This is a genomic window from Rhodopila sp., from assembly GCF_965276935.1.
GTDB lineage: Bacteria > Pseudomonadota > Alphaproteobacteria > Acetobacterales > Acetobacteraceae > Rhodopila.
In genome coordinates this window covers 721,231-834,122 of record NZ_CBDIBS010000003.1, presented here as the reverse complement: position 1 = coordinate 834,122, position 112,892 = coordinate 721,231, and the positions used below count along the sequence as shown (strand labels likewise).

Annotated in this window: 108 protein-coding genes (2 of these 108 only partly in view); 52 read left to right on the top strand and 56 right to left on the bottom strand. The window is 62.9% G+C overall.

The window, feature by feature from the left end:
- Positions 1-760, top strand: partial view of a thiol reductant ABC exporter subunit CydC gene (gene cydC, locus ACQY4S_RS11685; RefSeq protein ID WP_428485372.1) — the 3' end only. Its footprint begins 869 nt before the window's first position; only the last 760 of its 1,629 coding nucleotides appear in the window; its start codon lies off the left edge, out of view; its stop codon occupies positions 758-760.
- 172 nt (positions 761-932) lie between these two features.
- Here cydC and ACQY4S_RS11680 read toward each other — a convergent pair whose 3' ends face one another.
- The 4 genes from ACQY4S_RS11680 to ACQY4S_RS11665 all read right to left on the bottom strand — a co-directional run bounded on the left by ACQY4S_RS11680 (position 933) and on the right by ACQY4S_RS11665 (position 6,017).
- Complete coding sequence (locus ACQY4S_RS11680) at positions 933-1,568, bottom strand: class I SAM-dependent methyltransferase (protein WP_428485371.1); 636 nt, start codon at positions 1,566-1,568, stop codon at positions 933-935.
- A 125-nt stretch (positions 1,569-1,693) separates the two neighbouring features.
- Positions 1,694-3,082: an MmgE/PrpD family protein gene (locus ACQY4S_RS11675; RefSeq protein WP_428485370.1), complete on the bottom strand. Its 1,389-nt coding sequence runs from the start codon at positions 3,080-3,082 to the stop codon at positions 1,694-1,696.
- Positions 3,083-3,225: 143 nt separating this feature from the next.
- Entirely contained in the window at positions 3,226-4,542 is a 1,317-nt protein-coding gene (locus tag ACQY4S_RS11670) for an MFS transporter (RefSeq protein ID WP_428485369.1), read from the bottom strand.
- A 263-nt stretch (positions 4,543-4,805) separates the two neighbouring features.
- Positions 4,806-6,017, bottom strand: a complete 1,212-nt coding sequence (locus tag ACQY4S_RS11665; protein ID WP_428485368.1) for an LLM class flavin-dependent oxidoreductase — start codon at positions 6,015-6,017, stop codon at positions 4,806-4,808.
- A gap of 213 nt (positions 6,018-6,230) precedes the next feature.
- Here ACQY4S_RS11665 and ACQY4S_RS11660 point away from each other — a divergent pair, with 213 nt between their 5' ends.
- Positions 6,231-7,193: an alpha/beta hydrolase gene (locus ACQY4S_RS11660; protein WP_428485367.1), complete on the top strand. Its 963-nt coding sequence runs from the start codon at positions 6,231-6,233 to the stop codon at positions 7,191-7,193.
- A 32-nt stretch (positions 7,194-7,225) separates the two neighbouring features.
- On the opposite strand, the gene ACQY4S_RS11655 is transcribed toward ACQY4S_RS11660, so the two are convergent.
- Genes ACQY4S_RS11655 through ACQY4S_RS11640 form a run of 4 tightly spaced genes read right to left on the bottom strand, consistent with a single transcriptional unit; the run spans position 7,226 to position 10,340 of the window.
- Positions 7,226-7,582 (bottom strand): YkgJ family cysteine cluster protein, encoded by a 357-nt coding sequence (locus ACQY4S_RS11655; RefSeq protein WP_428485366.1) that lies wholly within the window; start codon positions 7,580-7,582, stop codon positions 7,226-7,228.
- Positions 7,583-7,611: 29 nt separating this feature from the next.
- On the bottom strand, positions 7,612-8,466 hold the full coding sequence (locus tag ACQY4S_RS11650) for a hypothetical protein (protein ID WP_428485365.1): 855 nt from the start codon (positions 8,464-8,466) through the stop codon (positions 7,612-7,614).
- A gap of 60 nt (positions 8,467-8,526) precedes the next feature.
- Complete coding sequence (locus ACQY4S_RS11645; protein WP_428485364.1) at positions 8,527-9,585, bottom strand: lactonase family protein; 1,059 nt, start codon at positions 9,583-9,585, stop codon at positions 8,527-8,529.
- Positions 9,586-9,602: 17 nt separating this feature from the next.
- Positions 9,603-10,340, bottom strand: coding sequence for a CbiX/SirB N-terminal domain-containing protein (locus tag ACQY4S_RS11640; protein ID WP_428485363.1), 738 nt, complete (start codon positions 10,338-10,340; stop codon positions 9,603-9,605).
- Positions 10,341-10,459: 119 nt separating this feature from the next.
- Between ACQY4S_RS11640 and ACQY4S_RS11635 the strand changes: the two genes are divergently transcribed.
- The 4 genes from ACQY4S_RS11635 to ACQY4S_RS11620 all read left to right on the top strand — a co-directional run bounded on the left by ACQY4S_RS11635 (position 10,460) and on the right by ACQY4S_RS11620 (position 16,241).
- Positions 10,460-12,097 carry an electron transfer flavoprotein-ubiquinone oxidoreductase gene (locus tag ACQY4S_RS11635; RefSeq protein WP_428485362.1) on the top strand — a complete coding sequence of 546 codons (1,638 nt, stop codon included), beginning with the start codon at positions 10,460-10,462 and terminating at the stop codon, positions 12,095-12,097.
- A gap of 142 nt (positions 12,098-12,239) precedes the next feature.
- Positions 12,240-13,922 (top strand): tetratricopeptide repeat protein, encoded by a 1,683-nt coding sequence (locus ACQY4S_RS11630; protein ID WP_428485361.1) that lies wholly within the window; start codon positions 12,240-12,242, stop codon positions 13,920-13,922.
- Between the two features lie 173 nt (positions 13,923-14,095).
- Complete coding sequence (locus ACQY4S_RS11625) at positions 14,096-14,977, top strand: 4-(cytidine 5'-diphospho)-2-C-methyl-D-erythritol kinase (RefSeq protein WP_428486263.1); 882 nt, start codon at positions 14,096-14,098, stop codon at positions 14,975-14,977.
- A 103-nt stretch (positions 14,978-15,080) separates the two neighbouring features.
- Positions 15,081-16,241, top strand: a complete 1,161-nt coding sequence (locus ACQY4S_RS11620; protein ID WP_428485360.1) for a pyridoxal phosphate-dependent aminotransferase — start codon at positions 15,081-15,083, stop codon at positions 16,239-16,241.
- Between the two features lie 213 nt (positions 16,242-16,454).
- Here the strand turns inward: ACQY4S_RS11620 and ACQY4S_RS11615 are convergent, their stop codons facing one another.
- Positions 16,455-18,095 carry an ATP-binding response regulator gene (locus ACQY4S_RS11615; protein ID WP_428485359.1) on the bottom strand — a complete coding sequence of 547 codons (1,641 nt, stop codon included), beginning with the start codon at positions 18,093-18,095 and terminating at the stop codon, positions 16,455-16,457.
- A 531-nt stretch (positions 18,096-18,626) separates the two neighbouring features.
- On the opposite strand from ACQY4S_RS11615, the gene ACQY4S_RS11610 reads away from it, so the two are divergent.
- Positions 18,627-19,694: an amidohydrolase family protein gene (locus tag ACQY4S_RS11610; RefSeq protein ID WP_428485358.1), complete on the top strand. Its 1,068-nt coding sequence runs from the start codon at positions 18,627-18,629 to the stop codon at positions 19,692-19,694.
- 146 nt (positions 19,695-19,840) lie between these two features.
- Here ACQY4S_RS11610 and ACQY4S_RS11605 read toward each other — a convergent pair whose 3' ends face one another.
- From ACQY4S_RS11605 to guaB, 3 genes are all read right to left on the bottom strand, one after another.
- The gene (locus tag ACQY4S_RS11605; protein WP_428485357.1) at positions 19,841-20,410 is read right to left on the bottom strand and encodes an N-acetyltransferase family protein; all 570 of its coding nucleotides are present in this window, start codon (positions 20,408-20,410) and stop codon (positions 19,841-19,843) included.
- On the bottom strand, positions 20,407-21,696 hold the full coding sequence (locus ACQY4S_RS11600) for an RsmB/NOP family class I SAM-dependent RNA methyltransferase (protein WP_428485356.1): 1,290 nt from the start codon (positions 21,694-21,696) through the stop codon (positions 20,407-20,409). The genes ACQY4S_RS11605 and ACQY4S_RS11600 overlap by 4 nt, the downstream gene beginning before the upstream one ends.
- 295 nt (positions 21,697-21,991) lie before the next feature.
- Complete coding sequence (gene guaB, locus ACQY4S_RS11595) at positions 21,992-23,461, bottom strand: IMP dehydrogenase (RefSeq protein ID WP_428486262.1); 1,470 nt, start codon at positions 23,459-23,461, stop codon at positions 21,992-21,994.
- A gap of 155 nt (positions 23,462-23,616) precedes the next feature.
- Between guaB and ACQY4S_RS11590 the strand changes: the two genes are divergently transcribed.
- Positions 23,617-24,042: a hypothetical protein gene (locus ACQY4S_RS11590; RefSeq protein WP_428485355.1), complete on the top strand. Its 426-nt coding sequence runs from the start codon at positions 23,617-23,619 to the stop codon at positions 24,040-24,042.
- 438 nt (positions 24,043-24,480) lie between these two features.
- Here ACQY4S_RS11590 and ACQY4S_RS11585 read toward each other — a convergent pair whose 3' ends face one another.
- Both ACQY4S_RS11585 and ACQY4S_RS11580 read right to left on the bottom strand, forming a co-directional pair.
- Positions 24,481-25,716: an ABC transporter substrate-binding protein gene (locus ACQY4S_RS11585; protein WP_428485354.1), complete on the bottom strand. Its 1,236-nt coding sequence runs from the start codon at positions 25,714-25,716 to the stop codon at positions 24,481-24,483.
- Positions 25,717-25,815: 99 nt separating this feature from the next.
- Positions 25,816-26,046 (bottom strand): hypothetical protein, encoded by a 231-nt coding sequence (locus tag ACQY4S_RS11580; protein WP_428485353.1) that lies wholly within the window; start codon positions 26,044-26,046, stop codon positions 25,816-25,818.
- 589 nt (positions 26,047-26,635) lie between these two features.
- On the opposite strand from ACQY4S_RS11580, the gene ACQY4S_RS11575 reads away from it, so the two are divergent.
- Entirely contained in the window at positions 26,636-27,115 is a 480-nt protein-coding gene (locus ACQY4S_RS11575; protein ID WP_428485352.1) for a hypothetical protein, read from the top strand.
- 126 nt (positions 27,116-27,241) lie between these two features.
- Here ACQY4S_RS11575 and ACQY4S_RS11570 read toward each other — a convergent pair whose 3' ends face one another.
- On the bottom strand, positions 27,242-28,375 hold the full coding sequence (locus tag ACQY4S_RS11570) for an ISAs1 family transposase (protein ID WP_428485351.1): 1,134 nt from the start codon (positions 28,373-28,375) through the stop codon (positions 27,242-27,244).
- A 138-nt stretch (positions 28,376-28,513) separates the two neighbouring features.
- Between ACQY4S_RS11570 and ACQY4S_RS11565 the strand changes: the two genes are divergently transcribed.
- Positions 28,514-29,074 (top strand): DUF2244 domain-containing protein, encoded by a 561-nt coding sequence (locus ACQY4S_RS11565; protein ID WP_428485350.1) that lies wholly within the window; start codon positions 28,514-28,516, stop codon positions 29,072-29,074.
- A gap of 144 nt (positions 29,075-29,218) precedes the next feature.
- Here ACQY4S_RS11565 and ACQY4S_RS11560 read toward each other — a convergent pair whose 3' ends face one another.
- From ACQY4S_RS11560 to ACQY4S_RS11540, 5 genes are all read right to left on the bottom strand, one after another.
- Positions 29,219-29,677 carry a helix-turn-helix domain-containing protein gene (locus ACQY4S_RS11560; protein WP_428485349.1) on the bottom strand — a complete coding sequence of 153 codons (459 nt, stop codon included), beginning with the start codon at positions 29,675-29,677 and terminating at the stop codon, positions 29,219-29,221.
- 177 nt (positions 29,678-29,854) lie between these two features.
- The gene (gene lnt, locus ACQY4S_RS11555; RefSeq protein WP_428485348.1) at positions 29,855-31,396 is read right to left on the bottom strand and encodes an apolipoprotein N-acyltransferase; all 1,542 of its coding nucleotides are present in this window, start codon (positions 31,394-31,396) and stop codon (positions 29,855-29,857) included.
- Between the two features lie 10 nt (positions 31,397-31,406).
- Positions 31,407-32,222: a GNAT family N-acetyltransferase gene (locus ACQY4S_RS11550; protein WP_428485347.1), complete on the bottom strand. Its 816-nt coding sequence runs from the start codon at positions 32,220-32,222 to the stop codon at positions 31,407-31,409.
- Positions 32,219-32,677 (bottom strand): Fur family transcriptional regulator, encoded by a 459-nt coding sequence (locus ACQY4S_RS11545; protein WP_428485346.1) that lies wholly within the window; start codon positions 32,675-32,677, stop codon positions 32,219-32,221. The genes ACQY4S_RS11550 and ACQY4S_RS11545 overlap by 4 nt, the downstream gene beginning before the upstream one ends.
- A gap of 169 nt (positions 32,678-32,846) precedes the next feature.
- Positions 32,847-33,260 (bottom strand): MucR family transcriptional regulator, encoded by a 414-nt coding sequence (locus tag ACQY4S_RS11540; protein ID WP_428485345.1) that lies wholly within the window; start codon positions 33,258-33,260, stop codon positions 32,847-32,849.
- Positions 33,261-33,355: 95 nt separating this feature from the next.
- On the opposite strand from ACQY4S_RS11540, the gene ACQY4S_RS11535 reads away from it, so the two are divergent.
- Positions 33,356-33,601, top strand: a complete 246-nt coding sequence (locus ACQY4S_RS11535) for a sulfurtransferase TusA family protein (protein ID WP_428485344.1) — start codon at positions 33,356-33,358, stop codon at positions 33,599-33,601.
- 8 nt (positions 33,602-33,609) lie between these two features.
- Here the strand turns inward: ACQY4S_RS11535 and ACQY4S_RS11530 are convergent, their stop codons facing one another.
- From ACQY4S_RS11530 to ACQY4S_RS11505, 6 genes are all read right to left on the bottom strand, one after another.
- Entirely contained in the window at positions 33,610-34,056 is a 447-nt protein-coding gene (locus ACQY4S_RS11530) for a GNAT family N-acetyltransferase (protein ID WP_428485343.1), read from the bottom strand.
- A gap of 3 nt (positions 34,057-34,059) precedes the next feature.
- On the bottom strand, positions 34,060-34,719 hold the full coding sequence (gene tsaB / locus ACQY4S_RS11525; protein WP_428485342.1) for a tRNA (adenosine(37)-N6)-threonylcarbamoyltransferase complex dimerization subunit type 1 TsaB: 660 nt from the start codon (positions 34,717-34,719) through the stop codon (positions 34,060-34,062).
- A gap of 59 nt (positions 34,720-34,778) precedes the next feature.
- Positions 34,779-35,366 carry a malonic semialdehyde reductase gene (locus ACQY4S_RS11520; RefSeq protein WP_428485341.1) on the bottom strand — a complete coding sequence of 196 codons (588 nt, stop codon included), beginning with the start codon at positions 35,364-35,366 and terminating at the stop codon, positions 34,779-34,781.
- 106 nt (positions 35,367-35,472) lie between these two features.
- Positions 35,473-36,030 (bottom strand): NifU family protein, encoded by a 558-nt coding sequence (locus tag ACQY4S_RS11515; RefSeq protein ID WP_428485340.1) that lies wholly within the window; start codon positions 36,028-36,030, stop codon positions 35,473-35,475.
- 229 nt (positions 36,031-36,259) lie between these two features.
- On the bottom strand, positions 36,260-37,090 hold the full coding sequence (locus ACQY4S_RS11510) for a gamma-glutamyl-gamma-aminobutyrate hydrolase family protein (protein WP_428485339.1): 831 nt from the start codon (positions 37,088-37,090) through the stop codon (positions 36,260-36,262).
- A gap of 113 nt (positions 37,091-37,203) precedes the next feature.
- Positions 37,204-37,827, bottom strand: a complete 624-nt coding sequence (locus tag ACQY4S_RS11505) for a LolA family protein (protein ID WP_428485338.1) — start codon at positions 37,825-37,827, stop codon at positions 37,204-37,206.
- Positions 37,828-38,290: 463 nt separating this feature from the next.
- On the opposite strand from ACQY4S_RS11505, the gene ACQY4S_RS11500 reads away from it, so the two are divergent.
- The 5 genes from ACQY4S_RS11500 to ACQY4S_RS11480 all read left to right on the top strand — a co-directional run bounded on the left by ACQY4S_RS11500 (position 38,291) and on the right by ACQY4S_RS11480 (position 43,307).
- Positions 38,291-39,025, top strand: a complete 735-nt coding sequence (locus ACQY4S_RS11500; RefSeq protein ID WP_428485337.1) for a hypothetical protein — start codon at positions 38,291-38,293, stop codon at positions 39,023-39,025.
- Positions 39,026-39,219: 194 nt separating this feature from the next.
- Entirely contained in the window at positions 39,220-39,432 is a 213-nt protein-coding gene (locus ACQY4S_RS11495; protein ID WP_428485336.1) for a hypothetical protein, read from the top strand.
- A 339-nt stretch (positions 39,433-39,771) separates the two neighbouring features.
- Positions 39,772-40,782: a C-terminal binding protein gene (locus ACQY4S_RS11490; protein WP_428485335.1), complete on the top strand. Its 1,011-nt coding sequence runs from the start codon at positions 39,772-39,774 to the stop codon at positions 40,780-40,782.
- Positions 40,783-41,106: 324 nt separating this feature from the next.
- A complete protein-coding gene (locus ACQY4S_RS11485) occupies positions 41,107-42,237 on the top strand; it encodes a glycosyltransferase (RefSeq protein ID WP_428485334.1) in 1,131 nt (376 codons plus the stop codon).
- On the top strand, positions 42,234-43,307 hold the full coding sequence (locus tag ACQY4S_RS11480; RefSeq protein ID WP_428485333.1) for a GNAT family N-acetyltransferase: 1,074 nt from the start codon (positions 42,234-42,236) through the stop codon (positions 43,305-43,307). Before ACQY4S_RS11485 ends, ACQY4S_RS11480 begins: the two co-directional genes overlap by 4 nt.
- Here ACQY4S_RS11480 and ACQY4S_RS11475 read toward each other — a convergent pair.
- From ACQY4S_RS11475 to pncA, 4 genes are all read right to left on the bottom strand, one after another.
- Entirely contained in the window at positions 43,232-44,452 is a 1,221-nt protein-coding gene (locus ACQY4S_RS11475) for a GNAT family N-acetyltransferase (RefSeq protein ID WP_428485332.1), read from the bottom strand. The genes ACQY4S_RS11480 and ACQY4S_RS11475 overlap by 76 nt on opposite strands.
- A complete protein-coding gene (locus tag ACQY4S_RS11470; RefSeq protein WP_428485331.1) occupies positions 44,430-45,164 on the bottom strand; it encodes a YdcF family protein in 735 nt (244 codons plus the stop codon). Before ACQY4S_RS11470 ends, ACQY4S_RS11475 begins: the two co-directional genes overlap by 23 nt.
- Before the next feature lie 10 nt (positions 45,165-45,174).
- Positions 45,175-46,104 (bottom strand): NAD-dependent epimerase/dehydratase family protein, encoded by a 930-nt coding sequence (locus ACQY4S_RS11465; RefSeq protein ID WP_428485330.1) that lies wholly within the window; start codon positions 46,102-46,104, stop codon positions 45,175-45,177.
- A 304-nt stretch (positions 46,105-46,408) separates the two neighbouring features.
- On the bottom strand, positions 46,409-47,068 hold the full coding sequence (pncA, locus tag ACQY4S_RS11460) for a bifunctional nicotinamidase/pyrazinamidase (protein WP_428485329.1): 660 nt from the start codon (positions 47,066-47,068) through the stop codon (positions 46,409-46,411).
- 78 nt (positions 47,069-47,146) lie between these two features.
- Between pncA and ACQY4S_RS11455 the strand changes: the two genes are divergently transcribed.
- Complete coding sequence (locus ACQY4S_RS11455) at positions 47,147-48,724, top strand: ABC transporter substrate-binding protein (protein ID WP_428485328.1); 1,578 nt, start codon at positions 47,147-47,149, stop codon at positions 48,722-48,724.
- 187 nt (positions 48,725-48,911) lie between these two features.
- Here the strand turns inward: ACQY4S_RS11455 and ACQY4S_RS11450 are convergent, their stop codons facing one another.
- From ACQY4S_RS11450 to ACQY4S_RS11440, 3 genes are read right to left on the bottom strand one after another with little or no spacing between them, the layout of a single operon-like run.
- Entirely contained in the window at positions 48,912-50,306 is a 1,395-nt protein-coding gene (locus tag ACQY4S_RS11450; RefSeq protein ID WP_428485327.1) for an acyclic terpene utilization AtuA family protein, read from the bottom strand.
- Positions 50,303-50,605 carry a DUF4387 domain-containing protein gene (locus ACQY4S_RS11445; RefSeq protein WP_428485326.1) on the bottom strand — a complete coding sequence of 101 codons (303 nt, stop codon included), beginning with the start codon at positions 50,603-50,605 and terminating at the stop codon, positions 50,303-50,305. The genes ACQY4S_RS11450 and ACQY4S_RS11445 overlap by 4 nt, the downstream gene beginning before the upstream one ends.
- Positions 50,602-51,828 carry an amidohydrolase family protein gene (locus ACQY4S_RS11440; protein ID WP_428485325.1) on the bottom strand — a complete coding sequence of 409 codons (1,227 nt, stop codon included), beginning with the start codon at positions 51,826-51,828 and terminating at the stop codon, positions 50,602-50,604. The genes ACQY4S_RS11445 and ACQY4S_RS11440 overlap by 4 nt, the downstream gene beginning before the upstream one ends.
- 275 nt (positions 51,829-52,103) lie before the next feature.
- On the opposite strand from ACQY4S_RS11440, the gene ACQY4S_RS11435 reads away from it, so the two are divergent.
- The 10 genes from ACQY4S_RS11435 (at position 52,104) to ACQY4S_RS11390 (ending at position 61,252) form a co-directional block, all read left to right on the top strand.
- Positions 52,104-52,589 (top strand): MarR family winged helix-turn-helix transcriptional regulator, encoded by a 486-nt coding sequence (locus tag ACQY4S_RS11435; protein ID WP_428485324.1) that lies wholly within the window; start codon positions 52,104-52,106, stop codon positions 52,587-52,589.
- Positions 52,589-53,692, top strand: a complete 1,104-nt coding sequence (locus ACQY4S_RS11430) for an HlyD family secretion protein (protein ID WP_428485323.1) — start codon at positions 52,589-52,591, stop codon at positions 53,690-53,692. Before ACQY4S_RS11435 ends, ACQY4S_RS11430 begins: the two co-directional genes overlap by 1 nt.
- A 215-nt stretch (positions 53,693-53,907) precedes the next feature.
- Entirely contained in the window at positions 53,908-54,375 is a 468-nt protein-coding gene (gene rpsF, locus ACQY4S_RS11425) for a 30S ribosomal protein S6 (RefSeq protein WP_428485322.1), read from the top strand.
- Between the two features lie 5 nt (positions 54,376-54,380).
- Complete coding sequence (gene rpsR, locus ACQY4S_RS11420) at positions 54,381-54,653, top strand: 30S ribosomal protein S18 (protein ID WP_104521656.1); 273 nt, start codon at positions 54,381-54,383, stop codon at positions 54,651-54,653.
- A gap of 12 nt (positions 54,654-54,665) precedes the next feature.
- The gene (rplI, locus tag ACQY4S_RS11415; protein WP_428485321.1) at positions 54,666-55,229 is read left to right on the top strand and encodes a 50S ribosomal protein L9; all 564 of its coding nucleotides are present in this window, start codon (positions 54,666-54,668) and stop codon (positions 55,227-55,229) included.
- A gap of 128 nt (positions 55,230-55,357) precedes the next feature.
- Positions 55,358-56,614 (top strand): class I SAM-dependent methyltransferase, encoded by a 1,257-nt coding sequence (locus tag ACQY4S_RS11410; protein ID WP_428486261.1) that lies wholly within the window; start codon positions 55,358-55,360, stop codon positions 56,612-56,614.
- Positions 56,615-56,801: 187 nt separating this feature from the next.
- A complete protein-coding gene (locus ACQY4S_RS11405) occupies positions 56,802-57,656 on the top strand; it encodes an LLM class F420-dependent oxidoreductase (protein WP_428485320.1) in 855 nt (284 codons plus the stop codon).
- A gap of 224 nt (positions 57,657-57,880) precedes the next feature.
- Positions 57,881-59,380, top strand: a complete 1,500-nt coding sequence (locus ACQY4S_RS11400) for a replicative DNA helicase (RefSeq protein ID WP_428485319.1) — start codon at positions 57,881-57,883, stop codon at positions 59,378-59,380.
- A 43-nt stretch (positions 59,381-59,423) separates the two neighbouring features.
- Positions 59,424-60,470 (top strand): alanine racemase, encoded by a 1,047-nt coding sequence (gene alr, locus ACQY4S_RS11395; RefSeq protein ID WP_428485318.1) that lies wholly within the window; start codon positions 59,424-59,426, stop codon positions 60,468-60,470.
- Positions 60,467-61,252 carry an MlaE family ABC transporter permease gene (locus ACQY4S_RS11390; protein WP_428485317.1) on the top strand — a complete coding sequence of 262 codons (786 nt, stop codon included), beginning with the start codon at positions 60,467-60,469 and terminating at the stop codon, positions 61,250-61,252. The genes alr and ACQY4S_RS11390 overlap by 4 nt, the downstream gene beginning before the upstream one ends.
- 72 nt (positions 61,253-61,324) lie before the next feature.
- On the opposite strand, the gene ACQY4S_RS11385 is transcribed toward ACQY4S_RS11390, so the two are convergent.
- The gene (locus ACQY4S_RS11385; RefSeq protein WP_428485316.1) at positions 61,325-62,911 is read right to left on the bottom strand and encodes an ABC transporter substrate-binding protein; all 1,587 of its coding nucleotides are present in this window, start codon (positions 62,909-62,911) and stop codon (positions 61,325-61,327) included.
- A 420-nt stretch (positions 62,912-63,331) separates the two neighbouring features.
- Here ACQY4S_RS11385 and fabD point away from each other — a divergent pair, with 420 nt between their 5' ends.
- The 6 genes from fabD (at position 63,332) to ACQY4S_RS11355 (ending at position 69,309) form a co-directional block, all read left to right on the top strand.
- Positions 63,332-64,294: an ACP S-malonyltransferase gene (gene fabD / locus ACQY4S_RS11380; protein WP_428485315.1), complete on the top strand. Its 963-nt coding sequence runs from the start codon at positions 63,332-63,334 to the stop codon at positions 64,292-64,294.
- 28 nt (positions 64,295-64,322) lie between these two features.
- Positions 64,323-65,060, top strand: a complete 738-nt coding sequence (gene fabG, locus ACQY4S_RS11375) for a 3-oxoacyl-[acyl-carrier-protein] reductase (protein WP_428485314.1) — start codon at positions 64,323-64,325, stop codon at positions 65,058-65,060.
- 168 nt (positions 65,061-65,228) lie between these two features.
- Positions 65,229-65,465, top strand: coding sequence for an acyl carrier protein (locus ACQY4S_RS11370; protein ID WP_428485313.1), 237 nt, complete (start codon positions 65,229-65,231; stop codon positions 65,463-65,465).
- 36 nt (positions 65,466-65,501) lie between these two features.
- A complete protein-coding gene (gene fabF / locus ACQY4S_RS11365; RefSeq protein ID WP_428485312.1) occupies positions 65,502-66,764 on the top strand; it encodes a beta-ketoacyl-ACP synthase II in 1,263 nt (420 codons plus the stop codon).
- Between the two features lie 37 nt (positions 66,765-66,801).
- Positions 66,802-67,785, top strand: coding sequence for an endolytic transglycosylase MltG (mltG, locus tag ACQY4S_RS11360; RefSeq protein ID WP_428485311.1), 984 nt, complete (start codon positions 66,802-66,804; stop codon positions 67,783-67,785).
- Positions 67,786-67,917: 132 nt separating this feature from the next.
- Positions 67,918-69,309 carry an MFS transporter gene (locus tag ACQY4S_RS11355; protein ID WP_428485310.1) on the top strand — a complete coding sequence of 464 codons (1,392 nt, stop codon included), beginning with the start codon at positions 67,918-67,920 and terminating at the stop codon, positions 69,307-69,309.
- A gap of 236 nt (positions 69,310-69,545) precedes the next feature.
- Here ACQY4S_RS11355 and ACQY4S_RS11350 read toward each other — a convergent pair whose 3' ends face one another.
- The 6 genes from ACQY4S_RS11350 to ACQY4S_RS11325 all read right to left on the bottom strand — a co-directional run bounded on the left by ACQY4S_RS11350 (position 69,546) and on the right by ACQY4S_RS11325 (position 76,474).
- Complete coding sequence (locus ACQY4S_RS11350; RefSeq protein ID WP_428485309.1) at positions 69,546-70,511, bottom strand: TauD/TfdA dioxygenase family protein; 966 nt, start codon at positions 70,509-70,511, stop codon at positions 69,546-69,548.
- A gap of 197 nt (positions 70,512-70,708) precedes the next feature.
- The gene (locus tag ACQY4S_RS11345) at positions 70,709-71,623 is read right to left on the bottom strand and encodes a tetratricopeptide repeat protein (protein WP_428485308.1); all 915 of its coding nucleotides are present in this window, start codon (positions 71,621-71,623) and stop codon (positions 70,709-70,711) included.
- The gene (locus ACQY4S_RS11340) at positions 71,623-72,081 is read right to left on the bottom strand and encodes an OmpA family protein (RefSeq protein WP_428485307.1); all 459 of its coding nucleotides are present in this window, start codon (positions 72,079-72,081) and stop codon (positions 71,623-71,625) included. Before ACQY4S_RS11340 ends, ACQY4S_RS11345 begins: the two co-directional genes overlap by 1 nt.
- A gap of 623 nt (positions 72,082-72,704) precedes the next feature.
- On the bottom strand, positions 72,705-73,805 hold the full coding sequence (locus ACQY4S_RS11335; protein WP_428485306.1) for an NHL repeat-containing protein: 1,101 nt from the start codon (positions 73,803-73,805) through the stop codon (positions 72,705-72,707).
- Positions 73,806-73,899: 94 nt separating this feature from the next.
- Positions 73,900-75,030 (bottom strand): DUF1501 domain-containing protein, encoded by a 1,131-nt coding sequence (locus ACQY4S_RS11330; RefSeq protein ID WP_428485305.1) that lies wholly within the window; start codon positions 75,028-75,030, stop codon positions 73,900-73,902.
- Between the two features lie 37 nt (positions 75,031-75,067).
- Positions 75,068-76,474: a DUF1800 domain-containing protein gene (locus tag ACQY4S_RS11325; RefSeq protein WP_428485304.1), complete on the bottom strand. Its 1,407-nt coding sequence runs from the start codon at positions 76,472-76,474 to the stop codon at positions 75,068-75,070.
- Between the two features lie 954 nt (positions 76,475-77,428).
- Here ACQY4S_RS11325 and ACQY4S_RS11320 point away from each other — a divergent pair.
- From ACQY4S_RS11320 to ACQY4S_RS11305, 4 genes are all read left to right on the top strand, one after another.
- Entirely contained in the window at positions 77,429-77,956 is a 528-nt protein-coding gene (locus ACQY4S_RS11320) for an MFS transporter (protein WP_428485303.1), read from the top strand.
- Positions 77,957-78,074: 118 nt separating this feature from the next.
- Positions 78,075-78,374, top strand: coding sequence for a hypothetical protein (locus ACQY4S_RS11315; protein WP_428485302.1), 300 nt, complete (start codon positions 78,075-78,077; stop codon positions 78,372-78,374).
- 89 nt (positions 78,375-78,463) lie between these two features.
- Complete coding sequence (locus tag ACQY4S_RS11310) at positions 78,464-79,342, top strand: IS982 family transposase (RefSeq protein ID WP_428485301.1); 879 nt, start codon at positions 78,464-78,466, stop codon at positions 79,340-79,342.
- Positions 79,343-79,426: 84 nt separating this feature from the next.
- Entirely contained in the window at positions 79,427-79,681 is a 255-nt protein-coding gene (locus ACQY4S_RS11305) for a hypothetical protein (protein WP_428485300.1), read from the top strand.
- Between the two features lie 73 nt (positions 79,682-79,754).
- On the opposite strand, the gene ACQY4S_RS11300 is transcribed toward ACQY4S_RS11305, so the two are convergent.
- The 6 genes from ACQY4S_RS11300 to ACQY4S_RS11275 all read right to left on the bottom strand — a co-directional run bounded on the left by ACQY4S_RS11300 (position 79,755) and on the right by ACQY4S_RS11275 (position 85,535).
- Positions 79,755-80,462 (bottom strand): SDR family NAD(P)-dependent oxidoreductase, encoded by a 708-nt coding sequence (locus ACQY4S_RS11300; RefSeq protein WP_428485299.1) that lies wholly within the window; start codon positions 80,460-80,462, stop codon positions 79,755-79,757.
- Positions 80,462-81,928, bottom strand: a complete 1,467-nt coding sequence (purF, locus tag ACQY4S_RS11295) for an amidophosphoribosyltransferase (protein WP_428485298.1) — start codon at positions 81,926-81,928, stop codon at positions 80,462-80,464. The genes ACQY4S_RS11300 and purF overlap by 1 nt, the downstream gene beginning before the upstream one ends.
- Before the next feature lie 12 nt (positions 81,929-81,940).
- Positions 81,941-82,522, bottom strand: a complete 582-nt coding sequence (locus ACQY4S_RS11290) for a CvpA family protein (RefSeq protein ID WP_428485297.1) — start codon at positions 82,520-82,522, stop codon at positions 81,941-81,943.
- Between the two features lie 88 nt (positions 82,523-82,610).
- Positions 82,611-84,008, bottom strand: coding sequence for a DNA repair protein RadA (gene radA / locus ACQY4S_RS11285; protein WP_428485296.1), 1,398 nt, complete (start codon positions 84,006-84,008; stop codon positions 82,611-82,613).
- A 229-nt stretch (positions 84,009-84,237) separates the two neighbouring features.
- Positions 84,238-84,738, bottom strand: coding sequence for an NMCC_0638 family (lipo)protein (locus ACQY4S_RS11280; RefSeq protein WP_428485295.1), 501 nt, complete (start codon positions 84,736-84,738; stop codon positions 84,238-84,240).
- A 20-nt stretch (positions 84,739-84,758) separates the two neighbouring features.
- Positions 84,759-85,535, bottom strand: a complete 777-nt coding sequence (locus tag ACQY4S_RS11275; RefSeq protein ID WP_428486260.1) for an ABC transporter ATP-binding protein — start codon at positions 85,533-85,535, stop codon at positions 84,759-84,761.
- Between the two features lie 162 nt (positions 85,536-85,697).
- Between ACQY4S_RS11275 and ACQY4S_RS11270 the strand changes: the two genes are divergently transcribed.
- A complete protein-coding gene (locus tag ACQY4S_RS11270; RefSeq protein ID WP_428485294.1) occupies positions 85,698-86,120 on the top strand; it encodes a cupin domain-containing protein in 423 nt (140 codons plus the stop codon).
- Between the two features lie 174 nt (positions 86,121-86,294).
- Positions 86,295-89,093, top strand: a complete 2,799-nt coding sequence (locus tag ACQY4S_RS11265; protein ID WP_428485293.1) for a phosphoenolpyruvate carboxylase — start codon at positions 86,295-86,297, stop codon at positions 89,091-89,093.
- Between the two features lie 60 nt (positions 89,094-89,153).
- On the opposite strand, the gene ACQY4S_RS11260 is transcribed toward ACQY4S_RS11265, so the two are convergent.
- A complete protein-coding gene (locus tag ACQY4S_RS11260; protein WP_428485292.1) occupies positions 89,154-92,069 on the bottom strand; it encodes an FAD-binding and (Fe-S)-binding domain-containing protein in 2,916 nt (971 codons plus the stop codon).
- Between the two features lie 145 nt (positions 92,070-92,214).
- Between ACQY4S_RS11260 and ACQY4S_RS11255 the strand changes: the two genes are divergently transcribed.
- Positions 92,215-93,402: a pyridoxal-phosphate-dependent aminotransferase family protein gene (locus ACQY4S_RS11255; protein WP_428485291.1), complete on the top strand. Its 1,188-nt coding sequence runs from the start codon at positions 92,215-92,217 to the stop codon at positions 93,400-93,402.
- A 10-nt stretch (positions 93,403-93,412) separates the two neighbouring features.
- On the opposite strand, the gene ACQY4S_RS11250 is transcribed toward ACQY4S_RS11255, so the two are convergent.
- Positions 93,413-94,576 carry an LLM class flavin-dependent oxidoreductase gene (locus tag ACQY4S_RS11250; RefSeq protein ID WP_428485290.1) on the bottom strand — a complete coding sequence of 388 codons (1,164 nt, stop codon included), beginning with the start codon at positions 94,574-94,576 and terminating at the stop codon, positions 93,413-93,415.
- Between the two features lie 81 nt (positions 94,577-94,657).
- The gene (locus tag ACQY4S_RS11245) at positions 94,658-95,434 is read right to left on the bottom strand and encodes an AraC family transcriptional regulator (RefSeq protein WP_428485289.1); all 777 of its coding nucleotides are present in this window, start codon (positions 95,432-95,434) and stop codon (positions 94,658-94,660) included.
- Positions 95,435-95,570: 136 nt separating this feature from the next.
- Between ACQY4S_RS11245 and ACQY4S_RS11240 the strand changes: the two genes are divergently transcribed.
- The 3 genes from ACQY4S_RS11240 to ACQY4S_RS11230 all read left to right on the top strand — a co-directional run bounded on the left by ACQY4S_RS11240 (position 95,571) and on the right by ACQY4S_RS11230 (position 97,402).
- Complete coding sequence (locus tag ACQY4S_RS11240) at positions 95,571-96,782, top strand: MFS transporter (RefSeq protein ID WP_428485288.1); 1,212 nt, start codon at positions 95,571-95,573, stop codon at positions 96,780-96,782.
- 294 nt (positions 96,783-97,076) lie between these two features.
- The gene (locus ACQY4S_RS11235) at positions 97,077-97,241 is read left to right on the top strand and encodes a hypothetical protein (protein ID WP_428485287.1); all 165 of its coding nucleotides are present in this window, start codon (positions 97,077-97,079) and stop codon (positions 97,239-97,241) included.
- 38 nt (positions 97,242-97,279) lie between these two features.
- Positions 97,280-97,402, top strand: coding sequence for a hypothetical protein (locus tag ACQY4S_RS11230; protein ID WP_428485286.1), 123 nt, complete (start codon positions 97,280-97,282; stop codon positions 97,400-97,402).
- Positions 97,403-97,950: 548 nt separating this feature from the next.
- Here the strand turns inward: ACQY4S_RS11230 and ACQY4S_RS11225 are convergent.
- Genes ACQY4S_RS11225 through ACQY4S_RS11215 form a run of 3 tightly spaced genes read right to left on the bottom strand, consistent with a single transcriptional unit; the run spans position 97,951 to position 99,571 of the window.
- Positions 97,951-98,760 carry an amidohydrolase family protein gene (locus tag ACQY4S_RS11225; RefSeq protein ID WP_428485285.1) on the bottom strand — a complete coding sequence of 270 codons (810 nt, stop codon included), beginning with the start codon at positions 98,758-98,760 and terminating at the stop codon, positions 97,951-97,953.
- Positions 98,761-98,769: 9 nt separating this feature from the next.
- The gene (locus tag ACQY4S_RS11220) at positions 98,770-99,003 is read right to left on the bottom strand and encodes a hypothetical protein (protein ID WP_428485284.1); all 234 of its coding nucleotides are present in this window, start codon (positions 99,001-99,003) and stop codon (positions 98,770-98,772) included.
- 40 nt (positions 99,004-99,043) lie between these two features.
- Positions 99,044-99,571: a flavin reductase gene (locus ACQY4S_RS11215; RefSeq protein ID WP_428485283.1), complete on the bottom strand. Its 528-nt coding sequence runs from the start codon at positions 99,569-99,571 to the stop codon at positions 99,044-99,046.
- On the opposite strand from ACQY4S_RS11215, the gene ACQY4S_RS11210 reads away from it, so the two are divergent.
- The 3 genes from ACQY4S_RS11210 (at position 99,570) to ACQY4S_RS11200 (ending at position 103,160) form a co-directional block, all read left to right on the top strand.
- Positions 99,570-100,187: a YceI family protein gene (locus ACQY4S_RS11210; RefSeq protein ID WP_428485282.1), complete on the top strand. Its 618-nt coding sequence runs from the start codon at positions 99,570-99,572 to the stop codon at positions 100,185-100,187. The two genes, ACQY4S_RS11215 and ACQY4S_RS11210, sit on opposite strands and share 2 nt — an antisense overlap.
- Positions 100,187-101,845, top strand: a complete 1,659-nt coding sequence (locus ACQY4S_RS11205; protein ID WP_428485281.1) for an MFS transporter — start codon at positions 100,187-100,189, stop codon at positions 101,843-101,845. The genes ACQY4S_RS11210 and ACQY4S_RS11205 overlap by 1 nt, the downstream gene beginning before the upstream one ends.
- A 589-nt stretch (positions 101,846-102,434) precedes the next feature.
- Positions 102,435-103,160 carry a maleate cis-trans isomerase family protein gene (locus ACQY4S_RS11200; protein ID WP_428485280.1) on the top strand — a complete coding sequence of 242 codons (726 nt, stop codon included), beginning with the start codon at positions 102,435-102,437 and terminating at the stop codon, positions 103,158-103,160.
- Between the two features lie 56 nt (positions 103,161-103,216).
- Here ACQY4S_RS11200 and ACQY4S_RS11195 read toward each other — a convergent pair whose 3' ends face one another.
- Positions 103,217-103,510, bottom strand: a complete 294-nt coding sequence (locus ACQY4S_RS11195) for a hypothetical protein (RefSeq protein ID WP_428485279.1) — start codon at positions 103,508-103,510, stop codon at positions 103,217-103,219.
- Between the two features lie 281 nt (positions 103,511-103,791).
- On the bottom strand, positions 103,792-104,958 hold the full coding sequence (locus ACQY4S_RS11190; RefSeq protein WP_428485278.1) for an acyl-CoA dehydrogenase family protein: 1,167 nt from the start codon (positions 104,956-104,958) through the stop codon (positions 103,792-103,794).
- A gap of 156 nt (positions 104,959-105,114) precedes the next feature.
- Between ACQY4S_RS11190 and pdxH the strand changes: the two genes are divergently transcribed.
- A complete protein-coding gene (pdxH, locus tag ACQY4S_RS11185; protein ID WP_428485277.1) occupies positions 105,115-105,711 on the top strand; it encodes a pyridoxamine 5'-phosphate oxidase in 597 nt (198 codons plus the stop codon).
- A 79-nt stretch (positions 105,712-105,790) separates the two neighbouring features.
- The gene (locus ACQY4S_RS11180; RefSeq protein WP_428485276.1) at positions 105,791-106,657 is read left to right on the top strand and encodes a universal stress protein; all 867 of its coding nucleotides are present in this window, start codon (positions 105,791-105,793) and stop codon (positions 106,655-106,657) included.
- 318 nt (positions 106,658-106,975) lie between these two features.
- Here ACQY4S_RS11180 and ACQY4S_RS11175 read toward each other — a convergent pair whose 3' ends face one another.
- The gene (locus ACQY4S_RS11175; protein WP_428485275.1) at positions 106,976-107,308 is read right to left on the bottom strand and encodes an FtsB family cell division protein; all 333 of its coding nucleotides are present in this window, start codon (positions 107,306-107,308) and stop codon (positions 106,976-106,978) included.
- 172 nt (positions 107,309-107,480) lie between these two features.
- On the opposite strand from ACQY4S_RS11175, the gene dapD reads away from it, so the two are divergent.
- From dapD to ACQY4S_RS11155, 4 genes are read left to right on the top strand one after another with little or no spacing between them, the layout of a single operon-like run.
- Positions 107,481-108,320, top strand: a complete 840-nt coding sequence (dapD, locus tag ACQY4S_RS11170; RefSeq protein WP_428485274.1) for a 2,3,4,5-tetrahydropyridine-2,6-dicarboxylate N-succinyltransferase — start codon at positions 107,481-107,483, stop codon at positions 108,318-108,320.
- Positions 108,317-109,447 carry a succinyl-diaminopimelate desuccinylase gene (dapE, locus tag ACQY4S_RS11165; RefSeq protein WP_428485273.1) on the top strand — a complete coding sequence of 377 codons (1,131 nt, stop codon included), beginning with the start codon at positions 108,317-108,319 and terminating at the stop codon, positions 109,445-109,447. The genes dapD and dapE overlap by 4 nt, the downstream gene beginning before the upstream one ends.
- On the top strand, positions 109,444-110,013 hold the full coding sequence (locus ACQY4S_RS11160; protein ID WP_428485272.1) for a hypothetical protein: 570 nt from the start codon (positions 109,444-109,446) through the stop codon (positions 110,011-110,013). Before dapE ends, ACQY4S_RS11160 begins: the two co-directional genes overlap by 4 nt.
- On the top strand, positions 110,010-110,576 hold the full coding sequence (locus ACQY4S_RS11155; RefSeq protein ID WP_428485271.1) for a hypothetical protein: 567 nt from the start codon (positions 110,010-110,012) through the stop codon (positions 110,574-110,576). Before ACQY4S_RS11160 ends, ACQY4S_RS11155 begins: the two co-directional genes overlap by 4 nt.
- Positions 110,577-110,597: 21 nt before the next feature.
- On the opposite strand, the gene ACQY4S_RS11150 is transcribed toward ACQY4S_RS11155, so the two are convergent.
- Positions 110,598-112,892 carry the 3' portion of a type ISP restriction/modification enzyme gene (locus tag ACQY4S_RS11150; RefSeq protein ID WP_428485270.1) on the bottom strand. The gene runs 453 nt beyond the window's last position, so 2,295 of the gene's 2,748 nt are visible here — the last part of the coding sequence; its start codon lies beyond the right edge, outside the window — the gene reads right to left on this strand; its stop codon occupies positions 110,598-110,600.

Below are 112,892 nucleotides of genomic sequence, written 5' to 3'. Positions count from 1 at the left end.
GCATGCCTCGGCCGCGGCTCGGCGTGTCCTGGATGCGGCAGACGCGCCGATACCAGTGCCCGATCCGGCCGATCCGGTGGCGATGCCGAAGGGCAACACGCTGCGGTTCGAGGCAATTCAGTTCCGCTGGCTGCCCGACCGGCCACCGGTGTTCGACGCTCTGACGTTGGAGGTACCGGAGGGGACTCGGGTGGCGCTGCTGGGGCCATCCGGCGCAGGCAAGTCCACGCTTGCGGCCTTGGCGCTGAAGGTTGTGGCGCCGCGGTCAGGCCAGGTTCGGATCGGCGGGGTCGACATCGCGCTGCTGCCGGCGGCTTTGGTGCGAGAACGCATTGGCTGGCTAAGCCAGGCGACGCATCTGTTTGATGACACGATCCGGGCGAACCTTCTTTTGGCTTGGCCTGAAGCGGATGAGACCGCGATATGGACAGCGCTGGACGCGGCACGGATCGGCGACACCGTGCGGGCGTTGCCGGATCGGCTGGATACCTGGGTCGGCGAGGGGGGGATGCGGTTCTCCGGCGGCCAGGGACGCCGGCTGGCCTTGGCGCGGGCGCTGTTGTCAAACGCGCCGATCCTGATCCTGGATGAGCCGTGCGCCGGGTTGGATGCGGAGACCGAGCGGGCGTTCCTGGAAACGCTGAACGAGACGGCGACGGGGCGCACCGTCGTGCTGATCACGCACCGTCTGACGGGCGTGGAGCGGTTAGACCGCATTTTCCGGTTGTCGGGCGGAAAGGCGATCGCGGCGGCGGGGTAGGCTTTCCTGACTTGCGGCATGAGGAGCACCAGCGAACCCAAGCCGCTTAGGCAGTCGGGTCTATTCCCTTAAAGCACGACTGGTCTAGGTTGACCTACGAATCGCACTTTAATTCATTGTTTGATCGCGTGATTCACGCCGTCTGACTGGGTCAGCCTCAGGCGATCACGCTCTAAATCGGCCTTCTGACGATCCACTTTGGAAAGCTCGGCATCAGCGGCACGTTCTTCTCGGCGGCGAACTGATCCGCCGCCTGCATCACCTCAGGCCAATCCTGATTGTAATCATCGCCGATCAGGTAGCCGCCGGGTGCCAGTATGTCCCAGTAGGTGCGGGCGTCCCGCAGCACATCCTCATGCTCATGCGACGCATCGATGTGGATCAGGCTGGCCTGCACGCCCAGGCGGCGCAGCAGCAGGCCTGCGATGGTGGATGTCTGGGCGAGCGGCACGATTTGATCCTGTGCGCTGGCTCGGACGACGTTGCTCAGGAACTGCTCGTACAGCAATGGCATGCCGTGGCGAAACGGCATCAGGCCGCCGAACCCGGAGGTTCGGTCCCAATGCTCCACACTGCCCAGAAAGGTATCCACGCCGATCACCGTTCCGCTAACGGCGTTACGCTTCAGGAGGTTGGCGAGGTAGATTGTCGAGGCACCCTTCCATACCCCGACATCAATCGCCACGCTTGGCCTCACCTTGCGGATGATTTCGTCAAAGGCCGCGTGTTCACTGTTCCAGCCTTGCCGGTCCTCGGCAAAGGTCGGTACAAACCCGGCATAGATGTCGGTGCCGTGAATCCGGTTCATGAGGTCGCGATGTATATGGTTTCCTTGATCGACCACGGTGTGCTTCGCTCCTGTGCCTGGGGCATGACATTGGGCGCCGCTTACACCAATTGGTCGTCAGATTGTTTCGAAAATCACGCCGGCTGCTAAAGTTCGGCGGTCTTGGCACGATGGTTCGGCCGCAGCAGCGAGGTCAGGTGCGCGATGCTGGGCAGCGTCTCGATCCGCATCAATGTTTCGAAGATCTCCGGCAGGCCGGCGCGGGGCAGGCTGCGTTCGGCACAGTCGGCGAATTTCGTCCACAGCTCCGTCCGCGTCATCGGCACGCCCGCGGGTCCGCGGCTGGGATACCGATCCAGGCGAGAGACGTGGCGGGCGCCGTCGGTGGTCCGCACGATCACCTCGGTTCCCCAGTCGTCCGGCATGTCGGGGTGCGGCCGGGTCTCTATCCGCTGCATCAGGGCGCGGATGCCAGGATCAAACAGCGCATCGCCCTCGAAATGCGCCCGCTTTACCGACCGGTCGGCCAGCGCGCGGGCAACACAGTACTGCAGGCTGAATTTTGCTTCCAGCGGCGTGCGCGGGTCCGGATTGTCGGTGTGCGGCAGACGACGGGGATGCGGCATGACGGTGACACGCTCCACCTGCTCCGGGTGAAGATCATGATTGTGAGCCAGGTTGATGACGCGGGTGATGGACGGGTGCGTGCTGCCGCAGCACGGGTAAGGCTTCAAGCCAGGATCGCCGCCGCCGCCGCACTCGATCGGGTCGTACCAGCCATCCAGGATGCGGGCGGTATCGTAGGTGCCGGGGCCATTGAAGACATCGAGGAACCCCTGACGGTGCTCCAACGCGGCGGCGTTGGCGGTGAAACCCTCCCGCGCCATCAGCGCGGCGAACAGGCCGTTGCGAATGGCATGACCCACGTGCAGCGGCTTCGTCATGGTGCCGAAGTTGGCCTTCAGGCCGCAGGCGAAGGAGGCGGCCATGCCCAGCGCGCAGGCCGTCCGCGCCGTCGTCAGGTTCAGCAGGCGGGAAGCGGCGGCGACGGTGCCGAAGATGCCCAGCGTGGCGGTAGGATGCCAGCCTTTGTCGTAATGATGATGATGCACGCCGCGCCCCAGGCGACAGACGGTCTCGAAGCCAACGACATAAGCCAGCACCAAGTCCCGGCCGCTGGCGCCGGTCATCTCCGCCAGCGGAATGAGCGCGGGCACCAGCATGACAGATGGATGGCCCCCCATCGCGCCGGCGACGTCGTCATAGTCCAGCGCATGGGCGGCGACGCCGTTCACCAGCGCCGCATCCAGCACGCTGGTCCGCCGGTCGGTGCCCAGGATCAGCGACGGTCCGTCCGCCTCGGCCACGCCCGGCACGCGCAGCAGCAGGCGCGGTGCGTCCTCCGTAATGCCGGCCAAGGTGACGCCGACAGTGTCCACGAAGGCGCTGGCGGTCCATTCGCGCGCGTCCGGCGAGACGTCCTCAAACCGCGGGGCATGGATCCGTTCAGCGATCTGCCAGGCCAAAGTGGTCATTGACAATCCCCTTCGTTGCAAGCGGCCCAGCGTCCTTACTTGCGATCATAGACTGGCAAAAACCCTGACATCAATTCGCCCAAACCAGACCGGCGCCATTTGCCCAGACCGCGATGGCGCCCAGCGATCGGCGCCGACCGGATTTACATCGCTGGCACCTGTCCGCTGGCCAACGCCTTGCCGGAGATCGGTTCATTGCCAATCCCCAGCGTGTAGGCGCCGGCGGACAACAGCCCGATGACACCGGCGACCAGCAGCGGCGGGGTGAATGATCCTGTCGCCTGCACCATGAAGCCGGTGACCATTGGCGCCAGCGCACCGCCGATGAAGCCACCAAAATCCATGATCGCCCCCAGCGAGGCGGCGTAGTTTGCTGGCGCGCAGGCAGTGGCGAGTGACCACGACGTGCCCGACGAGCTCTGGCCGAAGAAGATGGCCGCCGAAATCGATGCGACGGCGATGAAGTTGCTGTCGGTCTCCGCCGCCATGAAGGTGGCGCACGCCATGATCACCAATCCGCCCACGGTCAGCATCTTGCGGCTGGCGATCGCCGTCATGCCGCGCGCGGTCAGCCGGTCGGCGAGGTATCCGCCCAGAATGCTGCCGACCAGTCCGAACAGGAACGGCACCGAGGCGACAAATCCGGTCTTCGCGATGCTCATGTGGCGTTGCTGTTCCAGGTAACCCGGCAGCCACGCCGCGAACAGCCAGCCGATATAGACGTTGCCAAAGAAGCCGAGGATCAGCCCCCAGGTGCTGCGAAAGCTGAACAGCTTGCCCCAGGCGGCGGCATGCACCGGATGCGCCTCGGGCGCCACGCCCTCTTGGTACAGATAGTGCCGGTCCATCTCGGTAAGTGTTTTGCTATCGAAATCACGATACACCGAGTACCAGATGCCGGCGAGGATGAAACCAAGCACCGCCATCAGAACGAACATCCAGCGCCAGCCGAACATCAGCATGACCGGGGTCAGCATGATCGGAGCGATGGCGTTGCCGAGCGGAGGCGCACCATTCCAGATCCCGACGCCGAGGGCCTGGTCGCCTTCATGATACCAGTCGTTGACGACACGCGACGCGGTTGGAAACATCGGCGCTTCGCCGACGCCCAGCAGCGCCCGGACCAGCAGGAATTGTCCATAGCTGACGATGAAACCCGCGGCGCCCTGGGCGATCGACCAGACGATCATCGCAATCGTCAAGACCCGTCGCGGCTTGAGGCGATCAACCAGGCCGCCCGCCAACAGGAGGGTGAAGGCATAGGGCCAGAGAAACGCCGACAGCAGCACGCCCATTTCCGCGACCGACAAGCCGAGTTCGTTGCGGATCAGTGGATTCGCCACCGAAAGCGTGCCACGGTCCATGTAGTTCAGGACGCAAATTATGAATATGAGCGACAGGCTGACGTTTTGAATGCGCTTCACACGCGAGGTACAAACACCTCGTTTCGTGTTTGCCATGGCAAACCCTCCCCTTGACGTTCACCCGTCTGATCGCGGGTGTGCGGTTTGGTAGCGTGGCGGGACGACAGGCGCGGTCAGCAGAAAGCCCATCCTCGCACCGACCGCCACATCAGCGGCGGCAGCCACTCCGTGTCAAAGGAAAAATGCTGTCAGGAACACACGATTTTGTGCGCCCAGGTGGGCGGGACACGTGGCTTGTCCGCCCGCGGATCCGGCATGATCCGGCGCCACCGGGCCGCTCGGAACCGGATCGGCCAGGATTACTCCGCCGCAGTGGCCAGCTTGTTGATCGCGACACCCTTGCCGACACCGGCACGATCCTTGAACGGTGTGGTGTCGATGTCCTCCAGTTCGATCTCCCGCGACAGCACCTTGCGCTTCCATTCCTGATGTTCGGCCTCGTTGGCGGTGAATTCAGGCATCACCTCGCTGGCGAACAACTCCAGGCTTTCGCAGATATGCGCATGACTGTTCTTACCGGCCTGGTTGAGCAGGATGATCTGATCGACATGCGAGTCCTGGAAGCGCCGCAGCTTCCGCCGAATCGTTTCCGGCGATCCAATCAGGCCGCCGGTCAGTGCCTTGTAAGCGAGTTCCGGATTGGCCTGCTTCCAGGCGTTGTATTCGTCCCAAAGGCTGATCGTCCCGGGTGCGGCGCGTTCACGGTTGCGGGCACTGCTGTAATAGGCCAGCGAGAACTGGAAGAACGTTACGCCATCGGCTCGGCGGCGCGCTTCCTCATCGGTTTTGGCGCACATGAAGTAGCTGACCATCGCGATGTTGCAGTTGGACTGGTAGTCGGTCAGCTTTTTCTGTCGCAGCACAAACGAATTGTAGTAGGCGTGCACCCAGGCATGCGCCATTTCCGCCGACAGGAACTGGAAACCGAGGGCACCAATGCCGCAGCGGCCGGCCATCTCGATCGTTTCCAATTGAGAACAGGCGACCCATAGCGGCGGGTGCGGCTTCTGGATGGGCTTGGGCAGCACGTTGCGCAGCGGCTGCTTGAAATACGGGCCGTCATACTCCCAGCCGCCGTCCTTGAACATTGGCAGCACGCAGCGCACGCCGTCTTCCCAGACCGCCTGCTTGTCTTCCATCTGCCGGCCGAACGGGCCGAGTTCGGTGATGCTGGCGCCTTCGCCCATGCCGAACTCGACCCGACCGTTGCTGACCAGATCCAGGCAGGCGACTTTCTCGGCAACGCGCGCGGGATGGTTGGTGGTGAGCTGGATGATGCCATGGCCCAGGCGGATCTGCTTGGTGCGCTGGCTGGCGGCGGCGAGAAAGACCTCGGGCTGCGGCGAATGGGAGTATTCTTCCAGAAAGTGGTGCTCCACTTCCCAGGCGTAATGGTAGCCGAGACGGTCGGCCAATTCGACCTGCGAAAGGGCGTTCTGGTAGAGCTTGTGCTCGGTGTCTACTTCCCAGGGCCGCGGACATTGCAGTTCATAGAAGAGTCCGAATTTCATGGCTTGCCTCCCGCCGTTTCCTACTGGCCGGTATGCTAGACCTGGCGCCTGTGAAAAGTCGAGCGAGGCGGGTTGTCGGGTCGATTGCGCTGAAGCGGGCCGGCAGACGTTGCTGACAGTCAATCGGACCCGCGCCCTGGAATTGGCACCGCTTTGGGTTTCGCCGAGACCCGGTATATTGAACCTGAAGCTTCAGATCACACAGAGGGCTCCATGACCGACAACCCGCTGCGGCCCGCCTTGTTTCACACGGACGCGATCGCCGAGGACACGTTAAAGCTGAACGACGCGTTGGTTGGTTTGATGACGGGCTTGCCGGACTGGTGGAACATCGGCCCGGAGGTCACGCGGGAAGCGCGGCGGCAGGGGCGTGGTCCGTTCCCGCCGCCGGTCAAGTCATCGCGGGCGCGAACCATTATCGTTCCCGGGCGGGACGGCAACGAGATCCCGCTGCGGATCATCGCGCCGGACCAGCCGCGCGGTGTCTATCTGCATGTTCATGGCGGCGGCTGGGTGCTGGGTTCGGCCGACTCGCAAGATCCGATGCTGGAGCAGATTGCCGACAAGGCCGGCGTGGCTGTCGTCAGCGTCGAATACCGCCTGGCGCCCGAGCATCCGTATCCCGCCGGACCGGACGACTGCGAGTTCGCCGCGGCCTGGCTGGTGAACCACGCAAAGGCGGAATTCGCTACCGACGTTCTGACGATTGGCGGCGAGTCGGCGGGCGGGCATCTGGCGGCGGTGACGATCCTGCGATTGCGCGACCGATACGGTTATACCAGGTTTCGTGGTGCTAATCTGGTTTATGGCGCGTTCGACCTCAGCATGACCCCAAGCCAAAGGGCTTTCGGCAACCGCCGGCTGGTGCTGCGGACGATTGACATGCAGCAGTTCTACAACGCGTTCCTGCCGACAATCACGGATCGGCGGGTGCCGGATATCTCGCCGCTTTACGCGGACCTGAAAGGGCTGTGTCCAGCACTGTTCAGCGTCGGAACCGCTGATGCGCTGCTGGACGATTCGATGTTCATGCATGCCCGCTGGATTGCTGCCGGGAATGAAGCGGAACTAGCCGTCTATCCAGGTGGGGCGCACGGCTTCACGCTGTTTCCCAACCGTCTGGCCGAGGAAGCCGCGGCCCGATCAGAGGCCTTCCTACAGAAGGTCGTGGGATAAACAGTTGTTTCCTAACAGGATAGAAACAACACTCACTTCTCCATCTCCCGCAGCCGCGCGACATCATTCTGCAGGAACACGGCATACCCATAAACAGTCTCGTCCGGCTGGTTCCAGCAGACATAGCCGCGACAGTCGTGCGGCCGAGCCTCGTAGACACCGCACATGTGGTTATTGGTGAGGAACTGGCAGGTCTTGTAGCCCTCCTTGATCCGCTTTTCGCCGGTCTTGCTGACCTCCACGATGTGGCGCTTATCGAAGTCGGCTGGGCTGATGTTCAGGTGCTTCGACAGGCGGCGGATGTCATCCCGGCTGACCCGAACATAGCCTGCCATGCGGCAGCACAGCGCCGGGCACTTCAGGCAATCAAGCCGCTCGTGCGATGCCATCGGGCCTTATCGCGATCGCGCTAGATGGGTCAGCCAACGTCCTCCGTCTTGAAGTCGGCCGGCACGATGATTTCCAGCACCTCGCAGTCCGCCGAGTAGTCCAGCACCGTGTGCCTGACGCCGGAGGGCTGCAGCCAGCAGCTTCCAGTGGACATCATCTGTACGCCAATCCCTTCGAACTCGTTCTTCATCCAGCCCTTCAGGACATAGACCAATTGCAGGTCCACGCTGTGCAGATGGGGTTTGCGGACCTCATTGGTGCAAGGTGGAACGAAACGGATCACATGCGCCTGGCACAGGCCGGCGGTTGCGGCGGCGATCCCCAAGTCGCGGTACTGGGCGTAGCTGCGCAAGCCATCGGCTTTGAACTCGGTCTCGTTCAGGTGGCTGACGGTGAAAGACTGTGGCGCCTTGACATGCGGCATGGACGGCTTTGCGCGCTTCGAGGTGACCGGCGGGCGACTGCGGCGTGCAGTGGGGACAGCGACGGCCGCCTTGACCTGGGCTCGACGCGGTGCGGCCTTCTTCAAATTAACGGTCTTCGAGCCGGCGACGGTCTTCTCAACCGGCTTCATTCGAGTGGCCGGCTTGGCGACCACCCTCGGCGGCGCGGACCGCTTTGGCGTGAGCTTGGATGGCGCGGCCTTCCGGGAAACAGCGCCCTTCGAAGCAGGCAGTGGTAAAGCAGCCACTTTCTTCGGCGCCTTCTTCGTAGGCATCTTGCTGCCCGCTTGCTTCCTCAGCCCGGTCTGACCACTCGCTGCCGGCGTAGCGGCCTTGACGGCGACCTTCGCCTTTCGAGCCGGTGGTTTTTTGGCAGGCAGAGGATCGGCCGCGGTCTTTGCTTTCTTGGTGGTCGCGATGCCGGTGCTGGCTTTGGCCATGGCGTCATCCTTGTGGTGACTCTCGATTGGCATCAGTATCGACGGGATCGGCTTCAGATTTCAAGTGCTTGCGACGAAGCTGATCGCCGACGGACTGCCGACCCCAATGCGCACGCCGGTCGGGATCAGACTTCCGCTTTTCAAGTCGATATGGAACACCGTGATGTCGTCGCTGTCCTGATTGGCCGCATACAGGTGCCGCCCATCGGGTCCCAGCGCAAAGAAGCGGGGCTTCATGCCACCGGTCGGGAAGTGGCCCGCATAGGTCAACAGGCCAGACCGCGGGTCCACGTCAAATTGCACAATGCTGTCCTCGCCCCGATTTGACACGTAAAGCGACCGCCCGTTTGGCGACACCTCGATCTCGGCCGTGGTGTTCCGTCCGACGAACCCGCTCGGGATGGTCGTTGTCACTTGCCGCTCCGTGGCCTGACCCGACGCCGCGTCCCACGCGAACATCGTCACTGTCGAATCCAGTTCATTGTTGACGTACAGCACCGGAAGGCTTGGGTGGAACGCGGCATGACGGGGCGCGGCACCGGGCCGCGAAGCAACGGAGGCCTGAGCGGCCGGTACCAGGCGTCCATCTTGCAGGCTGAACACAAAGGTGCGATCAAACCCTTTGTCGGGCACGATAACAAACCGCCCGCTCGGGTCGAAGATGACCGCATGCGGATGGGACGAGGTCTGCTGCTTCGGATCGGGTCCTGGCGCGCCGACCAATGCGACAACCTGGGTGGGGAACAGCAATCTGCCGTCGGTCTCCACCGGCAGAACCGCGACGGCACCGCTGCCATAGTTCGCCACCACGAGGAATCGCTCGGTCGGGTCCAGCGCCGAATCGACCGGATTGCTGCCCTGGCAATCCACTTGATTAAGCAGGGACAGCGCGCCGGTGTGGCGATCCAGCGCGAAGGCACTGACCAGGCTCCGCCCGCCATGTACACTGTACAATCTTGTTTGCGCCCGGTTGAGGGTAAACAGGGCGGGATTCTCCAAGCCCCCCACGTTCTGCAAGTGGGCCCAGGCGCCGCTGACCGGATCAACCCGATAGACATTGATGCCATTGCCGCGTCCGTCGCGATCCGCAGTGGTATAGCCACCGACATAAGCGAACATGCTTGCTCCCCATTTGTTCAGGCGGCGCTTGCTTGCGCCATTATGATATGCGTCATTTCAGGCGTTTCCGTCACCGAGCCATAATTGTGAACTGGCGGTCCGCTTGGACCACGCAAGCGCTGCTCCGCCGCAATCAGTTCCGGCACATCCTCGTACACATGGCTGCCTTCACCGGCAAAGAAGCCGATTACCGCGACAGTGTGGCAGCGCAGGGCCCGTAGCGCGTTGGCGAAGAACGGGGCCTCTTCCAGGCATGCTGCCTTGATCTGCGCAAATGCCATCGCGGTCATTGCTATGGAAACATGCCGATGCAGCGCCAGCGCCCGTCCCGACGCGCGTGCTGATCCATGTCCCACGACAAGGACCGTGGTCGCCTGAGGCGAGATGCCGCGAGCCGAGCAGCCATCCAGGGCGCATTGCACGATCAGGTCGGCCATGCCGGCATGCACGCCGACAGGGGGACAAAGCCGAAGCCGGTCGATCGCGCCGGGCTGTGTTATTGCCAGCGCGCGGGGCACCGCCACCTTGGTAAAATAGCCATCTTCCATGAACCAGGGCACGACGCGGACGACAGGAGCGGCCAGACCGGCGAGCGCCTCGGCCACCGACGGCGTGCCATTCAGCAGGCCCAGCCCGACCTCTCGCATGGGTTCGGCCTGCTTGATCCGCGCCAATTGCGCCAGCGCGATGCGGCTGGCGTCGGGGTAGCGGGCTGACCCATGCGCGACCAGCAGCAAGGCATCGTTGAGACGCACCGGTGACACTCCTTCGTGGGCGCTTACATGAAAGCTGTAATGCAGGTTTGCCCCATTTGGTGATCTGGCGCAGATAAGGCCAAAAATGTGGGCATCGCAAAAGCGACAAGGAGTTAGATATGGCAGACGAACTGCCCCCGCGGGAGGCAATGGAGTTCGACGTGGTAGTCGTGGGCGGCGGTCCGTCGGGCCTGTCGGCGGCGATCAGGCTGAAACAGATTTCGCCGGACATCGCCGTGTGCCTGGTGGAAAAGGGCGGCGAGGTTGGCGCCCACATCCTGTCCGGCGCGGTGATTGAACCGCGCGCGCTGAACGAACTGATTGCGGACTGGAAAGAGAAGGGCGCGCCGCTGGACACGCCGGCGGCCGAGGATCGGTTCCTGTTCCTGACCGCGACCAAATCCTACCGTCTGCCGACGCCGCCGCAGATGCACAACCACGGCAACTACATTGTCTCGTTGGGCAACGTCGTCCGCTGGCTTGGACAGCAGGCGGAGGCGCTTGGCGTGGAAATCTATCCTGGCTTCGCCGCGGCGGAACTGTTGGAAGAAGACGGCCGCATCGTCGGTATTGCGACCGGTGACATGGGTGTCGGCAAGGACGGTGAGCCGACCGACCAGTTCCAGCGCGGCATGGAGTTGAGGGCGAAGTACACGCTGTTTGCCGAAGGCTGCCGCGGATCACTTTCCAAGGAGTTGATGCAGCGGTTCAACCTGCGCGACGGGCGTGATCCGCAGACCTACGCGATTGGCATCAAGGAGGTGTGGGAGATCCCGGCCACAAACCATAAGCCGGGCCTGATCGAGCACAGCGTGGGTTGGCCGCTGGATCGCGCGACCTACGGCGGTTCGTGGCTTTATCATTTCGGCGCAGGCCTGGTCTCGTTCGGCTTCGTGGTCGGCCTGGACTACAGCAATCCGTGGCTGTCGCCGTTCGATGAGATGCAGCGGTTCAAGACCCATCCGGTCATGCGCAAGCACTTCGAGGGCGGCCGCCGCGTCTCCTATGGCGCGCGGGCGCTGAACGAAGGCGGGATGCAGTCGCTACCGAAGCTGACATTCCCCGGCGGCCTGCTGATCGGCGATGCAGCGGGGTTCCTGAATGTGCCGAAGATCAAGGGCACGCATACCGCGATGAAGTCCGGCATGTTGGCAGCGGAAGCCGTGGCCGAGGCGCTGGCCGGCAATGTGCCGGCTGAACTGACCAATTATCCGGATCGCCTGCGCGAAAGCTGGATATGGGAGGAACTCTCGAAGGTCCGCAATGTTCGGCCTTCCTTCGCGAAGTTCGGCCTATGGGGTGGCATCGCCTACAGCGCGTTGGATACCTATGTACTGCGCGGCAAGGCGCCCTGGACCTTCCATCACCCGCACGCCGACAATGACACCTTGGTTGATGCCGACGCCGCGCCGCGGATCGCCTATCCGAAGCCGGACGGGGTGCTGACCTTTGACCGGCTGTCCTCGGTGTTCATCAGCAACACCAACCATGAGGAAAATCAGCCGGCCCATCTGACATTGCGCGACCCGGCCAAGGCGATCGATCTCAACTGGGCGCGGTTCCGCAGTCCGGAGGTGCGTTATTGTCCAGCCTCGGTCTACGAGATCGTCGGTGCGGAGGAGGGTGCGCCAAGGCTGCAGATCAACGCGCAGAACTGCGTTCACTGCAAGACCTGCGATATCAAGGACCCGAGTCAGAACATCAACTGGGTTACCCCGGAGGGCGGCGGCGGACCAAACTATCCGGGCGGGATGTGATCGTTCATTGGTCTTGTCGCGGACGGGACCTATTCAGCCTGTCGTTCAGCTCACTCCAAGGGGGCGGACATCTTTAGGATTTGTCATTCGCAACCATCTCAAGATGACTGACACGGACGATCACGACTGGTAGAGTGTGCAGATGCAACATGTCCGTGGCGCTCGCAGAGCGTTTCTTTTGTCGTTGTCGCTGCTGTCGGCTTGCGCCGCGTCCGAGCCTTCGTCCGGTAGCGCCGCGGACCAGAGCCAAAATGGCGTGCTGGGCAATTACCTGGTTGGACGGTTCGCGCTGTCGGAGGGTGATTCGACGACCGCCGCCAACGACCTGCTCAAGGCGGTTGCGCAACGGCCCGACGATCCGGAATTGATTTTGCAGGCGTTCGTTGCGTGCTTGGCCGCTGGCCGGCCGGAAGCCGTCAAGCTCGCGCGCCAGTTGCCGGACAGTCAGGTCGCTCAGCTCGTGCTCGCGGATGTGGACATCAAGGCGGGCCACTGGTCGGCGGCCGAGCAGCGCTTTCGCGGGTTGCCCCGACAGGGCCTGACCCAGTTGCTGCAGCCGCTTCTGCTCGCTTGGGCGCAGTTGGGAGACAAGCGTGTCGACGCCGCGCTGTCCACTTTGCAGCCTTATGTCGACAACCCGCGGTTCCGTGGCATTTTTGCGCTGAACGCGGCGATGATCGCCGATATTGGCAACCGCGAGGAGGAAGCCGGCAAGCTTTATCACGTCGTGGAAACCGATGTGTCGGAGCCCAACCTGCGGCTGGCGCAAATCCTTGCCAGTTGGCAGGCTCGCACTGGTCAACCGGCGGATGCGCAAAAGATCCTGGGGGGTCTACCGACGGTGGCGCCGGAGCTCGGGATCGCCATGCCCAGCCTGTTGGCGAATGTTACCAAGCAACCCGTGGCGCGTCCCAGTGATGGGGTGGCTGAAGCCTATTTTACCTTCGCCGCCCTACTGCGCGCGCAGGAGGCTGATGAGTTCTCCCTGATCATGCTGCACTTGGCACTGGACCTGCGGCCGGATCTGACCGCGGCGAAGCTGCTGGCTGCCGATATACTGGTGAATGAGCGGCATCCCCAGGTTGCGCTGCACATGCTGAACGACGTGGCGACCACGGATCCGATCTACCCGGTGGTGCAGTTGCGCAGAGCGGCAATCGTTGATCGGCTGGGGAAGGCGGATGACGCGATGCGGGATCTGGAGCGTCTGTCCCACGACTATCCCGAAAGCTCGCTGCCGGATTTGCAGCGCGGCGATATCCTGCGCATGAAGCAGCGCTTTCCCGATGCCGTCGCTGCCTACGACAGGGCGATTGTTCGCGATACGCTTCCCGCGGCGACGGATTGGGTGATGTTCTACGATCGCGGCGTTGCCGAGGAGCGCTCGCACCAGTGGCAGAAGGCCGAAGCCGATTTCAATCATGCGCTGGAGCTTTCGCCCGATCAGCCTTTTGTACTGAACTACCTTGGCTACTCCTGGGCCGATTCGGGTCATCATCTCGCCAAGGCACGCCAGATGATCGAGCGCGCGGCGGAGAAGCGGCCGAATGACGGTGCGATCACCGACAGCCTCGGCTGGGTGATGTTTCGGCAGGGCGATGCGAAGGATGCGGTCAAGACGCTGGAGCGGGCGGTGGAAATGGAGCCCGAGGACTCGACGATCAACGCGCACCTTGGGGACGCCTATTGGGCCGCGGGGCGGAAGGTGGAGGCGCAATATCAGTGGCGGCGTGCATTGACGCTGAACCCCGCGCCGGATGATGCGGTGAAGCTGGAAGCCAAGCTGAACACCGGGCACGTCGGCGCGGTGCTCAGCGGGCAGTAGGCGGGACAACCGGGTGGCGGCGGCAAGCGGCATTCGGATGGGCCGCTTGAGCTAGCGCCGACACTGGTGCACCGGCCCATGACAGCAGAGAAGGTTCGTGCAGCCGGGTTCAAACCGCCTGAGGCTGAGCCGATGAATTGGTTCAAATCCAGCGTGATAAACCATTGACCACCATGTCCCCAATCCTGATCGAAGACGCGCCGGCAAAAATCAACCTGCATCTTCACGTCGTTGGGCGGCGTGAGGATGGCTATCATCTTGTGGACAGCCTGGTCGTCTTTGCCGCCATTGGTGATCGGCTTACCGCTACGCCGGCGCGAGATTTTTCGCTCTCCATCACTGGACCATTCGCGGCCAGCCTGGACCAAGGCACCGATAATCTCGTGCTGCGTGCCGCCCAGGCACTGGCGGCTGCGACAGGCGTCACTCCATCCGGCCGGGTCATTCTGGAAAAGCATCTGCCCGTCGCCTCCGGGGTCGGCGGTGGATCGGCTGACGCCGCTGCCGCGTTGCGCCTGCTGTGCCGGTTATGGGCGGTCGATCCGGGGCCGGAGCGACTGGGCCTGATTGCCCTGGGATTGGGTGCGGACGTGCCCGTCTGTCTGTTCGACGAGCCGGCGCGCCTGGCCGGCATCGGTGAACGGCTTTCTTCATCACCGACGCTGCCGGAGGCGGGGATCGTGCTGGTCAATCCCGGAGTGGCAGTCGCCACGCCATCCGTATTCAAGGCTCGCATGGGCGCGTTTTCACTGCCAGCGGCGTTGCCCGCGGGCTGGCCGGATGCAGCCTCCCTTGCCGCCACCCTCCATACAATCCGCAATGATCTGCAGCCCGCGGCTCGGCTGATCGTCCCTGTCATCGAGAATGTGCTGATGGCCCTGTCGGCCAATCCAGCCTGTCTGCTAACCCGCATGAGCGGATCTGGCGCGACATGCTTTGGCTTGTATGAAACAGCGTCGGCGGCTCAGGCGGCGGCGCATGCGATCAGCGAGCCCGGATGGTGGGTGTGGGGCGGGGCCATCAGACGTGAGTCTCGCGCGTCGGCGGGATCATAGCACACTACCGGTCCTGCAAGGCATGGCTGCGTCACCGGCTACAAGGAGAGAAAAGTCACCAGATGACGTTTGTGTCGGCAGTCAACGAAATTGGCGTTAATCTGTGGCGTTGAAGATCGGCAAGGGCGCCGCGGCACCGCCTTTCCTGGTGATGGACATCATTGCCGCGGCCAATGCCCGTCAGGCCGCGTTGCCGCCCGGTGCGCCCCACATCATCCGAATGGAAGTCGGCCAGCCCGGCACCGGAGCGCCGGCCGGAGCGGTGGCAGCGGCGCAGGCCGCTCTGAACTCTGGCCATCCACTCGGCTACACCGAGGCCTTCGGTCGGCGCTCGCTCCGTGAACGTATCGCCGCCCATGCCAAGGATTGGTATGGCCTGGATCTTCCTATCGAGCGGATCGCGGTGACGGTCGGCGCGTCCGGCGCCTTTCCGCTGGCATTCCTGGCAGCTTTTGATCCGGGTGACCGCATTGCCATGACATCGCCGTTCTACCCGCCGTACGTCAATATCCTGACCGCGCTGGGGATGACTCCGGTGGTTCTGGAAGCCGGACCGGAAACGCGCTTCCAGCCGAACGTCGCGATGCTGGATCGGCTGGAAGCGCGGCCGGCCGGGCTGATTGTCGCCAGCCCCTGTAACCCGGCTGGGACAATGCTGCACGTCGACGAGCTGGCAGCGATCGCCGCCTGGTGCGACCGCAATGACGTGCGGCTGATCAGCGACGAGATCTATCATGGATTGAACTATGACCATCCGATTGCCTCGGCCGCGCAATTCACTGCCAAGGCAATCGTGGTGAACAGTTTTTCGAAATATTTCTCCATGACCGGCTGGCGGATCGGCTGGCTGGTGCTGCCACCCGATCTGGTGCGGCCGGTGGAACGCCTGGCACAGAACATGTTCATCAGCGCGCCGCATATCTCCCAGGTCGCAGCCGAGGCGGCGTTCGATTGTCATGCTGAATTACAAGGCAATGTCGCGTGCTACCGGCGGTCGCGGGATTATCTTCTGGCGGCGTTGCCGTCAGCGGGATTTAGTCGGCTGTCGCCGGCCGAGGGCGCGTTCTACCTGTTTGCCGACATCAGCGACCGGTCGAACGACAGTGTCGAATTCTGCGCGCGAATGCTGCGCGAGACCGGAGTTGCCGCGACGCCGGGTGTGGATTTCGACCACGCGCGCGGCACCCGGTTCATCCGCTTCAGCTATTGTGGTCCAGAGGCTGACATGCACGCGGCGGCGGAACGGCTGCAAAACTGGCGGTAGACGCGCCCACTCGGCATCCGTACGACCCCGGACCGTCATCGAGGTGCATTTCATGCCGCACCATTGTTAAAGCGCGACTGGTTTAGGTTGACCCAGAACTCGCGCTTTAACTCGATGTTTGATCGCGTGATTCACGCCTTTGACCAAGTCAGCCTCAGGCGATCAAGCTCTAGACTGTCATTAAGTCGCTCTGTTGATCGCGTGCGGCACGCCTCATGCGTCTGCTTCTTGCGTGGGAGCCTCGCCGGCGATCTCTGGTGCGCGTGGCAGCAGAATTGTAAGACTGGTGCCATGGCCGGGTCTGCTGCTCACTCGAATGTCGCCGCCAGACTGGCGGACAAACCCATAAACCTGAGCAAGATCAAGGCCGGACCCTTTTCCGACATCCTTCGTGGTGAAGAACGGCTCGAACAGATGCGCCAGGACGTCCTCTGACATGCCCTTGCCGTTGTCACGCAGGCAAAACGTACCATAATCGCCAGCCGGTAGTGTCGAACCGCTCGCGGAGGCGGCGACCGACTCGTTGCCGGTCGAAATCGTTAATAGTCCGCCGGATTCCATCGAGGCCCGGGCATTTCCCGAAAGGTTACGTAACGCCATCCGTACCTGGCCAGCGTCCGCTAGAACCGGCCATGCCTTTGGGTCAAGCGCCAGCGAGACCTTGGCTGGCGCGCCAACGACGCGCTCCAGCTCCTGCCGCATACTGCTCACCAGCCTGTTTAGGTCGACACGCTCGACATGCAGCTTTTGCTTGCGTGCAAACGCAACGAGTTGCGCGATTAATCTGGCTCCGCGCTCGGCGGCGTTCATGGAACTGTCGATCAGCCGCAAGGTTCGAGGATCCTCGATCCGCAGGCGCATGACCTCCAGCCCCCCCATGATGGCGGTCAGCAGGTTATTAAAGTCATGTGCGATGCCGCCCGTCAGATGGCCAAGAGTTTCCATCTTCTGCGCTTGGCGAAGCTGCTCGGCAGTGCGGTCGTGTTCGGCGATTTCGGCCAGCAGATTCGCGTTTGCCGCCGCGAGTTCGCGCGTGCGATCCGCGACACGCTGTTCCAGATCCGCGTTCACCGCGTCGCGAAACGCGTGTTGCTCCGACCGGTCGTGCAGAATTTTTAGATATCCAGAGATGCTTCCGCCACGGTCAAGCAGCGGCAGCACGCGGCTGCTGGACCAGAACAGCGAGCCGTCACTCCGCTGGTGCCAGCACTCCGACTCGACGTTCAGGCCGGAGGGTGCGCCGCTTGTCGTCTGCTCCGGACGGTCGGCGGCTATATCAGTGTCAGCAAAGATATATTCATGCGACTTGCCGATGACCTCGGCTGGAGACTGGCGGAAGATCATCTCTGCACCGGCGTTCCAGCTTGTGATGCGACCATCCAGGTCGCAGGTAATGACCGCGCACTCTGTCGCGGTCTCAATGATCATGCGGTAGTGCTCGTCATGTTGCCGTGCCTGAATATCGGCCCCACGCAGCCGCAGCATGGCACAGGTGACCGTCATCAGGTCGTGCGGGTCCACCCTGGTTGTCAGACAGCAGTCGGCACCGCCGTTGGGGATGCCGACCTCAGCGGCGCGCATGACCAAAGGGCTTGAGATCTTGATCACGATGATGTCCGGCCACTCAGCCTTTATCCGCTGGCCAACGTCCATGCCATCGATTTCGGGCAATCGTCCGTCCAGCAGCACAAGGTTCGGGTGCTGTTGCGTGATCAGCACCAAGGCCGCCGGGCCGTCATCGGCCTCGATCACGTCCAAATCGGCTGTACGGATTATCTGTGTCCTGATATTGCGCACAGCCGCATCGCCGTCAACGTTCAGAACCAGCTTTCCTGGTTGTGCCAAAGGGTTCATTTGGCGGATTTCCGGTTGTTGCCGAGGCTGTCGCCAAACCGGTCCTCAGCCAGCTTCTGTCCGCTCGTCCAGTGCCGCGGGCGGCTAACGGCTGACCCCGTTTCCCTACCACGGAAAAGGCTGATGCAGCCTATCTGCATCTGACTTGCAAGATCGGAACAGTCTTTACCATTGGCCCGAATAACGCGCCAGCCTCATGACCGGTTGAGGCACAACACAGGGAGCGATAAAGCAGGTCGGGGGCAGGATGATGAAATGGTCCGGCAACATAAGACCATGATTGTTTTGGATTGCATTATCGCTGATGTCCGATCATGGCTTACCTGCTTGTTTGATCGCGTGATTCACGCCTTCAGACTGTTCAGCCTCAGGCGATAACGCTCTGAGCGTCGTTCCCCTGCACACCGAATGCCTGTGTTGCCAACGTAGCAGCGCTGGGCCAGTCTCTGAGTGAAAGGCTTCTCCTCCCGAACAGACACTGTCGCCACCACAGTTCGACTTTTCGCACCAGATCAAGGCGCCAACACACCAATGAGCGAACCGAGCAATCGTTATGACTTGACCGCGGCACGGGCACATGGCCGGCTGGGGCGGGAAACCAGGCCGTCCAGCCTGACGATCGATATTCACTCGCACGTGCTGGTTCCCGCGGCGGCGGATCTGGTGCGGGAGCACATCAAACCTGATGCCCGGGCCAGCGTCTATACCGAGGAAACCCGGATCCTGACGCGTCGACAGGATGAGGATCGGACGCCGAACCTCATTGACCTGGGCCTGCGGATGCGGGATTTTGATGCGATGGGGCTGGATGCCCAGGTGATCAGCCCGGCACCGCCACAATGCTATTATGGCGTGCCACCGGAGGTAGGCATACAGGCGGCGCGGCTGGTGAACGAGGGTGTCGCGGCGATCGCGGCCAAGATGCCGGACCGTATTCCGGCGGCTCTTGGATCGGTCGCGCTGCAGGCGGGCGGTGCGGCGGCTGCTTCGGAACTGGAATACTGCATGCAGTCACTCGGTTTGAAAGGCGTCGAGGTGCTGGCGCATGTCGGCGACCTGGAACTGTCCGATCCTGATTTCGAACCGTTCTGGGCAAAGGCGGAGGCGCTTGGCGCCGTGGTGTTCATCCATCCCAGCGGGTTCACCGAACCTCGCCGATTCGGGCGGTTCTATTTCAGCAACGTGATCGGCAATCCGCTGGATACGACAATGGCGCTGCATCATCTGATCTTTGATGGCGTTCTGGAACGGTATCCTGACCTGAAGATCATTGCCTCACATGGCGGCGGCTTCCTGCCAGCTTATTCCGGACGGATCGACCACGCCTGGGGCGCGCGCAGCGACTCGCACGGCGATCTGCCGAAGCCGCCCAGCTATTACTTGAAAAAGGTCTATCTTGATACGATCGTATTTACGCCGCACCAGTTGGAGGCTTTGGTTAAGCTGTTTGGTGTCGAGAAAATACTGTTGGGCACCGATTACCCGTACGACATGGGCGAGTATGACCCACTTGGTCACATAAATTCCACAACGTCCTTAACGAGTGCTGATCGGGCGGCAATCGCGGGAGGTAATGCGAAGACGCTGTTTGGGTTATAGCCAGCCAAACCGCTTTGGTTCTGCCGCCTCGTCAGCCAATAAAGCCTCAGCAGTTGTGTGGCTGGCGAACTTGCCGCCAATCATGAGGGGTCGTTGTTCTCGGCGGCCGTTCCGCTAACATAGAATGAGTGAGTTTTCCGCCGCTGCTACGACGCCTGCGGCGACGCCGCCAGCAGTTGCTCGATTGGGTCCCAAACAAACGCGGTCTGGGCGATTTTTTCGCCACCGATCTGGATTGATGCTTCCGCGATCGGCTTGCCGCCCAGCCTCTGGTAGAACCAGCGACTGGGATTGTCACGCAGCACCCAGCAGAACGCCGATTTGCAGCCGATATCGACGAGATGGGAGGCGGCTGCACGCATCAGACGGCGGCCGACGCCGCGTTCGCGCCAGTCATCCAACACATATAATGTCTCAACCTCCCCTTCCGCCAGGCGCTTGCCGCCAATTTCCGCATGTCGGGCGCGCCCGGCGGTGGTGAAGCCAACAATACGGGGGCCGCTGCCGGTCGGCACATCGACGCCGGAGGCGGTGGCGACCACGACACCCGTGCCGCCGCGGATCGCCGCGTCATAATGCGCCGCCTGACGGGAGACCGACAGCTTCGCCAGGAAGGCATCCGGCAGAATGCCAGGATAGCTGCTGCGCCAGGCCGCGACATGCACCGCGCCGATGGCGATCGCGTCCGCGCCCCTGGCCTTGCGCAACGAGATCAAGCGGCGCGTTCCAGCACAGCCGCAAAGAAGCCGTCCGTGCCGTGCCTGGCCGGGGTCAGGAAGAGAAAATCACCACCGCTTGGTGCTGGGTTGACCAATGACCAGGCCCGCCACAGCGGGACAACCACGAAATCGGGATGGCGCGAAAGAAAGCCAGACACCTGAGCCTCGTTTTCCTCTTCCAGCAGGGAGCAGGTAGCGTAGACCAAACGGCCGCCTTTGCGAACCAGACTTTGCGCGGTGTCGAGAATCCCGGCCTGCTTCGACACCAACTCACTCAGGTCGCGCTCAACCAAGCGCAGCCGAGCATCGGGATTGCGCCGCCAGGTACCGGTGCCGGTGCAGGGGGCATCAACCAGTACGCGATCAAAGCTGCCGGCGCGCCGCTTCAGCCACTTGTCCCCTGACTCCAGCAAATGGCGCTCCACGTTATGCACTCCGGCTCTGCGCAGCCGGCGGACCGCGCCATCCAGGCGCGGTGATGACACGTCGCAAGCGACGATCTGACCGCGGTTTTCCATCATGCCGGCCAGTGCAAGGGTCTTGCCGCCGGCGCCGGCGCACCAGTCCACGACCCGCATGCCGGGCGTCGCGCCGACCATGACGGCAACCAACTGGCTGCCCTCGTCCTGAATCTCGATCAGGCCCGACATGAAGGCGGGACCCGTGGTGATCGGGCGGCGGCCATCAATGCGCAACCCCCAGGGGGAGATCTCGGTCGGATGCGCAACCCAACCCTCCGCCGCCAGTGCGGCCTGTGCCTGAGCGCGGTCGCCCTTCAGTGCATTGACCCGCAGATCGAGCGGGGCGGGTTTGGCCAAGGCCGCCATCTCCGCGGTCAGGGCGGTGCCAAAGCGGGCAGTCAGCCGGGGTAGCAGCCAGTCAGGAACCTCGAGCCGGATCGCTTCCGGCATGGCGGGGTGATCGAGACTATGGCCAGCAATGCGTTCCAGCACGTTGTTCTCGGGGCGGTGCAGGCCAGAGGCGGCGAATTGGCCGCCGGAATAGGCCCCGCGCACGCCGGACAGCGTCCAACCTTCCAACAGGAGAGAGGTGGCGACCAGAAGGCGAGGTGTCTGTACGGCATCGCCAATCCACCAGCCAAGGCGGCGGCGGGCGCGTAGCACGTTCCAGACGCGGTCCGCGACCGCACGCCGGTCGCCGGAACCAATATACCGGCGGGCGCGAAAGAAGTCGTTGGCAATGGCGTCGGCGGGACGGCTGGATGCCGTCTCCACCGCCTCCAGCAGGTCGATGGCGGCGGCGATCCGCGCGGCGGGGGTCATGGATGGGTTACCGGATCGCTTTGTGTCGCGGCTGGGCCTGTCGCCACGGGGGCTAACTTGGTTGACTGAGGCAGGCGTTTGGCAAGGTATCGCAATCGTCGCACGGGTCAGGTAGACGAACGGACGCTGGCTGGCCACCCATGACTTGTGGCGCGGAAATTAAACGCATCGGGATGGCCAGCCTCCGTCGGGCGTGACATGGCAGAAAGCCGGTGCCCCGGATCCGCTTATGAAAGCATCGACGGGACGCGACTGACGCCACCCCTTCAGCCATCAAATGCAACACCGTCGCCCATCAATCCTGCCGATAATTCGGCGCCTCGCGATCAATTGCAACGTCGTGGACATGACTTTCCCGCAGGCCAGCGCCCGTGATGCGGCGGAAGCGGGTGGCTGACTGCAGATTGGTGATGTCGGAGCTGCCGGTGTAGCCCATCCCGGCCTTCAGACCGCCGACAAGCTGATGCACGACGCTGCTGACCGGGCCCTTGTAACCAACGCGGCCCTCGATGCCCTCGGGAACCAGTTTCAGTTCATCCTTGATGTCCTGCTGGAAATAGCGGTCGGCGGAGCCGCGGGCCATTGCCCCCAGACTGCCCATGCCGCGGTACGACTTGTAGGAGCGGCCTTGGTAGAGAAAGACTTCCCCAGGCGCTTCATTGGTACCTGCAAGCAAGCTACCGATCATGACAGAATCCGCACCGGCGGCGATCGCCTTGACGATGTCGCCGCTGGTCCGCATGCCGCCGTCGGCAATGGCCGGAATGCCCTGCTCCTTGCAAGCGGCGGAGGTTTCCAGTACGGCGGTGAATTGCGGCACACCGACGCCGGCGACGACACGCGTGGTGCAGATGCTGCCTGGGCCGATGCCAATTTTTACCGCATCCACCCCGGCGGCGACCAACGCCAGCGCGCCCTCCGGCGTGGCGACGTTCCCGGCGATCACCTGTGTGGTGTTGGACGCCTTCTTGATTGCCTCCACCGCCCGCAGCACACCCTGGGAGTGTCCATGCGCGGTATCCACGACGACCACATCCACTTCGGCCGCGATCAGTGCGCGGGCACGGGCCTCGCCATCGGCGCCCACACCAGTTGCGGCGGCGACACGCAGCCGCCCGAGTTCATCCTTGTTGGCGAGCGGGTGCGACTCGGCCTTGTCCATGTCCTTGACGGTAATCAGGCCAATGCAGCGATAGGCGTCGTCGACCACCAGCAGCTTCTCGATGCGGTGCTTGTGCAGCAGGCGGCGGGCAAGGTCGGCGCCCACGTCGGCGGTGACCGTGACCAGATTTTCCCGCGTCATCAACTCATAGACCTTCAGGCTAGGCTCGGTGGCGAAGCGGACATCACGGTTGGTGACGATGCCGACCAGGCGGTTGGTTTCGCGTTCGACCACGGGAATGCCGCTGATCCGCTGGGCGGCCATCAGCGCCTTGACGTCCGCCAGGGTCTGATCAGGGTGAATGGTCAACGGATTGACCACCATGCCCGATTCGAACTTCTTGACGCGGCGAACTTGGGCGGCCTGTTCGTCCAGGGTCATGTTCTTGTGGATGACGCCCATGCCGCCAAGCTGCGCCATGGCGATCGCCATCTCGAATTCCGTGACGGTGTCCATGGCGGCGGAGATTAGCGGAATGTTCAGGCCTATGCCGCGGGTCAGCCGGGTCGCCGTATTGGTCGAGGAAGGCAATACCTGAGAATAGGCCGGAATGATTAGAACATCGTCGAATGCCAGGGCTTCCTCCACGCGGGCGGAAACCATTCGGGCGAGACTGGACGCGGGAAGCGTCTGCTGGGCATTATCGAGTGCCATGGGCGGTGAGCCTTTCCGCTACCTTGGCGGCCCCACATAGGGCGACAGGCTGGATTCCGCAAGCGTCGGCTGGATGACAACGCTCAATTCATCGGTTTGCAGCAATGTCATCGCTGCTCGGCCGATGGAGCGTCTGGCGGCGCTGTGCCTGGCCGGGAAACCGAGGCCTGCGGGACGGGGCAGCTCAGCCAGTCGTTGCCCCGCGCGCAAAGGAAGATGGAAGCATTGTTAACGCCTGTCACGAAACCGCCCAGAGCGCCGAGAACGGCGCACAGTGCCGCCAGCGCGGCAATACCTTTCTGAAAGCCGGTCAGGACAAGCGACTGCCTGACCTCGATCCGCCGTCCATCCCAAAAAAGCTGGTCGTGCTGATTAATGCCGAGCCGCCCAAGGTCTTCAAGGCTGATTTGTTCGACGCCGGACGGCCAGTTCAGAGGTTTTCGGCCACTCAAGGCGGACGAGCCACCAACATGGCATCAAGCCGTCGCTGGATCTGCTCCAGCTTGTCCACGATTTTCTCGATTGCCTGATCGTGCCTGGCGACCGTCTGTTCCAAAACCTGAACCACCTCGATCGCCGCAATGAGTTCGTCGATCGTTCTTTTAGCCACCGTTCAAGACAGGCGTACAAGCAGACGATCCGCATTCGCCAACAAGATTTCCGCTCGGCTTCGAAGATCACGTACCATTTGCGCGGCCTGTAGGTGTCTCGCCTGGCTGTTGCTGCTAGTTGATGGCGCGGCGCGGGACGGCGAGGATTTTGTTTTTCGGCTGATAACCACTTTCGACGCCGCCATCTTGGTTTCCCCACGCTTCGACTTCGGTAATGCGGCTCGTCGTGTATCCACCTGTGTCATCCTCTCGGCATGATCATGACAGTGGATAGCATATAGGTCGCATTCGTCGGCTGGCCAAGCCAACCGATCTTCATATCATGGCAGACGACCGATAGAGGGAACCTGTGGTTCGCTAGCTGCTTGGCCAGATAGCCTTTGTCACCGCCATCTGGGGTGGGTAAGTCGTGACGATCCGGCCGTTCTGCCATTGCACGATCATGAGTTCCGCATCGACCCGCCGCCCGGCCGCGTCATATTTCACGTGTTGGCCCGGGAACAGCAGCGCCGGACCGTCGTGCAGGTCGAAGGCACGGATCTGATCGGCCACTGCCTTGCGGTCGGCGCTGCCGGCGCGCTCCACCGCCATGGCCAGCAGCATGATGTGGCCATAGGCCATGATAGGTTCCTGCAGCATCCAGGGTTCCTTGGTGCGAGCCATGTAGCGGCGCTCGATGTCCTCAAGTCCGCGGCCGGCACCGGCGGCGGTGATGATCATCATGCCCTGGACGACAGCCTTCCCCGCGTTGGCGACGAGTTCCGGTGTTGCCCAGTGGCCGCCATTGCCGACCACCGGCAGCTTGCCGCCGCCCATGCCATATTCGGCGAGATTATCCAGGATCATCTTGTCATCCGGCACGTTGGAAGATAACGCCAGCAGGAAATCGGGTCTGGCGGAGCGGACCCGCTGGACCAGCGTCGTGGCGTCCGTCAAGGGTGGGGTGAAGACCTCATCGACCACCGCGGTCAGGCCAAGATCGGCCAGCACATGACTACGGATCGGCTTGAGGAAGCTGACGGTGGAGGCGGTGTTGTCGGCGATGATGGCGACGCGTTTGAGCCGCTTGCCGGTGGCGCGTGCCGCCAGGTCCATGATCGTCGGCAGCGCCTTTTCCGCCTGGTCCACGGCGGTCGGCGAGGACTGGAAGACAAAGCGAAACCCACGGCTGGTGATCAGGTCGGAGTACGACTGGGTGAACCAGGGGATCTGCGCACGCTCGGTCACCTCGGTCACCGCCAGGGTAAAAGTGGACAGCCAGGCGCCAAAGCCGCCCGCGACGCCGGGTTCCTGGGACACCATACGCTGCGCGGCATTCTTGGCTTTCTCCGCGCTATCGCCGGCGTCATATTGGACCAGGCGCACCGGCGCACCGCCCAGCGCCTTGATACCACCAGCCTGGTTGATGTCGTCGATCGCCATCTCGGCGCCCCCGCGCTGCAACTCGCCTTCCCGCGCCCAGGGGCCAGAGAGCGGGCTGATCATGGCGAAAACCACGGACCTCGGACCTTGTGCCTGTGCCACGCTGATCAGCGGCAGGGTAGCGACGGCGGCGAGTGCCGACCGCCGTCGAATCAGGGTAGGCTGTGTCATGTGTTTCTCCCAGCGCCGACGGCCTTTGTCCTGGTCGTGTTACGCTGCGGCAGCACCGCATGGCTGGCGGTTGATGTAAAGTGTGGAGCATTCACTCGCTTAAGCAGATGATTGTGCTTGTTGCTTGGGAAGTATACGATTGGCATCAGGCGGATTCTTGTGCGGGGTTGGACAGTCCGCATCAAGTCCATGTTTGCGTTTGCCGAAGACCGCACGGGCCGATGGCGTGCCCTTGAAGCGGTCGTGGCGCAACGCCGCGACGACAGGGATCGTGATGTCAGTGTCGTTATGACTTTCCGCCTCCGTTATGCACTTCAGACTGACCAGCATTGTGCGAGATGCGGGCATTCGCGATCTCGTGTTACGGCACTCGGCAGGCAACTGCGGCCGCTACACGGGCTGCGGCTTTATGCATACCGGATTGAGGCTGTCGTGCGTGGCTTGGTGCTCAACCGGGCTGACATCCCACAGCTCCTTCAGTAGTCGAATATCGTCGCTAACGGCGCCGTTGTGATCGGCGTTCGCGGGGCCATCAAATGGGTTCCGCCTTCGGCAAACGCACCCAATCCCTAGCGTTAACCGTGCCGCGACAGGGCATTGGTCGAGGCAGTCGCCTTTGCCGCCAGTCGCGGATTTGCAATGCGGCAGGATTAGTAAGCTGGTCAGCAAGCCGCAGGGTTTGCGTATAACCTGTGACGAAAGCCACCAAGCTGAGCGGTTTGATGCATTGCCAATGCCGAAGTGATTGCCGCTGGCACACCGGACGATCGACCCTCACGTTCGATAACTTCTCTCGCGTATGCACGTTGGTATTGGCCGCATTGCGTCTTCCGGCGAACAAGGACCTTGTTTTTATGCTGCGATGCACAATAATGTTTGGCTAACGGTTTAACCGAGTTTGATAGAAGGCGGCCGAGTGATGCGACGACCGGATCAGCGCGAAGACCATTCTCGCGGCTCGTCATTGACGCCCTGGCTGCCGGTTCTGGCGGCGATGGCAATCATGGTAACCGGATGCCTGAGCACTTTTCTGGTGCTGCAACTGGATGAGTTCCGGCCCAAGGTGGGCGACATCGTGGTCTTCAAACCTGGGTCAGAAGACACGGATACCTGGCAGATGGCGATTCCCGCGACCGTTGTCTCCGCTGTGGGTGCATCGGTTACGAACTGTACGCTTGATCCGAATATGATGGCGACGGATGGCGGTAGCCTGGTGGTGGAAGGCCGTCGAGAAGAGCCGGCGTTGTCGTACCGCGTTCACTGGGCTGGCTCGCGGACCGCAAAGGGCAGCGAAACGTGCGGTCCGGCGGCGGACATCACGGTATCACGGACCGATCTACAACGGCTTGCAAATGCCGCGGGCGGCTTTGGGGTCGAAGACAAAGGCATCGTCCGCTGACCCTCTACCGAGACGCCGGCAAATCATCGGCAGGTTTGGATGTCTGGAGGACACTTCATAAGCTGCATGAAATATTTGCCATTTGGCGATGATCCATGGGCAAGCCAGGGGAATCGCTTGAGTGTCTCATGCGATGCGCCGGATGACGTTTTCCAGATAATCCTGATTCCAGCCGGCCTTTTTACGGCGGTTCTTAAAGCTGGTGACGGGTTTCGCCTGGTTCAGTAAATTCATGGCAGTATGTTTCACGACCGCCATGTTGGCAGGGCCATGAGCGGTGCGCAGGCGCGCCAAATCGTCGTGGAATACCACATCCAGCACCCAGTGCAGCCGGTTCTCAATGCCCCAGCGGCTCCGCACGACCCTGGCGAGGGTCTCGGCACTGAGTTTGGTTGAGCACAGGTAGTATCGGGTTTCTGTCTGGATAACGTCGCCCCGCTCGGTTTCGCTTTCGATCATGCCGATGGCGGTCAGGCCAGGGAATGCAAATTCGCCCGGATGACGCCGCTCGGCGAACAGCCAGTCGATGTCGTGGCAGATCGTATGGCGGCGGGTTTCGATCCGGCCATGGTCGCCATCGACGGTCTCGAAGCTTTGCAGCGTCAGCGTTGGTGGTGGATCGGCAAAGACGGTTTCCACTTCGGCGTAGGTCGCTGGCCAGTTCTCCTTCAAGGCCAGCACGTAATCGCCACCACCCTCGATGATCGTCTGGGCAATCTCCTTCTGCGTGCCCATGGCATCGATGGTCACCAACGCGCCGGCCAGTTCCAGACGACGCAGCAGCACAGGAATGGCGGTGATCTCATTGGATTTCGCCGACACCGCCTCTTGTCCAAGGACCAATCGCTGACGCGTCGCCCAGGCGGACACCGTATGCAGCGGCAGACGCCCTTTGCCGCGGGCATGGCTGCGACGCGAGGTCTTGCCATCGATCGCGATAATCTCGGGCGTGTCAGTCCGCAACCCGTCTACCCAGGTCAGGAAACATGTCTTGAACAGCTCAGGATCAATCGCCGCGATCACGTCGCACAATGTGTCGTGGCTCGGGATGCCGTGCTTGAACGGCAGAAAACGGCGGAGGAAGCCCTGGCGTTCGCTGCCCCACAGGCTGATTTCGACAAAGTCGTCCGCACCGGCGATGGTCCCGCAGAGCATCAGCAACAGGATTTCCGGTAGAGGATATAGCACCTTCGTCGCTTGGCGCGGGTCCCGGAGGGCCGCGAAGTGGGACAAGAAGCAGGGCTGGCTTGGCATGGACATAGAGACCTCCTGATGAGAGGCTTCCGATGAATCCGATTCTAGCCCGCACGGGAATCCCTCAACCACTCAAGCGATCGCCCTGATGGGCAAGCGGTGCTCACTGGTGTAGATCGGGCGGTTGCTGCTAGGCTACATGGCATGTCGATCGCCGCCACCGCACGCGCACCAGAGGATCACAAGCCGTCCACCGCTGGCCAACCGGCATCAGCCGAAGCGGTTTTCGAGGCGCTGCTCGCGCCTCATCGTAGCCTGAGCCGGCGCGGGAGCGTGACCTTGATGGCTGCCGTCGCGATTGCCAGCGCGGCAATCGCGTGTCGCTTCTGGTTTATTGGGGCCTGGCCGGTGATGACCTTTAGCGTGATTGAAGTCTCGCTGGCGGTTTTGCTGTTGGCGATCAACCTGCGCCGTGCCCGCGCGCGCGAGCTCATTCAGCTAAGTTCGGCGGCAATAACGGTTGTTCAGACCGATCATAATGGTCGGCGGCATAGCTTCTCACTGCCTTCCGCATGGCTCCAGATCAAGCTCGACACTGCGGAAAATCGTTGCTCGCGCTTGCTGCTGAGCAGCCGTGGGTTTGCTCGGGAGATTGGCGCTTTCCTGCACGAACCTGAGAAGCTATCGCTGTTCGAGGCGCTGCGAGATGCCTTGCAAGCCTTGCGGCAGCCGCGGTTTGACAATGAGCAGCTTCGGGAAAGTTAGCGTCTGACGGAGAGCGTCTGGTTTGAGCGACGGCGGATGAACTGCCGGAAGCCGCGTTTCAATGCCTGTGGGGTGCAGGACCAACACAAACTAAAGGAAAAGGCGGCCGTTCTGGCGCCAATTCAACGAATTCGTCTCAAACTCTTAGGCTTCGGATGGACCCATTGACTTAATCAAGTCGAAAACGCGCTTGCGGACCGATGGATCAATGATCCGGTAGTAGGCCCGCACGAGTTCAAGCGTTTCCCGCCGGCTGAGTGTGTCATCTCCAAACGGATCGGTGCCATCCTGCAATCCTGTTGTTCGGCGGTTAGGGCCTCCGCCAAAATTCGCTGACAGACTATCCGGCATGTCATCAAAGAAGAAGCTTATCGGCACGTCCAGGACGCGCGATAGATCGAACAGGCGTGAGGCGCCGACGCGGTTAACGCCCCTTTCGTATTTCTGGACCTGTTGGAATGTCAGACCGAGCGACTCGCCAAGACGTTCCTGAGACATGCCCAAAAGCGTACGTCGGAGGCGAATACGCGTGCCCACATGCACGTCGATCGGGCTGGGGCGGCTCTCTCTCTCACTCACCATGACCTGGTCGGCCCCCGCCATGCTCTGCGTCTCCTTTCCCGCAAGGGACCATATACAAGTCCCTGCTCCAAAACGTCATCAACAGTTTCATACAAATCAAAGCCTCGCGAATTTAGCAGGACAGCTCATAAACTGCAACCAATAATTGTTAATTTAGAAAAAACGCCCTGTCAATAGTTTCAAATGTCTCGAACAGCATTATAAATTGGACAGAGGCGTTGACTTTAACGTTTTACTCCACCATGACAGTCCAAAAAAGACGCTTAACATGCCGATGCAGGCCGGGAGAAACAGTCCGACGCGGGCATACAATGTTACGGGAAGAGCCTCTGGCAGACCGATCGACACGACACCCGCCTGCCGCATGTTCAATCTGGCGAGTTCGCGTCCCTTCGAGTCGAAGGCCGCCGATATGCCCGTGTTGGCAGCACGCAGAAGCGGCAGACCCTCCTCCACCGCACGTAATCGGGCCGCCGCCAGGTGCTGCCGCGGTCCAGCGGAGTTGCCGAACCAGGCATCATTGGTGACATTGACCATCCAGGCTGGCCGGTTGGCTTCGTCGACGACTTGACCGGAAAAAATCGCCTCATAGCAGATCAGTGGACCGACCGGCGGGATACCTGGAAGGTAAAGAGTACGCGGACCGGGACCCGGCGCGAAGCCGCCGCCTGGAACAACCTGGATGCCCAGCGGCAGCCAGTCGGGCTGATATTCGCCGAACGGCACGAGATGCCACTTGTCGTAGATGCCCTCGATCACGCCGTCGGCACCCAGCGCGAACAGGCTGTTACGCGGGCGGCCCGCGGCGTCGAAGCGGACCGCGCCGATCAGCGCCTGGTTGTCCTCCGCAGCCTCGGCGATCAGTGCCCGCGCCTCGGGATCCGTTTGCAACAGGGCTGGGCTGGCGGTTTCCGGCCAGACGACCACGGCGGGACCGTGCACCTTGCCGACGGCATCGCGCGTGAGAGACAAATAGTGGCGGAAAATGGCAACCAGCAGCGCCTGGTTCCATTTCTGGCCCTGGGCGACATTGCCCTGGACCAGCAGGACCGTCACGCCCGAGGTGGACGGAGACGGCTGATCCAGTCTTATGATGCCGAAGACGCACCACAAGGCCAGCAATCCAATCCCCCCCAGGCGCCACCGCCAGCTTAACAGCGGCGTCGCGGCCAGCAGGACAGTGGCAAAGGTCATGCCATGCACGCCGGTCAGCGCGGCCGGTTGGATCAGAATATCGCCGATCCGTCCCGGCAGCTCCCAAACGCTGCCCAGGGGATTCCATGGAAAGCCGGTGGCGACGAACTGGCGTGCCAAATCGGTGAGCACCCACGCCCCGGCCAGGGTGAAAACCATCGGCCAGCCAGGGCGAGCCTTGCGCGCAACGGCGGCGGCGATGGCAGTGAAAAGCGCCAGCATCGCGGCCAGGGCCGGAACCGCGAAAGGCACCAGCCACCAGAAGCGGTCGGCTTCCAAAAAAATCGCTTCAGTGACCCAATATAGCCCAGCCGTATAGAGGCCGAGCCCGAACCACCAACCCCGGCGTGCGGCGACAGCGGATCCGCGTGCGCCCTCAATCAGGCACAGCAAAGCCGGGACCGTCAGCAACAGCACGGGAATGGCATGCACAGGGGGCAGGGCCAAGGCTGAACCCGCGCCCATCAGCAGCGCCGCCAGGTCGGCCCGCCATCCGGTCAACGAGGCAAGCCAGACAGCCGGCCGCCGGGTGCGCGCTATCCGCATTGGCGGCGGATCAGTCCTGCGGCTCGCGCGACTGAAGTTGGTAGTGTCGATAATACTTCTCGGTAATGAGGTCGGTCTGCACCACCACGGCGACGTCGATGGTATTGAACTGTGGATCGATCACCGCGCCGTCGCCGACGAAGCCGCCAAGCCGTAGATACCCCTTGATGAGCGGGGGCAGGTGGCTCAGCGCGGCACGTGGGTCGATGTCGACCGGCTCAAGCCGGCGCATCTCGACGTAGCGATGCTGCAAGGCACGCGGCCTGATCTCAGCAGGCGCGAGATGATGATGGGACAGGTAGCTCAGTTCCGTCGCCAGGACGTCCGGGTCGGTGCCTGGCAAGCTGGCACACCCGAACATCAGGTCGATCCGGTGGTGGAACACGTAGGCGGCGATCCCCCGCCAGAGAAGCTGCATCACCGATCGGTTGCGGTAGCCGGTATCCACGCAGGATCGTCCTAACTCGAGAATGCCGCCGGTCAACGCCTCAATGCGGCTGATGTCGTATTCATCGGCGGAGTAAAAATGACCGATACGGTGCGCACCGTCACGTTGGATCAGTCGATAGGTGCCGACGACGCTTTCCGGTCCGTCGCCCAGGCTATGATCAACCACAAGCAGATGGTCAGCAACGGTGTCGTAGATATCGCGGTCGCGCTGAGACAGGGCGGCGTTGGCGTCCGGCCGAGCGCCTAATTCCTGGTAGAAGATGCGATATCGCAGCGCCTGCGCCGCGTCGACCTCGGTTTCGCTGATCGCCAACCGGACACCAAGGTTACCCGTCCGCAGTTCCGCGAAAAGCGTCGAGGAGTCAGCGTTGGTCACGGCTCTACCTCGCTGCTCGACTTAAGGTCCGGCGGATCGCGATCATGCGCGTGTCGCTGCCGTCCAAACAGTTCAAGCCGCAAGGATACAAGGTCAAAGCCCAGCCGAGCAGCAATGGATTGCATGAGTTTATCGTGCTTGGCGTCCTGAAATTCGATAACCTTCCCGGTTTCGACATCAATCAAGTGATAGTGATGCGCTTCTTCACTCGGTTCATAACGCGCTCGGCCGCCACCAAAGTCGCGACGTTCAAGGATGCCGTGCTCCTCGAAGAGGCGGACGGTGCGGTAGACCGTGGCGATGGAGATATGCTGATCGAGTGCCGAGGCACGGCGATAAAGCTCCTCAACGTCAGGATGGTCGCTCGCCTCGGACAGGACACGCGCGACAACCCGGCGCTGTCCAGTCATCTTCAAGCCCCGTTCGACGCAGAGGCGCTCGATGCGCGATACCATTCGGTTCCTTGCCGTCGGCCTACTTACGAGTGACCCGCGACGGCTCACTCGAAGCATCGGCATACAATGCGAAGGTGGGGCCAGGGAAGCCCAACCGAAAGATCGGCCGGATACAGGCGGTCCGGCGGCCGATAGCGGAAGCGGGACCCTGAAGGGCAGCCGGGAAGAGTCAGGCGCCGCTGGTACGCCTGGTACCCAGGCCGATCTGTTTGGCCAGTGATGACCGTTTCTCGGCGTAGTTCGGAGCGACCATCGGGTAACCGACGTCCAGTCCCCATTTCTCCCGATACTGCTCCGGCGTGAGATTATAGGATGTAGCGAGGTGGCGCTTCAGCATCTTCAACCGTTTTCCGTCTTCCAGGCAAATTATGAAGTCCGGAAACACTGACTTGCGGACCGGCACAGCGGGCTGCTGTTTTTCCGCCGGGGTGGCAGGCTCCTGCCCAATATTCGTCAGTGTCTTATAAACATCCCGAATAAATACCGGCAGCACGTCCGCTTCCACCGGATTATTCGAGACATGAGCCGAGACGATCTGGGCCGTCAGTCCAAGCAAATTGCTCTCTATCATCTTGTCGGCCATTGGGAAGCCCTTTCAGATCACTATGCTGGATCTATATATGAAGCCAGATCGCGGTTTAGCAACAGCGACTGTTCAATCTTGAGTAAGTTGATATCATGACGGTAATGCAAGAAATTAGCCGCGAACTCGACATTACATCCGAGGTCTGTCCAATGACCTTCGTCAGAACACGCCTCGCCTTGGACCGCATGCTGCCAGGCGAAACTCTTCTAGTTAAATTGAAAGGGGATGAGCCTGTGCAAAACGTCCCTCGTACTGCAATAGAACAGGGACATGAAATACTTTCCATGAGGACTGATGCGGACGGAATCAGCCATTTGTTGATTCGCCGTGGCAAATAACAAATCCTTTAGGTCGTTTTCGGCGGCACTTTCAGGTCAAGGCGCAACACCAGCGCATCGGACCCATCAGAATAATACCGTTGTCGTCGTCCAGTTGGTATAAACCCTAGTCGGGTATAAAGTGCCTGGGCTGCAGTATTTTCGACCGAAACTTCAAGAAAGATCACGTCGGCGGCCGCTACGGTGAGCCTGAACAATACTTCCTTAAGCAGGTTGGTGGCGACACCGCGTCGCCGCGCCATGGGAACCACCGCGACGGTCAGGATCTCCGCCTCCCCGGCCGCGACTCGGAGCAGGATCATCGCATGCTCCCCGCAAAGCAGGCCGATCACGTTGGGCAGAGCCAGTTGCAGGCTGAACATACTCCGGCTCCACGCCTCCGCCGGCGGAAAAGCGGCGGCATGGATCGATTCAAGCAGACCGCTGTCGGCCTCGGTTGCCACGCGCAGCGTCATGCGCTAGCCGATTGGTGGCGGTCGGAAACCCTCGGCGGGCGGTTTCGCCTCCGGCGCATCAACATAGAGCGGGACGGTCGGCAGCGGTTTGATGCCACCGCGAAAGCGGCGCTGGCCTACCAGCGCGATGTGACGCCCAATCGGAAGCCTGGCGTCGGTCAGCATCACATTGGCGCCGCGGGATGCAAGCCGGGAGGCAACGTCAAGCGCGGCGCTGCCGGCGATGGCGACAGGGCCGCCGGGCAAGGGCAGGTCGGTCACGGCCAATGACAGCACATCTTCTCCGATTTCCAGGAACACACGGCCACGCCGGCTTGGCACCGCGCACCACAGGGCGCGGCCGCGCAGGGAAGGCAGCGAATCAGTCAAGGCCTCACCTACGGTCACACCGACGACCGGTGTGCTGGTAGCCATGCCAATCCCCAGCGCCAAGGCCAGCCCACTGCGAATGCCGGTAAAGCTGCCAGGGCCGACCGTGACGGTGATTAGGTCGAGAGATGAGGCCTTGATCGCCGCATCATCCAGAACGTCCCGCGTCATGATCGCCAGGGCGGAAGCATGGCCACGGTCCATATCCTTTTGACGTCCGCTCACCACTTGATCGCCGGAAACGAGCGTCGCCGAACAGCGGGCCAAGGCCGAATCGAGAGCCAGGATGCGCATGATCAGATGAGGCTAGCGCCTAGGTCAGACCTGGAAAAGCCAATCCCGGAAAAGCCAGATCATGCCAACATGCAGGCTTCGTCGAAGGTCAGACGCGGAGAGCGGTTGAACAGACCCTCCGGATCGCCATAGCCTAGGTTGACCAGAAAATTCGACCGCCAGCCGTTGCCGCTGAAGAAGGCCGCATCAACCTTGCCATTGTCGAACCCCGACATCGCGCCGGTGTCCAGGCCGAGGGAGCGGGCAGCGATCATCAGGTAGGCGCCCTGCAGCGTGCCGTTGCGAAACGCGGTGGTGGCGGCCAACGAGTCGTTGCTGGTAAACCACGAGATCGCATCGAGATTGTGCGGGAACAGCTGCGGCAGCTTTTCATAGAATTTCGGATCATAGGCGACGATGACCGTCACCGGCGCGGTCATGGTCTTTTCGGTGTTGCCGGATGACAAGGCCGGTGCCAGCTTTTCCTTGCCTTCCTTGGTCCGGATAAAGACGAAACGAGCCGGCGAGCTGTTGGCTGAAGTCGGACCGAATTTCACTACATTATAAAGCTCGTGCAGCGTTTCATCGCTTATCGGTTGGTCACGCCACTTGTTGTGCGTCCGCGCTTCACGAAACAGCAGGTCGAGACCAGCGGGCTCGATGGTCATAGGCAACTCTCCGAGAAGAATGCGGCATAGGAATGCTGCGCCGCAGCATGAAAGATAGCGCGTCGCGCGTCAACCGGCCCAAGACGAAGAACCGATGGCAAGCTGATCAGAGTTCGACCTGCTCGACGGCGACGACTTCCGGTACGTAATGGCGCAGCATGTTTTCGATGCCATGCTTCAAGGTCGCGCTGGAAGACGGACAGCCGGAACAGGACCCTTGCATATGCAGGCGAACAATGCCTTCGCGGTAGCCGCGGAAGACGATGTCGCCGCCGTCACCAGCCACGGCTGGGCGGACGCGGGTGTCCAGCAATTCCTTGATCTGGTCCACGATTTCCTGGTCGGCTGGGTCGACGTCCTCGGACAGGTCATCTTCCTTGCCATCAATGACCGGCAGGTCGGCGACGAAGTGGTCCATGACAGTTCCCAGTACCTGCGGCTTCAGCGCCTGCCAGGAAACCTCATCGGTCTTGGTCACGCTGATGAAGTCGCCGCCCAGGAACACGCGCGCCACGCCTGGCAGGGCAAACAGTGTGCTTGCCAGCGGACTGCGACCAGCCGACTCGGCAGACGCGAAATCGGCGGTGGAAAAGCCCATGACGTCCCGTCCCGGCAGGAACTTCAGGGTGGCAGGGTTAGGTGTGCCTTCGGTTTCAATGAACATGTCGGAGGCCTATTCTGGTGGTGAATATCCAATCCGGACCAGGGCGGTCCGGTCGCGTATCGCTACATCGGTCGAAAACCCGTGGCTGGCAAGAGGGTGTGGGCGACAAGGGGGTGAACCACTGCTTTTAATCCAGGCCAAAGAAGCCGTCGATTGCCTTGCCGATGCGGCGTATCCTCGCGCGCCTGCTTGTTGCGCAGGCGGAGAAACGGGCTTATCCGCCGCAAGCTCAGTCTGCCGCGATGGATATTCCTCCGAGACGAGCATCTTCTGCGTAGGCGCGCACCGCAGCACCAAACTGCTTGAAGATGGCACGCGAAACCGGATCACTCCGCCAGTCATATTCCGGGTGCCATTGGATGCCAACAGCGTAACCGGGAGCCGGCAAGTCGCTGCTGATCCCATCACAGCAAGTAATGACCTGGACGGCCTCGATGGTTCCATCCGGCGCCACGCCCTCCACCGCGAGACCGGGCGCAAGGCGATCGATACCCTGGTTGTGCAGCGAGTTGACCGCGATCTCGGTGGCGCCGGACAGCCGATGCAGCCAGCCACCAGGTGTGACCCGAATTGCATGCGCTTTGCCCTGCCGTACGCGCGCGGAGCCCTGCATCGGTGTGGAATGGTCCATACGGTCCGGCAGATCCTGAAGCCGCTGGTGCAGCGAACCGCCCAGCGCCACGTTCAGTTCCTGAAAGCCACGGCAGATCGCCAACAGCGGCATGCCGCGGAAAACGGCAGCACGGATCAATGGCAGGGTAATGCCATCGCGTCCGGGATCCTCGGGGGTTCCCTCGGCGTGCGGCGGCCCCTCATACAAAGTAGGCTGAACATTGGAACGGCTGCCGGTCAGGATGATGCCGTCCAGTCGCTCCAGCAAGGTGTCGATGTCAGCCATCGGGCCATTAGCCGGCAATAATACCGGAACGCCGCCAATCACCTCATCCGTCGCGCGGATATAGGTATCGGAGGCCGCATGATTCGGCATGCCAAACGTGCCAAACTGCTTGGTGCAGCAGCTTACCCCGATCAGTGGCTTGACGACCCGTGGCAACCTCATGTCGAAAATAATACTCCGGTTGGTCCGTGGTAAAAAGAAGACATTTTGGCCAGCGGCAGCAAATGATGGTTATGTGGGTTAAAACATGTCAACCGTTGCTGCCAGCCGCTGGATCAGCCTCCCTTTGTCGCGGCGGGTGTGTTGATCTGCTCGAACAGTTGCTGGTCGAACGTGCCGCCGATCTGGACGTTGTAAAGGGTGACATGGGTCTCGCGGCGCTGTGCGTCGACCACTGTCCATTGCCGCAAGGCCAGCGGCTGATCCGCAAAGATCAGCGTCAGCGAACCGTCGCCAGGGCTGTCGGTGCGCACGAGGGTAAGTTGAACCTGACCCGGCAGCCGCTGGATCGCAGTCACCGTCACACCGCCAGACAGCACGACGTGCCCCGCCAGCAGGATGCCGAGCGGTGTGCGACCAAGGGGAATATTGGTGGTTTGCTGCAGGGCCGCATCATGGAAGGTTAAAACACCATAATCAGCGATCAGCAGGAAAGGAGCCGGCGGATCATACTGGAAGCGCATTCGTCCCGGCCTCTCCAACCAAGCGGTGCCGTCAGAAATCCCACCATCGGCGGCAACCTGAACAAAGTGCGCCTTGAGCGTTTTCAGCCCGTTGAGATAAGCCTCCACCCGAGCCGTATCAGCCTGGTCCTGGGCGGATGCAGGATTCGCACGCGCGATGATCGAACCAACGGGAAGCAGACCAACAGATAACAGCAGAGAACGACGACGGATCATGGATATTGAGATGGCGTGTCGGGTGGCTCTTTGCAAATCCGCCTGGCTCCGCCTGGCGTCGATTGAGACATGCCCGACTTGCTTACGGTGATGGATGCCACCGGATCACCTTCGTGCCATGCGCAGCAGGTTTTTGCCGACGATCGGCAGGCATGTTGGCCAGGGTCTTGTGTGCTGGTCGCACCGATGCGCGCGAGGCAGACGCCTTCTGTTTATAAAGACATGCCGTGCATGCGGTCATCGGATTTCATGACGATGCCGTGGACGCAGCGGCTATTTCCCGTGATGGCGGCAGTGCCGATTACCGGGGCCTGGACGCAAATCGCCCACGGCGTGCCGCCAGCGTGGGCGAGCGGCTCTGTCGGGACGACAGCGAACCAGCTGCTGGTGCCGGGTTGCCGGATTTGTCCGCCGTCACGGTGGACCCGCTGTCGCGGGCGCGGCCGCGAATACAAAATCATCCATGTTAACACACCTGGATGAAGAACGTTTCATGTTGCCGGTGGTATGCGGAAAAGGCCTCTGGCTGTATTGGGATCTGCCTTTTCAATCGTCGACGGAGGCCGACTTGCGAACCACCAGGAATCTTATTCTCGTCAGCGCGGCGGCGATGACGCTCGCCGGCACGGCCAGCTTGGCGCAGGCAAAACGCCCCGATGATCACATCCTGACCCTTCAGCTTCCGGATGGAGCGGTCGAGCAGATCCGTTACACTGGGGACGTGCCGCCTCAGGTAGTTCTGACGCCCGACAGGATGCCGTTAGCGATGTCCTTCGCCGCAGACGATCCATTCGCCAGGATCGAGAGAATCTCCGCCGCAATGGACCGTCAGGCCGCCGCCATGCTTCAGGCCATCGGCGGCATGGCCGCGCAGCCAGTCAGCCGCCCGTTGACCGAGTCGCGACTACGCCCGTCTTCGACCGAGGAAGGCTACAGTATTATCTCGACCGCGTCTGGCAGTGGCGTCTGCACCCGCAGCATGCAGATTACATACTCAGGCGATGGTCAGGCGCCGCACGTTGTATCGCGGACCACAGGCGATTGTCGGGCCGAGGGTTTGGCTGTTCCAAGCAAGTTGCCGGGTGCACCGGCACCGGAGCATGATTTCAAGACAATCAAGGTCAAGGCACATAGGGGTTCGCCCGCGACCGAACCGTACAAGGGCCTGGTGCACCAGATCAGTGACTGGCGGCGCTGAACCGTAGGCGTCAGATCTGCCACGCTGCCAGCAGCGTATCAATTTCGTCGGCGGCGACGGGCGCAAGGACGGTTTGCTGCTGGCTTATGACCGAAAGTATGCCGGCCAAAGGGTAGATTGCGACTGCGCGCCTTGTCCGATAGAACCTGTTGCCTTGAGTGGCGTTAAGCCCGAACTATAATCGGAGATGTTCAATGCGAGGTATTCTGCTGGCTACTGTTCTCATGAGCTTTGCCGTTGCCGCCTATGCCGCGGACGATAGCAAGCCGGCGGGAACGGCCAAAGGCGCAGCCGTCGGCGCCGTCGCGGGGCATGAGGTCGGCAGCGGCCATGCCGCGGCTGGCGCGGCCACCGGTGCCGCTATTGGGCATCATCAGTCAAAGAAGGCTGAGAAGACCAAGCAGTAAAACACACTGTCGCATCTCACGCGGCGGACAAGACCACTGTCAAGCCGGAGTTGAAAAGGCGCTACGGAGGCACGGGAAAACCGGACTGCCATACTTCATGTACGCAGCAGGAACGGGTTTTGCTGCGCATAATGGAAGATCAGATGGGATTTCAATTCCTTTCCTATGTCTCGGTAGTTCCGGTCCTTTGCGTTGACGTCAGCGCCATGCGACGTTCCGACGGGTCAGGCTGACGTTCATGGTGGCATGAACCTTCAAGCAATGACATTCATATCTCGCATTGCGCGGCTGGATCGCTCGTTATAGGAGCACCAAAACGCCAACGGGAAACGATCCGCAATGACAGCCACCGTGCTTTATTCGGAAAATTCATATCCAGACGATAGTGTGGAGCGGCGGATCTACGGCGCCGATGTACGGGTTATCTTTCCAACGTCGTCCGGGTCCCTGGCCGATCTGCCCGATGAGGATTGCGCCGCGGCCGAGGGGCTGATGATCCTGCGCTTCAAGGTCACCGCTGCCGACCTGCCCCGATTCCCGAAGCTGCGCGCCATCTGCCGCATGGGTGTGGGTTACGACAACCTGGACCGGGCGGCCGCGGCCGAACGTCAGATCATGATCTTGAACGTTCCCGACTATGGCACCACCGAGGTTGCCGATCACGCGATTGCCCTGGCGCTGTCGCTGCGCCGGGGCCTGCTGCTGCACCACGAGGCACAGCGCGACAACCCGCCAGCAGCCTGGCGCTATATCATTGATCCATTGGTCCGCCGATCATCGGTGCAGACCTTCGGCCTTGTCGGCATGGGCCGCATCGCCACCGCCGTCGCGTTGCGAGCCAAGGCGCTCGGCTTTCGCGTCGTGTTCTTCGATCCGTATCTGCCGAATGGCGTGGAACTCGGCCTGGGCATCCAGCGTGCCGCCACGCTGCAGGACCTGCTGCGGCAGACCGACACGCTGTCGGTCCATACCCCGCTGACCCGGGAAACCAGAGGTCTGCTGGGATTCGAGGAACTGTCGCTCCTGCCCAGGAGCGCGGTTGTGGTCAACACCGCCCGCGGCCCGATCATCGATATTGATGCGTTGGCGACACTGCTGAAAAGCGGCCACCTCGCCGGCGTCGGATTGGACGTGGTCCCGGTGGAGCCGCCGGTGGAGCCGGTGCCGGAACTGCTGCGTGCCTACCGCGCCCGTGAACCCTGGACGCTGGGTCGGCTGATCATTACGCCGCACTCTGCTTTCTTCACGCCGCAAGCCTGGGACGACATTCGCTCCAAATCCGCCGAAACCATGCGCGCCGCCCTGCTCGGCCCACGGCCACAGAACGTGATACCGCCGGAGAGCGACTGACGGCAGTGCCAACGGCGTGACAATCACGCCCGACCGGCCCTGACTGCTCGCTTCAGCCATGTCCGGTCCGCCGGCCTTGATCGCCAGCGGGAACGCTCGCCGGACGGCATGATCGGCATACACATCCGGGCCGATTAAACCACATCGCCGCGGCCCGCCACGGCCGCGGCCTGGCGCAGTCGCTCCTGCACTTGCGGCGGTCCCACCGCCAGCACGCGTGCGCGGGCCGATTAGACCGATGACCACCCTGAGCAAAGCATTGCGGTGGCAAAAGGAATTGCGCTATGCCGGGGACAGGTCGTTGCCTGGGTGTAGGCGCGGCATGTGGGGCCAATTCAGGTGGAAGAAGCGGCAGAAGATCGGCATCGGGGCGCCCCACTGGTCGCGCATATCTTTCCAACATTCGCGGTAGGCGGAGCACAGGTGCGGTTCGCCGCCATTGCCAACCACTTTGGCCGCGCGTTCCGCCATATCGTTGTCTCGCTGGACGGAAACCTGGTCTGCCAGGAACGCCTTCGCCCGGACCTGGACGTGACGTTCCCCCCGGTCCGCGTCACCAAAAGCGCGATGCTGTCCAGCGCGTGGCGCTTCCGCCGTCTGCTGCGCGAATGGCGGCCGGACGTGCTGGTGACCTGCAACTGGGGCGCGATTGAATTCGCGCTGGCCAACATCCTGCCGATGACCCGCCACCTGCACGTGGTGGATGGTTTCGGGCCGGAGGAACGCGCCACACAGATCCCGCGCCGGGTCCTGATGCGGCGGATGGTGCTGGGGCGCACGCCGGTGGTCCTGCCATCCCGCAACCTCGTCCGCATCGCTACCGAGGTCTGGAAGCTGCCGCCGCAGGTAATCCGCTACGTACCCAATGGGGTCGAGCTGCAGCGCTTCGCCGAACAAGCCAGCGGCCGCGGATCGTCGCCGCTGGTGATCGGCACGATCGCGGCGCTTCGCGAGGAAAAGAATATCGCCCGTCTGCTGCGCGCTTTCGCGCTGCTGCAAAAAACCATTCCGGTTCGTCTTATTATCGTCGGTGACGGTCCGGAGCGCGCAGCGCTGACCGCGCTCGCCGCCGAGATCGGCGTCGCGGAGCAGGTGACGTTCGCTGGTCACCGGCAGGACACGCCTGACTTCTACGCCCGGTTCGACGTGTTCGCGCTGTCATCGGATACCGAGCAGATGCCGTTCTCGGTGATCGAGGCGATGGCCAGCGGTTTGCCGGTTGTCTCCACGGATGTGGGCGACGTGCGGAGCATGGTGGCCGAGGCGAACGCGCAATTTGTCACCAGGCTGGACGACGCGGCGCTGGCGGCTGCCCTGCGCAGGCTGCTGGCGGACCCGGCATTGCGACGAGAGGTCGGCGTCGCCAATCGGGCCAAGGCGCATCGGGATTTCGATCAGGCCGCGATGTTCGCCGCCCATGGCGCACTGTGGCGCGGGATATCGGCTAGTCCGTGACCGTTGTGCAAGGTGCTGGCGTTGAGGTTTCCGGTGTGACGGACTTCGCCGCGCTGGAGGCGCGTTGGAGGGACCTGGAGCAGCGCGCCAGCCCCTCATTCTTCCAAAGCTGGACCTGGACCGGCTGCCTGGTGGCGGAGCGGTTTCCCGACCCGGTGCTGGTGACCGCGACCGAGGCCGGACGCACGGTCGCGCTGGCACTGTTCAATCGGGTTCGCCAGCGCATCGCGCCCAGCCTGCTGTACCTGGGCGAAACCGGCGATGATGGACTGGACTCGCCCTACATCGAACATAACGGCGTGCTGGCCGAGACGGGACGGGAGGCGGCACTGGCCGAGATCTGCCTGCGCGCCGTGGCCGCATCCCACATACTCGTCTTGTCCGGCATTGGTGAACCCGTTCTGCGAACCGTTCGGCGGGTGGCTGGCCTGGTCTGGACCCGCAAGCAAAGGGAGTCGCCGTTCGTCGACCTGGCGGCGTCGCGGCGGTCCGGGGCAGATTTTCTGGCGGGACGAAGTCCCAATACCCGCCAGCAAATTCGCCGCTCCGACCGATCCTACGCGGCGCGCGGCGTTCTGACGGTGCGGTGTGCCGATACGCTGGAAGCGGCGCACGCCATGCTGGATAACATGGCGGCCTTACATCAAACGAGCTGGGTCGCGCGGGGGCAGCCCGGAAGTTTTGCCAGGCCGTTCTTCGGGCGCTTCCATCATGCTTTGGTCGATGCCGGCTTTCCACGCGGCGAGGTGGCGCTTACCGCCACCTATAAAGGCCAGAGCCTCATCGGCATCCTGTACAATTTCTCATTCCGGGGGCGGATCCTGGCCTACCAGAGCGGGTTTGATTACACGGCGGCCGGAACGCATGAGAAACCGGGGCTGACCTGCCACCACGCCGCGATACGGCAGGCGCTGGAACAAGGTGCGGATGTCTACGATTTTCTTGCGGGCAATGATCGTTACAAGCGCAGCCTTGCTGATGGATCGGACCAGCACTACTGGGTGGAAGCTGGCCCAGTCTGGTCGCCGCGGCTGCTTTCGCGCCGGATGCGCTCGATTTTTGGATCATGATCGATGTCCATCGCCAGGCGCGGCGGTCCGGGGGCTGCGGAAGAACCGCGGCCGGCCGGCGCCTTCCGCATCGCCGCGCGCAGCCGGCCGGATATATGCCGCATCAATTCAACCGCTCCGGATAATCGCCATGGGTTGACCAGCAGCAGACCGATACGCTGGCGGCGCTGCGTCGCCCAGCCTTGCTTGTAGTCATCGTCTCCACGGCCGAAGTCGATCTGATCCACGTGTTCCTCGTCGAGCAGGTGGCGCAGCATCAGCGCGGTCAGCACAGTGCCGGGGGAATGTGCCTTGAAGGCCTCGTCATGTGCCAGTTTCAGCACGGTGGCGTGGCCAGCCTCCAGGATCCAGAACTGCACCGCGACCGGCGTGGCGCCGATCGACCAGACACCGAACCGCAGCAGGCCGAGCGCTGCTGTCGCGTGCATGAACGCCACGTTGAAGCGCGGGTAGGGTTCCGGTCCTTTCCAACTGCGCGCGTAGACTGACTCAAACGCATCCGCCGCGATGGCCATGTCCGCCGGCGTGCTCAGCACCGCAAAGCGCGCGTCCGGCAACTTGTCGGCCTGCCGCAGCCGGCGACGGATGGTTTCGCGCAAGGCACCGGACCGCCGTGCCAGATAGCTGGTCCAGTCCATTCCAGCGACATCCTCATGCCAGTTGCCGAAATGGTTGAAGCGTAGCGGTCGCAGCCCGGCTTGGCGAACGCCGGCGAGCAGGTCGGGCAGCTCGTCCCATTCCGCCGGCAGCGCGTCCAGCCGGGTGACGCCGCGGATTCGGCAGAAGCGGCCGAACGCCGCCATCGTGGCGATGCGGGTTAAACGATCCAGGCCGGTGGCGAACAGTGGTGTATAGCGGCAGGTGTAGGGCGTGGTCAGGCTTTCCAGCGCGGCGATGCCATTGCGGCGCAGCAATGGAACCAAAGCCAACACATGATCGCCGGCTTTGCATACAACAAACACCGCCGCGGAACCCGCCGGCATGGCGTCCGACAGAACGACGCTCCACCACGCGCGTCCGGCAAAAAGCGATCCCGCCTGGTCGCGCGGAAGCCGCTGATCCAGCAAGAACTGGACTTCGGGCGGCAGAACGGCCGCCGTGGCAAAGGTCTCGACCGAGACATCAGCGTACGCAATACCACGCATAACCGATCCACTCGTGCAGGGCATAGTAGCCGGCCAGCCAGGCGCTGGCGTGTGGCAGGAAGTCATTGAAATTCGGCCGCAGCGGATCGCCTGGCGGGGTTGGCGCCGCGGTCACTGTCAGACCGGTGCCCGCGAATGCCAGCAGCGCCCGCCGCATGTGCCAAGCGCTGGTGACGACGTAGACAGAATTGATGCCTTCGGCGCGCAGGATACCGGCGCTGAAGCGAGCGTTTTCCCAAGTGTCGCGCGATCTGTCCTCGATCCAGCGGGCCGGCCTGCGGAAGTCGTCACGCAGGCTGTCGCCCATCACGATGCCGACCGGCGCGGTATTCGGTTGGGTCACGCCGCCGGTCGCCAGGATCGGCAGGCCGGTACGTCGGGACAGGCCAGCGGCGGTGCGCAGCCGCTCCAGCGTCAGTGGACCAGGCCCGACCCCAAGCGGTTCCGACTTCGCGCGGAACACTTCGGCACCCAGGACGACGATCGCACCCGGCGGGTGATCGGCCGGCGGGGTCGTGGGCAATCCGGCTTCCAGCGCCAGCAGCAGGTTTTCCGATACGATCGGCATTGCCAGCAGAATCAGTGCAATCACCGCTGTCCACGCCAGGCGGTATCCGAAGCGCCGCCCGCGTCGGTGCAGCAGCAGGCCGACGACAATCAGCGTCGCCAATCCCATTGGCGGCATGACCAACGTCAGGAGCAGGCTTTTCACGAACTAGCAATCACCGCGATGCGACGAGCCAAGCAAGCACCTGACCAAGACCGTCCCGCAGCGTCATCCGGGGCGGCAGTCCCAGGACCGTATCCGCCAGGGACGGAACGCCGACGGAATGCCTGATCTCGGCGGATCGAGGCGGCTGCGGACGGATGTCGAGCGGCCTGCCGGACAGGTCGGCGATCAGGCGCGCCAGGGTCTCGACCGAGGTCGGAATGCCGGTGCAGACGTTGAATACCGGCGCATGGCCAGGTTGCAGCGTCATCGCGGCCAGCAGCGCGGCGACCACGTCGGCGACATAGACGAAATCGCGGGTCTGCCGGCCGTCACCGAAGATGTTGATCGGCGCGCCAGCGGCAATCCGCTCACAGAATATGGAGATCACGCCGGAATAGGGGGAGCGTGGATCCTGGCGCGGGCCGTAGACGTTAAAGAAGCGTAGCCCGACGGTGGGGATGGCGTGCACATGGCTGGCGACGCGGGCGTGCAACTCGCAACTGTATTTGTCCGCTCCGTAGGCGGATAATGGCGCGCGGTCGGCGTCTTCCGGGATCGGCACCGCCTTGCAATCGCCATAAACCGCGGCGGAGGAGGCATAGACGACCGGCACCCGGCTGCCGTTCCGGCGGATCGCATCCAGCACCGTGATGGTGCCGGTTATGTTCGTGCGGTGGGTATTCAACCAGTCGGTAACGCCTTTCTCCACCGAGGCTATGGCGGCGAGATGAAAGCATCCATCGACACCCCGGATTGCCCGCGCCACAACCTCCGGATCGGCGACGTCGCCTTGTGTCAGGGTCACGCCAGCGGGAAGATTGGTCTTGGATCCGGTGGACAGATCGTCCAGTACCCGGACGTTATCGCCCCGCGCCGCCAGCGCATCGCACAGATGCGAGCCGATGAAGCCGGCGCCCCCGGTGACCAGCCAAGTCTTCATGATAAGACGCAGTGTCCGTGCAACGCGAAATCACGCGTGCAGGCGAAGCACCTGCCGGAGGACCGACCCATCGGAAAGACGATCAAAGCCGTCGTTGATATCGTCAAAGTCGATGTGTCCTGAACATAGTTTCTGTACCAGCAATATACCATGTTGATTGGGCGCGAGGAAGCGTGGAATGTCGCGTCTGAGAGCGTGATCGCCTGAGGCTGACCCAGTTAGAAGGCGTGAATCAGGCGATCAAACAATGCGTTAAAGCGCGATTCATGGGTCAACCTAAACCAATCGCGCTTTAACGGGCAGCTTACGCCGCTGCATCATGTCGGAGGACGACGCTGTCGATGAAGCGCACGCCTAGCGCCGAAAGCCGTTCGTGTGCCGCCTCGATCGTGGTCCGGCCATCCGGAGTGGACAAGCCGATGCCGCGGCAGGCGTCCTGGACGATAATGACCTGAAAACCTGCTTGGACGGCATCCTCGGCGGACCAGGCGACGCAGAAATCGGTAGCCAGGCCGCACAGGAACAGGCGGCTAAAGCCGCGCTGACGCAGCCATCCCTCCAGCCCGGTAGGTGTTACCCGATCGTTTTCAAAGAACGCCGAGTAACTATCCAGCGCCGAACGAAATCCCTTGCGAATGATCACCTCGATCCGCGCCTGGTCAATGTCACCGTGAATCGCGGCATTCGCACTGCCAGCAATGCCGTGATCCGGCCAGAGGACCTGCATGCCAAATTGCATTTCAATCGCGTCGTAAGGTTGCCGCCCCGGATGGCTGCTGGCGAAAGAGGCATGGCCCGCCGGATGCCAGTCCTGTGTCGCGAATGCATGGCCGAACCAGCCGAGCAGCCGATTGATGGTTGGCACGATCGCATCACCTTGCTCGACCGGCAGTTCGCCCCTGGGCATGAAGGTCGGCTGGACGTCAACGACGCCCAGGATATCCGTTGTCGGGTCGATTTGCATTGATACTTTTCCTGGTCATGGCACAAGCGGCGGGCTAGACCACCTTGTTATCGACGAGACGATCAGGAGTGCAACCGAATGAGGCTGTCACGTTTCTTGCTGCTCGCCGGCTGTCTTGGTATCGCTACCCTGGCATCGCCAGCCGGCGCTGCCACGTTTCGTTGGGCAAATGACGGCGACGTGAACGCGATGGACCCGGCGACTCGGCAGGAAACCGTGCAGCTCTCGTTCCTGGCCAATATCTACGAACCGCTGGTCCGCCGCAACCGCGACCTGAAGCTGGAACCATCACTGGCGGTGTCCTGGGAGCAGACCAGCCCAACAGTCTGGCGCTTTCACCTGCGGCCGGGGGTGAAGTGGCAGGACGGCTCACCGTTCACCGCCGATGATGTGGTGTTCACCTTGAAGCGGATCCAGTCCAAGGACTCGGCGCTGCGCGCGCCGATGTCGCCGGTGAAGGAGGCCCGCAAGATCGACGACCTGACGGTCGAGTTCGAGACCTTCCAGCCCGATCCGATCTTCCTGCAGGAGCAGACCAACCTGCTGATCATGTCCAAGGCCTGGTGCGAGGCGCACAACGCGACCGAACCCGTGATCATCGGCAAAGAGGACAACTACGCGCTGCACAACGCCATGGGCACCGGCCCGTTCAAGCTGGTGTCGCGGGAGCCGGACCGGCGCACGGTTGTGGAGAAGAATCCAGGGTGGTGGGACAAGCCACTATACAATCTGGACCGGGTCGAGTTCGACGTCATCGCCTCGGCGCCGACCCGGGTGGCGGCGCTGCTGTCCGGCGAGGTCGACATGATCTACTCCGTGCCGCCGCAGGACATCGCGCGGATCAAGCAGACCGATGGTCTGAAGCTGCTGCAAACACCGGAATTGCGCACGATCTTTCTGGGCTTTGACCAGAGCCGGGATGAACTGCCGAGCAGTGACGTGAAGGGGAAGAATCCGTTCAAGGATGTGCGGGTGCGCCAGGCGGTGGCGCTGGCGATCGATGAACCGATCATCGCCAAACGCGTGATGCTGGGCCTCGGTCACCCAACGTACGAGATGTGGGGGCCGGGCGTGAACGGCTACGATGCCGCGCTGGACGTGCGGCCGAAGGCCGACCCGGCGAAGGCCAAGCAGTTGCTGGCCGAGGCCGGCTATCCTACCGGCTTCAAGGTCGGGCTGGATTGCCCCAACGACCGCTATGTGATGGATGAGCAGATCTGCACCGCGCTAGTGCCGATGCTCGCCCGGATCGGCATCAAGATCGATCTGAACGCGCAGACCAAAAGCAAGTTCTTCAACAAGATCGGTGCACCCGGTTACGACACCGACTTCTACATGCTCGGCTGGACTCCGGCCACCTACGACGCGCACAACGTCCTGTATACCCTGCTCGGCACACGCAACGGCAAGCGTGGCGAAGTCAATGACGGTGGCTATTCAAATCCCACGCTGGACGCACTGACTGACAAGATCGGCGTCGAAACGGACCAGACGCGGCGAAATGATATGATCCGCCAGGCGATCGAGATTGTGCAGAAGGACGTCGCCTCGCTGCCGCTGCATCAGCAGGTGATCGTCTGGGCGACCAAGAACAACGTCGACGTGGCGCAGCCGGCTGACGATACTTTTCCGTATCGTTATGTCCATGTGAAATGAGGCGCGATGACCGGGCCGATCGGCCGGCGACAGGCCGCCGCCGCGACCCCGGTTTTGACGGACGGATTGCTCAACTTCTACGATGCTGACCAACCACCCAGTTCGGTTGGTCCGTTGGTCGCCGCGGCGACCTCAACCTCATGGAAGGTGTGGGCGCCGATATGCCATTTCTTCCGCCAGTTGAGTATCATACAGTCTCGATCTTAATTGGGAACAACCGATCTGGATCCTGCACTTGTAGCAGGTGATAGACATTGAAATGATAGGCCGGCCCCAGCGAGACCTCCGGCGGCGTGAACGGAAACGCGACGTTGCCGGCGGTGGAAAGCCGGCCGGGGTAGCCGTAATGCAGCAGGAACTGCTTGCAGGTGCGGACGACCTCGGACGCTCGTTCGCGGGTCGGCGCGATACACTCGCCCATGATGAACACCTCTCCGGGTAATGGCTCATGGTCCGGCACAACCATGCGCACGCCGTCGATGCCATAGACCCGAAAACGTAACGTGTAATCCATTGGCTGTTCATCGCAGACCAGATCGCGCACCACGTCGGCTACCTTGGGCAGCAGGTCCTTGCATCGCGCGATGAAGCGCGGGTCGGCGCAACCGCACAGCAGCACGGCCCGTTCGCCGATCTTGCGCGCGCCTTCCAGCTTGATGGTCGGACTTGTGGTATCGCGCCAAAGCGCGCCGCTGACGCGGGTGCGGCGGTCGTCCACCGCCTCATAGTGCGCATGCGTCAGGTCCAGCGTGCCGTCGGGCTCCTGCATCGCGAATGGATCGCTCTGCTCATACAGGCTGTGCGCCGCGACCGAGGTCGGTGTCGCGCGCCGGTCCGGGTTCATGCTTTCCAGGACGAAGCCGTACTGATCCAACTCCGCCAGGATCGGATCACGACCGCCCGGCACGCAGCAAAGCGAGCCGCACTCAATGATCTTCGCCATGTGCATCGCCAGTCCGATCGGAAAGCCGAGCATGGCCGGAAGCGAGGCGAAGATCGCGGTGTCGCAGGCGCGCCCGGCAACAACCACGTCTACGTCGCGGGCCAGCGCCTTGCGGAACGGACCTATACCCATCTGGCCGACGATATGCGCCGCTTCGCTGACCTCTAGCTCCGTCAGGGCAGGCATGCCGTCGAAGCTGCTGACATGGCCAGATCGGACAGCATCCAGCAGATACGGACGGGGAATGTCAGCGGGAATCGTGGCCATGCGAAAATGCCGGCCATCGGTGCGGCCGATCTCCCGCAGCATGTGCAGGGTTGCCTCCAAATGGGGCGCGGCACCGGCCGAACCGGCGGTTCCGATCACTAGCGGCACATCAAGATCGCGAGCGGCATGCAGCACGCGCCGCAGGTCACGACGAGTCGCTTCAGGGGATGTCGCCATCTCGCCCTTGCCCAGATACGTGGGGCCGATGTCGATTGATCCCATGTCGCACCCGATCAGATCCGGGCCTCGGTCCAGCCCGGCGCGGAAGGCGTTCGCCGGAATGCCGTAGCCAAGCTGCCCGGACGCGCCCAGCAGGCGAATGGGACGGAGATTGCGGCGGAAAGCCTCCAGGATGCGGCCGGATGCGCTCATATCTCGATCCCCAGCAGGGGCGCATGCTGTTGCGCCCCATACACGTCCAGGTCACCCGGATCGCCCGCCATGACCGCTCGCGCCAACACGATCTTGATTGCTCGGCCGACAGGGTAGGGGATGATGGTCACCTGCTCCGCCGGCACGCGATAAAGCGCGCCGATGGCCCGCGCGCCAAGCGCCGGCGACTGCACGACGCGCTGGTAATCCGCGTCCGAGGCAAACATGATGTCCAGCGTCAGGCGCCTGGGGCCGGCATTCTTGCTGCGAATGACCTGGGCGATGTCGGACAGTTTCACGGAGCATGCAGTTCGGCACGCGGCCGGGTGACGGTGCGGATGCCGCGCTTGAAGGCGACCAGCGGCGCGCGGACCTCGGCCACCGCCTGTTCCGGCGTGGTCGCATCGAACACCACGACATCGGCCGGATTACCGACCGCGATGCCGTAGTCCTTCAGGTTCATTAGCCTGGCAGAGCGATCGGTCAGCATGGCGAAGCATTCCCGCAGCCGGCGCGAATGGCTGACCTGGCAGACGTTGGCCTGCATGTTGGCGATGCGGATCAGGTTGCCGTCGCCCAGCGGCGTGAACGGGTTAAGGATGTTGTTGCTGGAGATCGAGCAGTTCACCCCAAGCTCCACCAGGGTGTTCGCATCGGCGACACCGCGGCGAACGCTGTGGTCCTGGTCGCGTGCCATCATGAACAGGTCGGTCGCCGGCAGCACGGTGACCGCCACGCCGGCATCGGCCAGCGTCGCGGCGAGCCGAGCCAGGTCGGCGGGCGGCATGGTCGAATACTTGCAGCCGTGGCCGACCGTGACACGTCCGCCCATGCCGTATTCCCGGGCCAGTTCGCACACCAGCCAGATGTCCATGTCGTCGGCGCTGTTGCCGGAGTCCAGGTGCATGTCGATATCGGCGTCGTACTCGCGGGCAAGCTGGAAGATGCGGCGGATCTGGCCGCCGTGATCGGGATCATAGTTGGGCGCGGCACCAATAACCCTGACGCCGCGCTTCAAGGTTTCGACCAGCAGCTCATCCGCGCGGGGATTGTTGGTCAGGCCCTCCTGCGGGAAGACGCATAATTCGATGTCGATAGCCCAGGCGTAGTCTTTCCGCAATTTCTCCAGCGCCTCGAAGCTGCGCAGTTCGACCCCGGCATCGAGTTCCACATGCGTGCGCATTCGCGTGGTGCCATACTTGAGGCAACCTTCCAACGTCTGGCTGGCGCGCCGATAGACATCGACCTCGGTGAAAGTCGACTTCACCGCGGCGACACGTGGCACGACGTTGGGGTTGCGGCCGGGTTCGGGCTCGCAACGGTCAATGATGCGTGACTTGTCGAGGTGAATGTGGGTTTCGATCAGGCCAGCGCATACCAGGTTCTCTTCCGCATCGTGGAATGGGACGTCGACCGGCAAGCTGGCTTCGATCGCGGCAATCTTGCCACCCTGGATGCCAATATCGACCGGGGGATCCTCCGGGGCACTGGGCAAGCGCGCATTGCGGATGACGAAATCCATGCTGTTCCCTTCTGGCTGGTCCGGCTCAAGGCTACCGTGCCAGCCGATGACCGAAGCTGTAAAGACACGGCCGGGGGGCGCCTCCAGGCAGCGCGACAATAAACAAGTGTAGTTGAAGGGAGACCAGCGCAGAACCACCCCGCCAGCCGACCAGGACCCGTTCGGGCAGGGACAACCGATTGCGCGCAGCGGTATTGCAGCAGGCGCATGGCAAATGGAGTGGAAGTCATTATAATAAGGTGGCTTATAATGACGGAAAATTCGAGGAAGCGCCGTTGGACGAGTTTCACCGCGACCTGATGTTCCTGCTGCATGACGTTGCCCGGCTTCTCCGCGTCGACGCGGACAAGCGCGCGCGCTTGCATGACATGACCCGCGCGCAGTGGGGCATCCTGATCTGGCTGGAGCGGCAGCCTGGCATCTCGCAGAAGGAACTTGCCGAATTCCTCGAAGTCGAACCGATCACCGTTGCCCGCCTGATCGACCGTCTGGAAGCCCGCGGCATGGTTGAACGCCGTCCCGACCCACGCGACCGGCGGATCTGGCGGCTGCACCTGCTGCCCCCGGCGCGTGCTGTCCTCCGCGAGATCGACCATCAGCGCGCTGACATGACGCGCATGCTGACCAACGGAATTAATGAGCAGTCCATTGAAATAATGACCGAGGCATTGCTGCGGATGAAGGCGACGCTGACCCAGGAGTCTCATTCGTCTCGGCGGGGCGCGGACATCGCTGATCCGGCGGCGCGGGAGGCGGTTTGATGTCGCAAGCCACACTCTCCAGTCCCGCAGCGCGGACCAGCGATCACGTGCAGCCGGCTCCGGTTCGCCGCCGACTGGTTCGCAGCGCGATGCGTCCCATCCTGATGATCGGCGGCATCGCGATGGTCATCGTTACCGTTGGCGCCTGGTGGCTGACCGGTGGCCGGATGGTCTCCATCGATGACGCTTATGTCCGCGCCGCCAAGGAGGTGATCGCCACCGACGTGTCCGGCATCGTGACTGCGGTGCCGGTGCATGAAGGCCAGCGGGTCAGCCAGAATGATGTGCTGCTGCGCCTCGATCCACGGCCGTTCCAGATTGCCCTGGCGGGCGCGGTGGCCAACAGGAACGGCCTTGTCGCCACGCTCGAGGCTGAAAAACTCGACTACAAGCGGATGTTGCGCCAGGTCGATGTGAAGGACGCGCAGGTCGCGTCCGATCAGGCGAACTACGATCGCTTTGCCAATCTGGTCAAGAACGGCGGCGTGACACGGGCCGAATATGACAACGCGCGATTTCAACTGATGGCGGACAAGCAGACTGTGGAAGCGTTGAAGGTCACTGCCGCGATGCAACTGACGAGGCTGGGTGGCGATCCCGAGGTCGACGTTCGAACCATGAATGACTATCTGCAGGCCGCCGCGCGGGTGGACGAAGCACAGCGGCAGCTTGACCATACCGTGATTCATGCGCCGTTCGATGGTGTTGTGACGCAGGTCGACAGCGTGCAGCCGGGCATGTATCTGGCCGCCGCCACCGCTGCATTCGGCCTCGTGTCCGACCAGCACCTGTGGGTCGAGGCCAATCCGAAGGAAACCGAACTCACCCACGTCAAGCTTGGCGACAAGGTCGAGGTCACGGTCGATACCTACCCTGGCCGGGTCTGGCATGCCGTGGTCGAATCGATCGCGCCAAACAGCGGATCCGAATTCTCCGTGCTGCCGGCGCAGAACACGTCCGGCAACTGGGTCAAGGTCGTGCAGCGTATCCCGGTGCGTATCCGGGTCGAACGCCAGGAGGGCGATCCGCAATTGCGGGCCGGCATGAGCGTCATTGCCGATATCGATACCGGCCACACGCGAAGCTGGCGCGACCTGTTCTAGCAGCTTGGCGCCTCGGCCCGGCGTCCATCATGACGGGGCCGCATGAGATGCCGGGTTCGGCGGGCTTTCCGTTGTTGCACGCCGGCCTGATCCGTGCTTCAAGCCCCGCCTTCCCTGCCGGGGCGACGGCATCGCGCCCGGCTATGCCCGATTTCCATTGTGGAAACTGACCCCTCCCGGGTCTTGGGCGGAGACAAGCCATAGGGGGTTTATTCATGCCGCTATATGAAACCGTGCTGATCGCGCGGAATGATGTGACGCAGCAGCAGGTCGAGCAGATCGCCGACGAGATCGGCACCGAGCTCGAAGCCGACGCCGGCGCGGTCAAGAAGCGGGAATATTGGGGCCTGCGTGGTCTGGCCTATCGGATCAAGAAGAACCGCAAGGGCCACTACATGCTGCTCGGTCTTGATGCCAAGCCCGCCTTCGTCACCGAGATGGAGCGCAAGCTAGGACTGAACGAGGACATCCTGCGCTTCATGACGGTGCGCATCGAGGAAATCGATGAAGCGCCGTCCGCTATCCTGTCGCGCAAGTCCGATGACCGGGAGCGTAGCTTCCGCGGACCCAAGCCAGCCGGCCGCTTCGAAAGCGGCCGCCGTCGCGGCTTTGACGACCGGGAGGAATTTCGTGCCCGCGATGAATTTGTCCGTGAGGACTTCCGCGGCAGTCCTGAGGAGTAGCCAGCATGTCGGATACCGAAGTCAATCCCGCCGCCCGGCGCACCGCCGTCGGCGCCCGTCGACCATTCTACCGCCGCCGCAAGTCCTGTCCGTTCTCCGGCCCCAATGCGCCGAAGATCGACTATAAGGATGTGCGTCTGCTGTCCCGCTTCCTGTCGGAGCGAGGCAAGATCGTGCCAAGCCGCATCACCGCCGTGTCCGCCAAGAAGCAGCGGGAACTCGCGGTGGCGATCAAGCGCGCCCGATTCCTGGCGCTGCTGCCCTATATCGTTGCGTAAGGAGCGGATTTCATGGCCGCCGTTGAACTGGTCCTGCTGCAGCGCGTCGAGAAGCTTGGGCAGATGGGTGATGTGGTCAAGGTGAAGCCGGGCTATGCCCGCAACTTCCTGCTGCCGCAGAAGAAGGCGCTGCGCGCCAGCAAGGACAATCTGGCCCGCTTCGAACAGCAGCGAGCGCAGCTTGAAGCGCAAAACATCAAGCGCCGCGAGGAAGCTGAACGTCTGGCCGAACGGGTTGGCGGCCTGACGGTGGTGATCATCCGACAGGCTGGCGAGTCCGGCAGCCTGTATGGCTCGGTCTCGGCGCGCGACATTTCCGACGCCTGCACGGCGGCCGGGCTGACCATCAATCGTTCCCAGGTTGTGCTGGAACACCCGATCAAGACACTGGGTCTGGCGAAGGTCCGCGTGTCGCTGCACCCGGAGGTCTCCATTCCCGTCACCGTCAATGTCGCCCGCAGCCCGGAAGAGGCAGAGCGGCAAGCGCGTGGCGAGCGCGCCACCGGTGAGCTTGAGGAGGAGCAGACGCCGACCGCCGAGGACATCTTCGAAGGCGACACCCAATTGCCGGGTTGATCCCGGGGGCATGATGTCTCTGTTTTGTGAATCCCACCGGGCGGCAATTTCACATCGGTGCTTTGACGGATGCGCATTTTCGACTCAGTCTGACTGCCCTAATCAAGGCGGGAGATTGACTGGGAGTGATGCACGCTGTTCTTGACGCCATACTGCGGCGTTTTGTCACGATCGGTCGATTGACCGTATGGTGGCCAGACGGCTCCAGAACAACCTATGGCAGCGACGATGAGCCTCAGGTCGCCATGCGGCTGCGGGACACACGAACGGTTCGGCGGCTCGTGCTCAATCCTTCCCTTGCGGCGGGCGAGGAGTATGTCGAAGGCAGGCTGGTCGTGGAGGACGGACGTCTGTACGATTTGCTGGATGTCTTGCTGGCCAGTCGGGACGATGCGCCAACTGCTCATCCCGTAATGCGGCTGCGTGAACGTCTTGGTGCCCTGACGCGTCGTCTCGACCAGTACAATCCCGCGGCTCGGTCGCGGCGGAATGTCGCGCATCATTACGACTTGAACGGACGGCTCTATAGCCTGTTCCTGGACCGCGACTGGCAATACTCCTGCGCTTATTTCGCCACCGGAGACGAGACCTTGGAAGAGGCACAGGCCGCGAAGAAGCGTCACATCGCGGCGAAACTTTGCCTGGACAGACCTGGATTGCGGGTGCTGGACATCGGATGCGGGTGGGGTGGTATGGCGCTGACCCTGGCGCGTGACTTCGGCGCGCACGTGACCGGCGTAACTTTGTCGCAGGAACAGTTGCAGGCGGCGCGGGCTCGCGCCGTGGCCGAAGGGCTGGACGATCGAGTACGCTTCGAGCTGCGGGATTACCGGGCGGTGACGGAACAGTTTGACCGGATCGTCTCGGTCGGCATGTTCGAGCACGTAGGTGTTGGTCACTTCGGCGAGTTTTTCAACACCGTGGCGCGTTGCCTGAAGCGCGACGGTGTCGCCTTGGTGCATGCGATCGGCCGCAGCGATGGTCCGGGCGGCACCAACAAATGGATGCAGAAGTATATTTTTCCGGGCGGCTATTCGCCGGCCTTGTCAGAGGTGTTGCCGGGGATCGAACGCAGCGGCCTGATGACGACGGATATCGAGATCCTGCGACTGCACTACGCCAAGACCTTGCGCCACTGGCGCCGCCGCTTCGCCGCCAATCGGGACGCGATCACGGCGCTATATGATGAACGCTTCTGCCGCATGTTCGAGTTCTACCTGGCGGCGTCGGAGATCACCTTCCGCCGCTGCGGACATCTGGTGTGGCAGGCGCAATTGGCGCACGACCAGACGGCGGTTCCGCTGACCCGAGACTACGTAGCCGCGGCCGAGGCGATGCGTCCGGTGGGGCAGGTGGCGCAAGCGGCGGACCCCCTCGGGCGATAATCAGGCTAACAGCAAGCAGATCGCGGCGAAGCATTGGGGGCGCCGGCGCGTTGATCCGGTGCTGCAAGGGCCATTATTTACGCCAAGGGATCGAGGCAAGGCCGGTGGTTCGCACTTGACTGTGGCGGGAAGGTGACCTCGGCTCCGGGCCGTGCCATAGTTCCGTAGGCATATCGGGAGATGAATCATGCATTTTGGCGCTTCCATGTTCCTGATCGACTACTCGATGACCCCGGCTGCCTTGGCGAAAGCTTTGGAGGACCGCGGCTTCGAGTCCATCTGGGCGCCCGAGCACTCGCACATCCCGGCATCGCGGCGTTCGCCATGGGGCGGCGGCGGCGATCTGCCAAAGCAGTACTATGACGTCATGGACCCATTCGTGACGCTGACCGCCGCGGCGGCGGCAACCACGACCTTGAACCTCGGCACCGGCGTCTGCCTGGTCAACCAGCGCGACCCGATCCAGACGGCGAAGCTGGTGGCCTCGATCGACCAGGTCTCCGGCGGCCGATTCCTGTTCGGCATTGGCGTCGGCTGGAACGCGGAGGAAATGGAGGACCACGGCACCGTATTCAAAACCCGCGCCAAGCTGGTGCGCGAACGGGTCGAGGCGATAAAGGCGATCTGGACTGAAGCCAAACCGGAATACGCCGGTGAGTTCGTCAATTTTGGCCCAATGATGAGCTGGCCAAAGCCGGTTCAGAAACCGCACCCGCCGGTCATCGTCGGCGGCGCCTTTCCGCACGGCGCCCGGCGTGCGGCACGCTATGGCGAAGGTTGGATTCCACTCGCCGGCCGGCCGGGCACGTATGGCGATGTCTTCGAGACCGTGCCGAAGTTCCATGCCTTGCTGAAGGGCGCCGGCCGTGATCCGGCATCTTGCCCGGTCACCATTTTCGGCGCCGGCGAGGACATCGAAACACTCAGCCGCTATCGCGATCTAGGCATCGCCCGCGTCGCGGTCAGTCTGCCGGCGGCGAAGGAAGACATCGTGCTGCCAATCCTGGACCGCTGGGCGGAGCTGATCCGGCAGGCCGGGTGATCGACGCGCCTCAGGACATCCTGAAGCGCGCCACACGTCCCGCGGCACGCCGATCGCGATGTGGCATGCGGTAGCAGCATGATCACGTCAGGCGGAACGTCCAAAGCCTGTGAACCATGTGATTAAATATAAAATCAGACCATTTCGACTTGCACCCGCTATCCACAGCCGTCCACAGGCGCGACCCCATGCGCGACTCCGCCTGCTGGATTAAAGGTGTTGCGATGAACACCATCGACACGCCGCTGTTCGGTCTCTCCCAGCGCCTGCCGCCCTCGAACGTCCAGGCGGAGCAGGCATTGCTCGGCGCCCTTCTGGCCAACAACAAGGCATACGAACGGGTGTCGGAATTCCTCATCGCGGACCACTTCGTTGATCCGGTCCATGGCCGTATCTACCAGGCCATCGTCCGCCGGGTCGAAGCCGGCCAGCTTGCCGACCCAGTTACCCTGAAGGCGGAGTTCGAGCACGCCGGCATTCTGGAGGAGGTCGGCGGCACCGCCTACCTGACGCAATTGCTTTCCGCCATGGTCGGCATCATCAATGCGGGCGACTACGGCAAGGCCGTCTATGACACGTGGCTGCGTCGCCAGTTGATCGACATCGGCGAGACCGTGGTCAACAACGCCTTCGGCGCCGACGCCGAACTGGCCGGCCCGGAGCAGATCGAGGCCGCCGAACAGTCACTGTTCGAACTGGCGGCGGATGGCGGCGCCACCGGTGGCTTCATAACATTCGAAAAAGCGCTGACCGAGGCGATCCTTGGCGCGGAGCGAGCCTTCCGCCGCTCGGGCAGCGTGTCCGGCCTGTCAACCGGGCTACGCGACCTGGACAGCAAGATGGGCGGCCTGCATCCATCCGACCTGCTGATTCTCGCCGGCCGGCCCGGCATGGGCAAGACCGCGCTCGCCACGAAAATCGCCTTTGGCGCGGCCAAGGCGCTACAGGCGGATGCCCGTGCCACCGATCCCGCCGCGGTGCCGAAACAGACGATCGCTGTCTTCTCGCTGGAAATGAGTGCCGAACAGCTTGCCACTCGTCTGCTGAGCGAGGAGGCCCGCATCTCCGGCGATCGCATTCGCCGTGGTGACATCGGCCAGAAGGACTTCGACAAGTTCGTGCAGGTGTCGCGGGAGATCGCCTCGCTGCCGATCCAGATCGACGACACCCCGGCCATCACCATGTCGGCATTGCGCACCCGCTGTCGGCGGCTGAAGCGGACCAAGGGACTGGCGCTGGTGATCGTCGATTACCTGCAGTTGATGCGGCCGTCCGCCGGCACGCGGCCGGAAAACCGGGTGTTGGAGATCAGCATGATCACCCAGGGCCTCAAAGCCCTGGCCAAGGAACTGGCGCTCCCGGTCATCGCGCTGTCACAGTTGTCCCGCCAGGTGGAAAACCGCGAGGACAAGCGGCCTCAGTTGTCCGATCTGCGCGAGTCCGGCTCGATCGAACAGGACGCCGACGCGGTGATGTTCGTCTATCGGGACGAATACTATCTTGAGCAGAAAATGCCCAAGGAGGTTGCGTTCGAGGGCAGCAGCGACAAGTTCAACGCGGCAATGGACGATTGGCAGCAGCGGATGGCGAAATCGCACAACAAGGCCGACCTGATCATCGCCAAGCAGCGCCATGGCCCAACCGGCACGATCTCGCTGTTGTTTGAGGGCGAGTTCACCCGCTTCGGCGATCTCGATCTCGTTCATTCCGATTATGCCAACTGAGACATCGTTGTCCACGCACGGGCCATCCACGGGAGCCCATGCGGTGCTGGAGGTCGATCTCGGTGCCATCGTCGCCAACTGGCGCCTGCTGCGGGCGCATCACCTCGCCGGTCCCGTTGCAGCCGTTATCAAGGCCAATGCCTACGGACTGGGTAGCCGCCCGGTCGCCGAGGCGCTGTACCAGGCTGGCTGCCGGCATTTCTTTGTCGCCTATCTGGATGAGGCGCTGGCGGTGCGCGACCAGGTACCAGGCGCGATGCTGGCGGTGCTGAGCGGCCTGATCGCCGGCACCGAAATAAATTATATCGAGCATGACCTGACCCCGGTACTGGGCTCGCTGCAGGAGATCGCCCGCTGGTCCGGCCGCGGCAGCGCGATCTTGCATGTCGATACCGGGATGTCCCGCCTGGGTCTGGATGATCGTGAACTGGCGATGCTGGCCGAAGATCACACGCCGCTGAACGGGCTGGCCATCCGCTATCTGATGACACATCTGGTATCAGCGGAAATTCCGGGTGCCGCGCAGAATAAGCGGCAACGGGACAAGTTCGCCGCTGCCCGCATTCGGCTGCCGCCGGCGCCGGGCAGCCTGGCCAATTCGTCCGGCATCTTCCTCGGCGCTGCTTTCGGCTCCGACCTCGCCCGCCCCGGCGCGGCGCTTTACGGTATCAATCCAACACCGGGGAAACCCAATCCGATGCGCTGCGTGGTGCGGCTGATGGTACGGGTGCTGGCGGTGCGTGACGTCGCGGCCGGCACCTCGGTCGGCTACAACGCCACCTGGACCGCTGCTCGGCCCAGCCGGATCGCCACGGCGGCGCTCGGCTACGCCGATGGTTTGCTCCGCAGTCTGTCGGATCGTGGATCGGCCTGTTTTGACGGCAACCCCATCCCGCTGGTAGGCCGCGTCTCCATGGACCTGACCACCTTCGACGTGACCGATCATCCCGCCGTGCAACCCGGTTGCTGGCTGGAGGTTCTCGGCCCGCATTTGTCCCCGGACGATGTGGCTGTCGCGGCCGGCACGAACGGGTATGAGGTGCTGACCTCCCTCGGCCGCCGCTTTCATCGGGTATATCAATCAACGTGAACGTCTTCCTGGATTTCCTGGCCACCATCGGCCGGATTGTGATCAACTGGTGCCATGCCGCAGGCGCGATGGCCTTGTTTGGCATCGACGGGCTTTCACACCTGATCCGCCCGCCATTCTATCCGCGCCGGTTTGGGTCGGCGCTGCTGGAAATCGGTTATTTCAGCCTGCCCGTCGTGGCGCTGACGGCGGTATTCACCGGGATGGTATTAGCATTGCAATCCTATACCGGATTTGCCCGCTTCTCTGCCCAGGGAGCCGTCGCCAATCTGGTCGTGCTGTCTGTGACGCGGGAGCTTGGGCCGGTATTGGCCGGGCTGATGGTCGCCGGCCGTGTCGGTGCCGCGATGGCGGCGGAGCTTGGCACGATGCGCGTCACCGACCAGATTGACGCGCTGTCGACGCTGTCCACCAACCCGATGAAGTACCTGGTGGCACCCCGGCTGCTGGCCGGGACCATCGCGCTGCCGCTTCTGGTGGTGATCGCGGACATATTGGGGGTATTGGGCGGCTTCATCGTGTCCACCCTGAAGCTGGGTTTCAATGTCACGTCCTACCTGACCAACACGTTGAATTTCGTGCAGGTGAACGACGTGGTCTCGGGTCTGGCAAAGGCTGCGGTGTTCGGCTTCATCATCGCGCTGATGGGCTGCTATCAGGGCTACAACAGCAAAGGCGGTGCACAAGGCGTGGGGGCTGCGACCACACTGGCGGTGGTCACCGCGTCAATCCTGATCCTCGCGTTCGACTACGTCCTGACGGAGATGTTTTTCGCGCGATAAGGGCAATCAGCCTCGCCAGGGCCAGTTGCCTCGATCGGAATGCCTGCCACGGATCACATCACTGTTCGGACCTCACGCACGGCGTACGTTCCAGAAGATCACGAAGCCATCCAGCATGTCGGTGAGGTCCTTGCGGAACGCGGTCGGCTGATAGGCGAAGCCGAGCGGGTAGTATGGAATGAAGTCGAAGGCTTCCGTCTGAATTTGCGCGGCGATGTGCTGCTGCGCTGCCAGGTCGGGCGCTTCGAACCAGGCATTGCGCAGGTCTTCCATCTTGGCGTTGGTCGGCCAGCCGAACCACGCGCCCTTGCCGTTGCCCCGCAGCGGTAGGTCGCCAGCCGGAGTGGACAAATCCAGTCCGGCGAAGCCCGTGATGAACATGTTCCAGCCACCCTCGGCCGGCGGCTTCTGCAGCGACCGGCGCTGCACGACTGATCCCCAGTCTGTCGCCTGATACTCGATATTTATGCCCGACCGCTTCAGCATGTCATCGGCCACCTCATCCAGCGCGTTCAGCGCGGCTTGGTCGGTGGATGCCATGAACACGATCTTTTCGCCCTGGTAACCGGCTGCTTTCAACGCCGCTTTCACCTTCGTGTAGTCCGGCGTGGCGGATGGCAGTGCCGCCATCCCGGCGTCGGTGGCCAGCGGCGTGCCGGGCGGGAAGAAGCCGCATGGCACCTTCCACAGCGACTTGTCGGTACCTGTCATCGCCGTCATGAACTCGGACTGATCGATTGCTCCCAGCAAGGCGCGGCGGATAGCGGGATTGTCGAACGGCGGATAAAGAAAGTTCGGGCGCATGATCATGCACTCGCCGGTGGGATCCTTCACGGCGACGGTCACATCGCCGCCCTTGGGAAACATCGGCAGCAGATCGCTAGTCGGGTCTTCCCACCAAGCCACCTCGCCCGATTGCAGCGCGTTGGCCTTGGTGGCGGGGTCGGGTATGATATGCCACTCGACGCGGTCGAAATGAACGATTTTCGGTCCCGAGGTCCAGTCCGCCACGCCAGTCGGGCACGGTTTGTACTGCGCGAAGCGCTCGTATGCCACAAACGACCCGGGAACACGTTCCTGGGCCAGGAACTTGAATGGGCCGCTGCCGACGACCTCGGTGATCTGCTGAAAGGGCGGCGTCTTCGCCACGCGCTCCGGCATTATCGCGCACATGTTGGAATAGGAATGCCCCAGCGCCACGGGCAGCAGCGCGAATGGCCGTTTCAGCTTGAACACGATTGTCTTGTCGTCCGGCGCCGTGAGCGCGTCCGTCCGCAGCATCAGCGCCTGGCCGAACGCGTCGCGCGCCGCCCAGCGCTGGATGCTCGCCACGCAGTCCCGCGCCAGCACCTTTTCCCCGGTGTGAAACAGCAATCCGTCACGCAAGGTCAGCGTCCAGGTCTTGCCGTCATCCGCGATGACATGACCTGCCACCATCTGCGGCGTGGCCTTGAACCCGTTCGCTGGGCCGGTCTGGCCGTACAGCGTGTCCCAGACCATGAACCCGTGATTGCGAGTGACGTAGGCGGTGGTCCAGATCGGATCGACCACCGCCAGGTCTGACTGCGGCACAAACTTCAGAACCCGCTCCGCCGCTCGGCTGATCCCCGGCATCGCGAGTTGCGCGGCGGCTGCCGCCATGAGTGTCCGTCGGCGCATGCTTCGCTACCTTCCTGGCATGAAGGAAAAAAGTAGACCCCAGATGTTCGGGGCAGACCATGCGGAATCGGGCGCCTCCGTGTCTACATCTGTTGATATTTTTGTTATGACGAACCGGCACTGGCTGCCTGGTGCCAGGCAGGGTCAGACCGTCGTGTCCCGGGACAGCAGCGTGACACTGTCGGTTTCCGACTTTGCTTGGTCGGCGCGACCTGGCACAAATGCGCAGCCCTTCATGTCGGATATGCAACGCAGCGCCGGCGTGCGGCGCCGACGCAATGCGGGCGGCATGCCGACGGCGGGCGGTCTAGCCGCGTCGGTCATTCCGCCGTTGTCTTCCTTGACAGTCTTGTGACCCACCGCTACGCCCCCTGCCAATTCCACCGGTCGTCAACCCGTAGTCTCGAGAGTTTGCTTCCCATGCCGGTCCACGCCTTCATCTTTCCCGGCCAGGGCAGTCAGGCCGTCGGCATGGGTCGTGAGTTGGCCGCGGCCTTCGCCGTCGCGCGGGAGGTGTTCCAGGAAGTCGATGACACCCTGAACCAGAAACTGTCCCGCCTGATGTTCGACGGTCCGGGGGAGGAACTGGTCCTGACCGAGAACACCCAGCCCGCCCTGATGGCCCACTCATTGGCGGTCTTGAGGGTGCTGCAGCAAGAGGGCGGTCTGACCCTGCGGCAGCGGGCTCTTGTCGTCAGTGGCCATTCTCTAGGCGAGTACACCGCCCTGGCCGCGGCCGGCGCCTTCAGCATCGCCACCGCCTCCAGGCTGCTGAAACTGCGCGGGCAGGCCATGCAAAAAGCCGTCCCGACCGGCCTGGGCGCCATGGCGGCCCTGCTGGGCGCCGACCTGGAGCAGGCCAAAGCCATCTGCGCCGAAGCCGCGCCGGTCCCGGAGACGACGCAGACCGAGATCGTCCAACTCGCCAACGACAATGGCGGTGGCCAGCTCGTCATCTCCGGTCACCGCACCGCGATCGAGCGGGCGATCGAGATCGCACGAACAATGGGCATCAGGCGTGCCATGCTGCTGCCGGTCTCGGCGCCGTTCCACTGCGCGCTGATGGCCCCGGCCGCCAATGCGATGGCCGAGGCGCTGGAAAACAATCCGCCCGGCGAACCCATCGTGCCGCTGGTCGCCAACGTTTCCGCGAAGCGTGAATCCGATCCCGCCCGCATCCGCGACCTGCTCGTTCAGCAGGTCACCGCCACCGTCCGCTGGCGCGAATGCGTTGAGGCGATGACAGCGATGGGCGTCGACAGTTTTGTCGAACTTGGTGCCGGCAAGGTGCTGATGGGACTGATCAGGCGGATCGCGCCGGACGCATCCGCAATGGCGGCCGGCACGCCGGCGGATATTGAAGCGGTGCTGAAAAGTCTTTGAACAGGGGCAACGGGAGGTGGAAGCAGGAATGTTCAGGTTGAACGGCAAAGCCGCCTTGGTCACCGGCGCCTCCGGCGGTATCGGTGCGGCGATCGCCCGCGCTCTGCATGTCCAGGGTGCGATCGTTGTCCTGTCCGGCACAAGGCGGGATGCGCTGGAGGCGCTGGCGGCGGAGCTGGGCGAGCGAGCGCATGTTTGCCCCGCCGATCTGCGAGATGCCTCGGAACCCGCCGCACTGATCGAGAGCGCGGAAGCCGTCGCCGGCCCGCTGCACATCCTTGTCAACAATGCCGGCATGACACGCGATATGCTGGCGCTGCGGATGTCGGACCTCGATTGGCAGTCGGTGCTGGACGTCGATCTGTCTGCCCCGTTCCGGCTCACCCGCGCCGTGCTGCTCGGCATGGTGCGCCGCAGGGCAGGGCGGGTGATTAATATTTCCTCCATCGTCGGCGCGACGGGAAACGCCGGGCAGGCCAACTATGCGGCAGCGAAAGCCGGGTTGGTCGGCCTCAGCAAGGCGCTGGCGCAGGAAGTCGCCTCCCGCGGCGTCACCGTGAACGTGGTGGCACCGGGTTTCGTCGTCACCGCGATGACCGATAAGGTTGGCGAAGCGCAGCGTGCGAAACTGACCGATGCAATCCCGCTGCGCCGCCTGGGCCAGCCGGAGGACATCGCCGCCGCGGTCGCCTATCTGGCCTCGGATGAAGCCGGGTGGGTCACCGGCGCCACACTTCATGTGAATGGCGGGATGGCGATGCTTTGACGGCAACGGTATAGCCCGCCGAGCTTTCCCGTAATTGGGAAATCATGCTAAGCGCCCTGATACTATGAATGGCACGGGCCCGCTTCATGGACCGGGGCACATCGCTTGCGGCGCGGTACAACCCGGGCAATGACGAAACACAGACAATATTTAGGAGTAGCGGAGCCGATGAGTGAGGTTGCTGACAAGATCAAGCAGATCGTTGTGGAACATCTGGGGGTGGAAGAATCCAAGGTCACCCCGGAAGCATCTTTCATCGACGATCTGGGCGCCGACAGCCTTGACACGGTCGAGCTGGTGATGGCGTTCGAGGAAGCCTTCAACGTGGAAATTCCGGAAGACGCGGCGGAGAAGATCGCCACCGTCAAGGACGCGATCGATTACATTGAAAAGCAGGGCAAGTAAGTCCTGCTGTCGAGCAGCGTGAAAGGGCCTGCGGCAATGCGGCGTGTTGTGGTGACGGGCATGGGGATCGCCTGTCCCCTTGGCTTGGGCGTTGAGCATGTCTGGCGCCGGTTGATTAACGCCGAGTCAGGTATCGGCCCGATTTGGTTGTTCGATGCCAAGGATCTGCCGTGCAAGGTAGCGGGCCAGGTTCCAACTGGCGACAAGGCCGGCGGCGGGCTCGATATCAATGAATGGGTCCCGGTCAAGGACCAGAAGAAGATGGATCGTTTCATCCATCTGGCGATGGTCGCCGGCACTCAGGCGGTGGAGGATTCCGGCTGGCGTCCCGAAACCGAGGACGATCGCTGCGCCACCGGCGTGATGATCGGCTCCGGCATTGGCGGGTTAGAAACCATCTTTGATGCCTCTATCCTCGTGCATCAAGGCAAGGCGCGTCGCTTGTCGCCGTTCTTCATTCCCTCCGCATTGAGCAATCTGGCGTCGGGACACCTATCCATCAAATACGGTTTTACAGGACCAAATCACTGCGTCGTGACGGCTTGTGCCACTGGCGTACATGCGATCGGCGATGCCTCCCGGCTGATCGCGCTCGGTGATGCCGACGTGATGCTGGCAGGTGGATCGGAAGCCGCGGTCTGTGAACTTGGCATTGCCGGCTTCTGCGCCTCTCGCGCGCTGTCCACCGGCTTCAATGACCGCCCGGCCGCGGCATCCCGCCCATGGGATACGCAGCGAGACGGCTTTGTCATGGGCGAAGGCTCCGGTTGCGTTGTCCTGGAAGAATACGAGCACGCCAGGAAGCGCGGCGCGAAGGTTTACGCGGAAGTCTCCGGCTACGGCATGTCTGGCGACGCTTACCATATTACCGCACCGGCGGAGGGCCATGACGGCGCCCTCCGTTCCATGCGCGCGGCAATGAAAAGCGCCGGATTTAGACCGGCGGACATCCAGTACGTGAACGCCCACGGCACGTCGACGCCATTGGGTGACGACCTCGAGCTGGAAGCCGTGGAGCGTCTGTTTGGGGAGGACGCACGTGGTCTCGCGATGTCGTCCACAAAATCGGCCACCGGCCACCTGCTCGGTGCCGCGGGCGCGATCGAGGCGATCTTCTCTATTTTGGCCATCCGAGATGGTGTTGCGCCGCCGACGCTCAATCTGGACGATCCGAGCCGAGACAGCGTGATCGACCGGGTGGCCAGGACAGCGCAGGAGCGGCGGATCAGGGTCGCCCTGTCCAACAGCTTCGGCTTTGGCGGCACGAACGCATCCATTATTTTTCGGGCTGCGGCCTAATTGGATTGTAACCGATGTTGGCCTGTTTTTTCTGCGGATGAAACGTTGGTTTTTCCTTTGTGCATTGGTCGTGCTGGCAATGGGAGCCGGCGTCGGTGTGTCATGGTGGAAAACCGCGTTGCGCCAGTCCGGCCCGCTGGCCGAGGCGCGTGCCATTATCGTGCCGCATGGTGGTACTGCCAAACTCGCCGCCGACCTTGCTGCCGATGGGCTGATCGCGCGTCCGATCATGTTCCGGGCCGCGGCTTGGCTGACCCAGGCCAATGGCGCCCTGCATGCGGCGGAGCTCGAATTTCCCGCTCATGCCTCGATTGATCAGGTACTGGCCATCCTCCGGACCGCACGTCCCGTCGAACATCACGTCACCATCGCCGAGGGACTGACCGCGCGGCAGATCGAGGGCGTGCTGGCGCAGGCCGAGGCGGCGACCGGCGCGGTCGGATCGATCGAGGAAGGCAGCGTCTTGCCGCAGACCTACGACTATGAATACGGTACGGCACGTAGCGCGATTATCGCCCGGGCGACAGCGGCGATGGACAAGGATCTCGCCGCCGTCTGGGCCGGCCGCGCCGCTGGTCTGCCGTTGGCCAGTTCGCGCGATGCGCTGATCCTCGCCAGCATTGTTGAGCGGGAAACGGCCAAGCCGGAGGAACGCCCGCATGTCGCGGCGGTTTATCTGAACCGACTGCGACAGGGAATGAAGCTGCAGGCCGATCCGACGGTTGTCTATCTCGCCAGCGGCGGCGCCGGGGTGCTGGATCGTCCTTTGACCAAGACCGAACTGGGGCGGGATGATCCGTTCAATACGTATCGCAGCAGGGGACTGCCGCCCGGGCCGATCTGCTCACCAAGCCTGGAGAGCCTGAACGCGGTGGTGCATCCGGCGGCGAGTGATGATCTGTTCCTAGTCGCTGACGGCACCGGCGGACACGTTTTCTCCCATGGTCTGGAGGCGCACGCCGCCGCGGTGGCGCATTGGCGGGCACTGGCTCCATCGGCGCCGCATGCAAGGCCGGATTGAAAAGGGCGTTGCCTTTCATCCTGCCGTTATTTGGCGACGTCACATCGCTGGTCCCGGCCTACTCCGAATTGGAACTTTCAATTTACCTACCCGTTTCACTTTAGAGAAATACAAGAAGCGGAGTATCCGCCCATGACCACGGACCCCAAGGCAGCCGGAACAGGACGGATCGCGGCGCGGATCGACCGCTTGCCATTGACCTGGGCGCAGTGGCGGCTTGCGTTGATCAGTCAGGTCTTCTGGGGCGTGATCATCGCGGCGGATGGCATCCCGGCCAAGGTTTATCCTTATGTGTGGCTGCCCCAGCATGCCTTTGGCATGACCGCGTTTTCCTTGCTGCTGGCGATGCAGTTTGGCGTCGGCATCCTGATCGGGGAGTATCTGATCGGGATCGTCGCGGATCGGTGGGGCAGGCGGCTTGCGCTGCTGATCTCAACCCTGACAATCGCGCTGCTGATGTGGCCAACCGCTCTGACCAACAATTTCACCTTGCTGATGATATTCTTTGGCTTGTCCGCTATTGGCCTAGGCGGCGTCTTGTCCACGAATGTCGTCTACATGGGTGAATTCATCCCACCGCAACACCGTGGCCGCGTGATGCTGGGCTCCCAGGTCCTGGCCGTCGCGGTCTATGGCCTGCTCGGCAATATCCCGGCAATCCTGTGGATCCCGAACCACTACGAGCTTTTCATCAACTTCTATTGCATCGTTTCAATGGTCGTGCTCGTGCCGTTGGCCTGGGTCATGCCGGAGTCACCACGCTGGCTGGAGTCGCACGGCCGGCACGAGGAAGCGGAGCGGGTGACAATCGCATTGGAACAGGAATGTCTACGGCGCAGCCGCCTGAGTAGCCTGCCGCAGCCGCATTATGAGAAATATGCCGTGACGGCCGGGCGGCATGTGCCAATGCGGGAGTTGTTTCAGGGCGTGTATGGACGGCGCAGCATGCTTCTGCTGGTGGCCTGGATCCTGGGCTACAGCGGCATGATTTATGGTTTCGGTGGCTACGAAACCTTGATGCTGCGCGGTTTCGGCCTGGATGCGGATCAGGCTTTCGGCGTGATCCTGGTGTCTTCCACACTTGGCGGCGGCGGCGGCCTAGCGATCTGCGCCTTGCTGGGGGAGGCGGTGGAGCGCCGGATGATTATTCTCTTCAGCGCCATTCTGACCGCGGCGATGCTGGCGGTGCTGTATTTTGTCCATACCGTCATCGCGTCCTACATTCTGGTAACGCTGTCGTGGGGCGCGACGGAAGTGTGGCTGTTCAGCATGTACAACTATACCGCTGCCAGCTACCCGACCCGGTTGCGTGCGACCGGCACCGGCCTGACCGATGGCGTTGGTCATCTAGGCGCAGTGTTCGGACCCATCGTGGCGGGCTGGCTGTTTACCGCGACCGCGGCGTTCGGGCACGCCGGCTGGTTCGTCTACGTCATGATTCCAGGCGCTGTCGTGCCCGCCGTCATGATCGCGGTTTGGGGAATAGATCAGCGACGAGCGATCCTGGAGCATATCTCGGCTTAAAGCGCGATTGGTTTAGATTGACCCACGAATCGCGCTTTAACTCATTGTTTGATCGCGTGATTCACGCCTTCTGGCTGGGTCAGCCTCAGGCGATCACGCTCTAGACCATGATCGTTTGAGGTTGCATCCTCGCTGGTGTCCAATCGTGGTCTAACTCTCTGTTCAAGCACGTAATTCACGCCTTCTAACCGGTCAGCCTCCGGCAATCATGCTATCGACCATACGGCCTACGACGATCATGCCGATCCGTGAACCGTTTCGCCCTCCGCTCCTTGCTCCGGCACCGGGTCGGCAATCCAGCTTTTTCGCTCTCCGGCGTAGGCGGCGCCGGGATTGCCGCTGACGGTGGTGCGCCACATCAGCCGCGTCTGTGTGGCGGCATCAAACCAAGTCGCGGCATGTACGAGGCATCGGTTGTCCCATATGATCAGATCGCCCTCTGTCCATTCATGCACATAGACGAACTCTGGGCGCGTCAGGTGTGTCATCAGGGTGAACAGCAGGTCCGCGCCGTCACCGTCGGGACCGGACTGCATGCCGGCGAAGGGACCGTCCAGCCAGTCCATCTGGCCGAACTCGCACAGGTATAGCGCTTGCCGTCCGGTCACCGGATGAACGCGCACAACGGGCTGACGTTGCGGGCGCTGATGCGCCAGCAGGTCACGCGGTGGCTCGTTGGCGAGCACCGCGTCTCTGGTGCGTCCGGCGCCGGATGAGACGTGGATGCCCTCCAAGCCGTCGACACGCGCTTTCAACTCCGGTGTCAGCGCATCATACGCGGCGGCGCCGTCGGCAAAGAGCGTCTGCCCCTGGTCCTTCGCAACCGGAATGACCGCGAAAAACAGGGAAATATCCGGCGGCGGCCGGCGATAGCTCTGGTCGGTGTGCCAGCCCCTGCGATGGGGAAACTGAACAGGCAGCTTTCCATCGGCGGTGAACGGCGGGTCGGGCCGGCGCGGCGGCTGACGCAGCACCGGCGGCGTATTGGAGACAACAAAAATCTCCGGAACGGTTTCATGCACCATGTTCAATGGCGTCAGGGTCTGTCGATAATTTTCCACCTCCGGGCCAAAGACGCGGCTCAGGCGCAGCAGCAGGTCCGGCTCATCAGCCATGGCTCCCATGCCCTGAACCAGCAGAAGGCCTCCGCACGCTGCAAGCGCATCTGGCAACGCTTCGGGATCGCGTTCCGCGGACCGCACGAACGGGTAACTACCGGCCGCTCCAGGAAGCGATAGGCGACCGCCAAAATTGCTGCCTGGCAACGGCGTGGAGAGTTTGAAGGGGCTGCTCAAAGATCACCTGTCCGGCATTGCGCGCATGGATTTGATCCCGAGCGTATCCGCCGCTGTCCGCACGTCAACCCGGCGCGCCAAGGCGCGCTGAGGCGTTCAGACTTTTAGCGACTCTCATCAGGCAGGGATGTCATCGACTGTCCCAAGCGTGGCTCCAGTCCGACCGAGAAAGCGCGCCAGTCGCTGGCAACGCGGAAGCCATTCGGCATGACGGTCTCGACCTTCCACGTGTAATGGGCGGCATTGGACGGCAACTGGACCAGCGCGGCGGTCTCGATGACCGATGCCTGGAAGACAAGCCTTGGCGTGGGGCTGCTCATTTCCTGGACCTTAACCTCGTAGTGGGCCGGTTTCGGTTCGCGAGGCGCGACCCATACCAGCGCCACTGTCTTATCTCCCGCGAGCGTCAGGCTCGCGTTTACAACCGGCCACGCCAGCACCACGCCGGTGATCTGATCGGTTCGCAATAGTGCGCCCTGGGCACTACGCGAAGACGCAGCTTTCAGAGCCTTCAGACGGGCTCCAGCGGCTGACACGCCACCATCTACCGCGGCCTGGAACCAGGCCGCGGCAGCATCAGGATTCCGCGGAACGCCGTCGCCTTGCTCATAGAGCAGACCCAGCGCGAATTGCGCTCGATGATGGCCGCGCGCGGCGGCCTGCGCGTACCACAAGGCGGCGCGCTCACTGCTCCGCGCAACGCCGCGACCGGCATCATACATAGCGCCGACGTTGAATTGAGCCGCGGCTACACCAGCCTGCGCCGCCAGTTTGTACCAAGCAAACGCACTCGCAGGATTCTCTGGCGTGCCGTTGCCTAGGTCATAAAGCAAGCCCAGACCGAACTCGGCCTCGGCATTTCCCTGGGCACTGAGTTGTGCCCAGATACCCATGGCGTCGGTGAAACGCCCGGCATCGTAGTCACGCCGAGCATCCTCGGGTGTTGCAGCGCCGGCTGCTGTCGATGAAAGCGCGGCAAGGCATGCGCTGAACGCGAGGCGGCATAACCTCCGCGCCATCAGCGCCAGCTTATCTCCACCCGCCGGTTGCGAGCCTCCGCTTTTCCGTCCGGGGCCGGCACGGGCGGTTCTGTCTCGCCTTTGGCGAGGATCTGGAAATGCTCCACAGGTATGCCGCGGGCAACGAGGCCTTGCACGACGTTGTCCGCCCGAACTTGCGACAGGTGGAGGTTGGCCGCGGGTAATCCGGTGGAGTCAGAGCCGCCACTGACGACCATGATGATTGGTTTACCGTCCCTGTAGGTTTTTGCCGCCTTATCCAGAACGCTTTGCGCCTCGGCTGACAGGGTCGCGCTGCCCGAATTGAAATAGACCGACAGGGAGTCGGCCGCCGATGTTGCGGCCGGGGCGGAATATGCGGCCGGGGTGGAAGATGGGGCCGGGGTGGAAGATGAAGCTTGTGGGCCTTGAGCCAATGTGGCTGTCGCGCTAGCGATCACCACGGTTGCGGTGAGCAAGCATAAGCGGCTGAGCATGTATCGCCTCCTGACCAAAGTCGACTAGTGATTTTACTATCGCACAGGACACCAACCATGAAAGCCGGTTTGGCCGCCCCCACGTCAATTTGAAATAGTCAATCCTGCTCAAACCGAGGAGCCGCCGTCATCCCACCACAGCGGAGGTAATCGTGGCACCGACTGATAGGGCCGCCTTTTGGCATCATTGCAATGATGCACGGCCAGCGGTTTCACAACCTGAGGTGGTAACCTCGCTCGTCAGACCTTTGCCGACCGACAATCTGTCTCAAAGTGGCTGTGGATGGTCACCGAAGCGCATGCCATCTTGTTCATGGCAAATGGGGATGCATGACGCGCCGGCGCGAACAATAAAGCAAACCGGTCGTGGCTTTATTCCACCAATGTTTCCACTTACCGGCCCTGCTAAGAAATTCGCCGCCTGAGTAGAAGAAAGCGCCCCTGGGCAGGTGCAAGAACCGTGACGATACCAAATCAATGCCAGCCGCTGCTGTTCCGCCTGGCTGCGTGGCACGGTGCGGCCTGTGCTGCGATCTCGCGGCGGCGTCCTGCCTTCCCTCAACGCAGCCAAGCTGGAAGACAGGACGGAACGGATTTGCCGCGGGCTATAAATTCGCCTGGAAATCGACGTAGTTGCGCACCTTGCGGTAGATTTGCAGGCGGTTGCGCTGGCTGTCGGCGACAATGATTTCGTCGGTCTTCGGATTGAACTCCACCGCTGTCGGAAAGCAGAAGCGCCATTGCGGCTCCAGGTTCCTGACCCGGCGCAACGCCTTCATCATGTCCGGATTGGCGTCGATGCTTTGCTGACCCCACTTCGACATGACCTGGGCATCACCCAGCAGATTGGTCAGCGGCCGCCCCTGTTGATCGAAGATGCTGATCCGATGGTTGCCCCAGTCGGCAACATAAATGTCCCCATCGCTGTCCACCGCGACGTCGGTCGGATGATTGAGCAGCCCCGCCTTGGGATACTCCGCCGCCAGCGTGCTTGAGACATACGGCCCAAGGTAGGTCACGGCGAACGCATCAGGCGATCCGGAAACTTTCCCATATTCGCCGATCTTCATCAGGAATTCTCCGTCGGGAGAAAGTTTCTGGATCCGATGATTCTTCCAGTCCGCCACGTACATGTTGCCACTTGTATCGAGGGTGATGCCCCATGGCTGATTGAACTCGCCGTCTCCGCTGCCGGCGGTGCCATACTTGGTGATGAACTTTCCCTCGCCGGTGAACACCTGAAGCCGGTTGTTCCCGCTGTCGACGACAATGAGGTTGTCGTCCTTGTCGCAGATCAAGCCCGCCGGCCGCAGCAGTTCGCCGTCGCCACTGCCGGTCTTCCCCCAGTTGCGCACGAACGTGCCGTTACCGCGAAACACCGAGATCGTATTGGTCCATTCATCCGAGACATAGACCGTGTTGGCACTGTCGACCGCGACGCCAAACGGCCAGGTCGAACGTCCTTCTCCCTCGCCCCATTCGAAGAATTCAGCCACCAGCTCCTCGTCGCCCGGCGCACCCAGCTTCACCCTGTTCACCCGCTGGCCAAAGTTGTTCTCGTTGCCGCGGTTGGCGACAAAGATGTCGCCGTCGTTGCCTAGGCACATCGTCTGCGGATAATTGAATCCCGTGCCAGTGGCCGCGGCACGCCCCACGGCGTGGCTCCAGTCATAGGTCCTTCCGTTCGCAACCGTCGTAAGCGGCATGGTTCCCCTCCTATCATACGCTGTTTGTTGAGTTTACGCCTGCCTCCCTCGTTCCCCTGCCAAGGGACCGAGGGAGATGCCGTGATCGGTTCGGCTAGTTCAGGAAGGCGGACTGTTCGTAGGTGCCGTTGACGATCGGGATCGGGTTCACCTTCAGCCACTTGTCCAGGATAGTCGAGTAGATACCGCGAAAGTCCATGCTCGGGTTCAGGTCGCCCTGCACCAGGCGTTCGGCTGCAAGCGACGGATATTCACCATAGTGACCGCCCTTGACCTTGTCACCGAACACAAAGGTCGCGCCAGCCGCCCCATGATCGGTACCGGAGCCGTTGTCGCGCACCCGGCGGCCGAACTCCGAGAACATCAGGACGATGACATTGTCAGCCGCATCATGCTGCCGAAGGTCGGTCATGAACGCGTCCAGACCCTCCGACACGTCGGTCCAAAGCTTGGCGTGCAGGGGGTTCTGCCCAGCGTGGCTGTCGAAGCTGCCATGGTCGGCGTAGAAGATGCGGGTGCCCAGGCCAGCCAGATGCACTTGCGCGATACCCCGCAGCTTGCTGGCGATCGCGGTGTCGGGATACTTCACCGTCGAGCTATATATCGACGGCGCGACCTTCAGGATATCCGCGCCCTTCAGCGAATCGAGACCGGTGGTGCCGAGATACTCCATCACGCCGCTGCCCTCGATGGGCTGATACATGCGGGAGAAACGGTCCAGCACCTGCTGGCGCTGCGTCGGCTCCTGGATGTTTGGCAGGAAGCCGTAGTTCTCCAACGCACCGGCCACGCACGCGACGGGAACCCCGGGAACCGCCAAGGCCCGAAACAGGCAGGGTCCGAAGCTGACAGCGGTGATCACGTTCTCCTTGTTCGGGTCGAATTCACGGATCACGCGGCCGAGCCAGCCCTCGGTCCCGACCTTGTCCGGCTCACAGGTGTGCCAAATGTCCATGGACCGGAAATGCGAGCGGGGTGAGTCGAGGTAGCCGACGCCATGCATGATGGCGAGCTTGCCTTCATCCCAGATCTTCTTCATCGGCGCGAGATACTTCGGGAAGCCGTACTCGTTGTCGAATGCCAGGATATCGGCTTCCTTTATGCCGACAGCCTTTCGGTTATCCTGATACAGCGGATTATTGTATGGGATCACCGTGTTCAGGTAATCGTTCCCGCCGGTAAGCTGCACCACCACCAGTACCGGGTCCTTCTGCTTTGCCGCCATTGCGAATACTTCCTTGTTGTGTTGGATTAAACGTATATTAGGCGAACTGATATTCTCGTGTCGCCGCGATCAACTGCATCATCTCGGTTGCGCGCTGCGCGGCGGTCCGTGCATTCTGATCACTGTCCCAGCTTATCTGACCCCACTCGCCGGCTTGATCGACCAGCTCCTGCCGTGTGGCGGCATTGACCTCCACCGGGCCAAGCAGATCGAGACATTCGGTGACCAGTTGATCCGGATTGAGTGTGCCCTTGGCCTTCAGCCGACCAATGATGGCGCGCACGCCCGGCAAGGACTGGTTGCCGAGCTGGTCGGCGACGAAGTTGATCCGTGCCATCAGGGAGCCGCTGTTGATCCATTCCTGGCCGGTGTGCCAGCCTTCCACCGATGGCGGATTGAGCAGATCCTGTCCCATGTAGGACGGCTGCATCGACAGCTCGCCATAGCCGGGCTTCGGCAGTTCATACCCACCGACCAGGCGCAAGGTGCCGACGACGACCTCACCCGGAGACTTCAGATGCTTGTAACGCGCGTTCTTGAAGAAGTCGGAGTTGAACAGCAGGCGCAGGACCGGCCGGAGTTCGTAGTTCGACTCGCGGAACGCTGTCGCCAGGGCGTCGAGTGCCGCGGGATCACGCGGTTCCTCCAGCGACCATGCGGGCACCTGGGGCTCATCGGCGACGAAGAAATTGTAGAGATGACGGCAGATAAAGCGGGCGCAGGCCGGCTGCTGCACGATGATGTCGATGATGTCTTCGCCGTTCAGATGGCCGCGGTGGCCAAGGAATTCCTTTGGTCCATCGTCGTGATCTTCCGGACGATATTCGAACTTCCAGGGAAACCGCCCATACGGCAGGCGCGGGATCTTGGTCTCGAAGGTCCAGCCGGTAAACGCCCGTGACGCCTCACGGACGTCCGTCTCCGTATAGTTGCCCGCCCCCAGGCTGAACAGTTCAAGCAGTTCGCGGCCCCAGTTCTCGTTGACCGCCGTCCCGTGGTTCTGGTTGTTGTCCAGCCAGAAGATCATCGTTGGGTTCTTCGCGATCTTCAGCAGAAGGTCACGGTAGTTGCCCATGCCGTCGTTGCGGAACATCTCGATCTGTTCCAGCAACTGATCGTAGTTGTCGACCTTTGAGTTGCCGGTGGCGAACACATGATGCCAGAACAGCCCCATCTTCTCTTCAAGCGGCCGCTTGGTGCTCACCAGGTAATACATGTAGTTCACGTTACCCATCGGCGGCTGCCCGCCGGGCAGCAAGGCCGCCGGCTGATAGCGCAACAGCTCGTATGGATCGACCGGTGGCAGCGCTTCGGGATGCAGCAATTCCTCGACTGTTGCCTCGTAGCCTTTGGCCACACGCGCTTCAAGTTCATCGCGAGATGCGCCGAAGCCCGCGCGCCGCATCAGATGGGCCATCAAGGCGATATCGTCATGATATGGCATTTTTTTCCCCTTCTTAGTGATAGGTCGGCGTCGATCAGGAATGTCTTGGTGATCGGAACCAGGAATGTCGGCGGCGAGTTGCGCTGGAACTATGAACACCAGCAACTAAGAGGCAAGGCGTCGCACCAGGCAGAAGTATCGGCAAGGATCAAGCCGGAGTAGATGCTCTTATCTGCGCCAGATGTTGCCGGCGATGCCGCAATCAGTGGCGATAAAATTCAAGAATTACTTTGGTTGGCATAGCAACACTCTGATTGCGAGGTTGCGCTGCACCTTTGCACGGTTTTCCTGCCATCGTATCAGGCGCGGCTGATGGAACAACGATCTTGCATCTGGATCTCTGTCCAAGAAGCCTAACGTTTCAGTCCAGCGGATCTTCTTGCCGTTGCATAACGGAACACTTGCAGCGGGACCCGCGTATCGCGGTGGCGCTGCCTCCTTTTCAGCGCCGAGGATTCCATCGTCCCTTGCACCGGCCCATCGCTATCAAATGCCCTGGACCGACACTCAGATCAGCAGCTCGGAGGTAAGGGAAAAGGAAACCTCCCATGCTGTCAAGGACCGTGACGCGTTTCCGGACCTTCAGCCTTGATTGGCCAGCATATGAAATGCCATGTCGTATCGAACAAGTATCAAAAGTTGCCCTTGATGTGCACGGAAATCAGCTTGAAGCTTGGTCCTCTGGCTCGATGCGTTCATTTTTCATGCTGCGCCCGATAGATTTGCTTCAGCAGCAATATGCTCCGTTCGGCGTGCCGCGAGCCCATCGAAGTGCCACTGACGCGAATGACCCCCGGCACCAGCCGCCCGCGGCGGTGAAATATAGAAAGGCAGGACGCCCTCGACCCGCACAGCCCGGCGATAGCCACCATCCACGCCCGTGTCTCGCCAAAGCATTGGCGCGGCCGGCAAACAGTGGCATGGTATTGCGAACGATTCGCAAAGATCTAGCCCGTGCGCATTTTCTACCTGTTGCGGAGTGTCCCGCTCGCGCTGCTCTGGGGCGGGCTTTCGTTGTCCGCCCTCGGCGACCAGCTTTACGCCGTCGCGCTGACCTGGATCGCGGTTGGCGTGCTTGGGTCCGAGGCAGGTTATCTTTCCGCCTTGCAGGCGCTCGTTGTCCTTCTCGCCGTTCTTGGGATTGGACGATGGGCGGATCGGAGGGACCAGCAACTTGCTTTGATCGAAGCGGACTTGGCGCGCTTCGCTGTGCTGGTGGTCGCCGTCTGGCTGGCGACGGGCGGGCCGAGCGTTGTCGAACTGGTGGCCGCGGTCGTCGTTCTGGCGGTCGGACAGGCAGTGTTCCAGCCGGCCCTCCAGTCGGTGCTGCCCTCCATGGTTGACGATGCGTCTCTGCTCCCGGCTGCCAACGGCCTGCTGGACGCGACCAATCGCAGCGCTCGGCTGCTGGGTCCTAGCCTGGTGGCGCTGCTCGCTGGCACCATTCCACTGGTGCATTTCCTCACGCTGGACGCCCTTTAGCTTTCTGGCTTCAGCCACGGCAGTCCTGCTGATCACGCGCATGTCTGCGGTTCATCGCGCAGCACCTCGGCGCGAACCAGAGACCACCTGGGCCGGCATCATCCGCAGTGTTCGTGCGATGGCCGCGCATCCGCTGCTTGGTTACGTCCTTGCGACGGCTGGCCTGCTCAATGGTACATGGTATGCGGTCTTCTTCCTTGGTCTGCCGCTGATGATTGCTCAGCATCCGACGATGGCAAGCGGATTGTCCAATTATGGCTTGGTGCTTTCCGCCTATGGCTGCACCAACCTTGTCGCAACCATGATCTTTGGCAGCCGCCCGCTCTCCGTCCGGCCGCAGTTGCAGATGTTTGCCGGCGACCTGCTGCTTGGGACTGGGCTGGCGCTGGTGGGGCTAGCTAACCCGAACTATGGATAAGGGTTGAGGGGATTCCCAAAGAACCAAGGCTTTGACAGCATCGGTTTGCGAAGACTGATCGTCAAACCCGGTTCTGGAGAGCCCCCTCAATGGCCATCGATATCACGGCGCTGTATTGCTGTCTCGACGACTTCTGCAAGGTGTTTGAAGATTGGGAGGCGCATCGGCTCATCCCTTTGCAGAGAACAAGACAGCGCCCAGGCAAGCTGTCGCGCGCCGGGATGCTGTTCATCATGGTGCTGTTTCACCTCTCGCCATTCAAGCATTTCAAGGCGTTCTACCTGTATGGGATTGGGCATGAGTATCGCAGCTGCTTTGGCGAGATCCCAAATTATGATCGTTTCGTCAGCTTGATGCCGCGGCTATTCGCGCCGCTGATGGTCCTGCTGCACAGCCTGGGCGGCGCGCAGACCGGCATCTACTTCGCCGACTCAACCAAGCTCGCCGTCTGTCACAATCGCCGCATTCACCGTCACAAGGTGTTCGAGGGCCTGGCAGCCCGCGGCAAGACCAGCATGGGGTGGTTTTTCGGGCTCAAGCTGCACTTCGTCATCAACCATAAAGGCCAGATCGTGGCCTTGAAAATTACCCCAGGCCACACCGCCGACAGCACCGTGCTGGATGAGATGATCAGGCACCTGACGGGCAAGCTCTATGCCGACAAGGGCTATATCGGCCACGAACTGTTTAAGACACTCTGGCAGCGCGGCCTGCATCTCATCACCGGCATCCGCCGCAACATGAAAAATTATCTCATGCCCATGGCCGACAAAATCATGCTGCGCAAACGCTTCGTCATCGAGACCGTCCTCGGTATCCTCAAATCCGACATGCGCCTGGAGCATTCACGCCACAGGTCCCCGGTGAACGCCATGATTCATGTCCTCTCCTGCCTGGTTGCTTACGCCTTCAGACCCGGCAAACCGTCTATCTCCCTCGCTGGCAAACAACTCGAGGCTTATCCATAGTTCGGGTTAGCTAACCTGCTGCCACCAGGCTGGCTGCTGCCAGGCTTCGTGGCGGCGGCGGCGGTGGGTGCGATCGGCGGACCAATGAGGGACATACCGCTGGCGGTCCTGCGCCAGACCCGCCTGCGTCCGATGGACATGGCGGCCGGGATGCGAGCCACCATGGCCATGAGCAGCGCCGGCACCCTGTTGGCCATGCTGCTGACGCCAGGCGCGATCGGTCTCGCCGGCGTCGTGCCAGTCGTCGTGGCGTGCGGCCTGGCTTATTTTAGCGTCGGATTGGTCGGTTTGGCTTTATACGCAGGCTGGATCGAGGCGGACCAGAAGCGACCTGGCTGACCCTGGTGACGAAATCCCACGAGCGATGAAAAGTCGAAATTGTTGAAAAGGAGCAAGATCGCGCATGCTTTCTTCAGGCCGTTCCGACAAGCAGACCATGCCGCTCTTCCGACGGCAGGCATAGCGCGGCAAGCGCCGGTGCCACCGCCTCGGGTTGCGGCAGCGTCGTGCGATCCTCGCCCGGAAACGCCGCTAACCGCATCCGGGTCGCCACCGGCCCCGGATCGAACAGGTTCACCCGGAGCCGAGTGGTGGCGATTTCCTGCGCCCATGTCAGCACCAGATGCTCCATCGCCGCCTTGCTGGAACCCACAGCGCCCCAATAAGCCCGAGGCTCCCGCGCCCGACTTTCCGTGACAAATACCGCTCGCCCCGAGAGCGCCTGACGCAGCAACGGGTCGCAGGTGCGGATCAGCCGCCACGACGCGGACAGGTTCACCGCGACAACGTCGGCCCAATCGTCCGGCAGGATATGAGACACCGGGGTCAGCCGTCCCAAAGCCCCGGCATTGTGCACCAATATATCAAGCCGGCCGAACCGCTGGAACAGGGTCGGACCGATCGCGTCGAGCTGCTCACCCTCCCGCAGATCCAGCGGCAGCAGGGTCGCCTCGCCGCCCAGGGCGCGGATCGCGTCGTCGGTCTCCTCCAGGCCGCCCTGGGTACGCGCCGTCGCAACCACATGGGCGCCAAGGCGGGCCAGTTCCACCGCCACGGCCGCGCCAATGCCACGGCTGGCACCGGTGACCAGAGCAACCGCGCCATCAAGCGGGCTGGCCATCAGTCGTTCATGGTCAGCAGACTGAGCTGCTTCTCGGCGTTGTCCTGCTGGTCCGGCAGCGGAATAGGATAGTCGCCGGTAAAGCAGGCATCGCAGTAATGCGGCTTGTCCGGATCGCGACCCGGCTTGCCCAGCGCGCGGTACAGCCCATCGATCGAGATAAATGCCAGGCTGTCGGCGCCGATCAGATCAGCCATCTCGTCCACGCTGTGGCGGGCCGCCAGCAGCTTGCCGCGCTCCGGCGTGTCGATCCCATAGAAGCAGGAATGTGTCGTGGGCGGGGAGGAAATCCGCATATGCACCTCCCGCGCGCCGGCCTGGCGAACCATTTCAACGATCTTCTTGCTGGTGGTGCCACGGACAATGGAATCGTCCACCAGCACGACCCGCCTGTCCTCCAGCACGGGGCGGTTGGCCGAGTGCTTCAACTTTACACCCAGGTTGCGGATATGGTCGGTCGGCTCGATGAAGGTGCGGCCGACGTAGTGGTTGCGGATAATCCCCAGCTCGAACGGGATGCCGCTCTGCGTCGAGTATCCCATGGCCGCTGGCACACCGGAATCCGGCACCGGCACGATCACATCGGCGGGCACGCCAGCCTCCCGCGCCAGTTCCGCGCCGATGCGCTTGCGGGCGTCGTAGACCGGCATGCTCTCGACCACCGAATCGGGACGGGAGAAATAGATGTATTCGAAGACGCAGAAGCGTTCGCGGGACCGGCCAAACGGCTTCACGCTGTGCACGCCCTGGTCGTTGATGACGACGATCTCCCCCGGTTCGACATCGCGGACGAAGTTGGCGCCGACGATATCCAGTGCACAGCTCTCGCTGGCCAGCACCCAGCCGCCAGTGCCTTCCGACCCGATGCGGCCCAGGATCAGCGGGCGGACGCCAAGTGGGTCACGCACGCCCATCAGCGCCTCGTTCGATAGCGCTACCAGGGAATAGGCGCCAACCACCTGCTTGAGCGCGTCGATCAGCCTGTCCACGACGGTGGAATACAGGCTGATGGCGATCAGGTGGATAAACACCTCGGAGTCCGTGGTGGACTGAAACAGGCAGCCGCGGCGGACCAGGGCGCGGTGCAACAGATGCGCGTTGGTCAGGTTGCCGTTGTGCGCCACGGCGAACCCGCCGAACTCAAAATCCGCATATAGCGGCTGTACGTTTCGAAGGATCGTGTCGCCCGTCGTGGCGTAGCGGTTGTGGCCGACGGCGATGCGCCCCGGCAGCTTGTCGATCACCCGCCGGTCGCCGAAATTGTCGCCAACCAGGCCCATGCCGCGGTGGGAGTGAAAGCGCGCACCGTCAAAGCTGACAATCCCGGTGGCTTCCTGCCCGCGATGCTGCAGCGCGTGCAGGCCGAGTGCGGTGACGGCGGCGGCGTCCGGCACGTTCCAGATGCCGAAAACGCCGCACTCCTCGTGCAGCGAGTCGTCTTCGGCGCAGCCTTGGTCAAACGCCATGCGTGACAACTCCTAATCCCTGGCGAGCGGCTTACCGGTCGCACGCCCCTGCGGGCTGGCGCGCAGCAGATCGTCCGCCGTGGCTTCCCGTCCAACCGGCGGTGCATAGATGCGTGGACGATAGTTCTCGGGCAATTGGTCTCGCAGCCGCCGCGCACCCTGATAAGCCAGCGGGAGAGTACGGGCATTCAGCACGGCTTCAGGCCAGTGATCGATCGGAAATACCATACCGCCGAGGATATAGGCGATCATGACAATCACCGCACCCCGTCCCAGACCGAATACCAGTCCCAACGTCCGGTCAACACCACCCAACGCGGAGCCGCGCACGAGGCTGCCGATGGCCCTGGCTGTCAGCATCAGGATGATCAGGGTGATCACGAACACCACGAAGAAGCTGGCAGGGTTGATCCACTCCGGCGCCTGCAGCCAGGCGCGCACGTAGCCGCGCATGAACGGCACGCCGGCGACACCGGCGGCGATGGCGCCGATCCAGGCGCCAATGCCGAGGACTTCCCGCACAAACCCGCGCACGAAGGCGAGCAGCCCTGAGATCCCCAAAAGCCCGAATACCGCCAGATCAACCCATGTCATGCGAGCGTCACTGCCAAGGTAAGCGGTGTTCCAAGTAAGGGGTTGCGGAAGGCTGGGTTTATGGTTGCGGCGCAAGCCGCCGCCAAGCCTAGCTAACCTTCTTGCCACGCGATTCGGGCGCAAATCGTACGACCAGATCGGCAATGTGACCGATTTCCTCCAGATGCAGGCCATCGGGGGCGGCCAGTTTGCGATTCCCATGCGCCAACCGCCGGGGCAATGTCGCCGCATCGAAACCAAGCTTGGCGGCTTCCTTCAGGCGCGCCTCGGCCTGGGCAACCTGACGGACCTCACCAGACAAGCCGACTTCACCAAAGTAGACCATGCCGGGACTGGTCGGGGTTTCGAACGCGGCGGAAGCGATGGCCGCGGCGACGGCCAGATCGGCCGCGGGTTCGCTGACCCGAAGGCCACCGGCGATATTCAGGTAGACATCAGTCTGGTTCAGCCGCAGGCCGGCGCGGGTTTCCAGCACCGCCAGCAGCATCGACAGCCGGCCGCCGTCCCAGCCGATGACCGACCGGCGCGGCGAGCCGCCGGGATTGGGGGCGAGCAACGCCTGTACTTCCATCAGTACCGGCCGGGTTCCCTCCAGTCCGGCGAAAACGGCGCTGCCGGCGATGTTGCCGCGGCGTTCGGCCAGGAACAGGGCGGAGGGGTTCGCCACTTCGGCCAAACCGAGATCCGTCATCTCGAACACGCCGATCTCGTCGGTGGCGCCAAAACGGTTCTTCACCGCGCGCAGGATGCGGAACTGGTGGCCGCGGTCGCCTTCGAAATACAGCACGGCATCGACCATGTGCTCCAGCACGCGCGGGCCGGCCAGCGCGCCGTCCTTGGTGACGTGGCCGACCAGAACCAATGAGAAATTGCCGGACTTGGCCAAGCGGATCAGCTCGAAGCTGCTGGCGCGGACCTGGGCGACGGTGCCGGGCGCGCTCTCGATGGCGTCCACCCACATGGTCTGGATCGAGTCGATCACCACCAGCGTGGTGTCCTTCGCCTGCTCCAGGCTGGCGGCGATGTCGCGGACATTGATCGCGGCGGCAAGTTCGATCGCAGAATCCGCCACGCCCAGGCGGCGCGCGCGCAGACGGATCTGATCGATCGACTCCTCGCCCGTCACATACCGCACGCGGCGGCCGGAGCGGGCGAGGCATGCCGCTGCCTGCAGCAGCAGGGTGGATTTGCCGATGCCCGGATCGCCGCCGACGAGTACCACCGACGACGGCACTAGGCCGCCCCCCAGCACGCGGTCCAGTTCGGCGATACCGATGGCGGCGCGCGGCGGCGGTTCGGCGCTGCCGGCGAGACCAACAAACGTAACGCTGCGTCCGGGCGCGGCCTTGCCGGCGGGGCCAGGACGGGGGATGATGGTTTCTTCCTCGATCGTGTTCCACTCGCCGCAGGTTTCGCAGCGGCCGGACCACTTGAGGGTCACGGCGCCACAGGACTGGCAGACGAAGCGGGATGCGGCTTTGGCCACCGGTTGCTCCGGAATGGGGTGAAGACAGTAAGGCCGGGCGCTGCCCGGACCCGCAAAAGGGCTGACGCCCCTTTGATCCCCTTACATAAGTGGTTTGCGGGGAGGGGGCTACGCGGACGTTGCAACACCTCGGTCGCCCCCTCCCCGCAAACCGCTTACCCTAGATGGGTTCCAAGGGCATCCGCCCTTGGCGGGGCTCGGGGCAGCGCCCCGACCTTGCTGCCTCACCTCACTCCGGCGCACCCGTGATCATCGCCTGGCCGCCTTTGTCGCCTTTCACCGTCGCCAGCAGAATACGCCAGCTTCGGCCGTTTTTAGTGGCAAGATACTCGCGATCATGGATTGCCGGAATGTTCTTGTCGTCCCGTTCAATGACCAGGCGGAAAGCGATGCCGCCCTGACGCAGGTCCGTTTCCAGCGCGTCGATCGCCGGTTGCTGAGTGGACTGGTCGGTGAGGGCGGAGCAGATCCCGTCATCGGACGACACCAGCACGAACTTGCCGACGGCATTCGAACCGTCGAAGACCTCCCCGGGTGCGCCATGCAGAAAAGCGACGCGGGCTTGTTCGGCGGCATGCGGCAGGCCAATCCGCTTGGCCCAGCCGCGCAGCCCGGCTGGATCGCCGGCGTAGGGCAGGCAGCTCTGCATGAACAGGCCAGCGAGTTCCTGAGCCGCATCGGCGTGAGCCGTCGCCGGTGCCACCAGCGCCGCCACCAGCAGCGCCGCCACCAGCAGCCACGACCGACGGATCAGCGTCGGAGTTCCATCTGGATCGGGCCTTCACGGCGGCCGTGCGTGAACTGGTCGACTTCCTTGCTGCCGCTGCTCATAAGATCCCCGGCAGGTCCAGACCAGATGATGCGGCCGTTCAGCAGCATGGCCGCCTGGTCGCCAATCCGGCGGGCACTGGCCATGTCATGGGTGATGGCGACTGCGGTGGAGCCAAGCCGCTTGACGCAGTCGACGATCAGCCCGTCGATCACCGCGCCCATGATCGGGTCCAGGCCGGTGGTCGGCTCATCAAAGAACAGGATGTCGGGCTGCGAGGCAATGGCGCGCGCCAGCGCGACACGCTTTTGCATTCCGCCTGACAGTTCCGCGGGCGACAGGTCGCCGACCGTGGCGGCAAGGCCGACCTGCCCGAGAAAGTCGTTGGCGCGTGCGCGGGCATCCGCCCGGCTGGCCTTGTGCCGAGCGAGCAGGCCAAATGCCACATTTTCCCACACCGGCAGGCTGTCGAACAGCGCGCCGGCCTGAAACAGCATTCCGATCCGGGCGCGGGTCAGTTCCCGCTCGTTGCGCGGCAGCGTCAGGATGTTCTTGCCATCGATCTCGATGACGCCGTGATCCGGCTCGATCAGGCCCAGGATGCATTTCAGCAGCACTGACTTGCCGGAGCCCGAGCCGCCAATCACCACCATGGATGTGGCTGGCATCACGTCCAGGTTGACGCCGTCAAGCACGACCTTGGGGCCGAACCGCTTGTACAGGCCGCGGATGCGAAGTCTGGGAATGGGGTCGTTCATGTCGGTGTAGATGCCGCGCCGGGGCGGTTTGAGCAAGGCATCGGACGTCAGCACGTCGCACCATCCGTGTGATGTCAGCAGCACTGACAATGCACCGGCGATTGCGGGCGGCAGCGGATCGGTCTTAGCTGATGGCGCGTTGCGTCCAACAGGAGAATTAACATGAACGATGCAGTCGGGACCACCGGAACGACCACCGGCAAGCTGGCCTACGCACCGGCGAACGCCGCCAATTACGTTTCTGGACGGCGGGCGTTCTTCAAATATCGTGATCTTGGGGTCACCGAGGCCACCGGGGGAAAGCTTCGCGTCCAGGTGACCTCCGCCACGCAAGGACTGGGTAAGCCGACCGGCTGGCACTATCACGTCTGTGAGCATCAGGTCGTCTATATGCTGAAGGGTTGGGTGGACCTGGAATTTGAAGACAGCACCAAAGTGCGGCTGATGCCCGGGGACTCGCTGATGATCCCCGGCGGGATGCGGCACAACGAGACCGGCACGGCGGATGAGCTGGAACTTCTAGAGGTCTCGGTCCCGGCGGAGATGAAGACGGTGGCTTGCGATCCGCCGGCTGGGTTGTCGTAGCAATCCGAACCGGCCGCGAAGCGGCCGGTCTCGCAGGCGCATGCCGAATAAGCAGAATGTCGTGGCGCGGGTCGCCTGGCTCGTCGGTTCTGCAAGGCTGCCTAATTACGCGGCAGGGAATAATCCATTCGATGCGATCTTGCTGCATCGCACAAACAGCGCCAAGCTCGACACATGCCGGATGTGCCAGCCGCACCACGATCCACCGCGTTAGCTCAGGAACTCCTGGACCTGACCGAGCGCCTCGGCGCCAAGACGGATGAAGACCCATTTGGCAATCCCGTGCTGCTGGTTGCGCTGGCGATCACGCGGCGGATGGACACCGGCACGCTGACCGAGGACGACATCGCCGCCTTGATCCGCCACCTGCGCGACGCCGCCTTTGTCGATCGCGCCGTCCGTATCGGCGGCTATGTCGGCAGCCTTGATATAGCCGCCAATGACGCGACCCTCACCAGCCTGGCGCGGCACCTGCTTCGCCCGGACCCGGACGACAGTCCAGTACGCTGGGCGGAATACCGTGCGCTGACGGAACGCACCCGTTTCGCCGCTGTTTTCACCGCGCATCCGACGTTCTCCCTGCCGCTGCCGGTCAGCCGCGCACTGGCTGAAGCGGCGTGCGGACGGCCGTCGCAGGCCTTCGAGTCGCACCGGCCTCCGCCGATCACCCTGCGTGCCGAGTTCGACCAGGCCGCCTTCGCCATCGACAATGGTCGCGACGCGATCGACCGGTTCAACGCGGCGCTGATCTCCGTTGCTCGCGGCGCCTGGCCTGATCGCTGGACTGAACTGACACCGGCGCCGGTCATCCTGTCCACCTGGGTCGGCTACGACACCGACGGGCGGACCGATATTGGCTGGTGGGACACACTGCGGCTGCGGCTGGAGATGAAGCGCCTCCAGCTTGCGCGCTTGCATGCCCAGGTCTGCACAGCACCGACTGCCGATATCTTGACAGACCGCATCCGGCAGGCGCGGGACGCGGTGGACCGGCAGATCGAGCTTTGCCCCGACCAGCCGGACCCGACACGGGTCGCCGCTTTTGCCCAGGCCCTCGTGGGCGGCCGGGAAACCGCTCTGATCACGCCCGCGCCGCTGCTGCCGCTGTTCCGCGACGCGATTGCTCGCGCCGAACACCCTGACAAACTGGCGCTGACCGTCGCTCGCGCGGGGCTGGTCTCGCACGGCATGGCGCTGGCGCACATGCACACGCGGCTGAACGCCGCGCAGATCCACAACGTCGTTCGCCAGCGCCTCGGTATCGTTGATGCGCCGGAAGATCCGTCCCGCCGGCGCGCCCTGTTCGCCGCCATCAATGCCGCGCTGGATACCGTGCAGCCGGAACCGGTGGATTTCGGCGCCTTGATCAGCGAGCAGGCCTCGGCCGCCAGGCTGATGATGACGGTCGCGCAGATCGTCAAGCACGTCGACGGCGCGGTTCCGGTTCGCTTCCTGATCGCGGAAACCGAAACCGGCTACACGTTGCTGGCCGCGCTCTGGCTCGCCCGTCTGTTCGGCATCGAGCGCGCTATAGAGATCTCGCCGCTGTTCGAAACCGCCGAGGCGCTGGATCGAGGCGCAACAGTATTGGACGAGGCGCTGCGCAGTCCGCACTTCCGCGACTACCTCAAGGTAACCGGCAAGCTCGCGCTGCAGTTCGGCTATTCCGACTCAGGCCGCTACGTGGGACAGCTTGCGGCCAGCTACCTGATCGAGCGGCTGCGGCTGAAGATTGGTGAGGTGCTGCAACATCACGGCGTGACCGGCGTCGAGGTGATCCTGTTCGACACCCATGGCGAAAGCATCGGCCGCGGCGCGCATCCTGGATCACTTGCCGACCGGCTGAAGTATCTGTCCCCCACGGCGTCGCGCCAGGCACTCAGCAAGGCTGGCCTGAAAGTGCGGGAGGAAGCGGCGTTTCAGGGTGGCGACGGCTATCTGCTGTTCGGCACAGCGGAACTGGCGATGGCAACGATCACCCGGATCGCCGAACAGACCTACCATCCGGCAGCCGGCCCAATCGAGGACCCGGTCTACGCCGATCCGGACTTCGCCGCGGATTTCTTCGCCACCATTCGCAGCGGGATGGAGGGGCTGGTGGAGGACGCCGGCTACGCCGCGCTGCTAGGTGCCTATGGGCCGTCTTTACTGGATCGAACCGGATCGCGTCCGGCGGCGCGCCAGTCGGATGCGATGGCCGGCGCGGCACTGATCCGCCACCCGCGGGAGCTGCGGGCGATTCCCAACAACGCCATCCTGCAACAACTCGGCTGGTGCGCCAACACCCTGCAAGGCATCGGCGCCGCCGCCGCTCGGCATCCCGAAACCTTTACCGACATGCGGCAGGGCAGCCGCCGGTTCAAGCGCGCGATGGACCTTGCGAGCCACGCGCTGGCGCATTCCGATATCGACGTGCTGCGGGCGGTGATCGCCTCGCTGGACCCCGGCACCTGGCTAGACCGCGCTGCCCATACACAACGGCCGGGACGGCGGGAGGCGCTGGTCTCGGTCGCCAGGGCGCTGGAACGGCTGGACATCTGGGCCGCCGCGCAATCCATGTTCCGCCGCATCAGCGCCGATCACCTGGCGCTGCGCGTCGCCTGGAAAGACGTGCCGCGCATGGCGAACCGGGAGGTTCTTCTTCACGCGCTGCGCCTGGCGCTGATTCATCGGATCTGGCTGCTGGCGGCGGAAATTCCTGATTTCTCGCCACGCCACGCGATGACCCGTCAAGCAGTGGAGGCGGCGATCCTGCGGCTGGATATCGATGCCGCGCTGGCCATTCTGGGGGAGATCTTTCCATTGGCCGGCGATCCCGCGGCCGGTTGCGATTTCGGCGAGCCGGCGCCGAAGCGGCGCACCGCCGCCTATTCGCGAGAGCACGAGGAGATTTTCACGCCGATCCGGCGGCTGTTTGGAATGGTACGAGAGATCGCCGCCGCCGTGACGCACGAGGTTGGCGCGTTTGGATAGGGGATGCGCGCCGAGCCGTGTCCTAGGGGCACGATATTCCTGGTATGACGGTCGCTGTCATCATGGCGACGACAGCGCACGTTCCAGCAATCGCACCGAATGGATCGCCTCGCGCCCCGCGAGATCGCGGATCTGATGCCGGCAGGACGTGCCGTCCGCCACGATGAAGTCGTGCGCCGCGGCCGCGCGGACCGCTGGCAACAGGCCGGCCTCCGCCATGTCCCGCGACACCGCCGCGGTTTCCGCCTGGTATCCAAACGCTCCCGCCATGCCGCAGCATGAGGAAACGATCGGCTGAGCCGACAGCCTGGGGATCATGTGCAACATCGACAGCATATCGGGAAAGGCGCCCATGGCTTTCTGGTGGCAGTGCCCGTGCACCCGCGCTGTTCCGGGCAACGGCCGCAGCGCCAGATCCGGTTTCACCTTTGCCAGGAACTCACTCAGCAGCATCGATCGGGCCGCGAAGCGATCCATCTCCGCATCCGGCAGCAACGACCGGAACTCATCGCGCAATGTCATCAGGCAGGACGGTTCAAGGCCGATGACCGGAATATCCTCTGGCATCCGCCGCATGGTCCGGCTGGCTTCCTCGCGTGCCTTGTCCACCATGCCCACCGCCAGCCAGGTTCGCCCGCAGCAAAGTGGGCGCCCCTTGGTGGGCGGAACGATGGCGCGGTAGCCGGCGGCGGCCAGCACCTTTAGCGCCGCTCGCAGATTCTCCGGCTCGAAGTAGCGATTGAACGTATCGGCCAACAGGTAGACCTCGCCGCGCGGAGACGCCGGCGCCGCCGCGGCCGCTTCCCGATCCAGGAACCGGTCAGATCGCCATTTCGGCAAATGGCGTGCGGCGGACAGGCCGAGGGTGCGTTCGGCCAGCCACCGCAACGGCGGCAAGTGGTTGCGCAGATTGGCCAAGCTTGGTAGCCGAGAGGCGATCGGCGCATAGCGGGGCAGCTCGGCGATCAATGTCTCCCGCCACTTCACGCCATGTCGTTCGGCACGCGCGGCGGTCACCTCGATTTTCATCTTCGCCATGTCGACGCCCGTCGGGCACTCCCGCTTGCAAGCCTTGCAGGACACGCACAGCGCCATCGCATCGCTTAAAACATCCGAAGACATCGCATCGGCGCCCAACTGCCCGGTCAGCGCCAGCCGCAGTGTATTCGCCCGCCCCCGCGTCAGGTGAGTTTCATCGCGCGTCACGCGGTAGCTGGGACACATCACGCCAGCGTCAAAGCCGCGGCAGGTGCCATTGTTGTTGCACATCTCGACGGCACCCAGCATGCCGCCCAGCGGACCAGGATGGCCGGACCAATCGAGCTTGGGGGTGAAGTCGCTGACCGAGCCGTAGCCGGGGCCATAGCGGAACAGCGTCCGGTCATCCATCCGCGGCGGGTGGGTGATCCGGTTCGGGTTGAGCAGGCCGATTGGGTCGAAAGCGTCCTTCACCGCCTCGAACGCATGGACGATGCGCGGACCGAACATCGCCTGATGGAATTCGCTGCGCACCAGGCCGTCGCCATGCTCGCCGCTGTGCGATCCTTTGTAGGCGCGGACAAGGGCGAAGGCCTCCTCGGCCACCGCCCGCATGGTTGCCACATCCGCCGGGTCCTTCATGTTCAGCACCGGCCGGACATGCAGGCAGCCGACCGAGGCATGCGCGTACCAGGTCCCTTTGGTACCATGCTGTTCGAACACCGTATTCAGCCGTTCGGTGTAGTCGGCTAGGTCATCAAGATCGACGGCGCAGTCCTCGATGAACGAGACCGGTTTACCGTCGCCCTTCATCGACATCATGATGTTGAGGCCAGCTTCGCGCACCGCGGCTATGTCCGCCTGCAACGCCGGCTCGACGGCGCGGACCACACCGGGATGACCCAGATCGCCCATCAGGGTTTCCAGTTCGGCCAGTTTCGCCAGCAGCGGCGCGTCCGCGTAGCCGTGGAATTCGACGATCAGCAGGCTGTCCGGCTCGCCGATCAGCATCTGGTCGATGGTGGTCCGGTAGATCGGGATGCCGCGGCCCAGGTCGATCATGGTGCGATCGACCAGTTCCACCGCCTCCGGCTCCAGTGCGACGATGTGCTTGGCCGCCGCCATCGCGGCGCGGAAATTGCCGAACTGGCAGATGCCAAGGACCTTGCGCGGCTTGATCGGGTGCAAGCTCAGTTCGATGGCGGCGGAGAACGCCAGCGTGCCCTCGGACCCGACCAGCAGGCGCGCCAGGTTGTCACGTCCCGCGGCGCGGGCGGCCGGGGTCAGGGCGTCGATGTTGTAGCCGCCGACCCGGCGAAGCTGCCGTGGAAACCGGGCGGCGATCTCGTCGGCCTCGCTCGCACCCAGCACCCGCAGGCGCTGGATCAATTCCGCCACCGTGGCCGGTATCTGCTCGCCAAAATTGTCCGGGACCAGGCCAAAGCGGTGCTGCGAGCCATCCGACAGGATGGCGTCGATCGCCCGCACGTTGTCCGCCATCAGCCCGTAGCGGATCGACTTGGAGCCGCAGGAGTTGTTGCCGGCCATGCCGCCCAGGGTGCAGCGGGTGTGGGTGGACGGATCGACCGGAAAGAACAGCTTGTCCGCGCGCAAGGCGTTGTTCAGGTGGCCGAGCACCAGGCCCGGTTCCACCAGCGCCGTCCGTGCGTCGGTGTCGACATGCAGGATGCGCCGCAGGTGCTTTGAACAGTCGATCACCAGCGCCCGGTTCACCGTCTGGCCGCATTGGCTGGTGCCGCCGCCGCGCGCCAGCACCGGCACGCCCTCGTCCCGCGCGATCGACATCGCCGCCACGACATCGTCGATCGTCTCCGGCACGATCACGCCAACCGGCTCCATCTGGTAGATCGAGGCATCGGTGGCGTAGCGGCCGCGGCTGGCGCGGTCGAACAGCACCTCGCCTTTGATGTTGCGGGCCAGCCGCAGGGCAAAGGCCGTGCTGTCCGGCATGATCTGATCGACAAGAGAGGCGCTCATTCGGGTTGGCAACCTTGGCTGTATCGCGGAGTGCAGTGTCGCGGGCTTGGCAGACGCATCTGTCGCACGCGGCCATTTGGCGCACCATTGGCAAACCAGGCGGGATACCGCACGTTACGATTTGGCAGGGTAGGAGGAGCGGGTCATGGCCGGTTCGCATCGCACGTCACAGGCGGCTGGACGCCACTTCCTTCAGATTCCCGGTCCGACCAATGTGCCGGACCGCATCCTGCGCGCCATCGACAACCCGACGATGGACCATCGCGGGCCGGATTTCGGCGAACTCGGCCTGGAGATCATGTCCAATCTGCGCCTGGTGTTCCAGACCGACGGTCCGGTCATCATCTATCCGGCCTCCGGCACCGGCGCCTGGGAAGCCGCCCTGACCAACACCCTGTCCCCCGGCGACACCGTGCTGATGTGCCGCACCGGGTGGTTCGCCAGCCTGTGGAAGGACATGGCCGACCGGCTGCAACTCGATCCCATCTTCCTCGACACGGACTGGCGGCGCGGCGCGGATGTCCCCGCCCTTGCCCAGGCCCTGGCAGCGGATACCGCCCACCGGATCAAGGCGGTCTGCGTCGTGCATAACGAAACGTCCACTGGCTGTGCCTCACGTATCGATGAGGTCCGCGCGGCGCTGGATGCGGCCGGACATCCGGCGCTGCTGCTGGTGGATACCATTTCGTCGCTGGCGTCGATGGATTACCGCCACGATGCCTGGGGCGTCGACGTGACCGTGGCCGGCTCCCAGAAGGGGCTGATGCTACCGCCGGGCCTGTCGTTCAACGCCATCAGCGCCAAGGCGCTTCGCGCGACCGAAACCGCCCGTTTGCCGCGCAGCTATTGGGACTGGCGCCCGATGCTGGAGGCGAACAAGACTGGCTACTTCCCCTACACCCCCGGCACGAACCTGTTGTACGGCCTGAACGAGGCAGTGAAGATGCTGTTGGATGAGGGGCTGGCGAATGTCTTCGCCCGCCATGATCGGCACGCTGAAGCGACGCGTCGCGCCGTGCGCGCTTGGGGACTGGAGGTGCAGTGCGCCGACCCGCGGCATTATTCGTCGTCCCTGACCGCCGTCCGGATGCCGGAGGGCCACAGCGCCGACGGATTGCGCGCGACCATCCTGTCACGCTTCAACATGAGCCTGGGCAACGGCCTGGGTATCCTCAAGGATCGGGTCTTCCGCATCGGCCATCTAGGTGACTTTGGAGACTTGCAGATGATCGGCACGCTGGGTGGGGTCGAGATGGGGCTACGGGCCGCCGGGGTCCCGCACAAGTCCGGAGGTGTGCAGGTTGCCATCGATTATTTGTCGGGCAATGCATAGTCTGGCCTTCTCAGCAAAACCGCGGCATGACCTCGGTATGGAAACGCTCGATCGATTTCATCAGCTTTAAATGAGGCACCAGGCCGTTGTAGGTATAGCAGAACACCCAATCGACGTTCTGCCGCTTCATGTTCGCTTCTACCCCGCGGATTACCGTGTCCAGCGACCCCGCCAGGATATAGCCCTGCTCGACCGCCTCCTCGGGCGACAGAAACGAGCCCGTCTTTGGGTCCTGCATGCCACGGCGGAACCCGAAGGGCTCAAACCAGGCACGTCCGGAGAATTGGCCTGAGTCCCGCCACAGTGCCATCGCTTCCTCGTCCGTGTCGGCGATGATCACGTCGCGCAGCAGCCCGGTACCATGGCCGCGGGGCCGCCCGGAAACTTCGGCGTAGACATCGTACAAGTGGCTCTCGTAGACCGGCAGCATCGCGGGTAGGATTGCCGTCACGCCCTCCTTCGCCGCCCAGCGGATCGAGTTCTCCGACGACGCGAAAGGCAGGAACAGCGGCGGATGCGGCTTCTGCAGCGGCTTCGGCACGACCCCGACCGACGTCAGAATGCCGTTCTCCACTCCCTTGCCGTACTTCCGCGTTGTATCCAGCGGCCATGGCGTCTGGCCGGCTGGGACCTTCCAGTAGCGGCCGTCATGCGTCAGCATCTCCTGCGTCCAGGCCTTCTTGATGATCTGGAAATTCTCCTCGAACGCCGCGCGGTTCGCGGCATCGATCTCATCATGCTGGTGTGGCAGGGCGCCGTGGATGTCGTGTGTCTGCTGCGCCATGATGTCGACCCAACGGCGTTGATAGCCGCGTGCGAACCCCGCGTTGGCGCGGCCGCCGGTCATGTGGTCCAGCATGGCAATGTCTTCCGCCACCCGGATCGGGTTGGAGGCTGGTAGCACGATGCCCAACTGGCCGACCCGGATTTGCTTGGTCTGCATCGCGAAGTACAGGTCCAACAGCACCGGGTTGTTCGACATCTCGAACCCCTCGATATGGAAATGGTGCTCGGTGAAGCTGACCGAGTTGTAGCCCAGATCGTCCGCCAGCCTGATCTGTTCCGACAGTTCCGCCAGCATCCGCTGGTACAGCGCGGGCTGCATCCCCGCCATGCCCGCCTCGATCTCCGCTCGGCTGCCAATGCTGGGCAGGTAGAACAGGGACGCCTTCATGAATTTCCGCTCCTTTCGCCGACGCTTTGGTGAATTTGGCGCGTTTGCGCGTTCTGGGCTAGGTTCAGAGCAACAGTGGCGTTAGCCATTCTGTCTGAGATAGCTACGCGGCGACGATCCAAGGACGCGTTTGAACATCGTCGTGAACGCTGCCGGATTGTCATAGCCGAGGTCGAATGCGACCGTCGTAACAGGCTCACCCGCCACCAGACGTGGCAGGGCCGCGACAAGACAGGCCTGCTGGCGCCATGTTACGAAACTGAGGCCGGTCTCGCGCCGGAACAGCCGGGTGAAAGCGCGCCGGCTCATGCCAAGCGGTTCGCTCCATGCTTCGATTGTTTCATACACAATCGGTTTCCGCAGGAACTGTCGGCACCGCTGGGCCAGCGGACGGTGCGCCGGGTACGGCAGCGAGAGCGGTAGCACCGGTAATTGCCGCACCTCATGCTGAATGAGGGTCATCAGCGCACCCGCGCGACTATCCGGATCATATGCCACGGGAAGGTCCAGCGCTTCGGCTATCAGGCTTCGCATGAACGGTGAAATGCCGACGACCTGGCAGCGGTCAGGCATGCCGTCGGCGATCTCCGGCTCCAGATAGAGGCTTTGGATGCTGACGGCGCCGAGCATGCACACGTCATGTATGGTGCCAGCCGGTATCCAAATTCCGTGTTGTGGAGGCATGACCCATTTGCCCTGCGGCGTCGCCACCACGACCGCCCCCGAGGTGCCGGAGATCAACTGGCTACGCCGGTGTTGATGGGGCGCGATCACATGACCATAGGGATAATCGTTGCCCACCGCGATAATGGGGCGAGAGACATTCTCGACGACCTCGACCAGGACATTCCGGACCATGGCCCACTCTAGTAAGAATTAGGCCTGACTTCGGTGGCGGGACTTATCCTGTGGTCTTAATCCTATACCCCTGTCATGCGCAACAAAGCCTTTACCGGACCGCTCGTCCGGCAGAAGGGCGAAAGGTTCATTTCCTGTGAGTCAGGCCGTCATCAGCCGGAAAAAGTCCGGCAGGACCGCGTTTCCCATTCTGGGCGCGATCAGCTTCTGTCACCTGCTGAACGACATGATGCAGTCGCTCCTGCCAGCGATCTATCCTATCCTCAAAGGTGGGTTTGATCTCAGCTTCGCGCAGATCGGCCTGCTGACGCTGACCTACCAGATTACCGCCTCGCTGCTGCAGCCTCTTGTTGGTCTCTACACCGACCATCGGCCGCTACCTTATTCGCTGCCTTTCGGCATGGGCGCGTCGATGCTCGGGCTTGTCACCTTGGCTTTCGCGCCGGCCTATCCCGTATTGCTGGCCGGAGGGGTGATGCTGGGCCTCGGCTCGTCCATCTTCCACCCGGAATCATCGCGCCTCGCTCGCCTGGCTTCCGGCGGCGCGCATGGGCTGGCGCAATCGCTGTTCCAGGTCGGCGGCAATTTCGGTTCGTCGCTGGGTCCGTTGCTCGCCGCGTTCTTCGTCCTTCCACGCGGACAAAGCAGCCTCGCCTGGTTCGCGCTCGCGGCGCTGGGCGGCATGGTCATTCTGACCGGGCTGGGGCACTGGTACAGCAGCAACGGTCATGCTCGCCCGCCGGCTCGCGGCGCGGCCGGCGCACACGCGACCCTGTCGCGCGGACAGGTAAGACGAGCGATGGCAGTGCTGGTCGCGCTGATCTTCTCCAAATACATCTACCTGGCGAGCTTCACCAGCTACTACGTGTTTTACCTGATGCACCGCTTTGGTCTGCCGATGCAGACGGCGCAGGTCTTTCTGTTTGTCTTCTTCGCCGCCGCCGCGACCGGCACGGTCATTGGCGGTCCGATCGGCGACAGGATTGGCCGCAAGAAGGTCATCTGGGGCTCGATCCTGGGCGTCTTGCCGTTCACCTTGGCGCTGCCCTATGTCGGCCTGCCGGCGACGGTCGGTCTCAGCGTGCTGATCGGATTGGTGCTGTCCTCGGCGTTCTCGGCGATCGTGGTCTATGCACAGGAGCTGATCCCGGGCCGGGTCGGCATGGTCTCGGGCCTGTTCTTCGGCTTGGCCTTCGGCATCGGTGGTATCGGTGCCGCGGCACTTGGCGGGTTGGCCGACCGGATGGGGATCGACTTCGTCTACAAGCTGTGTTCCTTCCTGCCGCTGATTGGTCTGCTCGCGGCGCTACTTCCAGACGTGGAGCATGTTGCACGGAAACGTGCCTAGCCCGCCGAGCAAGGCGTCTTCGCTGAACTTCGGCTCACACCACAGGGGCAACTTGCAGCGGGGCGAGCAGGTCTTCAGAGCCGGAAACTGGTGCAAGCACGGTGGCTGCGAAGGAAAATTCCGACAATGGTGCCATCCGACCGAACGCCGGTGCCATGTACGGGCGAAGACAAGAGATTGAGTAGCAAGGCGATGCGCCAAAGTCGGCAACCTGGCACCCATCACGACGTTCCCGCTGCGCATGTCCCATTCACAAAGGGGCTGCTCGACGATGAAGTAGCAAAGGTCGAGTGAATGGCGGCATACAGCGTGGTTGTCGATGACTCGGGCGGCTTTGCTGTCCAAATTCGGTCGGAGGGCCTCACCGAGGAGGTCGGCGGCTTTAAGACCGAAGAGGAGGCGAAGGAGTGGATGGCCGCCAAGCTACGTGCCGACGATCCTGGCAACGACTTCGCCTAAACTCTGCACGCAACCGCATTCAATTCAGGAGCATTCCGATGGCGATCGAACCGCAGCCACTGCCGCCCGAGCTTCCCGGGCCGGGTGAGGATATGCCGCCCGCCGAGGTGCCGACGCCAACCGATCCGATGCCGGACCCTGGTCAGCCGCCACAGGTGTAGGTTTGCTTGAAGCAGCGCCCCGGGCTGTTCTGGAGCGTCCGGTTCGAGCGTCTTCTGTCGAGCCGGAAACCGCTTCGGCGTAAATCGGCCGGAGCTTGCTACTGACCGTCAACAGGAGTGGAGAGTCGACAAAGGACTTGACGATAATGTTTCCAAGGGAAAATGGTTAGGTATCGTAATATAATCGGCTTGTCGCGCTGCTTAAATTTTGCTCAAGGCGTATAAACGGCGCCTCCGAGGCCGGTTCGATGTCTGTGAAGGATGCCTCGTCCACAAGGTTATCCACCGAAACGGTGGAAATCTTATCTTGATAGTTATGTGCTAAGAATGTGCAACGATAACCATATGCGACTGGTTGGTTTCCATCATTGGTAATGGAGCAGGCAGGACGCTCCGCCTGCTTCCGACGGAATCGGCGATCCGGTCCGGCGCTTACGGAGGGGCCCCAGTCACCTCCGGGATACAGCGTTCGAACAGATCCGGCCCTTTGTTCCGAACGCTGTCCCAAGCCATGATCATTGCGTCGCGTCAAGGTCTTCCCGGTCAGGTCAAACCCGCCGCACCCCAGGCAATATCCGCGCCGCATTATCACGCTCGATTCCGTGCAGCACAGCGCCGTCGAACCGCTGCGACAGGCCGCTTACATGCTCCGCCGACGTCCGATATGGGAAATCCGATCCAAAGACAATTTGTGAAGTCGGCACCAGCTTCGCCAGCGCCTCGATCGTTACCGCGTTGACAACCTGGGCCGTGTCATAATAAAACCGGTTCAGTTCATGCTCCACCTGATCGTGCGTGACCTTCCCCAGATACGGCGGCCTCGACACCAGTTGGATTTGCAGCCGCTCCGCCACCGCCGTCAGCACGCCGCCGCCGTGGGAAAAGATGAAGTCGATATCGGCATAGCGCCGGGACGCGCCGGTGAAGATCAGGTTGACGATCGTCCGCGTCGTGTCCGCGCCATATTCCATCGCGACCTCCGGCACGCCCCGTACCAGGTTGACGCAACAGTTTGGCGACGTCGGATGCGTGTACACGACAGCCTTGCGCCGGTTCAGCTCGTCGAACACCGGCTGGAATTCGCTGTAGCCGAGCCATTTGTCGCCATAGCTGGTCATCATGCCGATGCCGTCGGCGTGCAGGGTGTCGAAGGCGTAGGCGATTTCCTTCAGGCTTTCATCGACATGCGGCATTGGCAGCAGGGCGAACACGCCAAACCGGCCAGGATAATCGTTCGCGAGCCTGCGGGCGTACTCGTTTGATTCCCGCGCGATCCGCGCCGCGTCGGCGGCCGGAAGAAACCCGACCTGTGGCGTCGTCGGACTGGTCATGGCGGTGGCGACGCCGCCTTTCTCCATGTCTTCCAGCTACTCCTCCGGCGACCACGCCACCATTGGCGGCGTGTCCAGGTTTGCTTTCTTCACGGCCTCCAGCCAGCTTGGCGGCGAGACATGATGATGCACATCGATCCGGAACGGCTTGCCGTCGGCCCGCGCCGATCCAAAAAGCCCCGCCGCACCCAGCGCTGAAGCCCCTGTCAGCAGCCCGCGCCGGCCAAGAATACCAATCCCAGGACAGGTGCAGCCGCATGCCGTCACCATCGTTATCTCCCTCCGTCACCGCCAGCGGTTGATCCGCCGCTTAATCTTGTCCAGCCACCTTATGGTAGCCACGCCCATAATAGATCAGGCCCTCATGCGCGGATCCAGTGCGCACTGCCTCGACCGAGCAGAAGAACACATCATGCGTGCCAATCTCGACAACCTGGTCGATCCGGCAATCGAACACGACAACGGCCTGGTCCAGCACCGGTGCTCCGGTCTTCAGCGTCTGCCACGCATAGCCATCAAATCGCTCATCCATCGTATGTTGGGTCATTCCCGCGAACACGGGTGACAGGCCTTCCTGCGCCGGTGTCAGCGTGTTCACGCACAGCACGCCATTTTGCCGCATCGCCGGGTACGAATCGTTGGTCCGGTTGGCACAGACCAGCAACGTCGGCGGCGTATCGGTCACACTCGTCACGGCGCTGGCGGTAAAGCCCGCCCGCCCGCCGGGCCCACCTGTGGTAATCACATTCACGGCGGCACCCAAACGAGCCATCGCCTCACGGTAGGCTTGCTTTTCCACAGGCACGGCGGTGATCCTTCCTTGTTTGCCGCCAATCATGCGGCAACTCCGCCATTCTGGCCAGACGACGGATGCGGCCGCCGGCGAGGCGACCGCCACGGAAAAGCCGCACGCCGAAACAATGAGGATCGTCATAATGCTTCGCTTCGTCATCCTGCTGCTCCTGCTCGTCGTGCCCGCCCAGGCGGAGCAGACCGGCTTGTCTCCACCCACCAGCAGGGTCGAACTTCGAACCTTTGGCCTGGGATTTTTTCCGCTGGACGGAAAGTTCACACGGTTTCACGGCTGGATGCGGTATGAACCGCTCAACTCAACCGTCTGTCAGGTCATGCTCGGCGTTGAAGCTTCCAGCTTGGTAATGGGTAGCGACCTGGTTCAGGCGCGAATCACGGGACCTGATTTCATGGATGCCGCGCGGTTTCCTGGTCTGACCTTCAATGGCGGGTGCCAAGGCGACACGATCGCCGGCAACCTGACCTTGCATGGTGAAACGCATCCCTTCGTCCTCGATGTTGAACGGTCGGTCCGCGGCATCGTCGCCACCGGTCATCTGAAGCGAGCCGAGTGGGGCATCATCGGCCACCCGCTGATGGGCGGCTCCACCATCCGTATCCGGGTCGAGTTTCCGAACCCACCGCCCGAACCGCATACCTGATGCGTCTTCCCGCCGCCCTTGTGCCATTGCGCAACAACACGTTCCGCCATCTGTGGATCGCCAGTGTCATCGGCTGGCTCGGTACATGGCTGCAGAACACTGGCGCCGGATGGCTGATGACGTCACTGGCGCCACGGCCCTTCATCGTCGCGATGGTCCAGGCCGCGACCATCATGCCGGTGTTCCTGCTCGCGGTCCCAGGCGGCGCGCTGGCTGACATCGTCGATCGGCGGATCTTCCTGATCGGAACGCAGCTCTGGACCATCACCGCCGCGACCGTGCTGGCGGCGCTGACCATTTCCGGTGGCATGACGGCGGAATGGCTGCTGGTGCTGACCTTTGCCATTGGTATCGGGTCCGCTCTGACCAACCCGGCCTGGAGCGCCATCGTGCCGGAACTGGTCCCGCGTGAGGACATGGTCCAGGCCATCGCCCTGAACGGTATCGGCTACAACCTGACCCGTGCGATTGGTCCCGCACTCGCCGGATTCCTGATCCTGATCGGCGGCTCCAGCCTGGCATTCTCGCTTTACGCCGTCTCGATCATTTCAGTCATCGCGGCGCTGTTCGCCTGGCGCCGGAACAGCCGCCACTTCACCGGATTGCCGCGAGAGACGTTTGTACCCGCGATGCGCGCCGGCATGCGCTTCGTACGAAACACGCCGGCGATCCAGGCGGCGATGGTGCGCACCGCGTCCTACGCGATTCCCGCCTCGGCGCCCTGGGCACTGCTACCTTTGTATGTGCGGCACGACCTTGGGTTGGGCGCCGGCATGTATGGCGTGATCCTGGGCATGATGGGGATTGGCGGCGTCACGTCTGGCATGCTGTTGCCGATGGTGCGCGGCAAATTGTCGCGCGGCGCCACCGTGACCGGCTGCTCGTTGCTGTCCTGTGCCGGCATGGCCGTCGTTGCTGTGTCGAGCCATTGGTTGCCAGCCTCTTTCGGCATGCTGCTGTTCGGTCTCGGCTGGACGTCCGCCTTCGCCACCATGCAGGCGGCAGCGCAACTCGTCTGCCCGTCCTGGGTCCGCGCGCGCGCTTTGTCCATCTATCAGCTCGCTCAGAATGGCGCGCTCACTATCGGCTCCTTTGGCTGGGGCTGGCTCGGCGGGCAGGTCGGCATCGCCCACACCTTCCTGTGCGCCTCGGTCGTCGGCCTGGTGCTGATGGTGTTCGCCCGCACCTTCAATATCGAGGCCATCGTCCGCGCCGTCATTCCCGCCGCCGAACAACCGGCGCTGCTGCCCGAAGCGCCCGCCCCTGAATTCATGCCACTGCTGCGCAACGCGCGCGGGCGGATCATGGAAATGGCTCACTACCGGGTCGAGACATCGCAGCGGCCAGAGTTCCTCAAGCTGATGAACGAGGTTCACAATATCCGCGGCCGAGCGGGAGCGGTGTTCTGGCAATTGTATGGCAATGTCGCGCATCCGGAAGGCTGGATCGAAGTTTGGTCGATGGAAAGCTGGACGGATCACCTTCGGGAGGTGATCAGGCTGTCCGATGACGACAGACGGCTGCTTGCGGTGGTATCGGTTTTCCAGCGTGACGCGGAACGTCCCTCCCGTTATCTGGCGGTTGACCCACAGGAGTATCTTCATGCACATCAGCCTGGCCGGAACGACCGACTGGCCGTGAGCGCTTCAGCAAAATAAATTAGCTGTGTTCGCGTCCTGACTAGCTCGGGTGTTCGCGATCAAAGCCCCTATACGCCGCGCGGAGCGTGGATTGATCAGGTTGCTACAAGATAGCCATGCCTGAGCAAAGCCAGTCGCTAAAGCATCCTCGCGCGGAGCGGACCGTGCGAGGCGGATGGATCACGCGCTTCAACAAAAGGCTGGCGAGTTTAACGTTGCACAGTCAGCCCAAAAGTCCTCTCGCACCCAGCGGGCGTTAGTGGATCGTGATACGTTTAGTGAAAGGACCGGTGCTTCGTAAAGAACGAGAGCCCCCACAAGCTGAACGGGATTGCAGCAATGAGCATGGCAAGGGAAACCCACGTGCCGATGTGGCCAATCGTATGAACGTCCATGATAGGCTCCTGAACAGTGGAAGGACTAAAGTTGCAGGTGCGATCGCTCCATCTGATGTCAAGGCGATGAAACCCAAGCGCGCCGGCTTGCACCCGGACGGCCGCTCAAGAACGGACGTTACGTCTGAATCGGACAGTCTATCGTCATCAGGATCCATGTCCGCTATCTTGATTAACATGAGGGCGACAAGTCCGATCGGAGAATTTCTGTAATGATGGGGTGGAGGGCGCGGATCGGGTTCCTCGTGCCGCCGGGTAATCCGACGGTGGAACCGGAGATGGCGGAGCTCACCCCAGCAGGGGTCTCGGTGCATTTCACCCGCATGTCGGCCAGCGGGCCGGCTGGAACCCATGGCGGCCAGGAGGAACGCAATCGCAGCCAGCTCGCCAGCCTGGACGAAGCCACGCGTCTGCTGGCGATGATCTCTCCCCAGGTCATCGTCATGGCTCACACCGCGACTAGCTATACGCTTGGCCGGGAGGCCGAGGCGGCCCTGGTCCATCGGCAAGAATCCACATTGGGTACACGGTTTGTGACAGCATTCGGGTGCGTGCTGGAAGCGCTGCGATGCCTTGGCGTCGGGCGCATTGCCTATGCTACGCCATACGATGCCGATCTGACGGAGCAGGGGCGGGCGCATCTGGCGCTACACGGCTTCGATGTGGTGGGCGTGGCGCGGCTGGAGGCGGTACGCAACATCTACGAGGAGACGGCCGAGCGTGCCTATGCGGTCGGCAGGCAGGCTGATCGACCGGAGGCAGAAGCTATCTTCCTCAGTGGCACCGGGATGCCAACCTTGGCGATGCTCCAGGCCCTGGAGGACGATCTCGGCAAACCGGTAATCTCCGCCGCCTCTGCCATGATGTGGAATGCGTTGCGTATCGCCAACGTACGGAGCCCGCGGCGAGGCTATGGGCGTCTGCTTGCCGGCTTGTAGCTATACCACGCTGCTAGCAGCGTGCCGGCCTGATCCTTGCCGACGACGCGTTCAATTCAGTCCTGGTGCTTGCGGTGACCACGACCCGATTGCGTCTTTGAACCGCCTATTTCCGCCGCATGTTCCTTCTCAAGCTTGCCCACCGTGGCTGTGCTGGTGTCGTCGCCTTCTATCGCCCCCTCGGCGGATGCCTTGGAAGCAGAGCCCCTGGGAGCGCCATGGCCTTCTGTCGGGGCCGGCGCCACACCACCTTCAACGACATCGTCGCCAGGCTTGGGGTGGTGGCCCTTGACCGTGCCCCTGCTGGTGGTCGTGTCATCGCTCTTGCGCGTCGTCACTTTCTTGGTCATCGCCGTCGTCCTATCTGGTGTCAGTCTTCAACCCGCTACACGTCGGTAAGTTGCGGGCGCGGGCAGCCTGGCCACCGACACTTACTTTTGCGCCGGCGTCTGCACGAGCCGCATGGCGTGCATCCTCGGCACTTGCGGCAATCAACTCGTCACGGCCGGCCACCGTGCTCCGCACCGCATTGTCGTGGCTTGGCCAGCCAAAGACACTCGCTCAAGTTCGCAGATGTGAAAATGTCGTCCATAGCGGAACAGGATGGCGGCGCCGTCTGCTGGCAGTCGCATCAATAACTCCGTGGCAAACCCAGCACATGCTCCGCGATATACGACAGGATCAGGTTGGTGCTGATCGGCGCCACCTGATACAGCCGCGTCTCGCGATACTTCCGCTCCACATCATATTCCTCGGCAAAGCCAAACCCGCCATGCGTCTGTAGACATGCCTCGCCGGCCGCCCAGGACGCGTCCGCGGCCAGCAGCTTCGCCATGTTGGCTTCCTCGCCCGGCGTCTCGCCCGCCTCGAACTTCTCGCATCCCGCCTGCACCATCAGCTCCGCCGCCCGCATCTGCGCATATGCCTTCGCCAACGGGAACTGGATCCCCTGGTTCTGCCCGATCGGCCGGCCGAACACCTGCCGGTCCCGTGCATACTCCACCGCCTTGCGCAAAAACCACTTCGCGTCCCCGATACACTCCGCCGCGATCAGCAGGCGCTCGGCGTTCATCCCGTCCAGGATGTAGCGGAAGCCGCGCCCTTCCATCCCCACCAGGTTCTCCGCCGGCACAATCATGTTGTCGAAGAAGATCTCGGTCGAGTTGTGGTTCATCATCGTCCGGATCGGCCGGATGGTCAGCCCATTGCCCAGCGCCGCCCGCATGTCGACGATGAACGTCGACAGCCCCTCGGTCCGCTTCGCCGCCTGGTCCCGCGGCGTCGTCCGCGCCAGCAGCAGCATCAGATCGGAATGCTCCGCTCGGCTGGTCCACACCTTCTGTCCGTTGACGACGTAGTGGTCGCCCTCCCGGCGCGCGACGGTGCGCAGCGCGGTTGTATCGGTGCCGGAGGTGGGTTCGGTGACGCCGAACGCCTGCAGCCGCAGTTCCCCGGTGGCGATCTTCGGCAGATAGGTCTTCTTCTGCGCGTCGGTGCCGTGCCGCAGGATCGTACCCATGATGTACATCTGCGCATGGCAGGCCGCGCCATTGCAGCCCTCCGCCTGCACTGTCTCCAGGATCGCCGCGGCGGCGGATAGCGGCAGGCCGGCGCCGCCGTATTCCTCGGGTATCAGCGCGGCGAGGTAGCCCGCCTCGGTCAGCGCCTGGACGAACGCCGTGGGATAGCCACGTTCCTGGTCCAGCTTGCGCCAGTACTCGCCGGGAAACTTGGCGCACAGCTTGCGGACTTCCTCGCGGATTTCCGCGTGCGGGTCGGGACGCAGGGTCTCTTGCATGGCATCCTCCAGACGAGCGTTGATGTGCTTATGGTGATTTCCGGTGATCTGGCAACACGCACGGAACGCCATACGCTCGATCCGGATCACCACTTGCCGGATTGCACCGAATGACCTTATCCGCGCCAACACGTCCTGACCGCAAAGGTGATGGCCATGCCGGCAGCCCCAATCCCCGACCCGTCGCCGTTCGTCCAGTTCCATGCCTGGATGGCGGAGGCCGCGAAAACCGAGATCAACGACGCTAACGCGATGATCCTGGCGACAACCACGCCGGACGGCCGCCCCTCCGCCCGGACCGTGCTGTTGAAGGGCGTCGATGACCGCGGTTTTGTCTTCTACACCAACAAGCAAAGCCGCAAGGGCGACGAAATCGCCGCCAATCCCCGCGTGTTCCTGTTGTTCTACTGGAAGTCGCTGCACCGCCAGATCCGCATCGAGGGCCCGGTCGAGCCCGTCACCGACGCCGAAGCGGATGCCTACTTCGTCACCCGCGCCCGCGTCTCCCGCCTCGGCGCCTGGGCCTCGGCGCAGTCGCGTCCGCTGGCCGAGCGGGCTGTCCTGGAAGACCGGCTGACCGAGATGGAACAGCGCTATCCCGGCGAGATACCCCGGCCAGGCTACTGGTCCGGCTTTCGCGTGTTGCCGACGGCGTTCGAGTTCTGGCAGGACATGCCCTTCCGCCTGCACGACCGTACGTTGTACCGGCGCGATGCCGATGGGACCTGGACGCAATCGAAGCTGTTCCCCTGATCACCGCATTAAGACACTTGAACTTTCAGTGCAAACCTGCATTGCTCTGTATGCAGAACCACATCCGATGGAGCTGACGATGGCGATACGCAAGCTTCTGCTGCCGCTGACCGGAACCGCCGCCGGGGAGGCGGCGTTGGCCTCCGCCTTGACCGTTGCTCGCCACTGGAACGCGCATGTCACCGCGCTGCACGTCCGCGTCGATAGCCGCGATGTCGCGCCGCTGGCTGGCGAGGGCCTGTCCGGCGCGATGATCGAGGAAATGATGTCGGCCACCGAGAAGGAAAGTTCCGATCGTGCCTACGCCGTCCGCTCGATGTTCGAGCGCTTCGTCGCCCGCCACCAAGTCACCGTGCAGGAAGCGCATGTCGGCCTCGACCATGCCACCGCGAGCTTTGCCTCCGTCACTGGCCGGGAAGAGGACATTGTCGCCCAGCAGGCGCGCCTGGCCGATCTGACCGTGGTGCCGCATCCCGAGTCAGGGGAAGACGTGTCCTCATCGGACGCGCTGCACGCGGTGCTGTTCGATTCCGGCCGTCCGGTGCTGATCGCGCCGCGGACGGCGCCTGCACGCATCGGCGACCGCGTCTGCCTGGCCTGGAACGGCACCGCCGAGTCGGCTTCCTCCGTTCTGGCAGCCATGCCCTGGATGCAGCGCGCCGAGGCCGTCGCGATCTTGTCGGCGGATGGCTACCAGCGGCGCGGACCGGGTTCGCCGGACCTCGCAGCCTATCTCGCACTGCATGGTGTTCACGCGGAGATTATCACCTTCCGGTCGATCAACGGATCGGTCGGCGCCGGGCTGCTGGCCGCCGCCGGCAAATTCGGCTGCGATCTGTTGTCGATGGGGGCCTACTCCCACTCGCGGCTGCGACAGCTTATCCTGGGTGGCGTGACGCGGCATGTGCTGGAAAACTCCTCGCTGCCGGTGATGATGAACCGTTGAGGCTCGGATTGCCTTCAAGACGCAGCGCGCCCGCCTCAGGCCGGTCAGGAGGTTTTGGCACCATAGGTGTTGAAATAGCGCTTTGAAGGCGGTCTTCATGCCTCCACCTCATGATTGGCAGAGACCGCCTATTTACGACTTTGCCGCGGCCAGCACCGCAAGTTCTGCGTCGCCGGCCCCTGACACGGTGCTAACCAGCGCGCGCTGATTGCCATTTCAACGCTTATAAGGTTTCTGGCCCGCCATGGTGGGTTGGACCGACGATGCTGCATCTGACACAGGCAAGAGGCGGCACATCGATTGCCGCAACCGCATGCGTCAGAACAGCTTGTCCTTCGGCCCCAGCTTGATGATCACCTCGTCTGGTTGAGCCAGGTTCAGCATGGCCCGCGCACGCTCATCCAGCGTGTCGGGGTTGAGATGACTGGGGCGTAGATCATCCACACGAATTTGCCAGCCGTCCCGCTCCGCCTTTGCCGCGGCCTGTTCCGCGACAACTTGACGTAAAACCGCCTGTCGATGGGCATATTCCACAAGGCCCCGGTCTCCTTGCGCCGCATTCCAGGCGAAGTAGGCGGTGAGGGACAGGAAGATTGTCGGCGGCAGCACCGTCTTGCACCGCCGCTTCAGTTTCAGCCCGATTGACATCATTTGCTCCAACCTGACACCGCAGCGTCTAGCCTGAACAAGCGCTTAGGTGCATCGAAAAACGTCCGCGGGCGCGAACTGAATTCGTTCAGCCCGGTCGCCGAACCCATTCCGCGTTGACAGGACAAGGGAGCCTGCGCATCGTCCGCCCGCGTCAAGCAGGAACCACCGCGGTATGCCCCAACACAGCCTTCAGCAACCGATCGAGGACCTTTGGGAACAGCGTGACAGCCTGTCCGCCGCCACCGAGGGTTCGGCGCGCGACGCCGTGGAAGCGGCGCTGGACTCGCTGGACAGCGGCGACGTACGGGTCGCGGATAAGACCGATGCCGGCTGGCAGGTCAACCAGTGGCTGAAGAAAGCCGTATTGATGTCGTTCCGGTTGACCGACTCATCGCCAATGGAGGGACCGGGCGGCGCGCCGGTCTGGGACAAGGTGCCGATGAAATTCGCCGGCTGGGGCGAAAACCGCTTCCGGCAGGCCGGCTTCCGCGCGGTGCCTGGCGCCGTCGTCCGCCGCTCCGCCTTCATCGCACCCGGTGTGGTGCTGATGCCCAGCTTCGTCAACGTTGGCGCCTGGGTCGGCCGGAACACCATGGTGGATACCTGGGCGACAGTGGGAAGCTGCGCCCAGATCGGCGCCAACTGCCATCTGTCAGGCGGCGTCGGCATCGGCGGCGTGCTGGAGCCGCTGCAGGCCAACCCGGTGATCATCGAGGATGACTGCTTCGTCGGCGCCCGGTCGGAAGTGGCGGAAGGCGTCGTCGTTGAACGCGGCGCCGTGCTGTCGATGGGCGTGTTCATCGGCGCCTCCACCAGGATCGTCAACCGTGCGACCGGGGAAATCCACATGGGCCGGGTGCCGGCGTATTCCGTGGTCGTGCCGGGTTCATTGCCCGGCAAGCCGTTGCCGGACGGCTCGCCTGGACCGTCACTGTATTGTGCCGTGATCGTCAAGACCGTGGATGCGCAGACCAGGGCCAAGACCTCGATTAACGAGCTGTTGCGCGATTGATCGACCTGCTCGATCCGCTGCCGCTGGCGCAGTCGCTGATCCGCTGCGCCTCGGTCACGCCGAGAGATGCTGGGGCGCAGGACGTGCTGGCCGGCGCCCTTGAACGGCTGGGCTTTACCATCCACCGGCTGCGCTTTGGCGACATCGAGAATCTGTTCGCCCGCCTGGGCATGAGCGGCCCGCACCTCTGCTTCGCCGGCCATACCGATGTGGTGCCGGCTGGTTCCGCCGCCTGGCGCGGCGGCGATCCCTTTGCGGGCGAGGTGCGAGACGGCGTGCTGTATGGCCGTGGCGCCTGCGACATGAAGGGCGCCATCGCCGCCTTCGTCGCCGGAACCGCGCAACATCTGTCGAACGGAACACCGAATGGCTCAATCAGCTTCCTGATCACGGGCGACGAGGAAGGGCTCGCTGTCGATGGCACCGTCAAGGTGCTGGAATGGATGCGCGCGCACGACCAGATCCCCGATTTCTGCCTGGTCGGCGAACCGAGCTGCCCGGCCAGGCTGGGTGACATGATCAAGATCGGCCGGCGCGGCAGCGTGAACATGAAGATCGAGGTGCATGGCCGGCAGGGCCACGTTGCCTATCCGCACCGCGCCGACAACCCTGTCCATCGCCTGCTGCTGGCGTTGGCCGCCCTGACCGCGGCCCCATTGGATGCCGGCACCGACTGGTTCGAGCCTTCGACGCTTCAGGTCACCAGCATAGACGTTGGCAATGGCGCCACCAATGTCATTCCCGCCGCGGCGCGCGCGGCGCTGAACATCCGCTTCAACGATCGGCACAGCGGTGCCTCCCTGACTGCCTGGGTGCGAGCGACCCTGACCCGATATGCCGACCGCTTCGACCTGGATGCATCGATCAGCGGCGAGTCCTTTGTTACAAAACCCGGGCCGCTGGTGGAGGTCCTATGCTCCGCCATCACCGGCGCGACCGGGATCGAGCCGAAGCTGGACACTGGCGGAGGCACCTCTGACGCGCGTTTCATCGCCAACGACTGTCCGGTGGCCGAGTTCGGCCTGGTGGGCGCGACCATGCACCAGACCGACGAATGCGTGCCGGTCACTGAGTTGCGCGATCTGGCGCGGATCTATCGCGACGTGATCGCGGCGTTCCTGGGATGAGCCAGCGGCCAGCCGTACGGCCCGGCGTGATCGTCGGCATGTTTCGCATCGCCCGCGGCCGGGCGGACGGGATCGGCTGCTTCGGCGGCAGCGTGCAATCGTTCCTGGCCAGCCTCGCGCCGTTGATCGCGTTCCCCCTGGTCGGCGCCGCCCTTGGCTTGTTCACCGAGGGACCGCGCCGCGCGTTGACCGGTCTGGCGATGACGATCTGTGGCCTGCTGACGCCCGCGGTGCTGTCGTACGAACTTGCCCGCTTCTGGAAACGGACGGATGCATGGTTCCGCTTCGCCACCGCGTTCAACTGGTGCGAGTGGATCCTGCCGGTCGCCGCCTGTGTGGCGATGCTGCCGCTGAGCGTCGCAGTCAACGCCGGCGTGACCGAGACGGTCGCCAGCCTGGTCCTGGTCGGCTTCCTGGGTGCCTATGGGTTGTGGCTGCACTGGTTCCTAGCCCGCAAGGCGCTGGCGCTGTCGGCTTTGCGCGCGGTCTTGCTGGTTCTGATCGTGAACACTGGCACCGTAGCGGCGGTGATGGTGCCTAGTCTGCTGGTGTCGGAGCAGGGATGAAGGCGCTTGCAACGGTCGCCGCCGGACTTCAGGGCGCGCTGCGTCTGGCGAGCGGACGAGCGGATGGCGTCATCCTGGTGTCCGGCGACCGGGACAGCGCCACGCGCAGCTTCTGGGCGATTGCCTTCTGCATCCCCTCGGTGGTCTGCCGGCTGTTGATGTCGTGGGCGGAGGTCGGCATGCCGGCCGATCCTGCCCATCTGATGGGCCGGGAAATGATGATCTTCATTCTGGGCTGGCTGGTGTTCGTCGAGGCTACCCACTTTCTGGCGCCGACGCTTGGCCGGGCGGAGCGCTGGGGCAGGTTCATCGCGGTCTGGAACTGGTGCAACGTCGTGGAGGGCGTGCTGGTCATCATTGGCGGCCTGCCGGGCCTGCTCGGTGCGCCATCGGTCATCGCGGAGGCGTGCGAACTGGTCACCATCGGCTGGGCACTCTGGCTGGAATGGTATGCGACCCGGCTGGCGTTCGGGATCGGGGCGGCGACCGCGGGCGGGCTGGTGCTGCTGGATCAGTTGATTGGCATCTTGCTGGCCACGGTGGCGATGGCGATCGGCGGATAATCGCCGAAGCAGCCGATCCGGCTATGGGTCATGCTTTACCGTCATCACGCTCTCGGCGATCGGAACGCCGTTTAGCGGGCGATGCGTGGCCGCACATGCGCGATAGTTGGCGTCAAGTTCCGGTGCCATCAGGCGGAGGGCGGTGAGGCGGCGCGCCACGTCGCGCACGTAACGTACCTCCGCTGGTGTGAGCGCACGGCCGAGCAGCGGTTGCTCGCGGTAGGACAGCCACTTTTTAAGGACCTGGTATCCGCCAATGGTGAAGCGCCAGACGGTTTCGGGGATGTTCCGCCAGTAGGCATCCTGATTGAGGAACACGTCGTGGGTTGTGGCGCCGAGACAGGCGGCATCTGCCGCTGCGGCTGCTTCCTCTGGTGCGTAGTCCCGTGTGCTGATACGGCCACGACCGGCCATCACGGCGCCGCTTTTGCCGGCATGACCCCATCCGGCTGTCAGCCTACGCTCGGCCTCGGCCATCGCACCGCCGCCGCGCTTCGACGGCACCGCAATAATCTGGATGGCGGGCGGGAGCGTACCAGTCGTAACGCCCACGACCGGCGTATCGGGGTCCAATAGGGCTGCGACCCGAGCACCGAGCGCAGCGGAAGCGCGCAGCAGATCGGCGTTGTCCGGCAGCGGGACGCGCGGCCAGTCCTGACGGATGGCATCGCCGTTCTCTGCCAGCCAGGCGGGTGCGTAGCCGATGGCGAGGGCATGATGCCAGGGGAGGGCGGCGATGGCGTGATCTGTATCGGGATTGGGCAGGGCAAGAGCGGCAAGCCAGCCGCGGGCGACAACGGAGAGGTTGGCCTTTGCGGGATCGGCTAGGACTGGCATCGGATGGGCGTTGGGATCAAGAATGTGATCGCCTGGAAGCACCGGTGTCCAGAAGAGCGGAAAACCCTCCTCAGGTCGCCGGGCGCGAAGGCGTGCAACTACGAAACCATTCCCGGGAAATGCGCGCGCCGAGAGTTCAGGTCGCGACCTGTTCCAAATTTGTTGGACATTCGTATGGTAAGCCCATCTGACCTCAAACGGATATAGTGCGAGTAACCGTAAATTTTTTTCGGAAAACGTTTCGCTTCTCAGCAGGCGCGTTCGAGCGTCATAGGCTTTGAATCCCGCCATATCTTCCACCGGACCGATGCCAAGTACCTTCAATTCCTCAAACGATATTTTCGGATCGAAATAACGGCGCATCCGATCAGCAAGTTCCGATCTGTCCAGCGATCGCAGCGCGCCATGGCGCTTCTCCACAACGCCGCTGAACGGCTCGAGGGCCGCTATATAAGGAAGCGGCGGCCATGACTGATAATCCGCGGCAACTGATGCAGGGCGAAATGAGTATCGGTTTTGCGCGACTGGCGATGTCTGATCGTAATGCTCATCGAAGGCAGATGACTCAAGCATTGCCAGTAGTTGACCGCGTCGTTCCCCAGCATCAGAAGCATCCGCACGGTTGTTGAAGAGGACTTGCGTTGTTGCCGCTCTTGTTGGAGTACGAACAAGCATGGAAATCGCCGTACCTTGCTGGATCCCTAAAGAAGCTCCTCTCATTGCAAAAACAGTTTCACTGGTGCGTCCATCACGGCCACGTTCGCTGCTTTTTCTGTCCCCATGAAGATTATCGACCCAGATGCGATCAAATTCAGCAAGTAGACGCTGACGCATGACCACGAAGGACGGCGACGACAACCAAGAGTGGTTACTAATGAAACAAATAATCCCCCGGCCGGTCCCCCCAGCAATCCGCCGTTCGGCGATCCGAAAGAACCGCACATAAAGATCATCTAGGTTGAACTTGCGGATTCCCCAGTCGCGTTGCAGTCCCTCCTTATAAGGCTCAACCAGCCCAGATTCCTCGGCGGGTGAGGTGCCAGCGAAAGCGTTGTAAGGCGGGTTGCCTAGCACCACGAGGATTGGCCTCGCCTGCTTCACCCGCGCTGCCTCATCGCGCTCATCCGCCAACGGCGGATAGGTGAAGCGAATCCCATGTTGTGCGTCGCCTGGCCCGGCCCCCGCTTGCGGCGCCGCCCAACCGGTCAGAGCGTTTGTCAGATACACCGCCGCGCGTTCCTCCGGGCCAAGCGGGGCGCCAGCCGCTCGCAGCGCGTGACCCACCTGCCAATGGGCGATGACATAGGGCGCCGGCATGATCTCGAATCCGGCGACGCGAGTCATCGCCGCTTGCTTCAGATCATCCGCCGTCAGCGCATCCTCACCCTTCTCCTTCAAGGTGCGAGCAATGCGGGCCAGCACCTCCACCAGATACGCACCGGTGCCGCAGCACGGGTCCAGCACCCATACCGACGGGTC

Bases quoted from the DNA above. Each gene is read 5' to 3' on its own strand.
- ACQY4S_RS11565 (WP_428485350.1), top strand. From the start codon at position 28,514: ATGTCGATCGCCGCCACCGCACGCGCACCAGAGGATCACAAGCCGTCC.
- ACQY4S_RS11680 (WP_428485371.1), bottom strand. From the start codon at position 1,568: ATGAACCGGATTCACGGCACCGACATCTATGCCGGGTTTGTACCGACC.
- ACQY4S_RS11400 (WP_428485319.1), top strand. From the start codon at position 57,881: ATGAACACCATCGACACGCCGCTGTTCGGTCTCTCCCAGCGCCTGCCG.
- ACQY4S_RS11465 (WP_428485330.1), bottom strand. From the start codon at position 46,104: ATGAAGACTTGGCTGGTCACCGGGGGCGCCGGCTTCATCGGCTCGCAT.
- ACQY4S_RS11580 (WP_428485353.1), bottom strand. From the start codon at position 26,046: ATGCTGGTCAGTCTGAAGTGCATAACGGAGGCGGAAAGTCATAACGAC.
- ACQY4S_RS11530 (WP_428485343.1), bottom strand. From the start codon at position 34,056: ATGACGCTGCGCGTGGCAACCGAGGCCGACAGCGGTCTGCTTGAATCG.
- fabD (WP_428485315.1), top strand. From the start codon at position 63,332: ATGCCGGTCCACGCCTTCATCTTTCCCGGCCAGGGCAGTCAGGCCGTC.
- ACQY4S_RS11270 (WP_428485294.1), top strand. From the start codon at position 85,698: ATGAACGATGCAGTCGGGACCACCGGAACGACCACCGGCAAGCTGGCC.
- ACQY4S_RS11675 (WP_428485370.1), bottom strand. From the start codon at position 3,082: ATGACCACTTTGGCCTGGCAGATCGCTGAACGGATCCATGCCCCGCGG.
- ACQY4S_RS11195 (WP_428485279.1), bottom strand. From the start codon at position 103,510: ATGACCAAGAAAGTGACGACGCGCAAGAGCGATGACACGACCACCAGC.
- ACQY4S_RS11385 (WP_428485316.1), bottom strand. From the start codon at position 62,911: ATGCGCCGACGGACACTCATGGCGGCAGCCGCCGCGCAACTCGCGATG.
- ACQY4S_RS11545 (WP_428485346.1), bottom strand. From the start codon at position 32,677: ATGGTATCGCGCATCGAGCGCCTCTGCGTCGAACGGGGCTTGAAGATG.
- ACQY4S_RS11190 (WP_428485278.1), bottom strand. From the start codon at position 104,958: ATGCAAGAGACCCTGCGTCCCGACCCGCACGCGGAAATCCGCGAGGAA.
- ACQY4S_RS11410 (WP_428486261.1), top strand. From the start codon at position 55,358: ATGCACGCTGTTCTTGACGCCATACTGCGGCGTTTTGTCACGATCGGT.
- ACQY4S_RS11370 (WP_428485313.1), top strand. From the start codon at position 65,229: ATGAGTGAGGTTGCTGACAAGATCAAGCAGATCGTTGTGGAACATCTG.
- ACQY4S_RS11495 (WP_428485336.1), top strand. From the start codon at position 39,220: ATGCGAGGTATTCTGCTGGCTACTGTTCTCATGAGCTTTGCCGTTGCC.
- ACQY4S_RS11155 (WP_428485271.1), top strand. From the start codon at position 110,010: ATGAAGGCGCTTGCAACGGTCGCCGCCGGACTTCAGGGCGCGCTGCGT.
- ACQY4S_RS11225 (WP_428485285.1), bottom strand. From the start codon at position 98,760: ATGGAGAAAGGCGGCGTCGCCACCGCCATGACCAGTCCGACGACGCCA.
- ACQY4S_RS11160 (WP_428485272.1), top strand. From the start codon at position 109,444: ATGAGCCAGCGGCCAGCCGTACGGCCCGGCGTGATCGTCGGCATGTTT.
- ACQY4S_RS11230 (WP_428485286.1), top strand. From the start codon at position 97,280: ATGGCGATCGAACCGCAGCCACTGCCGCCCGAGCTTCCCGGGCCGGGT.
- ACQY4S_RS11235 (WP_428485287.1), top strand. From the start codon at position 97,077: ATGGCGGCATACAGCGTGGTTGTCGATGACTCGGGCGGCTTTGCTGTC.
- ACQY4S_RS11615 (WP_428485359.1), bottom strand. From the start codon at position 18,095: ATGAACCCTTTGGCACAACCAGGAAAGCTGGTTCTGAACGTTGACGGC.
- ACQY4S_RS11510 (WP_428485339.1), bottom strand. From the start codon at position 37,090: ATGAGGTTGCCACGGGTCGTCAAGCCACTGATCGGGGTAAGCTGCTGC.
- ACQY4S_RS11635 (WP_428485362.1), top strand. From the start codon at position 10,460: ATGGCAGACGAACTGCCCCCGCGGGAGGCAATGGAGTTCGACGTGGTA.
- ACQY4S_RS11430 (WP_428485323.1), top strand. From the start codon at position 52,589: ATGTCGCAAGCCACACTCTCCAGTCCCGCAGCGCGGACCAGCGATCAC.
- ACQY4S_RS11290 (WP_428485297.1), bottom strand. From the start codon at position 82,522: ATGACATGGGTTGATCTGGCGGTATTCGGGCTTTTGGGGATCTCAGGG.
- ACQY4S_RS11490 (WP_428485335.1), top strand. From the start codon at position 39,772: ATGACAGCCACCGTGCTTTATTCGGAAAATTCATATCCAGACGATAGT.
- rpsR (WP_104521656.1), top strand. From the start codon at position 54,381: ATGTCGGATACCGAAGTCAATCCCGCCGCCCGGCGCACCGCCGTCGGC.
- ACQY4S_RS11210 (WP_428485282.1), top strand. From the start codon at position 99,570: ATGCGGCAACTCCGCCATTCTGGCCAGACGACGGATGCGGCCGCCGGC.
- ACQY4S_RS11500 (WP_428485337.1), top strand. From the start codon at position 38,291: ATGTTAACACACCTGGATGAAGAACGTTTCATGTTGCCGGTGGTATGC.
- ACQY4S_RS11455 (WP_428485328.1), top strand. From the start codon at position 47,147: ATGAGGCTGTCACGTTTCTTGCTGCTCGCCGGCTGTCTTGGTATCGCT.
- ACQY4S_RS11450 (WP_428485327.1), bottom strand. From the start codon at position 50,306: ATGAGCGCATCCGGCCGCATCCTGGAGGCTTTCCGCCGCAATCTCCGT.
- ACQY4S_RS11670 (WP_428485369.1), bottom strand. From the start codon at position 4,542: ATGGCAAACACGAAACGAGGTGTTTGTACCTCGCGTGTGAAGCGCATT.
- ACQY4S_RS11520 (WP_428485341.1), bottom strand. From the start codon at position 35,366: ATGACCATCGAGCCCGCTGGTCTCGACCTGCTGTTTCGTGAAGCGCGG.
- guaB (WP_428486262.1), bottom strand. From the start codon at position 23,461: ATGGTTTCCGCCCGCGTGGAGGAAGCCCTGGCATTCGACGATGTTCTA.
- ACQY4S_RS11255 (WP_428485291.1), top strand. From the start codon at position 92,215: ATGGCCGGTTCGCATCGCACGTCACAGGCGGCTGGACGCCACTTCCTT.
- ACQY4S_RS11305 (WP_428485300.1), top strand. From the start codon at position 79,427: ATGAGGGACATACCGCTGGCGGTCCTGCGCCAGACCCGCCTGCGTCCG.
- ACQY4S_RS11570 (WP_428485351.1), bottom strand. From the start codon at position 28,375: ATGTCCATGCCAAGCCAGCCCTGCTTCTTGTCCCACTTCGCGGCCCTC.
- ACQY4S_RS11560 (WP_428485349.1), bottom strand. From the start codon at position 29,677: ATGGCGGGGGCCGACCAGGTCATGGTGAGTGAGAGAGAGAGCCGCCCC.
- ACQY4S_RS11575 (WP_428485352.1), top strand. From the start codon at position 26,636: ATGCGACGACCGGATCAGCGCGAAGACCATTCTCGCGGCTCGTCATTG.
- ACQY4S_RS11205 (WP_428485281.1), top strand. From the start codon at position 100,187: ATGCGTCTTCCCGCCGCCCTTGTGCCATTGCGCAACAACACGTTCCGC.
- ACQY4S_RS11440 (WP_428485325.1), bottom strand. From the start codon at position 51,828: ATGGATTTCGTCATCCGCAATGCGCGCTTGCCCAGTGCCCCGGAGGAT.
- ACQY4S_RS11645 (WP_428485364.1), bottom strand. From the start codon at position 9,585: ATGTTCGCTTATGTCGGTGGCTATACCACTGCGGATCGCGACGGACGC.
- ACQY4S_RS11310 (WP_428485301.1), top strand. From the start codon at position 78,464: ATGGCCATCGATATCACGGCGCTGTATTGCTGTCTCGACGACTTCTGC.
- ACQY4S_RS11250 (WP_428485290.1), bottom strand. From the start codon at position 94,576: ATGAAGGCGTCCCTGTTCTACCTGCCCAGCATTGGCAGCCGAGCGGAG.
- ACQY4S_RS11300 (WP_428485299.1), bottom strand. From the start codon at position 80,462: ATGGCCAGCCCGCTTGATGGCGCGGTTGCTCTGGTCACCGGTGCCAGC.
- ACQY4S_RS11405 (WP_428485320.1), top strand. From the start codon at position 56,802: ATGCATTTTGGCGCTTCCATGTTCCTGATCGACTACTCGATGACCCCG.
- rplI (WP_428485321.1), top strand. From the start codon at position 54,666: ATGGCCGCCGTTGAACTGGTCCTGCTGCAGCGCGTCGAGAAGCTTGGG.
- ACQY4S_RS11585 (WP_428485354.1), bottom strand. From the start codon at position 25,716: ATGACACAGCCTACCCTGATTCGACGGCGGTCGGCACTCGCCGCCGTC.
- ACQY4S_RS11335 (WP_428485306.1), bottom strand. From the start codon at position 73,805: ATGCCGCTTACGACGGTTGCGAACGGAAGGACCTATGACTGGAGCCAC.
- ACQY4S_RS11325 (WP_428485304.1), bottom strand. From the start codon at position 76,474: ATGCCATATCATGACGATATCGCCTTGATGGCCCATCTGATGCGGCGC.
- pncA (WP_428485329.1), bottom strand. From the start codon at position 47,068: ATGCAAATCGACCCGACAACGGATATCCTGGGCGTCGTTGACGTCCAG.
- purF (WP_428485298.1), bottom strand. From the start codon at position 81,928: ATGGCGTTTGACCAAGGCTGCGCCGAAGACGACTCGCTGCACGAGGAG.
- ACQY4S_RS11610 (WP_428485358.1), top strand. From the start codon at position 18,627: ATGAGCGAACCGAGCAATCGTTATGACTTGACCGCGGCACGGGCACAT.
- ACQY4S_RS11200 (WP_428485280.1), top strand. From the start codon at position 102,435: ATGATGGGGTGGAGGGCGCGGATCGGGTTCCTCGTGCCGCCGGGTAAT.
- ACQY4S_RS11260 (WP_428485292.1), bottom strand. From the start codon at position 92,069: ATGAGCGCCTCTCTTGTCGATCAGATCATGCCGGACAGCACGGCCTTT.
- fabF (WP_428485312.1), top strand. From the start codon at position 65,502: ATGCGGCGTGTTGTGGTGACGGGCATGGGGATCGCCTGTCCCCTTGGC.
- ACQY4S_RS11215 (WP_428485283.1), bottom strand. From the start codon at position 99,571: ATGATTGGCGGCAAACAAGGAAGGATCACCGCCGTGCCTGTGGAAAAG.
- rpsF (WP_428485322.1), top strand. From the start codon at position 53,908: ATGCCGCTATATGAAACCGTGCTGATCGCGCGGAATGATGTGACGCAG.
- mltG (WP_428485311.1), top strand. From the start codon at position 66,802: ATGAAACGTTGGTTTTTCCTTTGTGCATTGGTCGTGCTGGCAATGGGA.
- ACQY4S_RS11600 (WP_428485356.1), bottom strand. From the start codon at position 21,696: ATGACCCCCGCCGCGCGGATCGCCGCCGCCATCGACCTGCTGGAGGCG.
- ACQY4S_RS11630 (WP_428485361.1), top strand. From the start codon at position 12,240: ATGCAACATGTCCGTGGCGCTCGCAGAGCGTTTCTTTTGTCGTTGTCG.
- ACQY4S_RS11315 (WP_428485302.1), top strand. From the start codon at position 78,075: ATGGCCGCGCATCCGCTGCTTGGTTACGTCCTTGCGACGGCTGGCCTG.
- lnt (WP_428485348.1), bottom strand. From the start codon at position 31,396: ATGCGGATAGCGCGCACCCGGCGGCCGGCTGTCTGGCTTGCCTCGTTG.
- ACQY4S_RS11625 (WP_428486263.1), top strand. From the start codon at position 14,096: ATGTCCCCAATCCTGATCGAAGACGCGCCGGCAAAAATCAACCTGCAT.
- ACQY4S_RS11660 (WP_428485367.1), top strand. From the start codon at position 6,231: ATGACCGACAACCCGCTGCGGCCCGCCTTGTTTCACACGGACGCGATC.
- ACQY4S_RS11330 (WP_428485305.1), bottom strand. From the start codon at position 75,030: ATGGCGGCAAAGCAGAAGGACCCGGTACTGGTGGTGGTGCAGCTTACC.
- dapD (WP_428485274.1), top strand. From the start codon at position 107,481: ATGCCCCAACACAGCCTTCAGCAACCGATCGAGGACCTTTGGGAACAG.
- ACQY4S_RS11590 (WP_428485355.1), top strand. From the start codon at position 23,617: ATGTCATCGCTGCTCGGCCGATGGAGCGTCTGGCGGCGCTGTGCCTGG.
- ACQY4S_RS11220 (WP_428485284.1), bottom strand. From the start codon at position 99,003: ATGGTGACGGCATGCGGCTGCACCTGTCCTGGGATTGGTATTCTTGGC.
- ACQY4S_RS11535 (WP_428485344.1), top strand. From the start codon at position 33,356: ATGACGGTAATGCAAGAAATTAGCCGCGAACTCGACATTACATCCGAG.
- ACQY4S_RS11345 (WP_428485308.1), bottom strand. From the start codon at position 71,623: ATGGCGCGGAGGTTATGCCGCCTCGCGTTCAGCGCATGCCTTGCCGCG.
- ACQY4S_RS11475 (WP_428485332.1), bottom strand. From the start codon at position 44,452: ATGCGTGGTATTGCGTACGCTGATGTCTCGGTCGAGACCTTTGCCACG.
- pdxH (WP_428485277.1), top strand. From the start codon at position 105,115: ATGCCGGCAGCCCCAATCCCCGACCCGTCGCCGTTCGTCCAGTTCCAT.
- ACQY4S_RS11515 (WP_428485340.1), bottom strand. From the start codon at position 36,030: ATGTTCATTGAAACCGAAGGCACACCTAACCCTGCCACCCTGAAGTTC.
- ACQY4S_RS11355 (WP_428485310.1), top strand. From the start codon at position 67,918: ATGACCACGGACCCCAAGGCAGCCGGAACAGGACGGATCGCGGCGCGG.
- ACQY4S_RS11540 (WP_428485345.1), bottom strand. From the start codon at position 33,260: ATGGCCGACAAGATGATAGAGAGCAATTTGCTTGGACTGACGGCCCAG.
- ACQY4S_RS11655 (WP_428485366.1), bottom strand. From the start codon at position 7,582: ATGGCATCGCACGAGCGGCTTGATTGCCTGAAGTGCCCGGCGCTGTGC.
- ACQY4S_RS11650 (WP_428485365.1), bottom strand. From the start codon at position 8,466: ATGGCCAAAGCCAGCACCGGCATCGCGACCACCAAGAAAGCAAAGACC.
- ACQY4S_RS11245 (WP_428485289.1), bottom strand. From the start codon at position 95,434: ATGGTCCGGAATGTCCTGGTCGAGGTCGTCGAGAATGTCTCTCGCCCC.
- fabG (WP_428485314.1), top strand. From the start codon at position 64,323: ATGTTCAGGTTGAACGGCAAAGCCGCCTTGGTCACCGGCGCCTCCGGC.
- ACQY4S_RS11265 (WP_428485293.1), top strand. From the start codon at position 86,295: ATGCCGGATGTGCCAGCCGCACCACGATCCACCGCGTTAGCTCAGGAA.
- ACQY4S_RS11665 (WP_428485368.1), bottom strand. From the start codon at position 6,017: ATGAAATTCGGACTCTTCTATGAACTGCAATGTCCGCGGCCCTGGGAA.
- ACQY4S_RS11180 (WP_428485276.1), top strand. From the start codon at position 105,791: ATGGCGATACGCAAGCTTCTGCTGCCGCTGACCGGAACCGCCGCCGGG.
- ACQY4S_RS11275 (WP_428486260.1), bottom strand. From the start codon at position 85,535: ATGAACGACCCCATTCCCAGACTTCGCATCCGCGGCCTGTACAAGCGG.
- ACQY4S_RS11505 (WP_428485338.1), bottom strand. From the start codon at position 37,827: ATGATCCGTCGTCGTTCTCTGCTGTTATCTGTTGGTCTGCTTCCCGTT.
- tsaB (WP_428485342.1), bottom strand. From the start codon at position 34,719: ATGCGCATCCTGGCTCTCGATTCGGCCTTGGCCCGCTGTTCGGCGACG.
- ACQY4S_RS11175 (WP_428485275.1), bottom strand. From the start codon at position 107,308: ATGATGTCAATCGGGCTGAAACTGAAGCGGCGGTGCAAGACGGTGCTG.